Source organism: Streptomyces sp. NPDC031365 (assembly GCF_055569765.1).
The window spans coordinates 143,448-258,318 of the sequence record NZ_JBVIIM010000003.1 but is presented as its reverse complement, the minus strand read 5'-3'; the positions used below and the strand labels follow the sequence as shown (position 1 = coordinate 258,318).

Annotated in this window: 91 protein-coding genes and 8 pseudogenes (1 of these 99 running past the window's edge); 58 read left to right on the top strand and 41 right to left on the bottom strand. The window is 71.5% G+C overall.

The genetic code is table 11. The features are described 5' to 3' along the window. Positions 1-396 precede the first annotated feature (396 nt). Positions 397-921, bottom strand: a pseudogene (locus ACZ5C2_RS06470) (MBL fold metallo-hydrolase RNA specificity domain-containing protein); the annotation flags it as partial. Between the two features lie 454 nt (positions 922-1,375). Between ACZ5C2_RS06470 and ACZ5C2_RS06465 the strand changes: the two are divergent. Beyond that, entirely contained in the window at positions 1,376-1,579 is a 204-nt protein-coding gene (locus ACZ5C2_RS06465) for a cold-shock protein (RefSeq protein WP_014670069.1), read from the top strand. 585 nt (positions 1,580-2,164) lie between these two features. Here ACZ5C2_RS06465 and ACZ5C2_RS06460 read toward each other — a convergent pair. From ACZ5C2_RS06460 to ACZ5C2_RS06450, 3 genes are all read right to left on the bottom strand, one after another. Then, on the bottom strand, positions 2,165-2,431 hold the full coding sequence (locus ACZ5C2_RS06460; protein ID WP_354405553.1) for a hypothetical protein: 267 nt from the start codon (positions 2,429-2,431) through the stop codon (positions 2,165-2,167). A gap of 81 nt (positions 2,432-2,512) precedes the next feature. Continuing rightward, positions 2,513-2,746, bottom strand: a complete 234-nt coding sequence (locus tag ACZ5C2_RS06455; protein ID WP_390366484.1) for a bacteriocin immunity protein — start codon at positions 2,744-2,746, stop codon at positions 2,513-2,515. A 6-nt stretch (positions 2,747-2,752) separates the two neighbouring features. Further along, positions 2,753-4,030: an RHS repeat-associated core domain-containing protein gene (locus ACZ5C2_RS06450; protein WP_468787206.1), complete on the bottom strand. Its 1,278-nt coding sequence runs from the start codon at positions 4,028-4,030 to the stop codon at positions 2,753-2,755. A gap of 667 nt (positions 4,031-4,697) precedes the next feature. Here ACZ5C2_RS06450 and ACZ5C2_RS06445 point away from each other — a divergent pair. The 6 genes from ACZ5C2_RS06445 (at position 4,698) to ACZ5C2_RS06420 (ending at position 9,867) form a co-directional block, all read left to right on the top strand. After that, positions 4,698-5,567: an IS110 family transposase gene (locus ACZ5C2_RS06445; RefSeq protein WP_468787680.1), complete on the top strand. Its 870-nt coding sequence runs from the start codon at positions 4,698-4,700 to the stop codon at positions 5,565-5,567. 92 nt (positions 5,568-5,659) lie between these two features. Beyond that, positions 5,660-6,967, top strand: coding sequence for a bifunctional 3-oxoadipate enol-lactonase/4-carboxymuconolactone decarboxylase PcaDC (gene pcaDC, locus ACZ5C2_RS06440; protein WP_468787204.1), 1,308 nt, complete (start codon positions 5,660-5,662; stop codon positions 6,965-6,967). 46 nt (positions 6,968-7,013) lie between these two features. Beyond that, positions 7,014-7,649, top strand: coding sequence for an MBL fold metallo-hydrolase (locus ACZ5C2_RS06435; protein WP_468787202.1), 636 nt, complete (start codon positions 7,014-7,016; stop codon positions 7,647-7,649). A gap of 52 nt (positions 7,650-7,701) precedes the next feature. Further along, positions 7,702-8,481 carry an exodeoxyribonuclease III gene (locus tag ACZ5C2_RS06430; RefSeq protein WP_468787200.1) on the top strand — a complete coding sequence of 260 codons (780 nt, stop codon included), beginning with the start codon at positions 7,702-7,704 and terminating at the stop codon, positions 8,479-8,481. Between the two features lie 74 nt (positions 8,482-8,555). After that, entirely contained in the window at positions 8,556-8,963 is a 408-nt protein-coding gene (locus tag ACZ5C2_RS06425; RefSeq protein ID WP_468787198.1) for a DUF6278 family protein, read from the top strand. A 160-nt stretch (positions 8,964-9,123) separates the two neighbouring features. Next, entirely contained in the window at positions 9,124-9,867 is a 744-nt protein-coding gene (locus ACZ5C2_RS06420; RefSeq protein WP_468787196.1) for an amino acid ABC transporter ATP-binding protein, read from the top strand. A 273-nt stretch (positions 9,868-10,140) separates the two neighbouring features. Here the strand turns inward: ACZ5C2_RS06420 and ACZ5C2_RS06415 are convergent, their stop codons facing one another. After that, positions 10,141-10,899, bottom strand: coding sequence for a hypothetical protein (locus ACZ5C2_RS06415; protein ID WP_468787194.1), 759 nt, complete (start codon positions 10,897-10,899; stop codon positions 10,141-10,143). 153 nt (positions 10,900-11,052) lie between these two features. On the opposite strand from ACZ5C2_RS06415, the gene ggt reads away from it, so the two are divergent. Further along, on the top strand, positions 11,053-12,870 hold the full coding sequence (gene ggt / locus ACZ5C2_RS06410) for a gamma-glutamyltransferase (RefSeq protein WP_468787192.1): 1,818 nt from the start codon (positions 11,053-11,055) through the stop codon (positions 12,868-12,870). A 482-nt stretch (positions 12,871-13,352) separates the two neighbouring features. On the opposite strand, the gene ACZ5C2_RS06405 is transcribed toward ggt, so the two are convergent. Beyond that, entirely contained in the window at positions 13,353-15,881 is a 2,529-nt protein-coding gene (locus ACZ5C2_RS06405) for an ATP-dependent Clp protease ATP-binding subunit (RefSeq protein ID WP_468787678.1), read from the bottom strand. Positions 15,882-16,664: 783 nt separating this feature from the next. Beyond that, positions 16,665-17,441 carry a type I methionyl aminopeptidase gene (gene map, locus ACZ5C2_RS06400; RefSeq protein WP_468787191.1) on the bottom strand — a complete coding sequence of 259 codons (777 nt, stop codon included), beginning with the start codon at positions 17,439-17,441 and terminating at the stop codon, positions 16,665-16,667. 33 nt (positions 17,442-17,474) lie between these two features. On the opposite strand from map, the gene ACZ5C2_RS06395 reads away from it, so the two are divergent. The 9 genes from ACZ5C2_RS06395 to ACZ5C2_RS06355 all read left to right on the top strand — a co-directional run bounded on the left by ACZ5C2_RS06395 (position 17,475) and on the right by ACZ5C2_RS06355 (position 28,608). Continuing rightward, positions 17,475-17,738, top strand: coding sequence for a helix-turn-helix domain-containing protein (locus tag ACZ5C2_RS06395; RefSeq protein ID WP_468787189.1), 264 nt, complete (start codon positions 17,475-17,477; stop codon positions 17,736-17,738). A gap of 348 nt (positions 17,739-18,086) precedes the next feature. After that, entirely contained in the window at positions 18,087-19,613 is a 1,527-nt protein-coding gene (locus tag ACZ5C2_RS06390) for a hypothetical protein (protein ID WP_468787187.1), read from the top strand. A gap of 211 nt (positions 19,614-19,824) precedes the next feature. Further along, positions 19,825-20,667, top strand: a complete 843-nt coding sequence (locus ACZ5C2_RS06385) for a nitrilase-related carbon-nitrogen hydrolase (RefSeq protein ID WP_468787185.1) — start codon at positions 19,825-19,827, stop codon at positions 20,665-20,667. Further along, entirely contained in the window at positions 20,664-21,950 is a 1,287-nt protein-coding gene (locus ACZ5C2_RS06380; RefSeq protein ID WP_468787183.1) for an aspartate aminotransferase family protein, read from the top strand. The genes ACZ5C2_RS06385 and ACZ5C2_RS06380 overlap by 4 nt, the downstream gene beginning before the upstream one ends. Positions 21,951-21,980: 30 nt before the next feature. After that, positions 21,981-23,540, top strand: coding sequence for a PucR family transcriptional regulator (locus tag ACZ5C2_RS06375; RefSeq protein ID WP_468787181.1), 1,560 nt, complete (start codon positions 21,981-21,983; stop codon positions 23,538-23,540). A 156-nt stretch (positions 23,541-23,696) separates the two neighbouring features. Beyond that, on the top strand, positions 23,697-24,539 hold the full coding sequence (locus tag ACZ5C2_RS06370; protein ID WP_468787179.1) for a nitrilase-related carbon-nitrogen hydrolase: 843 nt from the start codon (positions 23,697-23,699) through the stop codon (positions 24,537-24,539). A 104-nt stretch (positions 24,540-24,643) separates the two neighbouring features. After that, positions 24,644-26,047 (top strand): dihydropyrimidinase, encoded by a 1,404-nt coding sequence (gene hydA, locus ACZ5C2_RS06365; RefSeq protein WP_468787177.1) that lies wholly within the window; start codon positions 24,644-24,646, stop codon positions 26,045-26,047. A gap of 11 nt (positions 26,048-26,058) precedes the next feature. Next, on the top strand, positions 26,059-27,060 hold the full coding sequence (locus tag ACZ5C2_RS06360) for a TIGR03842 family LLM class F420-dependent oxidoreductase (protein WP_468787175.1): 1,002 nt from the start codon (positions 26,059-26,061) through the stop codon (positions 27,058-27,060). Between the two features lie 27 nt (positions 27,061-27,087). Further along, entirely contained in the window at positions 27,088-28,608 is a 1,521-nt protein-coding gene (locus ACZ5C2_RS06355; protein ID WP_468787173.1) for an NCS1 family nucleobase:cation symporter-1, read from the top strand. Positions 28,609-28,619: 11 nt separating this feature from the next. Here the strand turns inward: ACZ5C2_RS06355 and ACZ5C2_RS06350 are convergent, their stop codons facing one another. The 4 genes from ACZ5C2_RS06350 to ACZ5C2_RS06335 form a co-directional block, all read right to left on the bottom strand. Beyond that, positions 28,620-29,519 (bottom strand): CAP domain-containing protein, encoded by a 900-nt coding sequence (locus tag ACZ5C2_RS06350; protein ID WP_468787171.1) that lies wholly within the window; start codon positions 29,517-29,519, stop codon positions 28,620-28,622. 359 nt (positions 29,520-29,878) lie between these two features. After that, the gene (locus ACZ5C2_RS06345; protein WP_468787169.1) at positions 29,879-30,544 is read right to left on the bottom strand and encodes a hypothetical protein; all 666 of its coding nucleotides are present in this window, start codon (positions 30,542-30,544) and stop codon (positions 29,879-29,881) included. Between the two features lie 180 nt (positions 30,545-30,724). Beyond that, complete coding sequence (locus ACZ5C2_RS06340; protein WP_468787167.1) at positions 30,725-31,789, bottom strand: lipoate--protein ligase family protein; 1,065 nt, start codon at positions 31,787-31,789, stop codon at positions 30,725-30,727. A 401-nt stretch (positions 31,790-32,190) separates the two neighbouring features. Then, positions 32,191-33,003, bottom strand: a complete 813-nt coding sequence (locus ACZ5C2_RS06335; protein WP_468787165.1) for a DeoR/GlpR family DNA-binding transcription regulator — start codon at positions 33,001-33,003, stop codon at positions 32,191-32,193. A 352-nt stretch (positions 33,004-33,355) separates the two neighbouring features. Here ACZ5C2_RS06335 and ACZ5C2_RS06330 point away from each other — a divergent pair, with 352 nt between their 5' ends. Genes ACZ5C2_RS06330 through ACZ5C2_RS06320 form a run of 3 tightly spaced genes read left to right on the top strand, consistent with a single transcriptional unit; the run spans position 33,356 to position 35,325 of the window. Continuing rightward, entirely contained in the window at positions 33,356-34,306 is a 951-nt protein-coding gene (locus tag ACZ5C2_RS06330; RefSeq protein WP_468787163.1) for an SIS domain-containing protein, read from the top strand. Then, positions 34,299-34,502, top strand: a complete 204-nt coding sequence (locus tag ACZ5C2_RS06325) for a hypothetical protein (RefSeq protein ID WP_468787161.1) — start codon at positions 34,299-34,301, stop codon at positions 34,500-34,502. The genes ACZ5C2_RS06330 and ACZ5C2_RS06325 overlap by 8 nt, the downstream gene beginning before the upstream one ends. Next, complete coding sequence (locus tag ACZ5C2_RS06320) at positions 34,483-35,325, top strand: class II fructose-bisphosphate aldolase (RefSeq protein ID WP_468787159.1); 843 nt, start codon at positions 34,483-34,485, stop codon at positions 35,323-35,325. Before ACZ5C2_RS06325 ends, ACZ5C2_RS06320 begins: the two co-directional genes overlap by 20 nt. A gap of 385 nt (positions 35,326-35,710) precedes the next feature. Here the strand turns inward: ACZ5C2_RS06320 and ACZ5C2_RS06315 are convergent, their stop codons facing one another. From ACZ5C2_RS06315 to ACZ5C2_RS06300, 4 genes are all read right to left on the bottom strand, one after another. Next, the gene (locus ACZ5C2_RS06315; protein WP_468787157.1) at positions 35,711-36,844 is read right to left on the bottom strand and encodes an ABC transporter ATP-binding protein; all 1,134 of its coding nucleotides are present in this window, start codon (positions 36,842-36,844) and stop codon (positions 35,711-35,713) included. Continuing rightward, positions 36,841-38,817: a dipeptide/oligopeptide/nickel ABC transporter permease/ATP-binding protein gene (locus ACZ5C2_RS06310; RefSeq protein ID WP_468787155.1), complete on the bottom strand. Its 1,977-nt coding sequence runs from the start codon at positions 38,815-38,817 to the stop codon at positions 36,841-36,843. The genes ACZ5C2_RS06315 and ACZ5C2_RS06310 overlap by 4 nt, the downstream gene beginning before the upstream one ends. Further along, complete coding sequence (locus ACZ5C2_RS06305) at positions 38,817-39,767, bottom strand: ABC transporter permease (protein ID WP_468787153.1); 951 nt, start codon at positions 39,765-39,767, stop codon at positions 38,817-38,819. The genes ACZ5C2_RS06310 and ACZ5C2_RS06305 overlap by 1 nt, the downstream gene beginning before the upstream one ends. 76 nt (positions 39,768-39,843) lie before the next feature. Beyond that, positions 39,844-41,397 carry an ABC transporter substrate-binding protein gene (locus ACZ5C2_RS06300; protein ID WP_468787676.1) on the bottom strand — a complete coding sequence of 518 codons (1,554 nt, stop codon included), beginning with the start codon at positions 41,395-41,397 and terminating at the stop codon, positions 39,844-39,846. A 224-nt stretch (positions 41,398-41,621) separates the two neighbouring features. Here ACZ5C2_RS06300 and ACZ5C2_RS06295 point away from each other — a divergent pair, with 224 nt between their 5' ends. The 10 genes from ACZ5C2_RS06295 (at position 41,622) to ACZ5C2_RS06250 (ending at position 52,865) form a co-directional block, all read left to right on the top strand. Further along, positions 41,622-42,374 (top strand): FadR/GntR family transcriptional regulator, encoded by a 753-nt coding sequence (locus tag ACZ5C2_RS06295; RefSeq protein ID WP_468787151.1) that lies wholly within the window; start codon positions 41,622-41,624, stop codon positions 42,372-42,374. 225 nt (positions 42,375-42,599) lie between these two features. After that, positions 42,600-43,622, top strand: coding sequence for an acetylxylan esterase (locus tag ACZ5C2_RS06290; protein ID WP_468787149.1), 1,023 nt, complete (start codon positions 42,600-42,602; stop codon positions 43,620-43,622). A 26-nt stretch (positions 43,623-43,648) separates the two neighbouring features. Further along, positions 43,649-45,133, top strand: coding sequence for an exo-alpha-sialidase (locus tag ACZ5C2_RS06285; RefSeq protein WP_468787147.1), 1,485 nt, complete (start codon positions 43,649-43,651; stop codon positions 45,131-45,133). A 71-nt stretch (positions 45,134-45,204) separates the two neighbouring features. Next, on the top strand, positions 45,205-46,164 hold the full coding sequence (locus ACZ5C2_RS06280; RefSeq protein WP_468787145.1) for a dihydrodipicolinate synthase family protein: 960 nt from the start codon (positions 45,205-45,207) through the stop codon (positions 46,162-46,164). Continuing rightward, positions 46,161-47,129, top strand: a complete 969-nt coding sequence (locus ACZ5C2_RS06275) for an ROK family protein (RefSeq protein ID WP_468787143.1) — start codon at positions 46,161-46,163, stop codon at positions 47,127-47,129. Before ACZ5C2_RS06280 ends, ACZ5C2_RS06275 begins: the two co-directional genes overlap by 4 nt. After that, the gene (locus ACZ5C2_RS06270) at positions 47,126-47,833 is read left to right on the top strand and encodes an N-acetylmannosamine-6-phosphate 2-epimerase (protein WP_468787141.1); all 708 of its coding nucleotides are present in this window, start codon (positions 47,126-47,128) and stop codon (positions 47,831-47,833) included. Before ACZ5C2_RS06275 ends, ACZ5C2_RS06270 begins: the two co-directional genes overlap by 4 nt. A gap of 242 nt (positions 47,834-48,075) precedes the next feature. Beyond that, complete coding sequence (locus tag ACZ5C2_RS06265) at positions 48,076-49,902, top strand: gamma-glutamyltransferase family protein (protein WP_468787139.1); 1,827 nt, start codon at positions 48,076-48,078, stop codon at positions 49,900-49,902. A gap of 100 nt (positions 49,903-50,002) precedes the next feature. Continuing rightward, positions 50,003-50,851 carry an inositol monophosphatase family protein gene (locus ACZ5C2_RS06260; protein ID WP_468787137.1) on the top strand — a complete coding sequence of 283 codons (849 nt, stop codon included), beginning with the start codon at positions 50,003-50,005 and terminating at the stop codon, positions 50,849-50,851. 98 nt (positions 50,852-50,949) lie between these two features. Next, positions 50,950-52,359, top strand: coding sequence for a phytoene desaturase family protein (locus ACZ5C2_RS06255; RefSeq protein WP_468787135.1), 1,410 nt, complete (start codon positions 50,950-50,952; stop codon positions 52,357-52,359). Next, entirely contained in the window at positions 52,356-52,865 is a 510-nt protein-coding gene (locus tag ACZ5C2_RS06250) for an O-acetyl-ADP-ribose deacetylase (protein ID WP_468787133.1), read from the top strand. The genes ACZ5C2_RS06255 and ACZ5C2_RS06250 overlap by 4 nt, the downstream gene beginning before the upstream one ends. 18 nt (positions 52,866-52,883) lie before the next feature. Here the strand turns inward: ACZ5C2_RS06250 and ACZ5C2_RS06245 are convergent, their stop codons facing one another. Both ACZ5C2_RS06245 and ACZ5C2_RS06240 read right to left on the bottom strand, forming a co-directional pair. Continuing rightward, entirely contained in the window at positions 52,884-53,954 is a 1,071-nt protein-coding gene (locus ACZ5C2_RS06245; RefSeq protein WP_468787131.1) for an SPFH domain-containing protein, read from the bottom strand. 4 nt (positions 53,955-53,958) lie between these two features. Beyond that, positions 53,959-54,390 (bottom strand): NfeD family protein, encoded by a 432-nt coding sequence (locus tag ACZ5C2_RS06240; protein ID WP_468787129.1) that lies wholly within the window; start codon positions 54,388-54,390, stop codon positions 53,959-53,961. A gap of 315 nt (positions 54,391-54,705) precedes the next feature. Here ACZ5C2_RS06240 and ACZ5C2_RS06235 point away from each other — a divergent pair, with 315 nt between their 5' ends. The 4 genes from ACZ5C2_RS06235 (at position 54,706) to ACZ5C2_RS06220 (ending at position 61,583) form a co-directional block, all read left to right on the top strand. Further along, entirely contained in the window at positions 54,706-58,620 is a 3,915-nt protein-coding gene (locus ACZ5C2_RS06235; protein ID WP_468787127.1) for a glycoside hydrolase family 2 TIM barrel-domain containing protein, read from the top strand. Between the two features lie 48 nt (positions 58,621-58,668). After that, positions 58,669-59,511 (top strand): DUF72 domain-containing protein, encoded by an 843-nt coding sequence (locus ACZ5C2_RS06230; RefSeq protein ID WP_468787125.1) that lies wholly within the window; start codon positions 58,669-58,671, stop codon positions 59,509-59,511. 92 nt (positions 59,512-59,603) lie between these two features. Beyond that, the gene (locus tag ACZ5C2_RS06225) at positions 59,604-61,079 is read left to right on the top strand and encodes an AlkA N-terminal domain-containing protein (protein WP_468787674.1); all 1,476 of its coding nucleotides are present in this window, start codon (positions 59,604-59,606) and stop codon (positions 61,077-61,079) included. Positions 61,080-61,100: 21 nt separating this feature from the next. Continuing rightward, positions 61,101-61,583: a methylated-DNA--[protein]-cysteine S-methyltransferase gene (locus tag ACZ5C2_RS06220; protein ID WP_468787123.1), complete on the top strand. Its 483-nt coding sequence runs from the start codon at positions 61,101-61,103 to the stop codon at positions 61,581-61,583. On the opposite strand, the gene ACZ5C2_RS06215 is transcribed toward ACZ5C2_RS06220, so the two are convergent. From ACZ5C2_RS06215 to ACZ5C2_RS06205, 3 genes are all read right to left on the bottom strand, one after another. Then, the gene (locus tag ACZ5C2_RS06215; protein WP_468787121.1) at positions 61,580-62,305 is read right to left on the bottom strand and encodes an SIR2 family NAD-dependent protein deacylase; all 726 of its coding nucleotides are present in this window, start codon (positions 62,303-62,305) and stop codon (positions 61,580-61,582) included. The two genes, ACZ5C2_RS06220 and ACZ5C2_RS06215, sit on opposite strands and share 4 nt — an antisense overlap. Before the next feature lie 64 nt (positions 62,306-62,369). Further along, complete coding sequence (locus tag ACZ5C2_RS06210; protein ID WP_468787119.1) at positions 62,370-62,873, bottom strand: NUDIX domain-containing protein; 504 nt, start codon at positions 62,871-62,873, stop codon at positions 62,370-62,372. Positions 62,874-63,112: 239 nt separating this feature from the next. Continuing rightward, positions 63,113-64,192, bottom strand: coding sequence for an ADP-ribosylglycohydrolase family protein (locus ACZ5C2_RS06205; RefSeq protein WP_468787117.1), 1,080 nt, complete (start codon positions 64,190-64,192; stop codon positions 63,113-63,115). Between the two features lie 129 nt (positions 64,193-64,321). Here ACZ5C2_RS06205 and ACZ5C2_RS06200 point away from each other — a divergent pair, with 129 nt between their 5' ends. Beyond that, positions 64,322-65,497, top strand: a complete 1,176-nt coding sequence (locus ACZ5C2_RS06200; RefSeq protein WP_468787115.1) for a glycerate kinase — start codon at positions 64,322-64,324, stop codon at positions 65,495-65,497. A gap of 264 nt (positions 65,498-65,761) precedes the next feature. On the opposite strand, the gene pssA is transcribed toward ACZ5C2_RS06200, so the two are convergent. The 9 genes from pssA to ACZ5C2_RS06155 form a co-directional block, all read right to left on the bottom strand. After that, positions 65,762-66,580 (bottom strand): CDP-diacylglycerol--serine O-phosphatidyltransferase, encoded by an 819-nt coding sequence (gene pssA / locus ACZ5C2_RS06195; RefSeq protein WP_468787672.1) that lies wholly within the window; start codon positions 66,578-66,580, stop codon positions 65,762-65,764. Positions 66,581-66,602: 22 nt separating this feature from the next. Further along, on the bottom strand, positions 66,603-67,259 hold the full coding sequence (locus ACZ5C2_RS06190) for a phosphatidylserine decarboxylase (RefSeq protein WP_468787113.1): 657 nt from the start codon (positions 67,257-67,259) through the stop codon (positions 66,603-66,605). 170 nt (positions 67,260-67,429) lie between these two features. Continuing rightward, positions 67,430-68,635, bottom strand: a complete 1,206-nt coding sequence (locus tag ACZ5C2_RS06185; protein WP_468787111.1) for an acyl-CoA dehydrogenase family protein — start codon at positions 68,633-68,635, stop codon at positions 67,430-67,432. 2 nt (positions 68,636-68,637) lie between these two features. Then, the gene (locus tag ACZ5C2_RS06180; RefSeq protein WP_468787109.1) at positions 68,638-69,150 is read right to left on the bottom strand and encodes a MaoC family dehydratase; all 513 of its coding nucleotides are present in this window, start codon (positions 69,148-69,150) and stop codon (positions 68,638-68,640) included. A gap of 5 nt (positions 69,151-69,155) precedes the next feature. Continuing rightward, positions 69,156-70,118 carry an HpcH/HpaI aldolase/citrate lyase family protein gene (locus ACZ5C2_RS06175; protein WP_468787107.1) on the bottom strand — a complete coding sequence of 321 codons (963 nt, stop codon included), beginning with the start codon at positions 70,116-70,118 and terminating at the stop codon, positions 69,156-69,158. Further along, the gene (locus tag ACZ5C2_RS06170) at positions 70,115-72,142 is read right to left on the bottom strand and encodes a protein meaA (protein ID WP_468787105.1); all 2,028 of its coding nucleotides are present in this window, start codon (positions 72,140-72,142) and stop codon (positions 70,115-70,117) included. The genes ACZ5C2_RS06175 and ACZ5C2_RS06170 overlap by 4 nt, the downstream gene beginning before the upstream one ends. 10 nt (positions 72,143-72,152) lie before the next feature. Beyond that, entirely contained in the window at positions 72,153-73,496 is a 1,344-nt protein-coding gene (ccrA, locus tag ACZ5C2_RS06165; RefSeq protein ID WP_468787103.1) for a crotonyl-CoA carboxylase/reductase, read from the bottom strand. 428 nt (positions 73,497-73,924) lie between these two features. After that, a complete protein-coding gene (locus tag ACZ5C2_RS06160; RefSeq protein ID WP_468787101.1) occupies positions 73,925-74,737 on the bottom strand; it encodes a TetR family transcriptional regulator in 813 nt (270 codons plus the stop codon). 163 nt (positions 74,738-74,900) lie between these two features. Further along, entirely contained in the window at positions 74,901-76,706 is a 1,806-nt protein-coding gene (locus tag ACZ5C2_RS06155) for a 3-hydroxyacyl-CoA dehydrogenase family protein (RefSeq protein WP_468787099.1), read from the bottom strand. A 354-nt stretch (positions 76,707-77,060) separates the two neighbouring features. On the opposite strand from ACZ5C2_RS06155, the gene ACZ5C2_RS06150 reads away from it, so the two are divergent. Further along, a complete protein-coding gene (locus ACZ5C2_RS06150; RefSeq protein ID WP_468787097.1) occupies positions 77,061-77,666 on the top strand; it encodes an adenylosuccinate lyase in 606 nt (201 codons plus the stop codon). Between the two features lie 164 nt (positions 77,667-77,830). On the opposite strand, the pseudogene ACZ5C2_RS06145 reads toward ACZ5C2_RS06150, so the two are convergent. From ACZ5C2_RS06145 to ACZ5C2_RS06135, 3 pseudogenes are all read right to left on the bottom strand, one after another. Beyond that, positions 77,831-78,250, bottom strand: a pseudogene (locus tag ACZ5C2_RS06145) (GNAT family N-acetyltransferase); the annotation flags it as partial. Positions 78,251-78,254: 4 nt separating this feature from the next. Next, a pseudogene (locus tag ACZ5C2_RS06140) lies at positions 78,255-78,962 on the bottom strand (alpha/beta fold hydrolase); the annotation flags it as partial. A gap of 38 nt (positions 78,963-79,000) precedes the next feature. After that, positions 79,001-79,663 (bottom strand): annotated as a pseudogene (locus ACZ5C2_RS06135) (radical SAM family protein); the annotation flags it as partial. A 41-nt stretch (positions 79,664-79,704) separates the two neighbouring features. On the opposite strand from ACZ5C2_RS06135, the gene ACZ5C2_RS06130 reads away from it, so the two are divergent. From ACZ5C2_RS06130 to ACZ5C2_RS06120, 3 genes and pseudogenes are all read left to right on the top strand, one after another. Next, positions 79,705-81,339, top strand: a complete 1,635-nt coding sequence (locus ACZ5C2_RS06130) for a recombinase family protein (RefSeq protein ID WP_468787095.1) — start codon at positions 79,705-79,707, stop codon at positions 81,337-81,339. 186 nt (positions 81,340-81,525) lie between these two features. Next, the gene (locus ACZ5C2_RS06125) at positions 81,526-81,750 is read left to right on the top strand and encodes a transposase (protein WP_468787093.1); all 225 of its coding nucleotides are present in this window, start codon (positions 81,526-81,528) and stop codon (positions 81,748-81,750) included. A gap of 245 nt (positions 81,751-81,995) precedes the next feature. After that, positions 81,996-82,636 (top strand): annotated as a pseudogene (locus ACZ5C2_RS06120) (IS3 family transposase); the annotation flags it as partial. 40 nt (positions 82,637-82,676) lie between these two features. Here the strand turns inward: ACZ5C2_RS06120 and ACZ5C2_RS06115 are convergent. Further along, positions 82,677-83,051, bottom strand: a pseudogene (locus tag ACZ5C2_RS06115) (radical SAM family protein); the annotation flags it as partial. Between the two features lie 160 nt (positions 83,052-83,211). On the opposite strand from ACZ5C2_RS06115, the gene ACZ5C2_RS06110 reads away from it, so the two are divergent. The 4 genes and pseudogenes from ACZ5C2_RS06110 (at position 83,212) to ACZ5C2_RS06095 (ending at position 89,705) form a co-directional block, all read left to right on the top strand. After that, on the top strand, positions 83,212-83,655 hold the full coding sequence (locus ACZ5C2_RS06110; protein WP_468787091.1) for an SRPBCC family protein: 444 nt from the start codon (positions 83,212-83,214) through the stop codon (positions 83,653-83,655). Between the two features lie 162 nt (positions 83,656-83,817). Further along, entirely contained in the window at positions 83,818-86,214 is a 2,397-nt protein-coding gene (locus tag ACZ5C2_RS06105; protein ID WP_468787089.1) for an MFS transporter, read from the top strand. A 144-nt stretch (positions 86,215-86,358) separates the two neighbouring features. Continuing rightward, a pseudogene (locus ACZ5C2_RS06100) lies at positions 86,359-88,829 on the top strand (SpoIIE family protein phosphatase). Positions 88,830-88,979: 150 nt separating this feature from the next. Beyond that, positions 88,980-89,705, top strand: coding sequence for a class I SAM-dependent methyltransferase (locus ACZ5C2_RS06095; RefSeq protein ID WP_468787087.1), 726 nt, complete (start codon positions 88,980-88,982; stop codon positions 89,703-89,705). A 416-nt stretch (positions 89,706-90,121) separates the two neighbouring features. On the opposite strand, the pseudogene ACZ5C2_RS06090 reads toward ACZ5C2_RS06095, so the two are convergent. The 4 genes and pseudogenes from ACZ5C2_RS06090 to ACZ5C2_RS06075 all read right to left on the bottom strand — a co-directional run. Continuing rightward, positions 90,122-90,328, bottom strand: a pseudogene (locus ACZ5C2_RS06090) (cryptochrome/photolyase family protein); the annotation flags it as partial. A gap of 13 nt (positions 90,329-90,341) precedes the next feature. Beyond that, on the bottom strand, positions 90,342-91,715 hold the full coding sequence (locus tag ACZ5C2_RS06085; protein ID WP_468787085.1) for a cryptochrome/photolyase family protein: 1,374 nt from the start codon (positions 91,713-91,715) through the stop codon (positions 90,342-90,344). Positions 91,716-91,757: 42 nt separating this feature from the next. Beyond that, positions 91,758-93,347 carry an SDR family oxidoreductase gene (locus ACZ5C2_RS06080; protein ID WP_468787083.1) on the bottom strand — a complete coding sequence of 530 codons (1,590 nt, stop codon included), beginning with the start codon at positions 93,345-93,347 and terminating at the stop codon, positions 91,758-91,760. A gap of 890 nt (positions 93,348-94,237) precedes the next feature. Further along, complete coding sequence (locus ACZ5C2_RS06075) at positions 94,238-95,119, bottom strand: SDR family oxidoreductase (RefSeq protein WP_468787081.1); 882 nt, start codon at positions 95,117-95,119, stop codon at positions 94,238-94,240. Between the two features lie 290 nt (positions 95,120-95,409). Between ACZ5C2_RS06075 and ACZ5C2_RS06070 the strand changes: the two genes are divergently transcribed. Continuing rightward, entirely contained in the window at positions 95,410-96,264 is an 855-nt protein-coding gene (locus ACZ5C2_RS06070) for a cytochrome P450 (protein WP_468787079.1), read from the top strand. 61 nt (positions 96,265-96,325) lie between these two features. Here the strand turns inward: ACZ5C2_RS06070 and ACZ5C2_RS06065 are convergent, their stop codons facing one another. After that, positions 96,326-97,597: an MFS transporter gene (locus ACZ5C2_RS06065; protein ID WP_468787077.1), complete on the bottom strand. Its 1,272-nt coding sequence runs from the start codon at positions 97,595-97,597 to the stop codon at positions 96,326-96,328. Next, positions 97,594-98,502: a rhodanese-like domain-containing protein gene (locus ACZ5C2_RS06060; protein WP_468787075.1), complete on the bottom strand. Its 909-nt coding sequence runs from the start codon at positions 98,500-98,502 to the stop codon at positions 97,594-97,596. The genes ACZ5C2_RS06065 and ACZ5C2_RS06060 overlap by 4 nt, the downstream gene beginning before the upstream one ends. Positions 98,503-98,587: 85 nt before the next feature. On the opposite strand from ACZ5C2_RS06060, the gene ACZ5C2_RS06055 reads away from it, so the two are divergent. The 11 genes from ACZ5C2_RS06055 (at position 98,588) to ACZ5C2_RS06005 (ending at position 110,566) form a co-directional block, all read left to right on the top strand. After that, entirely contained in the window at positions 98,588-99,265 is a 678-nt protein-coding gene (locus ACZ5C2_RS06055) for an ArsR/SmtB family transcription factor (protein ID WP_468787073.1), read from the top strand. Continuing rightward, on the top strand, positions 99,262-100,443 hold the full coding sequence (locus tag ACZ5C2_RS06050; RefSeq protein ID WP_468787071.1) for a cysteine desulfurase family protein: 1,182 nt from the start codon (positions 99,262-99,264) through the stop codon (positions 100,441-100,443). The genes ACZ5C2_RS06055 and ACZ5C2_RS06050 overlap by 4 nt, the downstream gene beginning before the upstream one ends. A gap of 50 nt (positions 100,444-100,493) precedes the next feature. Beyond that, positions 100,494-100,778: a hypothetical protein gene (locus ACZ5C2_RS06045; protein WP_468787069.1), complete on the top strand. Its 285-nt coding sequence runs from the start codon at positions 100,494-100,496 to the stop codon at positions 100,776-100,778. 36 nt (positions 100,779-100,814) lie between these two features. Continuing rightward, entirely contained in the window at positions 100,815-102,083 is a 1,269-nt protein-coding gene (locus ACZ5C2_RS06040; protein ID WP_468787067.1) for an MFS transporter, read from the top strand. Further along, the gene (locus tag ACZ5C2_RS06035) at positions 102,080-102,391 is read left to right on the top strand and encodes a sulfurtransferase TusA family protein (RefSeq protein ID WP_468787065.1); all 312 of its coding nucleotides are present in this window, start codon (positions 102,080-102,082) and stop codon (positions 102,389-102,391) included. Before ACZ5C2_RS06040 ends, ACZ5C2_RS06035 begins: the two co-directional genes overlap by 4 nt. A gap of 402 nt (positions 102,392-102,793) precedes the next feature. After that, positions 102,794-103,627 carry a M55 family metallopeptidase gene (locus ACZ5C2_RS06030; protein ID WP_468787063.1) on the top strand — a complete coding sequence of 278 codons (834 nt, stop codon included), beginning with the start codon at positions 102,794-102,796 and terminating at the stop codon, positions 103,625-103,627. Beyond that, positions 103,620-104,924: a M20/M25/M40 family metallo-hydrolase gene (locus ACZ5C2_RS06025; protein WP_468787061.1), complete on the top strand. Its 1,305-nt coding sequence runs from the start codon at positions 103,620-103,622 to the stop codon at positions 104,922-104,924. The genes ACZ5C2_RS06030 and ACZ5C2_RS06025 overlap by 8 nt, the downstream gene beginning before the upstream one ends. Before the next feature lie 16 nt (positions 104,925-104,940). Beyond that, positions 104,941-106,893 carry a prolyl oligopeptidase family serine peptidase gene (locus ACZ5C2_RS06020; protein ID WP_468787059.1) on the top strand — a complete coding sequence of 651 codons (1,953 nt, stop codon included), beginning with the start codon at positions 104,941-104,943 and terminating at the stop codon, positions 106,891-106,893. Then, positions 106,890-107,822: a S66 peptidase family protein gene (locus ACZ5C2_RS06015; RefSeq protein ID WP_468787057.1), complete on the top strand. Its 933-nt coding sequence runs from the start codon at positions 106,890-106,892 to the stop codon at positions 107,820-107,822. Before ACZ5C2_RS06020 ends, ACZ5C2_RS06015 begins: the two co-directional genes overlap by 4 nt. 72 nt (positions 107,823-107,894) lie before the next feature. Continuing rightward, the gene (locus ACZ5C2_RS06010) at positions 107,895-108,452 is read left to right on the top strand and encodes a GNAT family N-acetyltransferase (RefSeq protein ID WP_468787055.1); all 558 of its coding nucleotides are present in this window, start codon (positions 107,895-107,897) and stop codon (positions 108,450-108,452) included. A 155-nt stretch (positions 108,453-108,607) separates the two neighbouring features. Further along, positions 108,608-110,566 (top strand): DUF5107 domain-containing protein, encoded by a 1,959-nt coding sequence (locus ACZ5C2_RS06005; protein WP_468787053.1) that lies wholly within the window; start codon positions 108,608-108,610, stop codon positions 110,564-110,566. A gap of 9 nt (positions 110,567-110,575) precedes the next feature. On the opposite strand, the gene ACZ5C2_RS06000 is transcribed toward ACZ5C2_RS06005, so the two are convergent. After that, positions 110,576-110,923 carry a VOC family protein gene (locus ACZ5C2_RS06000; RefSeq protein WP_361034664.1) on the bottom strand — a complete coding sequence of 116 codons (348 nt, stop codon included), beginning with the start codon at positions 110,921-110,923 and terminating at the stop codon, positions 110,576-110,578. A 121-nt stretch (positions 110,924-111,044) separates the two neighbouring features. Between ACZ5C2_RS06000 and ACZ5C2_RS05995 the strand changes: the two genes are divergently transcribed. Further along, a complete protein-coding gene (locus ACZ5C2_RS05995; protein WP_468787051.1) occupies positions 111,045-111,485 on the top strand; it encodes a phage holin family protein in 441 nt (146 codons plus the stop codon). Positions 111,486-111,685: 200 nt separating this feature from the next. On the opposite strand, the gene ACZ5C2_RS05990 is transcribed toward ACZ5C2_RS05995, so the two are convergent. Then, positions 111,686-112,648 (bottom strand): LLM class F420-dependent oxidoreductase, encoded by a 963-nt coding sequence (locus ACZ5C2_RS05990; protein WP_468787049.1) that lies wholly within the window; start codon positions 112,646-112,648, stop codon positions 111,686-111,688. 142 nt (positions 112,649-112,790) lie between these two features. Between ACZ5C2_RS05990 and ACZ5C2_RS05985 the strand changes: the two genes are divergently transcribed. Together ACZ5C2_RS05985 and ACZ5C2_RS05980 are read left to right on the top strand one after the other, a co-directional pair. Next, positions 112,791-114,308 (top strand): NAD(P)/FAD-dependent oxidoreductase, encoded by a 1,518-nt coding sequence (locus ACZ5C2_RS05985; protein WP_468787047.1) that lies wholly within the window; start codon positions 112,791-112,793, stop codon positions 114,306-114,308. After that, a protein-coding gene (locus ACZ5C2_RS05980) for a transketolase (protein WP_468787045.1) crosses the window boundary here: on the top strand, positions 114,305-114,871 show its 5' end (the start). 1,281 nt of this gene lie beyond the right edge of the window; only the first 567 of its 1,848 coding nucleotides appear in the window; the start codon lies at positions 114,305-114,307; the stop codon falls past the right edge of the window. Before ACZ5C2_RS05985 ends, ACZ5C2_RS05980 begins: the two co-directional genes overlap by 4 nt.

Below are 114,871 nucleotides of genomic sequence, written 5' to 3'. Positions count from 1 at the left end.
TGTAGCAGGTCAGCGCCTTGCGGTCCGGTGGCGTCGGCGTAGTTGGTGACAAACGCGTGACAGCGCCGGTGATAGACCGAGGCCCCGCCGGGGAGCATCCTTGCCGGGCCTCTGCCCCGGAGCCATGAGACGAAGCCCCACTGGAGCGCTCCGGTGGGGCATCGCCGTGAAGCTGACTGTGCGTGCACGCGTGACGCGTGCGGCTCGTCATGCAGTTTGTCTTCCAGCGCTGTTCTTGGGGACGCTGAATATGCGATCGCAGCCATGACGTGCCGGTGCGCAGGGCACCCGCTTCTCCTGCATGGTGGCCGCCGGGCAGGAGCCGGGGGTGGCTGCTGACTCCCGTGCCCGACCTCGGTGCCGGCGGGGCCGGGGGCCGTGCTGCCGGGCTGTGGCTCAGGCGTCGATGATGAGGGGGATGATGAGGGGCTTGCGGCGGTGGGTGCGGAACGCCCAGTTCGCTACGGCGCGGGCGATGAGCTGTTCGAGTTGGCGCGCGTCCCCTACGCCCTTCTCGGCCGCGGTGGCCAGGGTCTTCTCGGTGACGGGGATGACCGGCTCGAAGGTGGTGTCGTCGTGGACGAATCCCCGGGCCAGGAAGTCGGGGGCCTCGGTGAGGGCGCCGGTGTCTGCGTCGACGATCGCCACCACCGTGACGACGCCTTCGGCGGCGAGGGTGAGGCGGTCCTTGAGGGACGCTTCGGTGGCGCCGCCTACCTCCATGCCGTCCACGTAGACGTTGCCGGCGGGGACCTTGCCGGTGATGGACGCGCGCCCGTCGACCAGGTCGACGACGACGCCGTCCTCGGCGATGACGACCCGGTCGGGGTCGACACCGGTACGGATGGCGAGGTCGGCGTTGGCGCGCAGGTGGCGCCATTCGCCATGCACGGGCATGACGTTGCGGGGTTTGACGATGTCGGGTGCCCTCGGCGCTCCCTTGAGGCGCGAAGGCGTCGACGTGGCCAAGCTTGCCGCCGCCTGGCAGCGCATGGCCCAGGCGACCTGATCCGCGTTCGTGTCGGGAGGGGCCGGTCACGCATGATCGGTGAGGCCCACCGGAAAACACTCGGCGGCGGGGAGGCCATGCCTCGCCGCCGCCTTGTGCAGAAGAAGGGCGCGAAACTGCTTGACCACCATCGGCCGAGCCTCACGGGCGATCCAGCCTTTCGTTCCGGGCCGGATGCTGGCGCGTTTTCGCTAGCGGCTTCCGTCATGCCGTTATAGCGTTGTGATCAGCAGTCGTGGTTCCGAAGTTCCGTTCGCCCGTGATCGCCATCACGGGCGTTCTTGCTGTTCAGCGCCTCTCCGGACCAGGGCGATCACCTCCCGGTCGCGCAGCGTGCGTGCCCGGTTTCCCTCAAAGGAGACAGTCATGGCCAAGGGCACAGTGAAGTGGTTCAACAGCGAGAAGGGCTTCGGCTTCATCGAGCAGGAGGGCGGCGGCCCCGACGTCTTCGCCCACTACTCCAACATTGCCAGCCAGGGCTACCGCGAGCTGCAGGAGGGCCAGAAGGTCGAGTTCGACGTCACGCAGGGCCAGAAGGGCCCGCAGGCTGAGAACATCCGCCCCGCCTGATCGCGCCCCGGTAAGGGGGCCCGGCATCCCGGCTTCGGGACGCCGGGCCCTTACCGTCGCACGACGGTTCATCTGATTACGGCACCGGTGGACCATCGAGCGCACGATGGCCTGGCTCGCCGGCTGCCGCCGACTCCACCGCCGCTGCGGGCGTAAGGGCCGAACACTTCCTCGCCTTCACGAGCATCGCGGCAAGACTCGACGCGAGATCATCCGATGCCTCAAGCGATACGCAGCCCGCGAGGTCTTCAACCTGGTCAGACCGATTTCCCGCGCCCCCGCGTTATAGGGGCGTCGGCGACACTGCCTGTCCCTCGAGGTTGCGTGAGTCGCGTGGACGTGACCGTCCCGGCGTTTTGGACCCGTCTCGCAACCGTCGCTGTGCCCAGCGGGCCGTACAGAGTCTGCCATCCGTCTCATCGGCACCAGGGCGCTTCCCGACCCGAAGAACGTCCCCGACCCGTGGTCGTGGTCGGCGCCTTGTGGAAAGGCGACGCTACCGGGCCGGTGGCATGTGCCGGATATCGCCGCATGCCACCGGCCTGTTTCCTCATCGGGTCACACCAAAGGGCGTGACGGGACAGGTCAGAAGAGGTCGAGCTGGGCGGACTCGGTCGCTCCCAGCATGCGGCACTCTCCTGTTTCCCCGGCGACGCTGACATAGCCCGTGCCGACAGCCATGTCCCGGAGGTCTCCGCTACGGAGGTAGGCGACCGATTGGCAGTCGAAGTAGAAGATGCTTCCCACCTGGGTGCGCTCTCCCTCGACAAGCGCGAAGGCCATGCCCTCGTGACTGACCTTCTCGTCCAGGAACTTCTCGGCCAGCCTCGTCGCCTCTTCCATGTCCAACATCAGTCTGTCCTCAGGAGGAGAAGTTTCGCCATGGTGAGAGGTTGGCGTACCCCGACTGGCCATCCAGGACACCACGTCTCCTTACAAAGCGAAAGGAGTGTAGGCCAAAGCAGTGTCCACGACCTCTTCTGCCGTCAGATCGACTGTAAAGCCTTCCGCATCGGGGTGGTAAATGAGATTGAGAACGCGAGGATGAGGTACGTTCGCTTCGAGAATCTCAACGAGCTTATCGTCTTCCTCCTCCGTCCCATTTGCGACCATGATTTTCCGAACGAGCTCGACGAGCTGATCGCGAGTAAGGTCACGCACGTCCACCACACCTCACTGGTGATAGTCGGGGTCCAACACCTCAGCATGATACCGAGGTGTCACAACTATCAAGTTATCCAGATCATAGACACCACCGCCATGTTGAATTGGTGTCACGTGGTGCAGGACGTACTTATTGTTTTTCCCTACGGCCTGCTGGTTCGTCACAAAAGGTGCTCTACCCGCAGCCATGCGTGTCCTGTTCGCTTTACTGAAACCTGCCGCCAGGCCTGGGTCATTGGCAACAGCTTTCCAGAAAGCTTCGCGAAAATCTCCGAATGTCTTGAAGGATTTCCCTTGCAGCTGTCGGCCGATCTGTCCTGGGATTTTCCCTGTACTCCCATGAGTCCCCTTGAGCCATCCGCCCGATATGTCGGACAGGCGCCCGCCACCTGTTGCAGCGCCTGGGGAGTTCCTTAGCTCTGTGGCCGTCCTGGTACCCGGTATGGCCAGGCGATTACCCAGTCCTTCGGCGCCCAGGACCGAGGTCTCTGGCTCGACCGCTTGTCGTCGCCAGCCGGTGAGGCCGCCGATGCCTACGAGGGCGATCTGCTGGGTCAGTTCTTCGGCGGTTTCGGCGTACAGGTCGGCGAGGGCGTCGCAGCCCTGCTGGCGGAGCATGTATTCGGCGCGGTAGAGGCGGTAGGCGGGGCGGACGGGGAGGTACTTGTCGACGAAGGCGCCGGCGCCACCGTTCTGGCCGGTGAATGCGTCGTATGCGTCCCCGAGGAACACGAAGGGGGACTTGAAGACGTCGACGAAGGCGTCACCGAAGATGCCCGCTGCTTCGCCGAGGCTGTCGACGCTGTCGTTGTTCGGATCGTCGGGGGTCAGGCCGCTGGGGTCGGTCAGGAGGGTGGGGACGTTGTCGGCGTAGGCGTAGGCGTAGGGGGAGATGTGCGGGATCGTCCGGGCGCGGGTGGCGGGGTCGGGTCGGGTGAAGCGGCCGGTGGTGGTGTTGTACTGGCGGGCGTGGAGGTCGAGGTTGCCGGTGGTGGTTTCGTAGCGGGCGCCGGTGTAGGAGGGAGTGCTTGCGGGGGCGCCGCCGGTGACGGTGCCCAGGACGCGGGTGCCGAACGGGTCGTAGGCCCAGCGCTGGTAGAGGGTGCCGGTGCTGTTGGTGACGTCGACCGGTGAGCCCTGGGTGTCGTGGTGGTAGTAGAAGAGCGCACCTGTGCCGGTCTTGACGGAGGTGGGCTGGCCGAGGGGGCGTAGCGGTAGGACTGCTTGATGGTCCAGGCGCTGTCGTATTCGGTGGCCAGGATCGGCAGCGGGGCGTTGGGGTCCCACTGGGTGCGGTGGGTGACCGCGCCGTCCTTGAGGGTGGCGACCTGGTTGCCGCTGGCGTCGTGGTCGTAGGTGTAGGCGGTGCCGCCGACGGTGGCGGCGGAGATCTGCCCTGCCAGGTCGTAGGTGTAGGTGTCGGCGCCCTTCTTGGTCTGGTTGCCTTCGGCGTCGTAGGCGGTGGTCGTGGTGCCGGTGGTGGTGGAGGTGAGCTGGTCGGCCGCGTCGTAGGCGTAGCTGGTGGAGGTGGTGCCGAGGGTGGAGGTCAGGCGGTTGCCGACCTTGTCCTAGGTGTAGGACGTGGCGCGGCTCGCGGCGCAGCCGGCGACCCAGGGCTGCGGGAAGCAGCCGGAGGTGAGACGGCCGGCGGGGTCGTAGGTGAGGTCGTAGCCGGTCGTGCCGACGTTGGCGCGGGTGAGGTCGACGTGGGTGGGCAGGCCCGCGGGGGAGAGGGTGTGCGCGGTCTTGGTGACCGTGGTGCCGGCCTTGGAGGAGGTGACGGCGGTGAGGCGGCCGGCCCGGTCGTAGGTGTGGTCTTCGGTCTCGGTGTTGGGCAGCGCGGACTTGGTGAGGTTGCCGGCCGGGTCCCAGGTGTAGGTGGTGGTCTTGCCGTCGGTCGGGAAGGTCCTGGGAACCGAAGTCCTTTCCCGCGACGGCGGCCGGTTACCGACAACTGCTTGTCTGGGCCCGCAAGCGGGGGACGGTGCGCCGGGCCGGCGTGGAGGGCACGGGCACCTTCGGCGCGGGCCTGTCCCGTTATCTGCTCGCTCAGCAGATTCAGGTGTTCGAAGTGAACCGGCCCGACCGCTCGGCCCGCCGGCTGCTCGGCAAGTCGGACCCGCTCGATGCCCAGGCCGCAGCGCGAGCCGTGCTCAGCGGTCGCGCCCGAGCCCGGGCGAAATCCGGCGACGGTCCGGTGCACAGCGCCCGGATCTACAAACTCGCCAAGGACTCCGCGGTCAAGGCCCGCACCCAGGCGATCAACCAGCTCAAGGCCGTCCTGGTCATCGCCGACCCCGCCCTGCGGGAACGCATGTCGAGCCTCGGCAACGCCGAGCTGTTCCGCACCTGTGCGCGCCTCGGCCCGCACGACGGTGGTGGGGGAGACGAGGACGCGGTGGCCCAAGCCACCCACATGACATTACGCATGCTCGCCGAACGCATCGAGCAGCTCACCGAGCAGATCGATGAGCTGAACCAACGACTGACCCGGCTCGTCGAACGCCACGCCCCACAGCTGCTCGTACCGGTGGGCATCGGTCCGGACAGCGCCGTCACGCTGCTGATCACCATGGGGGACAACCCTGAGCGGCTCAACACCGAGGCGTCCTTTGCTGCCCTTTGCGGAGTCAGCCCCATCGAGTACTCCTCCGGCCGGCGGAGCACGCGCCGGCTCAACCACGGCGGAGACCGGCAGGCCAACGCCGCCCTGCACCGCATCGTCTTCACCCGCCTGCGTCACGACCCACGCACCCAGGAGTACTACGAACGCCGCACCCAGGAGGGCAAGACCCGCCGTGAGATCATCCGATGCCTCAAGTGATACGCAGCCCGCGAGGTCTTCAACCTGGTCAGACCGGCTTCCCGCACCCCTGCGTTATAGGGGCGTCCGTGAAACGTGAGAGGGTCTGGGGCGTGAGCGAGACACCACCCAACACCCTGCAATACCGCTTTGACGGGCCAGAAGACGCTCCGGTCCTGATCCTGGGTCCCTCACTGGGTACCACATGGCACATGTGGGACCGTCAGGTGCCGGAGCTGACGAAGCAGTGGCGTGTGTTCCGGTTCGACATGCCGGGGCACGGAGGCGCCCCCGCCCATCCCGCGGGCTCGGTCGCCGATCTCACCGCGCGGCTGCTCATCACGCTCGAGAGCCTCGGCGTGCAGCGCTTCGGGTACGCGGGCTGCGCGCTCGGCGGAGCCATCGGCATCGAGCTCGCCCTGCGCCATCCCGAGCGGCTCGCGTCGCTCGCGGTGATCGCCGCCTCGCCCCGCTTCGGCACGGCGGACGAGTTCCGCCGGCGCGGGGTGATCGTGCGGACGAACGGACTCGACCCCATCGCCCGCTCCGCGCCCGAGCGCTGGTTCACCGGCGGTTTCGCCGCCGCCCAGCCCGCGATCACCGAGTGGGCCGTGCAGATGGTGCGCACCACGGACCCGGGGTGCTACATCGCCGCCTGTGAGGCGCTGGCGTCGTTCGACGTGCGCGCCGAACTCGGCAGTGTCGGCGTGCCGACCCTGGTGCTGGTCGGCTCCGAGGACCAGGTGACCGGCCCCGCGGAGGCCCGCACCCTGGTCGCCGGCGTCCCGGACGCCCGGCTCGCCGTCGTGCCCGGGGCCTCCCACCTGGTACCGGTGGAGCAGCCGGCCGCCGTCACCGATCTGCTGGTACGGCACTTCTCCACCGCCTGGCAGCCCGTCTTCGAATCCGCCACCGGACAGCACGCGCTGCCCACGGCGGTGGCGGCGGCCAGGCAGCCGGCCCTGGCCGCCGCCCCGGTGCAGCCCGTCCCCGTCGCCGAGATCGCCCCGGCCGCCGTCCCGCAGCAGGCACAGGTCAGGCCCGATGCGTACGACACCGGGATCAAGGTCCGCCGGGAGGTTCTGGGCGACGCGCACGTCGACCGGGTGCTGGCGGGGACGGACGACTTCTCCGGCGACTTCCAGGAACTCCTCACCCGCTACGCCTGGGGCGAGGTCTGGAACCGTCCAGGACTGGACCGGCGCACCCGCAGCTGTGTGGCCCTGACCGCCCTCGTCGCCGGCGGCCACATGGAGGAGCTGGCCGTGCACACCCGCGCCGCCCTGCGCAACGGGCTCACCCCGGCCGAGATCAAGGAGGTGCTCCTCCAGGCGGCCGTCTACTGCGGTGTCCCGGCGGCGAACAAGGCCTTCCGGGTGGCCCAGCAGGTCGTCCGCGAGGAGACCACGCCCCACGAGTGAGCCGGGGGCGCTCCGCGCGGCCGTACGCCCGGGGCAGGATGGATCCATGAAGCTCACGAAGAAGTCGCACTCATGCGTCCGCCTGGAGAAGGACGGCCGCGTCCTCGTCCTCGACCCCGGAGGGTTCAGCGAGGAGGACGCGGCTCTCGGCGCGGACGCCGTCCTGGTCACGCACGAGCACCCCGACCACTTCGACGAGGGCAGGCTGCGGAGCGCCCTGGAGGCGAATCCGGCCGCCGGTATCTGGACCCTGAGGTCGGTCGCGGAGCGGATCTCGGCGGCGTTCCCGGGCCGCGTGCACACCGTCGGTCACGGCGACACCTTCACGGCGGCCGGCTTCGACATCCAGGTCCACGGCGAACTGCACGCGGTGATCCACCCGGACATCCCGCGCGTCACCAACGTCGGCTACCTCGTCGACGGCGGGAAGCTCTTCCACCCCGGTGACGCGCTCACCGTCCCCGACCACCCCGTCGAGACGCTGATGCTGCCCGTCATGGCCCCGTGGAACAAGATCTCCGAGGTCATCGACTACGTCCGCGAGGTGCGGCCGCGGCGTGCGTACGACATCCACGACGCCCTGCTCACCGACCTCGCCCGACCGATCTACGACCGCCAGATCGGTGCCCTCGGCGGCACGGACCACCTGCGGCTCGCACCCGGCGGCGCGGCCGAGCTGTGAGCCGGCAGGCGGCGGGTGAGCGTTGTCGGACCCGCCGGGTAGGTTGTGGGACATGCGCATCGCGACCTGGAACGTGAATTCGATCACCGCCCGCCTGCCGCGGCTGCTGGCCTGGCTGGAGAGCAGCGGCACGGATGTGCTGTGCCTCCAGGAGGCCAAGGTCGCCGAGGACCAGTTCCCGGCGGAGCAGCTGCGCGAACTGGGTTACGAGTCGGCGGTGCACGCCACCGGTCGGTGGAACGGCGTGGCGGTGCTCTCGAAAGTCGGCCTGGAGGACGTCGTCAAGGGGCTGCCGGGCGACCCGGGCTACGACGGCTCCGTCGAGCCCCGCGCCATCTCCGCGACCTGCGGCCCGGTCCGCGTCTGGTCGGTGTACGTGCCGAACGGGCGCGAGGTGGACCACCCCCACTACGCGTACAAGCTCCAGTGGTTCGAGGCGCTGAAGGCCGCCGTGGCGGGGGACGCGGCGGGCGGCCGCCCGTTCGCGGTCATGGGTGACTACAACGTGGCGCCGACCGACGAGGACGTCTACGACCGGACCGCGTTCGAGGGCTCCACCCATGTCACCCCCGCCGAGCGCGCCGCTCTCGCCTCCCTGCGCGAGGCAGGCCTGTCGGACGTCGTGCCGCGCCCGCTCAAGTACGAGCACCCGTTCACGTACTGGGACTACCGCCAGCTCTGCTTCCCCAAGAACCGGGGGATGCGCATCGACCTGGTGTATGGCAACGAGCCGTTCGCGAAGGCGGTCACGGACTCCTACGTCGACCGCGAGGAGCGCAAGGGCAAGGGCGCCTCGGACCACGCACCGGTCGTGGTGGACCTGGACGTCTGACCGGGCGCCGTCGGCCGTCGTCCGGCCCCGCGCGCCTGTGGTGCGCCGGGCGGTACGAATGACAGGCTGGAGGTATGAACATCCCTTTCCTGGGCAACCGGCGCCGGAAGGGCGGTCCTCCTGATCCCGAGGGCATCGCCGAACTCCTGGCCGAGTGCGAACTGTTGCGCTCCCAGGCGTACCGGGCGGGGGTCCGACTGGACGACTCCCCGGCCTCGTTGGAGGCGCTGGACCAGCTGGTCCCGGGCTGGAGGGACGACGCGGAGGCCTCGGACTGGCTGGGTAACGACGCGGGACTGTACCTCGGTACGGTCATCGTGCGCACCGTGCCGGGAGCCGCGTGGGAGATCCGCTCCGACGGACAGCCGGTCGTACGTCTCGTCTCCGGCCGCGAGTTCGACGTCGTCGACTCGGGACACGCGTGGGCGGCCAGCGGAGTGCCCGAGCTGTCCCAGCTGTACGCGGAGGTCGCGGAGGCGTGAATCCCCGGCCGGCGGCTCCCGTCCTCTCCCGTCCCCGCCCGTCCTGCCGTCCGGCGTAAATACGGCTAATGGCCGGGAAGTGCGTGTCGCGCCCTCTGGGTGATCTTGCCTCGATACGTTGCGGCGACCACCACACGGCTGAGAACGAGTAGGGGTGGGTATGGCCGTCGATCCGCTGATCGAACTGCGAGACGTCAACAAGTACTTCGGGGACCTGCATGTGCTGCGGGACATCGACCTCACCGTGGCCAGGGGGGAGGTGGTGGTCGTCATCGGCCCTTCGGGCTCGGGGAAGTCGACCCTGTGCCGGGCCATCAACCGGCTGGAGACCATCCACTCCGGCACGATCGCGCTCGACGGCCGGCCGCTCCCGGACGAGGGCAAGGCGCTGGCGCGGCTGCGCGCCGATGTCGGCATGGTCTTCCAGTCGTTCAACCTCTTCGCCCACAAGACCGTGCTGCAGAATGTCTCGCTGGGCCAGGTCAAGGTCCGCGGACGCAAGAAGGACGAGGCCGACCGGCGCTCCCACGCACTGCTCGACCGCGTCGGCGTGGCCGACCAGGCGGACAAGTACCCGGCGCAGCTCTCGGGCGGCCAGCAGCAGCGCGTGGCGATCGCGCGGGCGCTGGCCATGGAACCCAAGGCGATGCTGTTCGACGAGCCGACCTCCGCGCTGGACCCGGAAATGATCAGCGAGGTCCTGGAGGCCATGCGCCAACTGGCCGAGGAGGGCATGACCATGATCGTGGTCACCCATGAGATGGGCTTCGCCCGCTCGGCCGCCAACCGTGTGGTCTTCATGGCCGACGGCCGGATCGTCGAGGACCGCGCGCCCGACGAGTTCTTCGGCGATCCGCGCACTGACCGGGCCAAGGACTTCCTCTCGAAGATCCTCAAGCACTGAGCGGGTGACGTCCGCGGACCCGTCCGTCCCGACCTCGACTACGATGTTCCCTCCATCCCGGTGGGGAAGGGGACTTCGCGGCAGGAGCGCGGACGCCGCCGCCGGGAGGGGCCCACCGCGGGACCCCGCCCGCGGGGGAGGCGGTCACATCGGCCAGTCCCGTCCGGTGGCAGCCGGAGATCACTGCTCGCACGGCGGACCGACACGTACCACGGGTCGTTCGCCGGCGAGGAGAAGGTCAGCTGCGCGCCGGACGGGGGGCGCCGGCCGGACTCACTCCGCCCGGTGCGCCTTGCGCGGTGCCGTGGGAGCGGACAGCGGTGTCTGCGCCGACTTGGTCACGTCCGCCACCACTTCGACCACATCCGGGCCATAGGCCTGGGAGTTGATCACCTTCAGCAGCAGCACGAAGGAGTTCGACCCGTGCTTGCGGGCCAGCCGCTCGTGATTGCGGGCGAGATAGCGGGTCGCGGCCTGGTTGGTGATCGCACGCTGGCCGCAGAACAGGAACACCGGCCGCGTCTCGTGCCGTTCACCGGCGGTCAGCCGGGCCAGCAGAACGTACTCGGTGATGCCCGGGTCCATGCGATAGCGCTCGGAGCCGATCTGGAAGGCGCCCCGGTCCGGTCCCGGCTCCGGATCGACATTGACCCGCACCCCCGGAAGCATGGCCGCCATGTGCGCCACCATCCGCCGGTTCGAACCCGGGCCGCCCACGCAGAACTCGGTCCGCTCGCCGAAGCCCTGGTGCGCCGCGTCCTGCGTCACCACCTGGACATGCGCCCCGCAGTCCTTGATCAGCGCGGAGAGTTCGAGCAACGCGAACACGTCGAAACGGTGCACCGCCGGTTCCGCGGTCGCCGAATCGCGGTTGACGACGAGCAGCGACTCGGAGTTCTCGGGCAGTCCGAAGAAGGCCTGCTTGCGCCGGAGCTTTCGCTTCCACAGATAGGTACGGGCGATCCAGCCCAGCGCGGCACTGATGCCCGCGGCCACCACACCCAGAATGATGTTGCGTACGTCGTCGGTCATGGGCGCGCATGCTAGCGGTCCGACGCAAACCCGTGTTCGACACCCGGGTGACGGACTTCTTCCCGGCGGCCGGCACGGCACACCCCACGACATCCCTGACGAGGGCATGGCGACGAACTAAGCTGCGCGCACGGCCCTTAACCGGAGGTGCGGATGCGTCGCTCTGTCGTACGGAAGCTCGGGGTCCTGGCGGTCGGTGCCGCCGTGGTGTCGGTAGGGGCGTTCGTGCCGCCCGCCGGGCACGACAGGCCCGACCGGCCTGCCCCGCACCCGCCCAAGGTCCCCGTGGCCGTCGGATACGGCGGTGCGGTCTCCAGCGTCGACGCCGACGCCTCCGCGGCCGGGATCGAGATCCTGCGCAAGGGCGGCAACGCCGTCGACGCGGCCGTCGCCACGGCTGCCGCGCTCGGCGTCACCGAGCCCTACTCGGCCGGTATCGGCGGAGGCGGCTACTTCGTCCACTACGACGCCCGGTCCCGCACCGTGCACACCCTGGACGGCCGCGAGACCGCCCCGCTCACCGCCGACCCGGGACTGTTCCTGGAGAACGGCGAGCCGGTCCCGTTCGCCGAAGCCGTCAGCAGCGGTCTCGGGGTCGGCACCCCCGGCACGCCCGCCACCTGGCAACGGGCGCTCGACAAGTGGGGCAAGCGCGGCCTGGGCACGGTCCTGAAGCCCGCCGAGCGCCTCGCCCGCGACGGCTTCACCGTCGACGACACCTTCCGCGCGCAGACCGCCGCCAACGAGACCCGCTTCCGCCACTTCCCCGACACCGCCGGACTGTTCCTCCCGGGCGGCGAACTCCCGGTTGTCGGCTCCGTCTTCAAGAACCCCGACCTGGCCCGCACCTACGCGGAGTTGCGGCGCGAGGGCGTCGACGCCCTGTACCGGGGCGCCATCGGCCGGGACATCGTGAACACGGTCAACAAGCCGCCCGTGGACCCGGGTTCCGGCTGGAACGCCCGCCCGGGCGACCTGTCCGCCCGTGACCTCGCCGCCTACCGCGCCACGTCACAGCCGCCCACGAAGACCTCCTACCGCGGCCTGGACGTCTACTCCATCGCCCCGTCCTCCTCCGGCGGCACGACCGTCGGCGAGGCCCTCAACATCCTTGAACGCACCGACCTGGCCAGGGCGAGCGACGTCCAGTACCTGCACCGCTTCATCGAGGCGAGCCGCATCGCCTTCGCCGACCGGGGGCGCTGGGTCGGCGATCCCGCCTTCGAGGACGTACCGACGAAGGAACTGCTCTCCCAGCGGTTCGCCGACTCGCGCGAGTGCCTCATCAGGGACGACGCCGTCCTCACCAGCCCCCTCGCCCCCGGCGACCCCCGCGACCCGAAGCCCTGCGGCACGGGCGGCGGAGCCGCCCCGACGACGTACGAGGGCGAGAACACCACACACCTCACGACCGCCGACCGGTGGGGAAACGTCGTCGCCTACACCCTCACCATCGAGCAGACCGGCGGCAGCGGCATCACCGTGCCCGGCCGCGGCTTCCTGCTCAACAACGAGCTGACGGACTTCTCCTTCGCCCCGGCCGATCCGGCCGTGCACGACCCGAACCTGCCGGGCCCCGGCAAGCGGCCCCGGTCGTCGATCTCGCCGACGATCGTGCTCGACCGGCAGGACCGGCCGGTGGTGGCGCTCGGCTCCCCCGGCGGCTCGACCATCATCACCACCGTGCTCGGGACCCTCACCGGCTTCCTCGACCGCGGACTGCCCCTGGCCGACGCGATCGCCGCGCCGCGCGCCAGCCAGCGCAACACGGCGCGGACCGACCTCGAGCCGGGGCTGTACGACAGTGAGGTGCGGCAGCGCCTGGAAGCCGTCGGGCACTCCTTCCGGGAGAACCCGGAGATCGGCGCGACCACGGCCATCCAGCGGCTGCCGGGCGGCAAGTGGCTCGCGGCGGCCGAGAAGGTCCGCAGGGGCGGCGGCTCGGCGATGGTGGTACATCCGGCGCGCTGAGCCTGCCCGGCGTCTCCCGGCTCTGCCGGGAGACGCCGGTCTCCCCGGCAATCGCTGGTGTCCCGGGAGGGCCGGTCTCCCCGGAAACGCCGGTCTTCCGGGGACCGCCGCTCTTCCGGGAACACCCGTTTCCCGCGCATCACCGGCCGGTACGTCGCTGAGCGGGGGCGGTCGCTCCTTGCGTGACCTCCCAGACGATTTCGGTGTCCAGGGTTGATGACGCGGTGATGCCGAACGTCGCGCGCCGTCGCCGCGTCACCGCGCTCCTCATACTCCGGCGGGTGAGCGGTCCGCGGCGTCCAGGCGCTCGCCCAGCGGGTGGCGGGAGCCCCCCACGAGCTCGCGTTCGCCCGCAGGGCCCCGCCCGCTCCACCTGGGGCCGGCCGGAGCCGTCGGTCTTCCCCGCGTCGGTCCGCCGGACAAACCCTGCCCGGCGCACCCAGCCGCGGGCGCCCGGCCGCGGGGTGCCCCGCGCGTCCGGCTCACAGCTCGGGTGCCGGTGTCTCCTGCGTACGGAACGTCAGGCGTTCGTCCTGCGCGTCGACCGTCACCCGGCCGCCCTCCTGGACGCGGCCGTCCAGGAGCAGCCGGGAGAGCTGGTTGTCGACCTCGCGCTGGATGGTGCGGCGCAGCGGCCGGGCACCGTACTCGGGCTGGTAGCCGCGCCGGGCCAGCCAGTCCACGGCCTCGTCGGTGAAGTCCACTGTGATGTCCTGGCTCTTGAGACCGCGCCGGGTGCCCTCCAGCAGCAGGTCGGTGATGCGCCGCAGTTCCTCGGCGGTCAGCTGGCGGAACACCACGACCTCGTCGATCCGGTTGAGGAACTCGGGCCGGAAGTGCTCCCGCAGCGGCCGCAGGATCTGCTCCCGCCGCGCCTCCTCGTCCGCGTCCGCGCCGCCGGACGCGAAACCCACGGCGGCGCCGCGCCGGGTGATCGCCTCGGAGCCGAGATTGCTGGTCATCACGATGACGGTGTTGGTGAAGTCCACCGTCCGGCCCTGCGAGTCGGTCAGCCGGCCGTCGTCCAGGACCTGGAGCAGGAGGTTGAAGACATCCGGGTGGGCCTTCTCGACCTCGTCCAGCAGCAGCAGCGAGTACGGGTGCCGGCGCACCACCTCGGTCAGCTGCCCGGCCTCCTCGTGCCCCACATAGCCGGGCGGGGCGCCCACCAGCCGGCTGACCGTGTGCCGCTCCTGGTACTCGCTCATGTCGAGGCGCACCATCCGGTCCTCGCTGCCGAACAGCGCCTCGGCCAGCGCCCGCGCGAGCTCCGTCTTGCCGACGCCCGTCGGCCCGAGGAACAGGAAGCTGCCGATCGGCCGGTCGGGACTGGCGAGCCCCGCGCGGGAGCGCAGCACCGCGTCCGAGACGACGCGCACCGCCTCCTCCTGGCCGACGACCCGCTGGTGCAGATGCTGCTCCAGGGCCAGCAGCCGGTCCCTTTCCTCCTCGGTGAGGCGGCTGACCGGGATGCCCGTCTGCCGGGCCACCACCTCGGCGATCGCCTCGGCGTCCACCCACAGACTCTGTCCCTCGTCGACCTCGTCCTCGCCGCCTGTCTCCGTGATCCGCTGCTTCAGCTCCACGATGCGGTCCCGCAGTTGCGTGGCCTGCTCGTACTGCTCGTCGGCGACCGCCTGGTCCTTGTCACAGGTGAGTTGCTCGATCTCGCGCTCCAGGGCCCGTACGTCCGTGCCCTTGGTCCGCGCCCGCAGCCGCACCCGGGCACCGGCCTGGTCGATGAGGTCGATGGCCTTGTCCGGCAGCCGGCGGTCGCTCAGATAGCGGTCGGACAGCTCCACGGCCGCCACCAGCGCCTCGTCGGTGTAGCGGACCTGGTGGTGGGCCTCGTACCGGTCCCGAAGGCCGCGCAGGATCTCGATCGCGTCGGCGGGGGTCGGCTCCGGCACCATGATCGGCTGGAACCGCCGGGCCAGCGCGGCGTCCTTCTCGATCCGGCGGTACTCCTCCAGCGTGGTCGCGCCGACGATGTGCAGCTCGCCGCGGGCGAGGGCCGGCTTGAGGATGTTGCCCGCGTCCATCGAGCCGCCCTCGCCACCGCCCCCGGCGCCCACAACGGTGTGCAGCTCGTCGATGAAGATGATCAGCTGCTCGGAGTGGGAGCGGATCTCCTCGACGATGGTGTTCATCCGCTCCTCGAAATCGCCCCGGTAACGGGTCCCGGCGACGACCCCCGTCAGGTCCAGGGCGACCACACGCCGTCCGAGGAGTACGTCGGGCACGTCCCCCTCAGTGATCCGCTGGGCCAGCCCTTCGACGACGGCGGTCTTGCCGACACCCGCGTCGCCGATCAGCACCGGGTTGTTCTTGCCACGCCGGGAGAGCACCTCGACGGTCTGCTCGATCTCCTGGTCCCGGCCGATCACCGGGTCGATACGGCCCTCGCGGGCCAGCGAGGTGAGGTCACGGCCGTACTTGTCCAGGGTCGGGGTGCCCGTGGCGGGGCGGGGGCGCTCGGCGCGCGACTGCTGGGCCTCCGGCGCCTCCGGCGGGCCGGAGGGGGCGAACCTCGCCGCGTTGAGGATGTGCCCGGCGGCCGAGTCGGGGTTGGCGGCGAGGGCGCTGAGCACATGCTCCGGGCCGATGTAGCCGGCGCCGCTCGCCCGGGCCATCTCGTGCGCGTCGAGGAGCGCCCGCTTGACGGCGGGGGTCAGGGACAGCGAGGTCGGCGGCGGGGCGTCGCCCGGGGCGTGCTGGACGGGGCCCGACCGGTCGTCGATCTGGGACGCCAGCGAGTCGGGGTCCGCCCCCGCCCGGCTGAGCAGGCTCCGGGTCGGCTCGGCGGAGAGGGCGGCGCGCAGGAGGTGCTGGGTGTCCAGGTCACGGCTGCCGTGCTCGGCGGCATACTGGGCGGCGCCGCGCACCAGCTCCCGGGCGGGCTGGCTGAGGAGCCTGCCGATGTCGATCTGGCGGGGGCGCTGTCCGCCGAAGAAGCGCGCGAGGAATTCTGCGAACGGGTCACCCTCCGGGCCGACGAAACCACTCGTCATCGTCATCCGTTCCTTCGCTGGGTCGACGTGCCGGGCCCGGGTGTCCCGGCCGGGGCTCGCTCATGCCCACGATGACACGATCCGTATGCGCGGGCATTTCAGAAGGGCGACGGCGTACGGCCCGGCGACCGGTGGCTCCCCGGCCGCGGCATCCGGCTCGCGGCCCGCTCCCGGCGGCGGGGTATGCGGCCGGCAGCTCCTGGTGCCGCCTCTGACGAACCGTACGGTCCCGGTCCCGGACGACGATCGGTCGGCGTGCCCCGGTGGGCGGACGGTGGGCGGCGTCCAGCAGGGCGCACGTGCGGGCCACGTCCTTCGGCACCGTGGTCGGCGCCGCCCGGTTGATCGCGTCCAGGTGCGAGGTGAGCTCGTCGAAACAGCAGCGAGGGACGGGCGAGCAGGGCGGGGCCGGAGCCATGCGTCGGCGTTCGCCGCCGGAAAGGGCGCTCCCGCGCCCGCCTGCCTGGGGCGGGTGGCCGGTGGGCGCGGGAGCGCGGTCATCGGGCCGGTGGGCGGGAGCGCGGCTCCGGACCATGTGCAGACGCCCGGGTATTCCCGTTCGCCGGCCGGTGCCGCCCGCTCGGCTCCGTGCGCGGGACGCGGGTGCGGATCAGCTGGGCGACTGCGTGGAGAAACGTTTCCACCTCGGCTTCGGAGCCGGATTGCCCAGCCTCCGCGCCGGTTCGGACGTGGGCGCGGAAGGGAGCCGCCGGGGCGCGTTCGCGGACCTCCACCGCGCAACACGGCCTCAACCTCGCACAGGTGGCGGGTGACGACCGGTCCTCACGCGGTACGACGAGCGGTCAGAACGCGTGGCCCGTTCTCGGTGACCGCCACCGTGTGTTCCACGTGCGCCGCTCGGGTGCCGTCGTTCGTACGGAGGGTCCAGCCGTCCGGGGCGGCGTGGTAGGCGTCCGTGCCGCCGGCGATCAGCATGGGCTCGATCGCGAGACACATGCCGTGCCGCAGGAGCATGCCCCTGCCCGGCCTGCCCTCGTTCGGTACCGGCGGGTCCTCGTGCATGCGGCGGCCGATGCCGTGGCCGCCGAAGTCCTCCATGATCCCGTACCCCGCGCCGCGGCACACCGTGCCGATCGCGTGTGCGATGTCGCCGATGCGGTTGCCGACGACGGCCGCCTCGGTGCCCGCGGTGAGCGCCCGCTCCGCCGTCTCGATCAGCCGGAGGTCGGCCGGGCGGGGGGTGCCCACGGTGAAACTGATCGCCGAGTCCCCGGCCCAGCCCCCCAGTTCGGCTCCGCAGTCGATGGAGACGAGGTCCCCGTCGCGCAGCCGGTACGCGTCCGGGATGCCGTGCACGATCGCGTCGTTGACGGAGGCGCAGATCACCGCGGGGAACGGGGTCGGCGCGAAGGAGGGCCGGTAGCCCAGGAAGGGTGAGGTCGCGCCCGCCGCGCGCAGCACGTCGTGCGCCACCTGGTCCAACTCCAGCAGGGAAACGCCCACGTCGGCGGCCTTCCGTACGGCCGTCAGCGCGTCGGCGACGACCTGGCCGGCCTCGTACATGGCATCGATCGATGTGTCGGTCTTGAGTTCCACCATGCCAATTACTATACCGGTATTAGAATGGTGTTCATGGTGCGCACCCCCTTGACCCCAGAAGAGCGCGAACGCGGCGAGCGCTTCGGCCGGCTGCTGCGCGAGGCGCGCGGCGACCGCAGCATGGCCGAGGTCGCGGCGAGCGCCGGCATCTCCGCGGAGACGCTCCGCAAGATCGAGACGGGCCGGGCGCCCACCCCCGCGTTCTTCACCGTGGCCGCCCTGGCGGGCGCACTCGGTCTGTCGATGGACGAACTGGCGGGGCGCTGCGCGCCGCCGAGCACGTCGATCGCCGCCTGAGGGGATCGACCTGCAGTCGTGCGGTCGTTCGGTCCTCGGCGCGCGGTCCTTGCGCGGTCCATCGGTCCAGGCGGCCCGGCACCCGGCTCCCGGGGCGGGCCGCGGGCATCCGGCGGGTCCCGTGCGGGCTCCTGGCCCCAGGCTGCCCCGGCCTCCGGACCCGGCGCGGGGTCTTTTGGTTCCGGCTGCCCCGCCTCCCGGCTCGCGCCGCCCGTTCCTCCGGTCCCCGGTCTCCGGGTGGCCCTCCGGCGCGGTCCGCATCCCGCCGGAAAACTCTCCGTAGCCCCGCTGTAACACGGCGGGTGTTACCTACGGATCCGAGCACTCCGGATCTGGTGGGAGTTGGGTATGGCGGCGGAGCAACTCCCGGCAGCGGTTCGGGAGTTCACGGACTACCTGCGAGACCTGCTGGCGCGCCTCGACCGGTACGGCGGCTGGTGCCTGGTGTTCTGGCAGCGGGACCCCGGCGGCATGCGGGCCTGTGTCGAAGGGCGTGAGCCACCGCCCTGGGACGTGATGGAGGCACTGCTCCACGACCTCGTCGCCGCGTGCGGGCCGGGAGCCGCCGAGGCCGAGACCCCGGTGGCCCGTTCCCTGCACACGGCCGCGCTGGCCGCGCACGACGCCCGACCCGGGGCCCGGGAGGGGCTCACCGGCCGGCTCGACGTCATGTTGCGTGAGCAGCGGTACGCGGCGGAGCGTCATGCGGAACTGGCCCGCAGGCTCGCCTCCGCCGTCAGCCACCAGGAGGTCCGCGTCCTCCGCGAGGATCTCGCCTGGGCGGAGGACGACCACCGGCGCGCCACGGCCCGCTGCGCGGAGATCACGGCCCGACTGGAATCCCTCGACCGACGTGCCGCCCGGGCGGGCCACCCGCCGCCACCGCACGGACGGTACGAGAAACGTCGGCCGGTCCCCGACCCCATCCGGACACCTCCTGGCGCACCGGGCCCGTCCGGCTCGACCCGGGAGCGCGTCGCACCGCAGTGGCACGATGCACCGGCTTCCGGAACGCGCCGGTCCCCCGGGACGGCGCCGGGCGCGGCCGACGGGCCCGCGCAGCCCGGCTCTGCGGAGTTGGCGTCCACCCGCGAACGCGCGCAGCCCGCCCCCGCGGAGCTCAGCCGCACCACAGGACCCGCGCAGCCCCCGCGCAAGCGGCGCCGGGGCGGGGCGCGGTTCGCCGGGGTGGGTGAGGGGGAGGGCTGGCCGGTCGCCGTACCGCCCTCCGTCGTGCCGGACCTTCCCGCGGCCGCTCCCGCCTCGCGCGGTGCGCGGTTCGCCGGGGTCGACGAGGCGCCGGGGGAGGCGGCGGAGTCCCGGAGTGACACGACCGTCGGCGCGGCCGACCGGCAGGAGGTCGGCCGCGCCGTGGCGACACTCGCGCGGCTGCGGGAAGAGGGCCGCAGCGGAGAGGCGCACGCGCTGCTGTCCGAGACCGCGTACTCACCCGCCGTACGGTTTCCGCTGCTGGCCGACGCGATGCGGCGGGCGGGGCTCGGCGCGGACTGGGCGACGCTGCTGTGGGAGGCGGCGGCCGCGCTGCCCGCCGACAGGCTCGTCGCCGCGGCCGGCGCGCTCACCACGGCGGGCCGCGTGGAGGACGGCGAGCAGATCCTCAGGCAGGGTGTCGTACGGCCGGCCGACGAGGTCGGATGGGCCGTACTCACCCTGGACAGGCAGGCGCGTCATCGCGAGGCGGGGGCGCTGCTCGACGCCTGCGTCCGGATGCGGACCCCGGAGGACGCGGCCCGCACGGCCGCCTCCGATCCGCGCAGGCTCGTCCCGCTGCTCCTCACGGCCGCCCGGGGAGTCTCCGACACCCGGTACCGGGATCTGCTGCACGCCCTGCGCGTCGCGGGACTGGCGGTCTGACCGGGAACCCGCGGGGCGGCGGACCCGGGCGACGCCTTCTCGCCCGGCGCGCCGCCCGCGGCCGACTCACCCACAGGGGTGTCAAACACGATCGACTCCGCGGCCTTGACGACGATGGTCTTGGCAAGGCCGTCCGAGGGGCTTACGTTCGTCCCTCTACGACCGTTTCTACGGGCGTAGAGGCGCTGACGCCGCGTCTAAGGAGCAGCTCATGGCCAACGTCGTACGTGCCGCTCTGGTCCAGGCGAACTGGACCGGAGACACCGAGTCCATGCTGGCGAAACACGAGGAGCACGCCCGCGAGGCGGCCCGGCGGGGCGCGAAGGTCATCGGATTCCAGGAAGTGTTCAACGCCCCCTACTTCTGCCAGGTCCAGGACCCCGGGCACTACCGCTGGGCCGAGCCCGTCCCCGACGGCCCGACCACCCGCCGGATGCGGGAGCTGGCCCGGGAGACCGGCATGGTGGTCGTCGTGCCGGTGTTCGAGGTCGAGCAGTCGGGTCACTACTACAACACCGCGGCCGTGATCGACGCCGACGGCACCGTCCTCGGCAAGTACCGCAAGCACCACATCCCCCAGGTCAAGGGCTTCTGGGAGAAGTTCTACTTCCGGCCCGGCAACCTGGGCTGGCCCGTCTTCGACACCGCCGTCGGCAAGGTCGGCGTCTACATCTGCTACGACCGGCACTTCCCGGAGGGTTGGCGTCAACTCGGACTCAACGGCGCCCAGTTGGTCTACAACCCGTCGGCCACGCACCGGGGCCTGTCGTCCCACCTGTGGCGGCTGGAGCAGCCGGCCGCGGCCGTCGCCAACGAGTACTTCGTCGCCGCGATCAACCGCGTGGGCGTGGAGGAGTACGGGGACAACGACTTCTACGGAACCTCGTACTTCGTCGACCCGCGCGGTCAGTTCGTCGGTGACGTCGCCAGCGACAGCAAGGAGGAACTCGTGATCCGCGACCTGGACTTCGACCTCATCGACGAGGTGCGGCAGCAGTGGGCCTTCTACCGCGACCGCCGCCCCGACGCCTACGAAGGGCTGGTGCGGCCGTGACCGACGGCCTGCTGGGCCGCCACCGCTCCGTGCTCCCCGACTGGCTCGCCCTCTACTACGGGGAGCCCATCGAGATCACCCATGGCGAGGGACGCCACGTCTGGGACTCCGAGGGCAACCGCTACCTCGACTTCTTCGGCGGCATCCTCACCACCATGACCGCCCACGCCCTGCCCGAGATCACCAAGGCGGTGAGCGAACAGGCCGGGCGGCTCGTCCACTCCTCCACCCTCTACCTCAACCGGCAGATGGTGGAACTCGCCGAGCGCATTGCCAAGTTGAGCGGTATCCCGGACGCCCGGGTGTTCTTCACCACCTCCGGCACCGAGGCCAACGACACCGCGCTGCTGCTCGCCACCACCTACCGGCGCAGCAACACGATCCTGGCGATGCGCAACAGCTACCACGGCCGCTCCTTCAGCTCGGTCGGCATCACCGGCAACCGCGGCTGGTCCCCGACCTCGCTGTCCCCGCTCCAGACGCTGTACGTGCACGGCGGCGTACGCACCCGAGGCCCGTTCGCCACGCTCGACGACTACGATTTCGTCGCGGCGTGTGTCGACGACCTCAAGGACATCCTCGGCCACACCCGCCCGCCCGCCGCACTGATCGCCGAACCGATCCAGGGCGTGGGTGGCTTCACCTCGCCGCCCGACGGACTGTACGCGGCCTTCCGCGAGGTACTGCACGAGCGGGGCATCCTGTGGATCGCCGATGAGGTGCAGACCGGCTGGGGCCGCACCGGCGAGCACTTCTGGGGCTGGCAGGCGCACAGCCGCAGCGGCCCGCCCGACATGCTGACCTTCGCCAAGGGCATCGGCAACGGCATGTCCATCGGCGGGGTCGTCGCCCGCTCCGAGATCATGAACTGCCTGGACGCCAACAGCATCTCCACGTTCGGCGGCACCCAGATCACCATGGCGGCGGGTTTGGCCAACCTCACCTACCTGCTGGAGCACGACCTGCAGGGCAACGCCCGCCGGGTCGGCGGCCTGCTCATCGAGCGACTGCGGGCCGCCGCCGCCCAGGTGCCCGCCGTACGGGAGGTGCGCGGACGCGGGCTGATGATCGGCATCGAGCTGACGAAACCCGGCACCGACGAGTCCGACCCCGAGGCGGCGTCCGCCGTCCTGGAAGCGGCCCGCGAGGGCGGCCTGCTCATCGGCAAGGGCGGCGGACACAACACCAGTGCCCTGCGCGTCGCCCCGCCGCTGTCCCTCAACGTCGCGGAGGCCGAGGAAGGCGCCGACATCCTCGAACAGGCGCTGCGGAGCATCCGGTAGGAGCGTTACACCGAGCAGAAGGACGCTGCCATGACCACTTGGGAGCCACTGGCACCGGCCCTCTCGGTCCGGCAGGTCCTCGCCCTGGAACGGGTGCTCGCCGGGGAGCCCGAGGTGGTGGCCGGCGCCGGCCGGCTGGACCGGCCGGTGCGCTGGGTGCATGTCGCGGAGGCGGCCGACGTCGGAGTGATGCTCAGCGGCGGCGAGATGGTGCTCACCACCGGAGTGCTGCTCGCCGGCGACGAGGACAAGCAGGCCGAGTACGTCCGCTCCCTGCACCGCGCCGAGGCGTCCGCCGTGGTCCTCGGACTCGGCCGTGCCTTCCCGGCCCCGCCGGAGGCCATGCGGCGGGTGGCGGAGCGGTGCGGACTTCCCCTGGTCGTCCTCCACCGCCCTTTCCCCTTCGCCCAGTTGACCGAGGAGGTGCAGTCCCGGCTGGTGCGGCGGAAGTTCGCCGCCGTCAGCCTCTCCGAGGCGGTACGCACCGAACTCACCGCGCTGATCACCGCCGGCGCCCCGCTGCAACGCCTGCTCGACGAGGTCGCCCGCCACAGCGGCTGCCCCGTCGTCGTCGCCAACCTCGCCCACCGTGTCCTCGGCACGGCGGGGGAGCGGCCGGCCGTGGACGACGTCCTGCGTGACTGGGAACGCGTCGCCCGGCAGGCCGGCGGCAGCGAGGGCGACGGCTGGATCCGTGCCGAACTCGGCGGCCGGGGCGAGCGGTGGGGCCGGATCGTGCTGTGCGGCTACCGGGGAGACACCGCCACCGGACGCCTGCTCGCCGACCGTGCCGCCGAGGCCCTCGTGCTGCACCGGATGCTCGGTGGCGAAGCGTGCTCCTGGGAGGAACAGTCCGCGCAGAGCCTGCTGACCGACCTGGTCAGCGGTGCCGTACCGGCCCGGCAACTGCTGTCCCGGGCGCGTGCGGCCGGGCTGCCGGTGAACCGGCGCACCTTCGTGCCGCTCGTCGTACGCGGCCGGGACCCGGCCCGGCTCGACCGCGTCCTGCGCCTGCTGGGGCTGCCCGGGATCGTCGCCGAACTGGCGGGCACCGCGACCGTCGTCCTGCTCAGCCTCGCCCGGGACCAGGACGCCGACGCCCTCACCGCCCACTTCGCCGTGCGGCTGCGCGCCGAGTCCGGGGCGGCGCCCCCCGTGGTGGCGGCGGCCGGCGCCCGTACCTCCTTCGACGACGTGCCCGCCGGTCTGCGCGAGGCCCGGCATGTGGCCGACGCCGTGGCGGACTCGGCCGCCGCGCTGGAGCTGCCGCCCGTGGTCCGGCTCCGCGACGTGCATCTGCGCGGGCTGGTCAGGCTGTTGCGGGACGACCCCCAGGTGCAGTCCTTCGCGGAACGGGAGCTGGACGGCCTGCTGCGCGACCCGGACGAGGACCTGCTGTCCGTGCTGCGCACCTATCTCGCCACCGGACGCAACAAGTCCCGCACCGCGCAGCTCCACCATGTGTCGCGGCCCGCCCTCTACCGCCGGCTGGAGGCGATACAGGTGCGCCTGGGCGTGGACCTCGACGATTTCGAGCAGGCCGCCTCGGTGCACATCGCGCTCCTCGCGCATGACGCGCAACAGCGCTGAAACAAGCGAACCACCTGCGACAACGGCGGTGATACATGGGCCCATCGACGCATGACACGGTGACACGCCGTACCCCCGCAGACGTGACACGGTGCAACTCAAAGCAGGCTCCGTCCCTCCCTAGGCTCGCCGCACACCGAGCGACCGGAGGTCCCGATGAGCCGAGTGATCCGCGCCGCCGTCTTCCAGACCGCCTGGACCGGCGACAAGGAGTCGATGATCCAGGTCCACGAGCAGGCCGCCCGCGACGCCGCCGCCCAGAACGCCCAAGTGCTCTGCTTCCAGGAGCTGTTCTACGGGCCGTACTTCTGCCAGGTCCAGGACCCGGCATTCTACGAGTACGCCGAACGCATTCCCGACGGCCCAGTGGTCCAGCGCTTCCAGGCACTCGCCCGGGAGCTGGGCATCGTCCTGGTCCTGCCGATGTACGAGGAGGAGCAGCCCGGGGTCCTCTACAACACGGCCGCCGTGATCGACGCCGACGGCTCCTACCTCGGCAAGTACCGCAAGACCCACATTCCTCAGGTAAAGGGATTCTGGGAGAAGTTCTACTTCCGTCCCGGCAACAGCGAATGGCCCGTCTTCGACACCGCCGCCGGCCGGATCGGCGTCTACATCTGCTACGACCGCCACTTCCCCGAGGGCTGGCGCGCGCTCGGACTCGCGGGCGCCGAAATCGTCTTCAACCCCTCGGCGACCTCACGCGGACTGTCCGGCTACCTCTGGCAGCTGGAACAGCCGGCGGCGGCCGTCGCCAACGAGTACTTCGTCGGCGCCATCAACCGGGTGGGCGTGGAGGAGTACGGGGACAACGACTTCTACGGCACCTCCTACTTCGTCGACCCCGAGGCCCAGTTCGTCGGCGAACCGGCGAGCGACAAGGAGACCGAACTCGTCGTCCGCGACCTGGACATGGCCAAGCTCCGCGAGGTCCGCGACCGCTGGCAGTTCTACCGGGACAGGGCGCCGGCAACCTACGGCCCCCTGACGACGCCCTGAGGCGCGGTCCACCCAGGGGCGGGGGGCCGCGTTCGACGTGCGGCTACCGCCGCGGGGCGCGACCAGCCACACACAGCCCGCACCCGACACCCGCGAGGAGCGACATGAGCACCCGCACAGCCATCCGCGGCGGACTCGTCATCACCGCCGCCGACGAGATCCACGCCGACGTCCTGATCGAGGACGGCCGCATCGCCGCCCTCGCCGCATCCGGCACCCCGGCCGCCGAGTCGCTCACCGCCGAGCGGACCATCGACGCCACCGGGAAGTACGTCATCCCGGGCGGTGTCGACGCCCACACCCACATGGAGCTGCCGTTCGGCGGCACCTTCGCCTCCGACACCTTCGAGACGGGCACCCGGGCAGCCGCCTGGGGCGGTACGACCACCGTCGTCGACTTCGCCGTACAGAGCGTCGGCCACTCCCTGCGCCACGGCCTGGACGCCTGGCACGCCAAGGCCGAGGGCAACTGCGCCATCGACTACGGCTTCCACATGATCGTCTCCGATGTGAACCAGGAGACGCTCAAGGAGATGGACCTGCTGGTCGAGGAGGGCGTGACCAGCTTCAAGCAGTTCATGGCCTACCCGGGGGTCTTCTACTCCGACGACGGTCAGATCCTGCGCGCCATGCAGCGCTCCGCCGAGAACGGCGGGCTGATCATGATGCACGCCGAGAACGGCATCGCCATCGACGTACTCGTCGAGCAGGCCCTGGCCCGCGGCGAGACCGACCCCCGCTTCCACGGGGAGGTCCGCAAGGCCCTCCTCGAGGCCGAGGCCACCCACCGCGCCATCCGGCTCGCCCAGGTCGCAGGGGCCCCGCTGTACGTCGTCCACGTCTCCGCCACCGAAGCCGTCGCGGAACTGGCCCGGGCCCGCGACGAGGGCTTGAACGTCTTCGGCGAGACCTGCCCGCAGTACCTGTTCCTGTCCACGGACAACCTCGCCGAGCCGGACTTCGAGGGCGCCAAGTACGTGTGCAGCACCCCGCTCAGGCCGAAGGAGCACCAGAGGGCACTCTGGCGGGGCCTGCGCACCAACGACCTCCAGGTGGTCTCCACCGACCACTGCCCCTTCTGCTTCACCGGCCAGAAGGAACTCGGCCGGGGCGACTTCTCCAAGATCCCCAATGGTCTCCCGGGCGTGGAGAACCGCATGGACCTGCTCCACCAGGCCGTCCTCGACGGGCACATCTCCCGCCGCCGCTGGATCGAGATCGCCTGCGCCACCCCGGCCCGGATGTTCGGCCTCTACCCGAAGAAGGGCACGATCGCGCCGGGCGCCGACGCCGACGTCGTGATCTACGACCCGGGAGCCGAGCAGGTCATCTCCGCCGACACCCACCACATGAACGTCGACTACTCGGCCTATGAGGGCAGGCGGGTCACCGGCCGCGTCGAGACCGTCCTCTCGCGCGGCACCCCCGTCATCACCGAACGCCAGTACACCGGGCACGCCGGGCACGGCGTCTACACCCCGCGTTCCACCTGTCAGTACCTCACCTAGGAGCCACGCGCATGGACTTCGGACTCGTACTGCAGACCGACCCGCCGGCCTCGCGGGTCGTCAGCCTGATGAAGCGCGCCGAGCGCAACGGCTTCACCCACGGCTGGACCTTCGACTCCGCCGTGCTGTGGCAGGAACCCTTCGTGATCTACAGCCAGATCCTGGCCGGCACCACGAAACTGAAGGTCGGTCCCATGGTCACCAACCCGGGCACCCGCACCTGGGAGGTCACCGCCTCCACCTTCGCCACGCTCAACGACATGTTCGGCAACCGCACCGTCTGCGGCATCGGACGCGGAGACTCCGCGATGCGCGTCGCGGGACGCAGACCCAACACCCTGGCCCGCCTCGGTGAGGCGGTCGACGTGATCCGCGACCTCGCCGAGGGACGCGAAACCGAGGTCGACGGGCAGCCACTGCGCATCCCGTGGGTGAACGACGGAAAGCTGCCCGTCTGGATGGCCGCGTACGGGCCGAAGGCGCTCGCCCTCACCGGACGGAAGGCCGACGGCTTCATCCTACAGCTCGCCGACCCGTATCTGACCGAGTGGATGGTGAAGGCCGTACGCGCCGCGGCCGCCGAGGCGGGGCGCGACCCCGCCTCCGTCACCATCTGCGTCGCCGCCCCCGCGTACGTCGGTGACGACCTGGCGCACGCCCGCGAGCAGTGCCGCTGGTTCGGCGGCATGGTGGGCAACCACGTCGCCGACCTGGTCTCCCGCTACGGCGAGCACTCCGACATGGTCCCGGAGGCGCTGACCGCGTACATCAAGGAGCGGCACGGCTACGACTACAGCCACCACGGACGGGCCGGCAACCCGTCCACGGACTTCGTGCCCGACGAGATCGTCGACCGGTTCTGCCTGCTCGGCCCGGCCGAGGCTCACATCGAGAAGCTGAAGGCGCTGCGCGAACTGGGCGTGGACCAGTTCGCCGTCTACGACATGCACGACGCGCAGGAGACGACGATCGACGCGTACGGCGCGGAGATCATCCCGGCACTCAACCGCTGACCGGTACCACCGCCGAAGGACACGCCCATGACAGCGACCGTCCCGCCCACGCCGTCCGACAGACCCATACCCGACCCGGCGGGACGCGTCGAGCTCCCGCCGGGCACCACCCTCACCGACAGCCGCTTCGTCAACGACGACCTGCTGCCGGTGCCGCTGGTCCGGCGCCGCTGGACGACGTACAACTTCACCGCCCTGTGGGTGGGGATGGCGCACAACATCCCGTCCTGGCTGCTCGCCTCCGGTCTGGTCGCGCTGGGCATGGACTGGAAGCAGGCCGTGTTCACCATCGCGCTGGCCAATGTGATCGTGCTCGCGCCGATGCTGCTCACCGGTCACGCCGGACCCAAGTACGGCATCCCGTTCCCGGTGCTGGCCCGTGCCTCGTTCGGGCTGCGCGGCGCCAACCTGCCGGCGATGATCCGGGCCGGGGTGGCGTGCGCCTGGTTCGGCATCCAGACCTGGATCGGCGGTCAGGGCATCTTCGTCCTGCTCGGCAAGATGTTCGGTGGCTGGGCGGAGGCCTCCGAGGTCGGCGGCCAGCCGTGGACGCTGTGGGTGTGCTTCGTCCTGTTCTGGGCCCTCGAACTGGCCATCATCTACCGGGGGATGGAGACACTGCGCCGGTTCGAGAACTGGGCCGCGCCGTTCGTCATCGTCGGCGCGCTGGTGCTGCTGGCCTGGATCGCGAACAAGGCCGGCGGCTTCGGGCCGCTGCTCGACCAGCCGTCGCGGCTCGGCTGGGGCGCGGACTTCTGGCCGGTGTTCTTCCCGTCCCTCATGGGCATGATCGCCTTCTGGTCGACCCTGAGCCTGAACATCCCCGACTTCACCCGCTTCGGCGCGGGCCAGCGCGCCCAGGTCTGGGGCCAGACCCTCGGACTGCCGACGACGATGACGCTGTTCGCGCTGCTGTCGGTGTTCGTCACCTCCGGGTCGCAGGCGGTGTACGGGGCCCCGGTGTGGGACCCCGTCGCGCTCGCCGCCGAGACCGACAACGTCTTCGGACTGCTCTTCGCCCTGGTGACGGTGCTCGTCGCCACCATTTCGGTGAACATCGCCGCCAACGTGGTCTCCCCGGCGTACGACCTGGCGAACCTGGCGCCGCGGCTCATCAACTTCCGTACCGGTGCGCTGATCACCGGTGTCGTCGGCGTGCTGATCATGCCGTGGAAGCTCACCGAGACACCCGAGCTGTACATCTTCACCTGGCTCGGCCTGGTCGGCGGGCTGCTGGGCACCGTCGCCGGGATTCTCATCGCCGACTACTGGATCGTCCGCCGCACCGCCCTGGACCTGCCCGACCTGTACACGCCCGGCGGACGCTACTGGTACACGTCCGGCTGGAACCTGCGGGCCGTCGCCGCCTTCCTGGCCGGCGGGGTGCTCGCCGTGGGTGGCTCCCACTCCGCCCCCGGCAAGGGGCCCTTCCCGGAGGACGGGCTGATCCCCTTCCTCAGGCCCCTCGCCGACTACGGCTGGGCGGTGGGTCTGGCGGCGTCGCTCGTGGTGTACGTCGGCCTGATGGCCGGGCGCCGGCGGGCGTGAGCGTACGGCGCCTACCGGGCCGTCCCGAAGTCCTGGGTCCAGTAGGCGCCGGGCTGCGCCAGCCCGACACCGATCTCCTTGAACGCGCAGTTGAGGATGTTCGCCTTGTGACCGGGGCTGGTCATCCAGCCGGCCATCACCTGCTCGGGGGTGGAGTAGCCGTAGGCGACGTTCTCGCCGTAGGTGCTCCAGCTGTAGCCGGCACGGGTGATGCGGTCACCGGGGGAGGAGCCGTCGGATCCGGTGTGCGACATGCTGCCGTTCGCCGCCATGTCCTCGCTGTGGTTCTGCGCCGCCTCGGTCAGGGTGGCGTTCACCGTGACCGAGGAGCAGCCGGCCTTGTCGCGCTCGGCATTGACGAGCTGCACGACCCGGGCGACGGCGCCGGACGCGGCGGGGCTCGAGGCGGTGGCGCTGGGCTTCGGGGCGGTGGCGCTGGGCTTCGGGGCGGCGGTGGTGGGCTTCGGGGCGGTGGCGCTGGGCTTCGGGGCGGTGGCGCTGGGCTTCGGGGCCGCCGTGGTGGGGTCAGGAGCGGCCGTGGTGGGCTTCGGAGCCGCGTCGGCGGGCGTGGCGGTGGACGCCTCGGGGACCGTCTGCTGAGGCTTGTGCCACGGCTTGGCACGGCTCGGCTCGGGTGTGCCGGGCTTCGAGGGACCCTGCGTGACGGCCGGGGTGTCCGACGGCACCGAGGACGGCTTGCCGTGCTGCTGGCTGCTCCACTGGCGGTACCAGTCGGGGCCGTCCCATCTGGCGTGGTCCGCGACCGGGGCGGCGCCGCCCCGGTTCTGCCGTTCCCCGCTGCCCGGCCAGTCGGTACAGGCCATGGCGACGGAGGGTATGCCTATGACGCCGATGGCGACTGCCGCGACGACCGTCCGGCGGTACTTCTGCTGATGGCGGTGCTTTCCCATGTGTGACCTCACCCCTGCTGTCCGGAGGCTGGTCATTCTTGGGACGGCCCCGCACCGGGCGCAAAGGGCCCTTCTACTACGGTGCTTCGTAGCTCCGTCCAGGTCTTGCGTGGGGCGGGGAGGGCATGCCGACCCCCTGGTGAACGGCTTCCCGAGAGGTCTGTCGCCCCGTCAGGAACCGGCGGACGGCGACGAGGCCGTGGCTTCCTGCCCACCGCCGGATCACCTTCCGCCAGGCCCGGTCCCACGTCCACGGCAAGCCGGACAAGTCCCCCATGTCGCCGGAGCGGCTCCTACTAAGCGGCACGCGCAGATCGGGAACCCGCTGTGACGGATGTCACGGAACCATCAATTCCGGATCACTTCCGCGCGTCTCCCAGGGCCGCCACCGCTTCCTTGGCGGCCCTGATCGCGCCCTTGTTGATCTCATCCGTGCTCGGCGCCTTCTTCGACTCGAAGTCGCTGCCGTTGTACGTCACGATCACCAGCGCGTTGGAGTCGCGCGCCAGGACGACACCTTCGCGCGTCTGCTGCTTGTCCTCGGTGGAGAGGTTCACGACGGAGTACGCCGCGTCCCCGAGCCCGGGGACCTCGCCCCCGCCGCTCCTCTCCTCCAGCCGCCCCTTGTACGACTGCTCCGCCGCCTCGTCCGACTCCAGCACCTCGTAGGACACGTCGAGCCACCGGTACTCGTAGCCCTTGAGCGCGTTCCAGGAACACGTGCGGCGCAGCTTCGTGTCCGTGGACGGTATCTCCTTGCCCGCCGTCTTGGCGCCCGGCACAAGGGACTTGACGCTCTTCCCGGCGATGCTGTCGCACGGCGCCGGTGCGGCGGTGTAGGTCTTCGCCACCTGGGTCTCGGAAGGGGCGGAGGCGGACTGGGTCTTCGTCTCCTCGGTCGGCTTGTGCTCGGCGGCCTGCGGCGCGGACAGCGGGCCGGAGGACAGCGCCCAACCCGCCGCGGCGAGAACGACCACCGGGGACAGGCGCGCGGTCAGGGCGATCGGCAGAGGAAAGGAACGCACGGCGCACTTCTCGTGGGGTTGGTGCGGAGGGGGCCCGCACTGCGGACGGGACGCCAGTGTCACACGCATTGTTGTGGCGCGGAAGGGTCAACTCGCTGCGTAGGCGCGTGGTGACGGGGGCGTACCGTCCGGGGCGGCCGGTTGCTTCGATTCCTCTGCGAAACGGGTGCTTTGCGGGTCTCAGGGCACGCGCGCGACCCACTCCGGGGAGGTGAACTTCGTCCGCGTCAGCTGCTGAGCGCGGGAGAGTTCCTCGTCCGTCACCTTGCCGGCGGCGAGCCCGTACCGGGCCCGGAAGGAGTCGATCATCCGCCCGATGACGGCCTCGCGCGGCAGACCGGTCTGCCGGCGCAGCGGATCCACCCGCTTCTTCGCGCTCCTGGTGCCCTTGTCGGACAGCTTCTCCCGTCCGATGCGCAGCACTTCGAGCATCTTGTCTGCGTCGATGTCGTACGCCATCGTCACGTGGTGCAGCACCGCGCCCGGACCGCCGTCCGGACCCACGATCCGCTTCTGCGCGGCACCGGCGATCTTGCCCTGGTCGGTGGCGATGTCGTTCAGCGGCTGGTACCAGGCGCGGACGCCCATCTCGCCGAGCGCGCCGAGCACCCAGTCGTCCAGATAGGCGTAGCTGTCCTGGAACGACAGCCCCTGCACCAGCGCCTCCGGCACCGACAGCGAGTAGGTGATCGTGTTGCCGGGCTCCACGAACATCGCGCCGCCGCCGGAGATCCGGCGCACGACCTCGATGCCGTGCCGCTCGGCGCCCTGGGCGTCGACCTCGTTGCGCAGGGACTGGAAACTGCCGATGATCACCGCCGGGGCGCCCCATTCCCACACCCGCAGCGTCGGCGGACGCCGGCCGGCGGCGACCTCGGCGGTCAGCACCTCGTCCAGGGCCATGTGCAGCGCGGGAGACTGGGGACCCTCGTGGATCAGCTGCCAGTCGTAGTCGGTCCAGTCGGTGGCGTGGGCCAGTGCGCGGCGTACCGCGACGCCGACGCCCTCGGAGGTGAGCCCGTACATCACGGTCCCCTCGGGGAGGGCCGCGTCGATCCGCGCGGCGAGGCCGGCGGCGTCGGTGTCGGCGGGGGCGCCGTCCAGGGCGCGGTTCACGGCGTCCAGCGCCTCGTCGGGTTCGAGGAAGAAATCGCCCGCCACGCGCGCGCGGCGCAGCACGCCGTCCTCCACAGCCACGTCCACGACGACCAGCTTGCCGCCGGGAACCTTGTACTCACCGTGCACGGATCCGCCTTTCCCCTCCTACTTCCGCACATGGCAACACCGGCGAGGGCGGGACTGTTCCCCCACCCTTTCCGGGCGTCAAGCCGTGCGTCCGCTCGACACCGCCGCGGGACGCCCTCTCGCCCACGCCTCACTCCGGGACACATCCAGGTACCCGAGAGGCGGAGCGGATCGACACTGCGCGGAGAAGCGGGGCATCGCCTACCGGCTCGTCGCCCACTCCTCCCGCTGGACGCGACGAAGCAGGTCCGGTTCGCGGTGCCGCCGTCCAACGGCAACGCCCGCATCGTCGACCTGGCCATCACCCCCTGAACACAGGCTCGTTGACCGCGTCTGCCGGCCGTCCGCCGCGAGGCGCGGCGGGCCGCCGGGACACGCCGTCCGTCCGTCCGCGTACCCGGTCAGACGGCGTGCACCTTGATCCCCGCCTCGGTGAGCCGGGCCGCCGTCTCGGACGGCAGCGCGGAGTCGGTCACCAGGACGTCGACGCGGTCCAGTCCACAGATCCGCGCGAAGGCACGCCGGCCCATCTTCGACGCGTCGGTGACCACGATCACGCGGCGTGCCCGCTCGGCGAACAGCCGGCTGATGGCGGCCTCGTCCTCCTGGTGGGTCATCAGCCCCAACTCGGGGTCGACGCCGTCGACTCCGAGGACGGCGACATCGAGAACCACCTCGTTCAGCACCCCCGCGGTGAGCGGCCCGACGAGTTCGTACGTCTGGGGGCGGGCCACCCCGCCGGTGACCACGATCTTCACCTGTGGGCGTACCGCCAGCTCACCCGCGATGTTGAGCGCGTTGGTGACGACCGTGAACAAGGGCGCCGATGCCTCGGGCGCCTCCCGCCGCCCCCGTCCGTCGCGGCTGCCGCCCGCCCGCAAGGCCAGTGCCCGTGCCACCTCGGTCGTCGTGGTGCCGCCGTTGAGGCCCACCACGTCGCCGTCGGCGATCATCTCGGCGACGGCCGTCGCGATGCGCTGCTTCTCGGAGGCGTGGCGGGAGGACTTGTAGCGCAGCGGCAGTTCGTAGGAGACGCCGTGCGCGATGGCTCCGCCACGGGTGCGGACCAGCATCTGTTGTCCGGCCAGCTCGTCGAGATCACGGCGAATGGTCGCGGGGGAGACCTCGAGGGCGGTGGCCGCGTCGTCGACGTCGATCCTGCCCTCGCCGGCCAGCAGCTCCAGCAGCTTGTTCCACCGATCGTGCTTGGACATGCGTCGGACTCCCTCGGGCCTCGGTACGGCGCTCCGGACACGGTACGGCGCTCCGGACACGGTGAGGGTCGCACCGGCCGCGGGCCGGAGAGCGCTCTCGTGCGTGCATCTGCTCGCAGCCTCGTCTCTTCATGCGGTGACGAGCAAGCCGCAGGCGCCTTGCCCCGCAACGTTCGGGTAACGAACCCCGGGCCTGCCGTTCGTTTCCGTCGAACACCTCGCGCCACGACGAATGCTCGTTAATGATTGAAGAGTACGAGCTCTGAGCAATTTACTGCATTCATCTCCTGTGTCTCCGACCACGGCCCGCCGCACCGCGTCCGCTCCACCCGTCCCGAAGGAGTGCGTCACCTTGTCCATCCCCCGTTCCTTTTGCACCTCGGCCGAGATCGCCTCCCAGCCCGCCGTGTGGCGCCGGGCCGCCGCGTCACTGCCGCGCCAGTTGGCGGCGCTGCCCCGACGAGGAGAGCGCGTCGCCGTCGTCGGCTGCGGTACCTCCTGGTTCATGGCGCAGTCCTACGCCGTACTGCGCGAGACCGGCGGTCACGGCGAGACCGATGCCTACGCCGCCTCCGAGTTCCCGCTCGGGCGGCGCTACGACCGGATCCTCGCCATCACCCGGTCCGGCACCACCACCGAGGTCCTCGGCCTGCTGCGCCGGGTGAAGGGCACCGTGGCCACCGGAGCCGTCACCGCCGACCCCGCGACCCCCGTGATGAAGGCGGCCGACGCCGTCGCCGTACTGGACTTCGCCGACGAGGAGTCGGTCGTCCAGACCCGGTTCGCCACGGCCAACCTCGCGCTGCTCCGCGCCCACCTGGAATCGGAGGACTCCCTGCCCGCCGGTGTGGGAACCCTGGACGCCGCGATCCATGACGCCGAACGGGCCGTCACCGAACCCCTCGACGCCGCCGTGACCGGAGCCGAACAGTTCACGTTCCTGGGCAGCGGCTGGACCTGCGGCCTGGCGCTGGAGGCCGCCCTGAAGATGCGGGAGGCGGCCGGTGCCTGGACCGAGGCGTACCCGGCGATGGAGTACCGGCACGGGCCCATCAGCATCACCGGCCCGGGCCGGGTCACCTGGGCGTTCGGCGGCCTCCCGGAAGGCATGGCCGACGATGTCGCCCGGGTCGGCGGCACCCTGGTCGCGGACTCGACCGCCACACCCGGGGGACTGGACCCGCTCGCCGACCTCGTCCGCGCCCAGCGCCTCGCCGTGGCCTGCGCCGAGGCCCGGGGGTACGACCCCGACCGGCCCCGCAACCTCACCCGGTCCGTGGTCCTCCAGGACGGCGATGCCTGACAGGCACGCCCCGGCCGCGGCCGTCGCCCAGCAACCGGTCGTGGTGGGCGGAGGTCTCTCCGGAGCCGGTGACCTGCTCCTCGCCCCCGCCCGAGACCTGCTGTCCGGACACCTGGCGTTCCGGCGCCGGCCCGGGCCGGTACTCATCCGCACCGTCGTAACCGTGGAGGACCTCCATGCCGCTCACCCCCACTGACGACATCGTCGGCCCCGCTTCCCGGGCCGGAGTGGGTGTCGGGGCGTTCAACGTGGTGCAGCTCGAGCACGCCGAAGCCATCGTCAGCGGGGCTGAGGCGGCAGGGCGACCCGTGATCCTGCAGATCAGCGAGAACACCGCCCGCTACCACGGCTCGCTCGCACCGATCGGGCTCGCCACCCTCGCCCTCGCGCGTGCGGCGCACACGCCCGTAGCCGTCCACCTGGACCACGCGCAGTCCACGGACCTCGTGCACGAGGCCGTGGAACTCGGCTTCACCTCCGTCATGTTCGACGCCTCCGGGCTTCCGTACGAGAAGAACCTGAAGGCCACCCGGGAGGTCACGGACCACTGCCATGCCCGGAACCTGTGGGTGGAGGCGGAACTCGGCGAGGTCGGGGGCAAGGACGGGGCGCACACCCCCGGGGTGCGCACCGATCCGGACGAGGCACGGGACTTCGTCGCCGCCACGGGGGTGGATGCCCTGGCAGTGGCGGTGGGCAGCTCCCACGCCATGACCACCCGGAACGCCGTCCTCGACTTCGCGCTCATCGCCGCGCTACGCGACACCGCGGGCGTCCCGCTCGTCCTGCACGGCTCGTCCGGGGTGGCCGACGCGGACCTCGCCAGGGCCGTCCGGGCGGGAATGACCAAGGTCAACGTCGCCACCCACCTGAACAAGGCCTTCACCCGGGCTGCCCGCGCCCACCTGGACGCACACCCGGAGACCATCGACCCGCGCAGGTACCTCGGCCCCGCCCGGGACGCCGTCGCGGACGGGGTGGCGCACTTGCTCAGGGTGCTGTCGGCCGGGAGCGGCTGAAACGGGCGGAGTCCACCCCGCCACCGCCCCCGGCCCACCGGCCCTGGTGGTCACCGACGCGAGGGCCGGTGACCACCGGGGCGGTTCCCGCGGCGACGGAGGCGGTCCGGGTCCCTCGCGCCGGCCCGGGACCAGGACGCCGTGCGCACCGGTGCCACGGCTCCGCTCGTCGGCGAGCCGTGGCCGGCCCCGCCCGCGCCCCCCGCGGTGTGGCAGCGGCGGTGGCCGGCCGGCTCCCCCGAGTGGCGGCGCGGGGTGGTCGTCATCGCGGGCCGGGGCCGTGGCGGCTTTCGGGCGCCTCCGAAGCGTCCGCGGCCCCGCCGGGGAACCGAGTGCGGTCGCGCACGGCAACCCGGCGCCGAGCGCCGCGAGCGAGGTTCGTGATTCAGACGGAGCCGGCGTGCCTCCCGGCCGCGTGCACCACGGCGGCTTCGCCTCCCGGCTGCGGGTGCACACAGTGCCAGCGGTGTCCGTCCGCCCCGTCGGAGGCGGCCGGGAACACGGTGGCGCACGCCTCGTCCGCCTTCCAGCACCGGGTGCGGAACGGGCAGCCGGAGGGCGGGTTGGTCGCCGAGGGTACCGGGCCGTGCAGCACGATCCGCTCGGGACGCTCCAGCAGGCTGGGCGTGGCCGACAGCAGCGCCTCGGTGTACGGGTGGCGGGAGTCGCCGGAGACCTGGGAGGCCCGGCCCTCCTCCACCACACGGCCGAGGTACAGCACCGCGATGCGGTCGGCCAGATAGCGCACGGTCTGCACGTCGTGGGAGATGAAGACCATGGCGAGACCGAGCCGGGAGCGCAGATCCACCAGCAGGTTGAGGATCTGGGCGCGTACCGACACGTCCAGGGCACTGGTCGGCTCGTCGGCGACGATCAGCTCCGGCTCCAGCGCCAGCGCGCGGGCGATGGCCACCCGCTGGCGCTGACCGCCGGACAGCTGGCCGGGCAGTGCCCCCAGGGTGTGCTCGGGCAGGCCGACCAGGTCCAGCAACTCCTCGACCCGCTGCTCGCGCTCCGCCCGGGTCCCGCGCGCGTGCACGTCCAGCGGGTCGCGCAGGATCCGGCGCACGGGCAGGCGTGGATTGAGGGCGGTGGAGGGGTCCTGGAAGATCACACCGACACTGGCCCCGAAGCGGGTACGGCGTTCCGCGGCCGGCATCTCCCAGAGGTTCTGCCCCTTGAAGTACACCCGGCCCTCGGTCGGGCGCTGGAGACCGGTGACCACGCGGGCCAGCGTGGACTTGCCGCAGCCCGACTCGCCGACGAGGCCGAGGATCTCACCGCGCCGTACCTCGAGGGAGGTGTCGGTCAGGGCGTGTACGGCGTCCCGGCGCAGGATGCCGCCGCTGCGTGCCCTGTGCCGGACATGGATGCCGTCCAGCCGGACGAGGGGACCCGTCGCGCCGTCCGGCGAGTCCGTCGGCGCGGTCTCCGGTGAGGCCGCCGTGGCGGCCGGCGGGGCCTGCGGGTCCACCGTGGTGTCCAGCGGTTCCATCGTGGTGTCCTTCGGGGCGGTCATCGGGCACCCTCCAGCGACTTGATCGACGAGCGTACGGGCGCCGGGTGGTGGCAGGCGAACAGGTGGTCCGGCGCACCGTCACGGTCGGCGGCGGGCGGCGGGGTGGTGGCGCACAGCTCCGTGGCGGCGGCGCAGCGGGAGGCGAACCGGCAGCCGGGGCCGAAGGCCTTCGGCGCGGGCACCACACCGCGGATCTGGTGCAGCCGCTCCGCGCCCGCCTCCAGCGACACGACGGAGCCGAGCAGCCCCCGGCTGTAGTGGTGCGCCGGGTCGGTCAGCAGGGAGCGCGTGTCGCCGGCCTCGGCGACCTGACCGGCGTACATCACCGCGACCCGGTGGGCGAGATCGCCGACCAGGGCCAGGTCGTGCGAGACGAGGACCATGGCGAAGCCGAACTCGTCGCGCAGCCTGATGAGCAGTTCGACGACCTGCGCCTGGACGGTCACGTCGAGCGCGGTCGTCGGCTCGTCGGCGATGAGCAGCCGCGGACTGCGGGAGAGCGCCATGGCGATGAGCACGCGCTGGCGCTGGCCGCCGGAGAGCTCGTGCGGGTAGCTGCGCAGGGTGCGCTCGGGGGACAGGCCGACCAGGTCCAGCAGTTCGGCGGGGGTGCGGGTGCCGCCGCGCGAGGTGAGCCGCCCCAGCTGGGTACCGATCAGCACCGACGGGTTCAGGGACGACATGGCGTCCTGGTAGACCATCGCGATCTCCGGGCCCATGAGCGCCCGGCGCTCCTTCGGCGACAGCTTCAGCAGATCGCGTCCCCGGTACAGGATCTCACCCTCGGCCTCGGCGTTGCGGGCCAGCAGGCCCATGATCGCGAGGCTGGTGATCGACTTGCCGCAGCCGGACTCGCCGACGAGCCCCAGGGTCTCGCCCTCACGAACGGTGAAGGAGATGCCGTCGACGACCTGGATGTCGCCGTAGCGGTCGGGGAAACGGATCGACAGATCGCGGACGACGAGCAGGTCGGGGGAGTCCTCGGCCAGCGGCGGGACCGTGGGCCCCATGGCCTCCAGGCGCGCGGTGAGACGGGCGAGCGAGGCGTCCACCTCGGCCTGGTCGACGGCGGGCGCGGCCTCGGCGGTGGCCTTCTCACCGGAGTCGTCGCCGTCGGCGCGGGCCTTGTCGGGGGAGGCGGCGGCGTCCGTCATGCCCTCGGACAGCACGTTCAGCGCGAGCACCGTGATGAGCAGGCACAGGCCGGGGAAGAGGGTCGCCCACCAGCCGCCCGAGAGCAGGATCTGCCGGCCGTAGGCCAGCACGCTGCCCCAGCTGGGGTCGGGGTCCTGCACGCCGGCGCCGATGAAGGACAGACTCGCCTCGAAGATGATCGAGTCGGCCACCATGACGGTCGCGAACACCAGGACCGGCGCGGCACAGTTGACGGCGACGTGCCGGGCCACGATGTAGTGGCGTCGGGCGCCGATCACCTGCTCGGCGGCGACGTAGTCCTCGCCGTACTGCTCCAGCACGTTGGCCCGTACGACGCGGGCGAGCGAGGGGGAGTAGACGAAGGCGATGGTGAAGATGATGACCGGGACGCTGGGTCCGAACACGGCGACGAGGACGGCGGCCAGGGCGATCGGCGGGAACGACATGATGACGTCGAGCGTGCGCATCACCGACTCGTCGGCGAGCTTGCGCGAGGTGGCCGCGAGGGCACCCAGGGACGAGCCGATGGCCAGCGCGAGCAGCGTCGCGCCGAGGCCGATGACGAGGGAGTAGCGCGCACCGTGCACGACCCGCGCGAACACGTCACGGCCCGCCCGGTCGGTGCCGAACCAGTGGTCGGCGCCCGGCGGCAGGGCGGGGGTGCCGGTGGTGAGCGGGTCCTGGGTGAGCAGCGGCGCGAAGACGGCGCCGAGCACGACGACGAGGAGGATCGCGAGGGCGATCCGGGAGGGCACGGGCAGGCGGCGCAGGCGGGTGCCGGGCTTGAGCCGCTCGGCGAGGGAGCGTGGGGCGAACATCACACCGTCCTGATGCGCGGGTTGACGAGCAGGTAGAGCAGGTCGACGACGACGTTGACGACGAGGAAGGCGATGGCGATGGTGAGCACGGTGCCCTGGACCAGCCCGACGTCGCCTCCGTTGACGCCTTCGAGGATCAGCTTGCCCATGCCGGGCAGGTCGAAGATCGCCTCGATGACGACGGCGCCGCTGAGCATGTAGCCCACCTTGACGCCGAGCACGGTCATCGGGGTGACCAGCGCGTTGCGCAGCACCGACCGGATGATCAGGAACGGCGGCAGGCCGCTGCCGCGGGCGGTGCGCACATAGTCGCGGTCCAGCTCGGAGACCATCGAGGTGCGGATCAGACGGGCCAGCGAGGAGGCGACCGGCAGGGCGAGGGCGACCGCGGGCAGGGTCATGCTCCGCAGCCAGCCGCCGAAGTCGTCGGCCGGGTTGACGTAGCCGCCCGTCGGAAGGACGGGCATGTTCAGTGCGAACTGCTGGATGAGCAGCACACCGAGCCAGAACGAGGGCAGGGCGATGCCGGCCATCGACAGCACCCGGAACACCTGGTCGGGCCAGCGGTCCCGGTACATGGCGCTGGTGACGCCGAGGACCAGGGCCAGCACAACGGCGAGGGCGAGGCCGAGCAGCGTCAGCTGCAGGGTGAGCGGGAACGCGGTGGTGATCCGGTCGGCGACGGGCTGGCTGGGCGGCACCGTGACACCGAGGTCTCCCTGTACCAGATCGGCCAGGAAGGCGAAGTAGCGCACCGGCAGCGGGTCGTTGAGACCGTGCGCCTCCGCGAACGCGGCACGTGCCTCGGGGCTCGCGCTGTCCCCCAGCGCGTTGTACGCGGGGTCGACCGGTGAGAACTGCAGCACCACGAAGACCAGCAGCGCGATGCCGAGCACCATCACCGGCATCATCGCGACGCGGCGCAGCGCGAGCCGGAGGAATGCAACCATCGTGAGGTTCCTAAGGGGTTGGGGCCGGGCCGCCGCCCAGGTGGTGCGGCGGCCCGGCGACCTGTGCGGGTGGGGCTCAGGCGCGGCCGACGTCGACGAAGGACAGGCCGGTCGTGGGCAGCGGCCGGAAGCCCGGCAGCGCTCCGTCCTTCCACGCGGTGGGCAGCTTGCGGTGCAGCACCGGGTACAGGGCCGCCTCCTCGGCCACCAGATCGGTGACCTGTGCCCACAGTTGCTTGCGCTTCTCCGCACCGGCCTCCGAAGCGGCCTTGTCCAGCAGCGACCTGACCTTCTTGTAGGCGGGCGAGCCGGCCCAGCCGTAGCGGTTCTCCGGCCAGAAGCCGTAGTAGAACCAGCGCAGCAGCAGGTCGGCGTCGTTGCCGAAGACCGACGGGTCGCCCGGCGCGGCCAGCGCCTCGAAGTCACCCTTGTCGATCTTGGCGTACTGGGCGGGGGACTGGGCGATGTCCAGCTTGGCGTCGATGCCGACCGCCGCCCAGCTCTCCTTGATCAGCGGTGCGATGTCCTTGACCCAGCCGGTGTCCGTGAGCAGCAGGGTGAAGGAGAGCTTGTCCAGCCCCGCTTCCTTGAGCAGCTTCCTGGCCTTGGCCGGGTCGTGGCCGTAGACGGTGGCGGCCTTGTGGTGGTCGGGGTGGGTGGCCGGCACGTATCCGCTGGCGGCCTCGGCGTTGCCCAGCAGGGCGGTGGAGATGATCTTTTCGGTGTCGAGCGCGTAGTGCAGCGCCTGGCGCACCCGCTTGTCCGTGAAGCGCTTGTCCTTGCAGTTGAACATCAGGAAGAGCAGCCCGAAGGACTGGACGGACTCCACCTTGTCCTTGCCCGTGAAGCCCTTGACGTCGATGTAGGGCACGTCCTCGATCGCCTGCACGCGGCCGGACTTGAGCGCGCTGACCCGGGCCGACGGGTCGGACATCAGATACCAGACCATCTTCTTGGCCTTGGCCGGGTGCGGCCCGTTGTACTTGTCGTACGCCGCCATGACGATCTTGTCCTCGCGGGTCGCCGACACGAAGCGGTACGGGCCCGAGCCGACCGGCTTGGCGTCGAAGGCCTTGGCGTCGGCGCCGGCGATCTTCTTCGGCACGATACGCACCACGGCGATGCGCGACGGGAAGAGTGCGAAGGGGTGCTTCAGCTTGAACTCGACCGTCGCCTCGTCGACCGCCTTCGCCTGATCGATGAAGGGCACGAACTGCGCCATCAGCGAGGCGTTCTTCGGGTCGAGGACCCGCTCGAAGCTGAACACCACGTCGTCCGCGGTGACCGCCGAGCCGTCGTGGAAGGTGGCACCCTTGCGGAGGGTGGCCCGGTAGGTGGTGGGGTTGATCTTCATCGGCATCTCGGTGGCCAGGGTCGGCCGGGCGACGAGTGTGGCCGGGTCGAGGTCCACCAGGCCCTCGAAGATGTGCATATTGGCGGCGAACGGCGTCGCGCCGGAGGTGATCATGGGGTCGAAGCCCGTGGAGAGCGGGTAGGAGAGCCCGGCTTCGATGGTGTCGGTCCTGCCGCCGGAACCAGCGGAGTCGTCACCGGTGCTGCCCGGGCCGCCGCAGGCGGACAGGCCCGCGGTGATCGCGGTCGCCACACCGATGGCGCTGGTGTATCTCATGAAGCTGCGGCGGTCGACGCCGGCTGCGCTGCGCGGGGACAAGGGAACCCTCCTGGCGGGGAGTCATGGGGAGTCATGGGGAGTCACGACGGGCGAGGATGCGGAATGGCCGATTCTGTACGACGGGTTGGCGCGAACGTACCCCGTCGACAATGCATCAGACGTCTGATGTCTGATGCTTGATAGCGTGGGAACGTAGTCGGGCAAGGGAGAGGGGTCAAGAGGTGGCGGTGGGACAAAGGGCGATTCGGGGTGGGGTACCGGAGCCCAAGACGGCACGACAACCGTTGCGACAGGAGGTCGTGGACGGCATCAAGTCGTACATTCTGCGCAATCAGCTGCGGCCCGGCGACCCGCTGCCGACCGAGCCCGCGCTGTGCGAGGCGCTCGGCGCCAGCCGCTCCAGCGTGCGGGAGGCGATCAGGATCCTCACCGCGCTCGACATCGTCGAGGTGCGGCACGGCCACGGCACCTATGTCGGCCGGCTGAGCCTCTCCGCCCTGGTGGAGAGCCTGGCCTTCCGCGGCCTGCTCAGTCCCGACGACGACTTCCAGGTGATGAGCGACCTCATCGAGGTGCGCGAGCTGTTCGAGCGGGGCATGGCCGAACGGCTCGTGGAGTCCCTCAGCGGCGACCAGATCGACCGGCTGGCGGTGCTCGTCGACGAGATGCGCAAGGCGGGCGCCGGGGAGGGTCACGGCTTCGTCGAGGCCGACCGCGCGTTCCACACACTGCTCGTCGCCCCTCTCGGCAACGATCTCATCGGACAGCTCTCCGCGGCGTTCTGGGACGTCTACGTCATCGTCGCGCCGCACCTCGACGTCTTCACGCACGAGCACGAAGCGGCCACCATCGCCAGTCACCAGCGCATCGTGGACGCCGTGCGGGACCGCGATCCCGCGGAGTTCGCGGAGGCTCTGACCGAGCACTACGCGCCCGTGCGGCAGCGGATCACGGAGGCCCGGGCCCGGCGCTGACCTGGTTCTTCCACGGTGGAGGCAGTCCCGGGCACGGGGCTGCCTCCACCGTGTCGTACGGGGTGTCCGGCCGCCGGCGGGTCGGCGGGTGGGGCGTGTGACGGCACTTGACGGTCGGCTTCGGGATCTCTAGGGTCCCAGGACAACAGACATCAGACGTCTACTCTCCAGCCTTATGTCATCGCGCTGCGCCGCGCGCACGCCTCACCCACCGGGGCCCTCTCCATGCCACTGACGGACCTCACCCTCGCCGAGTGCCTCGCCCGGCGGCCCGACCTCGACGAACCCGCCGACCTCGACGCGTTCTGGGACCGGACCCTGCGGACGGCCCGAGCGGCCGGCACCGCCCCCCGCTTCACGCCCGTGGACACCGGCCTGACCCAGGTCACGACCTATGACGTGGCCGTGCCCGGCTTCGCGGACGAGCCCGTCCGGGGCTGGCTGCACCTGCCCGCGGGGGCCGGTGGCCCGCTCGGCTGCGTCGTGGAGTTCCTCGGCTACGGACGCGGACGCGGCCTGCCGCACGAGCAGGTGCTCTGGGCGAACGCCGGCTACGCGCACTTCATCATGGACACCCGCGGCCAGGGCTGGTCCACCGCCGGGGGCGACACCCCCGACACGGTCTCCCTGAACGGCGACGTCCCCGGCTTCCTGACCCGGGGGGTGGACAGTCCGGACCGCCACTACTACCGGCGCGTGTACACCGACGCCGTGCGCTTCGTCGGGGCCGCCCGCGCCCATCCGGCGGTCGACCCGGACCGCGTCGTCGTGACCGGACACAGCCAGGGCGGCGGCATCTCGCTCGCGGTCGCCGGACTCGTACCGGGCCTGGCGGGTGTCATGCCCGACACCCCGTTCCTGTGCGACATCCGCCGCGGGGCACAGATCGCCGGCGTGCCCCCCTACACCGAGATCGCGGAGTACCTGAGCCTGTACCGCGACCGCGCCGAGACCGTCTTCACCACGCTGTCCTACGTCGACGCGGCCCTGCTGGCCGCCCGTGCCACGGCCCCGTCCCTGTTCTCCATCGCCATGATGGACGCCATCTGCCCGCCCTCCACCTGCTTCGCCGCCTACCACCGTTACGGCGGCGCCAAGGACCTGCGGGTCTACGAGTTCAACGGCCACGAGGGCGGCGGCGGCCACCACCGGCGTGAGCAACTCGCCTGGGTCCGGAAGCGGATCGCCTCGCCCCGACCCCTCGACGACCCCAGCCGCTCCACCCTGCACGATCACCGACTCGCCTGACCCCACACCCGAGAAGAGGCACGTTCATGCAGCGTAGAGTCACCCTGGCCGCCGCCACCGCGGTCGCCACCCTGGCCCTGCTGGCCGCCGGCACCCCCGCCGCGCACACGGCCGACCAGCAGGCCGCGTTCACGCCCGGCACGCTCACCTCGCAGAACATCGCCACTGGCGGCACCGGATCCCCGTACTACCGCATCCCCGCCTTGACCCGCACCACCAAGGGCACGCTGATCGCCGCGTACGATGCCCGTCCCACCCTCGGTGACCTGCCCGGCAACCTCGGCGTGGTCCTGCGCCGCAGCACCGACGGCGGCGTCACCTGGGGGGACCAGCAGGTGGTCCGCAAGGAGGCCGCACCCAAGGGCTTCGGAGACCCCAGCCTCCTCGTCGACCGGGAGACCGGCCGCGTATTCGTCTTCTACGCGGCCTCCATGAACCAGGGCTTCTTCGGCTCCGCCACCGGCAACGACGAGAGCGACCCGGATGTCCTGCAGGCCGACTACAGTTACTCCGACGACGACGGCCTGACCTGGAAGCACGAGCGGATCACCGCCGAGATCAAGAACCCGGCCTGGGCCGGCATGTTCGCGGCCTCCGGCGAGGGCATCCAGCTGCGGCACGGCGCCTACAAGGGCCGCCTGATCCAGCAGTACGCCATCCGCGACAACGGCGCCAACTACGCGGTCAGCGCCTACAGCGACGACCACGGTGCCACCTGGAGGATGGGTACCCCGGTCGGCCCCGGCGGTGACGAGAACAAGACCGTCGAACTGTCCGACGGCCGCGTCATGCTCAACAACCGCTCCGCGCCCTACCGCACGGTCGCCCACTCCACCGACGGCGGCGTCACCTACACGCCGTTCCAGCAGGACAAGGAGCTGCCCGACCCCGCCAACAACGGCTCCGTCATGCGCTTCGCACCGGACGTACCCGCCACGCACCCGCGGGCGAAGTGGCTGATGTTCAGCAACACGGCGACCACCAGCGGCCGCAGCAACCTCACCGTCCGGCTCTCCTGCGACAACGGACAGAACTGGCCGATCCGCAGGACCGCGGAGGCCGGCTCGGCCGCCTACTCCACGCTCACCCCGCTCGGCGACGGCACCATGGGCAACGACCGGGTGGGCATGCTGTGGGAGCGCGCCAACTACCAGCACATCACCTACTCCTCCTTCGACCTGCACTGGCTCGGCGGAGTCTGCGCGCCCGTCACCGTCACCCCGCCCGCCACCCTGTCCGCGGGGAAGACCACCACCGTCACCGTCCGCGTCGTCAGCCAGAACGACGTCACCCTCCCCGGCGGAACGGTCTCCCTTGCCCTGCCGGCCGGCTGGAGCGCCCCCGAGGTGGCCGTGCCCGCCCTCAACCCCGGCCAGGGCGCCAACATGAAGATCCCCGTCACCGTCCCCGCGAACACCACCGCGGGCAGCGTGCAGGCCACCGCGGAATATGAAGTCCGCGGCCGGCAACACTCCTACGGCGACACGACGTTCACCGTCACCGCGCCGTAGGCGGTCACGGGTCGCCCGGCGCCGGGCGGCCCGTCCTCCCGTACCACCATTCGCACAGCCCAGGAGACGCCATGTCCTCGTCCCAGCCCCTCCGCGGCGTCGTGCCGCCCGTCTGCACCCCCCTGGATGCGTCGGGCGAAGTCGACGCCGCCTCCCTCACCCGCCACGTGGAGCACCTCGTGCGCGGGGGAGTGCACGGGTTGTTCGCCCTGGGATCCAGCAGCGAGGTCGCCTTCCTCACCGACCGGCAGCGGGAGGTGGCGCTGCGCACCGTCGTGGAGGCTGTCGCGGGCCGCGTTCCCGTACTCGCCGGCGTCATCGACATGACCACGCCCCGCGTGCTCGTCCACGCGGAGTCCGCCCGCGAGGCCGGCGCCGACGCCCTCGTCGCGACCGCGCCCTTCTACGCCCGGACCCATCCCGTCGAGATCGCCCACCACTTCCGCACCCTCCGCTCCCGAGTCGACCTGCCCCTGTACGCCTACGACCTCCCGGTCTGCGTGCACAGCAAGCTCTCCGTCGCCCTGGTCCGCGAACTCGCCGAGGACGGTACGCTCGCCGGTCTCAAGGACAGCAGCGGCGACGAGGGCGGCCTGCGCCGGCTCATCGTCGAACTCGGCGGACGCCACGGTCGCGCCGACGGCCCCGCACCCGCCTTCAGCATCCTCACCGGCTCCGAACTCACCGTGGACGCCGCCCTGCTGGCGGGCGCCGACGGCGTCGTGCCCGGTCTGGGCAACGTGGACCCCGCCGCCTACGTGCGCCTCTACGACGCCGTGCGAAGGGGAGAGCACGACAGCGCCGTCAAGGAACAGGAGCGGCTCGTCGAACTGTTCGGCATGGTCGACGCCGGACCCGAGAGCGAGATGGGCCGCAACTCCTCCGCGATCGGCGCGTTCAAGCACGCGCTGCGCCTGCTCGGCGTGTTCGCCGAGGGCACCACCGCCGCTCCGCAGATCCAGCTGAGCGAGGCCTCGATCGCCCTCGTCGAGGAGCGGCTGCGCGGCGCCGGTCTGCTCCCGGTCCGATGACGGCACCGCACCCGGACGCCGACGCGCCGGTGATCGGCCTCGACCTGGGCGGTACGAAGATCGCCGCAGCCCTGGTCGCGCGCGACGGCACCGTCCTGGCCCGGCACTCCCTGCCGACACCGGCGACCAGGGGCGCCGAGGCGGTGCTCGACGCGCTCGCCGAGGCCGCCCGGACGGTGTGGAGACCGGACACCACGGCGATCGGCGTCGCCGCCGCCGGAGTCGTCGACCCGGAGACCGGGACCGTCACCAGCGCCACGGACACGATCCGCGGTTGGGCCGGCACCGCCCTGGGGGCCGGCCTCGCGGCCCGCACCGGGCTCCCGGTCGCCTGCGACAACGACGTACGCGCGGCGGCGGCGACGGAGCTGTCCGACCCACATGGGGGCCGGAATAGGCCGGGACCAACGATGATCTACGCCGCCGTCGGCACCGGCGTGGGTGGCGCCGTCGCCGTGGACGGGCGGATGCTGCACGGCGCGGCCGGGATCGCCGGACACCTCGGGCACATGCCGAGTCCCGAGGCCCACGGGCTGCCCTGCACCTGTGGCGCCACCGGGCATCTGGAGGCGATCGCGGCGGGCCCCGGCATCACCGCCCACTACACGCGGATGAGTGGGATCCCGGCCGACCGCCTGGAAAGGGTGGCCGCCCGCGCGCGGGCGGGCGAACCGCACGCCACCGCGGCCATCGTCCTCGGCGCGAAAGCCACCGGCCGCGCTCTGGGCGGCCTCGCCAACACCCTCGGAGCCGACCGTGTCGTCGTCGGCGGCGGCGTGCCCCGCATCGGCGCGCTGTACACGGACGCCCTGAACGCGGCGTTCGCCGCCGAACTCATGGCGCCCCTGAGGAGACTGCGTCCGGTACCGCCACGCGGCGGACCCGATGCCGCGGTCCTCGGCGCGGCCGCGCTGCCCCGCACCCTGACCCTGCACCACCCCCACCCGACCGGAGCCCCGCGATGACCCCGCCTCTCGCCGAAGCCCTGAAGGGCCGGCTGATCGTCTCCTGCCAGGCTCCGCCCGGCGACCCGATGCGGCACACCGACACCCTGGTCCGCATGACGCTCGCCGCCCAGGCCGGCGGTGCGGCGGCCGTCCGCGTCAACGACCCGGAGGTCGTCGCGGCCACCGTCGCGGCCGTCGCCCTGCCGGTCATCGGCCTGTGGAAGGACGGTGACAGCGGCGTCTTCATCACCCCGACCGTGCGTCACGCGCTTGCGCTCGTGGACGCCGGGGCCGCGGTGGTCGCCGCCGACGCCACCGCCCGCCCACGCCCCGACGGCAGCACCTTCGCGGAGCTCGTCGACGCCGTTCATGAGGCGGGCGCCCTGGTCATGGCCGACGTGTCGACCTTCGATGAGGGCCGTGAAGCCGCCGAGCTGGGCGCCGACTTCGTGGGGACGACGCTCTCCGGCTATGTGCCCGGCTCACCCGTGCAGAGTGCCCCGGACCTCGCCCTCGTCGCCGATCTCGCCGCCGCGATTCCGGTCCCGGTGATCGCAGAGGGCCGTATCGCGACCCCCGAGCAGGCCGCCCGGGCCCTCGACGCGGGCGCGCTGAGCGTCGTCGTGGGCACCGCCATCACGGCCCCGACCGCGCTGACCCGGGCGTTCGCCGCCCGCCTCGCCCCTGATCGGTCCCGCAGGCGGAACTTTGGGGGTGCATGACCGGCTTTCCCACGTGCCCCCTGCGGGAGAGCTCTGCGCCCGGGGAGTGCCTTCATCAACGCACGGGCCGAACTCGGTGCACCCGGCCGCCGCGTCTGAGACGCGGGGTGGTCGGTAGCCTGCCGGGGGAGCGGACGGTGGAGCGCTTCGGCGTGAACCCCCCGATGCCTTTCCGGACCGTTCCCGATCGCCGGCCGAACCGGTCCGCGTGCGAAACGACGAGGCACGAGGTGAGAGGCCCCATGTTCACGACCCGCCCCACCCTCCAGGGCACCTTCGGCATGGTGTCCTCCACCCACTGGCTGGCCTCGCAGTCCGCGATGGCCGTGCTGGAGGACGGCGGCAACGCCTATGACGCGGCCGTGGCCGGAGCGTTCGTCCTGCACGTCGTCGAGCCGCACCTCAACGGCCCGGCCGGCGAGGTGCCGATCCTGCTCGCGCCGGCCGGCGGTGAGGTACGGGTGCTGTGCGGGCAGGGCGTCGCCCCGGGCGGGGCGACCGTCGCCCACTACAAGGGGCTCGGCCTGGACCTCGTCCCCGGCACCGGGCCGCTCGCCGCGGCCGTGCCCGGCGCCTTCGACGCCTGGATGCTCCTGCTCCGGGACCACGGCACCAAGGCCCTCGCCGACGTCCTGAAGTACGCCATCGGGTACGCCGAGGACGGGCACCCGCCCGTGGAGCGCGTCGGCGAGACCGTGGAGGCCGTACGCGAGCTGTTCGAGACGGAGTGGACCTCCTCGGCCGAGGTGTACCTGTCCGGCGGCCGTGCCCCGCGCCCCGGCGGGCTGCTGCGCAATCCCGCCCTGGCCGCCACCTGGAAGCGGCTGCTCGCCGAGGTCGCCGGGGCCGGGGACCGGGAGGCGCAGATCGACGCCGCGCGGGAGGTGTGGCGCGGCGGATTCATAGCGGAGGCCCTGGTCCGGCAGGCCGGGCGTCCGACCCTGGACACCAGCGGCGAACGGCACAGCGGCACCCTGACCGCCGCCGACCTCGCCGGCTGGTCCGCCACCTACGAGACGCCGGTGACGTACGGCTTCGACGGCTGGACCGTGTGCAAGGCCGGCCCCTGGAGCCAGGGCCCGGTGCTGCTCCAGCAGCTCGCCCTGCTCCCGCCGGAACTGCCCCGCTACGGCTCCGCGGACTATCTGCACCTGCTGATCGAGGGCTGCAAGCTGGCCATGGCCGACCGGGAGGCCTGGTACGGGGACGCGGCCGAGGTGCCGCTCGACGACCTGCTGTCGGCCGAGTACAACGCCGAGCGGCGGACCAGGGTCGGCCCCCGCGCCTCGCACGACCTGCGGCCCGGCAGTCCGGGCGGGCGCACCCCCCGGCTGAGCGCCCACGCGCGCGTGGTGGCCACGGAGGATCCCGCCTTCAGCCCCATGGGGGCCGGCGAACCCACCGTCGCCAGGAGCCCCGCGTCCCCTGTGCCCGGCGAACCGGACGTCTCCGCCGACGGCGGCACCCGCGGCGACACCTGCCATCTGGACATCGTGGACCGCTGGGGCAACATGATCGCGGCCACTCCCAGCGGCGGCTGGCTCCAGTCGAACCCCGTCGTGCCCGAACTGGGCTTCCCGCTCGGCACCCGGCTGCAGATGACCTGGCTGGAGGAGGGCCTGCCGAACACCCTCACCCCGGGCCGCCGCCCCCGGACCACCCTCACACCGTCCCTCGCGCTGCGCGACGGCGTGCCGGTCATGGCGTTCGGCACGCCAGGCGGGGACCAGCAGGACCAGTGGCAGCTGCACTTCTTCCTCGCGGTCGCCCTGCGCGCCAAGGTGCGCGGCGGACTCGACCTCCAGGGCGCCATCGATGCCCCCAACTGGCACAACGACAGCTTCCCCGGCTCCTTCTACCCGCGCGGCATGCGCCCCGGCAGCGTCACCGTCGAATCCCGTACGGACCCGGCCGTGGTGAAGGCGCTGCGCCGCCGCGGCCACGAGGTGACGGTGGGCGACGCCTGGTCGGAGGGGCGGCTGTGCGCCGTCGCACGGGACCCGGCGACCGGAGTCCTCTCCGCGGCCGCGAATCCGCGCGGCCAGCAGGGCTACGCGGTGGGCCGCTGAACCCACGAGCCGACGGGCCGGCACCCCATTTTCATGCCGATTCCACCCGGGGTGCACCGGGAGGGACGGGAAAGTCGGTGGCGCGTGCTCTCATAGGGGCATGATCGAGAACCACAACGAAACCATCGACGAGTTTCTCACCCGGCACGCCTTCGACGTGGAGGAAGCCGTCCGCAAGGCCGCCGCGCAGGAGATCATGCCGCGCTGGCGCCGCCTCGCCGAGCACGAGGTGGACCGCAAGAGCGGCCCGCACGACCTGGTGACGGACGCCGACCGCAAGGCCGAGCTGTATCTCACCGAGGTACTCCCCGCCCTGCTGCCCGGCTCCGTCGTGGTGGGCGAGGAGGCGGTGCACGCCGACCCGAGGTCGTACGAGGCGATACAGGACGAGGCGCCGGTCTGGATCGTCGACCCGGTCGACGGGACCCGTCAGTTCGTGCGCGGCGACACCGGTTTCTGCACCCTGGTCGCCCTCGCCCGGCGTGGCGTCGTGTACGCCTCCTGGACCTACGCTCCCGTGCACGGCCAACTGGCCACGGCCGTCCGGGGACACGGCGCCCACCTCGACGGAGAGCGGCTGCACGCCGGCTCCCCGGGGCCCGGCCGCGATCTCCGTGTGGCCACCTCCCACCCGGACTTCACGACGGCCGAGCAGAAGCGGGCCCTGCTCGGCCTGCGGACGGACGGAGTGGCGCCGCGCCCCTGCGGCTCCGCCGGCCTGGAGTACCTGGCCGTGGCCAGCGGTGCGTCGGACGCCACGGCGTTCAACTGGGAGGCAGCCTGGGACCACGCGGCCGGACTGCTCCTGGTGGAGGAGGCCGGAGGCACCCACCTCACCCGCGCGGGCAAGCCCTTCGACATCCGGGGCGGCAACACCCTGCCCTTCACTGCCGCCCGGGACACGGCCACCGCGCACCGGGTGGTGGAACTGCTGTCGGACGCGGCCTGATCCGCCCCGGGCCAAAGGCCCGGAAGAACGCCGGCGCCCCGGCATATCCTGATCCTCCAGTGGCCGTCGGCTGACAAAGGAGTCCGAAGGTGCCGTCGATGCTCGATGCGGTCGTGGTGGGGGCGGGGCCGAACGGGCTGACCGCTGCCGTGGAGCTGGCCAGACGCGGCTTCTCGGTGGCCCTGTTCGAGGCGAAGGGCACCGTGGGCGGCGGCGCCCGCACCGAGGAGCTCACCCTCCCCGGCTTCCGTCACGACCCGTGCTCCGCCGCTCACCCGCTCGCCATCAACTCACCCGCCTTCCGCGCTCTCCCGCTGGAGCGCTACGGCCTGGAGTGGCTGCACGCGCCGCTTCCCATGGCCCACCCCTTCCCGGACGGCACGGCGGCCGTGCTGTCCCGGTCGGTCGGTGAGACGGCCGCCTCCTTCGGACCGCGCGACGCCGGTGCGTACCGCCGCCTCGTCGAACCCCTCCTGCCCCGATGGGACACCCTGGTCCGCGACTTCATGTCCCTGCCGCTGACCGCGCTGCCCCGTGACCCGGTCACCCTCGCCCGCTTCGGACTGGTCGGCCTGCCGCCGTCGACCTGGCTCACCCGCCGCTTCCACGACGAGCGGGCCCGCACCCTGTTCGCCGGCCTGGTCGCCCACGTCATGGCCCCTTTGGGCGGCTTCGCCACCGGCGCCGTCGGGCTGGTCTTCGCACTCGCCGCGCACGCCCGCGGCTGGCCCGTCGCCCGCGGCGGCTCCCAGGCCATCTCCGACGCCCTCGCCGCGTATCTGAAGGACCTCGGCGGCACCGTACACACCGACTACGAGGTCAAGCGCCTCGACGACCTGCCGCCCGCCCGGGCCTATGTCTTCGACACCTCGCCCACCGCACTGGCCCGTATCGCCGGCTTCGGCGACCACTACGCGAACTACCGCTACGGACCGGGCGTATTCAAGATCGACTACGCTCTGGACGGCCCCGTACCGTGGACCGCTCCCCAGGCGCGCACGGCCGGCACCGTGCAGATCGGCGCGGACAGCGGGGAGATCGCCGCCGCCCTGCGCGCCGTCTCCCGCGAGCGCAGGGCTCCCGACGCCCCCTTCCTCATCACCGTGCAGCCCGGCGTCGCCGACCCCACCCGCGCCCCGGCCGGCAAGCACGTCTTCTGGGCCTACGGCCACGTACCGAACGGCTGGACCGGCGACCTCACCGATGCCATGGAACGCCAACTGGAGCGGTACGCCCCCGGCTTCCGCGACCGTGTTCTGGCGCGCGCCACCGCGGGCCCGCCCGAACTCGCCGCCCGCAACGCCAACTACGTCGGCGGCGACATCGCCTCCGGTGCGGCCTCCGGACTCCAGCTGCTGCTGCGACCCAAGCTGTCCCTGTTCCCGTACACGACCCCGCACCCGGCCGTCTTCATCTGCTCGTCGGCCACTCCGCCCGGCCCCGGAGTGCACGGCATGTCGGGACACAACGCGGCCAAGGCCGTCTGGAGGAGGCTCCGCCGGACATGACCACCCTCACGCTCGTCCAGGGCGACATCACCCTGCAGAGCGCCGACGCGATCGTCAACGCCGCCAACTCGTCCCTGCTCGGCGGGGGCGGCGTCGACGGCGCCATCCACCGCCGGGGCGGCCCGGAGATCCTGGCCGAGTGCCGCGCTCTGCGCGCACACCGGTACGGAGGGGGCCTGCCCACCGGCCGGGCGGTCGCCACCACCGCCGGCCGCCTCGACGCCCGCTGGGTGATCCACACCGTCGGCCCGGTGTACCAGGGCGCCGGCAGCGATCCCGCGCCGCTCGCCTCCTGCTACCGCGAGTCCCTGCGCGTCGCCGACGAGCTCGGCGCCCGCACGGTCGCGTTCCCCGCCATCTCCACCGGCGTGTACCGCTGGCCGATGGACGACGCGGCCCGGATCGCCGTCGAGACCGTCCGGGCCACACCGACGGCGGTCGAGGACGTGGTCTTCGTCCTCTTCGACGACCGGGCCTACGAGGCGTTCGCCACGCGGGCCGGCTGACCTCCGGCCCGCACGTCCTCACGCACGGTCGTCTTCGCCGCCCTCGGCGAGCTGCTTGCGCCGGAGCTTCGCGGCAGTGCCGCTGCCGCTGTCGGCCTCGGCGGCGTCCGCGAGGGCCTGCGCCGCGGCCCGGGCCGCCTGTGCCGTGTCGTCGGCGGCCCGGGTGGTGCTGTCGTCGGCCGACGGCTTCTCACGGGTGGCCGGCGACTGGGGCAGCACCTCGGTGAAAGCCTTGGAGACGCCCTGGAGGGCTGAGGTGATCTCGCTGGGGATCACCCAGAAGTTGTTGCCCGAGCCCTGCGCGAGCTGGGGGAGCGCCTGGAGGTACTGGTAGGCGAGGAGCCCCGGGTCGGGGTCGTTGCGGTGCACGGCCTGGAACACCTCGTCGATGGCCCGGGACTGCCCCTCGGCCTCGAGGATCGCGGCGGTCCGGTTGCCCTCCGCGCGCAGGACGGCTGCCTGCTTGTCGCCTTCGGCGGTGAGGATCTGCGACTGGCGCTGCCCCTCGGCCCCCAGGATCGCGGCCCGCTTGTCCCGCTCGGCGCGCATCTGCTTCTGCATCGCCTCCTTGATGGACTGCGGGGGGTCGATGGCCTTGATCTCGACCCGGTTGACCCGGAGCCCCCACTTGCCGGTGGCCTCGTCCAGTACTCCGCGCAGCTGGCTGTTGATGGTGTCCCGTGAGGTGAGGGTCTTCTCCAGGTCCATGGACCCCACGACATTGCGCAGGGTGGTGACGGTGAGCTGCTCGACGGCCTGGAGGAAGCTGGCGATCTCGTAGAAGGCCGCCCGCGGGTCGGTGACCTGGAAGTACAGGACGGTGTCGATCTCGACGACGAGGTTGTCCTCGGTGATGACCGGCTGCGGTTTGAAGGAGACCACCTGTTCCCGCAGGTCGATCAGCGGGTGCACCCGGTCGATGTACGGGATGACGAGGCTGAGGCCGGGAGTGAGGGTGCGGTGGTAGCGGCCGAGCCGCTCCACGTTGCGCGCGCGTGCCTGGGGCACGATGCGGACCGCTCGCACGACGGTGAAGATCGCGAACAGCGCGATGATCAGGCCGGCGATGAGAGGGGCGGTGAGGTCCATGGCTTCAGTCCCTGGGGTAGACGAGCGCGGTGGCGCCGCTGATCTCTATGACGTCGACAGTTTTTCCCGTTCGGATGACCAGGGTTTCGTCATAGCTGCGCGCGGTCCACTCCTCGCCGTCGATACGGACCCTGCCGCCCGTCCCCGTCACCTCCGACAGGACGTAGGCCGGCTTGCCGATCAGGGCGTCCGTACCGAAACGCGTGGTCTGGGGCTGGACCATGTGGCGCAGCGCCAGGGGACGTACGAACAGCAGCGTGCCGGTGGCGACCAGGCCGTACACCAGGAGCTGGAGCCAGAGCGGCAGCCCGGCCGCGGCGACTCCCGCGGTGACCAGCGCGGCCGCACTCAGCATTCCCAGCGCGGCAGTGAGAGTGAAGATCTCCGCCACGGCCAGGACCGCCGCGATGATCAGCCAGATCAGCCATGGATCCATGACGCGCCTCTTCTCACCTGTGCGGGTCTCGAGGACTGGACCTTTGCCTCCACTTTACGCACGAGTACGCCGACTTCCGAAGACGCGTGCGCCAGGAAGCCGGCCCGGCCGGAAGAACCACCAGGACCGCACAAAGTCCGATGGGATCATTGCTTCGGTTGTGTGCGAGTCCTAGGGTGTGCCTGGCTCAGTAGTCGCTCCGTCACCACCCGTCGTGGTTCTTCCCCGGCGCAACGTCCCACGGCGGTGCGGCGAGGGGGATCCGACGTGCCTCAGTCCGTGCAGCGCCCTGTCGAACCGAGGAAGGCCACGGTCATGCCGCACCCCCATGTGTCCCCCGCCGACCGGCCCGTCCACCCCGACCGGCCGGTCGTCAGCCGCCGCCGTCTCCTGGAGTCCGGCGCCGCCGTCCTCGGCGCCCTCGCCCTGTCGGCCCCGCCCGGCACCGCACACGCGGGCGGACGGCGGGCGGCGGCCGACGCGTCCCCGGAGTGGAACGACTTCGGCGTCTTCACCGTCGGCACCCAGCCACCGCACACCACCCTGATGCCGTACGCGGACGTGCGGCAGGCCCTCGCCGCCGACCGCACCCGCTCGCCCTACCGGCAGAGCCTGGACGGTACCTGGAAGTTCGCCTACGCCGACCGCCCCGACGACCGGGACCCCGACTTCCACCGCACCGACACCGACGACAGCGACTGGGACACCATCCCGGTCCCGTCCGTGTGGCAACTGCACGGTCACGACTTCCCCATCTACCTGAACATCACCTACCCGTACTGGGGACCCAACGGCCGCGGCGAGGACCCGCGGCCGCCCGCCGCCCCGACCCGCTACCACCCGGTCGGCCAGTACCGGCGCACCTTCACCGTCCCGCGCGACTGGACGGGCCGCCGCACCTTCCTGCACTTCGAGGGCGTGAAGTCCGCGCACTACGTGTGGATCAACGGCGAACTCGTCGGCTACGACGAGGACTCCTGCACGCCCTCCGAGTACGACATCACCGACCACCTGAGGCCCGGCACCAATCAGATCGCCGTGGAGGTGTACCGCTACTCCGACGGCGACTGGCTGGAGGACCAGGACATGATCCGGCTGAGCGGCATCTTCCGCTCGGTCCACCTGTACTCCACCCCGGCCGTGCACCTGCGCGACTTCAAGCTGGACACCCCGCTGAACGACACGTACACGGCCGGCGAACTGGCGGTCACCGCGAGCGTGCGGGCGTACGGCGAGGGCGCGAGCGGCCGGTACACCGTCGAGACCCAGCTGTACGACGTGCGCGGCCACGCCGTCTGGTCCCGTCCGCTGGGACAGACCGCGGACCTCGACGCGGCCGGCGCCGGCGAGGACGTCACCGTACGGGCCGCCAAGGCCGTGCCGAGGCCCCTGCTGTGGTCGGCCGAGCAGCCGAACCTGTACACGGCCGTCCTCAGGCTCCGCGATCCGGGCGGCAAGGTGGTCGAGACCCTGTCCCACCGGGTCGGCTTCCGCGAGTTCACGATCAGGGACGGGCTGATGCGGATCAACGGCAGGCCCGTGTCCCTCCGCGGCACCAACCGCCACGAGACGCACCCGGCCCGCGGTACCGCGCTCACCCGCGAGGACATGGTCGAGGACATCACCATCATCAAACGGATGAACATCAACTCCGTCCGCACCTCGCACTACCCCGACAACCCGCTGTGGTACGAACTCGCCGACGAGTACGGCCTCTACCTCGTCGACGAGACCAACCTCGAGACCCACGGCATCCGGGACGAGTATCCCGGCGACCATCCCGAGTGGACGGCGGCCTGCGTCGCCCGTGCCCGGAACATGGTCCACCGCGACAAGAACCACCCCTCGGTGGTCATCTGGTCGCTCGGCAACGAGGCAGGCGGCGGCAGCACCTTCACCGCCATGCACGACTGGATCCGCTCCTACGACGCCACCCGCGTCATCCAGTACGAGGGCGACGACCGTCCCGGCATCAGCGACATCCGCTCCAGGATGTACGAGAGCCCTTCGCGCATCGAGGAGCGCGCCCGGGACACCGCCGACACCCGGCCGTACGTCATGATCGAGTACTCCCACGCGATGGGGAACTCGAACGGCAACTTCAGGAAGTACTGGGACATCGTCCGCCGCCATGACGTGCTCCAGGGCGGCTGGATCTGGGACTTCGTCGACCAGTCCCTCTACACACCCGTTCCCGCCCGCACCCTGCTCACCGAGTCGGGTCCGGCCGGCCTGCGCGGCGAGATCCTCGCCACCCGGGGCCGTCTCGACCGCGACACGGGCCTGTCCGGCATCACGGTCTTCGAACGCGACGACAGCCTCGACCTCACCGGATCCCTGACCCTGGAGGCATGGATCACCCCGGACGTGCTGGGCTACCACCAGCCCGTCATCGCCAAGGGCGACACCCAGTACGCGCTGAAACAGACCGACCGCAGGCTGGAGTTCTTCATTCACTCCGCAGGCCAGTGGACCGCCGTCAACTGGACGCTGCCGGACGACTGGACCGGCCGCGAACACCACATCGCGGGCGTCTTCGACGCCGACGCGGGCACTCTGACCCTGTACGCCGACGGTACGGTCAGGGCCACCCGTACCACCGACCGGCGCCCCAGCAGCAGTACGGCGCCCCTCGCGCTCGCCTCCGACGCCGACAACCAGACCCGGGAGTTCAGCGGCACCATCCGCCGCGCCCGCGTCTACGCCCGCGCCCTCACCGCCGCCGAACTGGCCGCCGACGGCCGCGGTCCCGGCGACGACGGCGTGCGGTTCTGGTTCGACGCCGCCACCGTCGAGGCCGAGAAGAAGCGGCCCGACGCCCGGACGTTCCTGGCCTACGGCGGCGACTGGGGCGACAACCCCAACGACGGTGCCTTCGTCGCGGACGGCATCGTCACCGCCGACCGCGGGCACACCGGCAAGGCGGCCGAAATCAAACGCGTCTACCAGGCGATCAACGTGGCCCCCACCTCCGGTGGCGGACCCGGTGCCGTCACCCTCACCAACGAGTACCTGTTCACCAACGTCCGTGACTTCGACGGCCGTTGGGAACTGGTCGCGGACGGCCACGTCGTACGGCGCGGGGGACTGACCCGGGACCAGCTGGACGTGCCGCCGCAGTCCGCCAAGGACATCAGCCTCCCCGTACGCCTGCCGGGGGACCCGGACCCGGGCACGGAGTACTTCCTCCGGCTCTCCTTCACGACCAAGGAGTCCACGACGTGGGCGAAGGCCAGCTTCGAGGTGGCCCGGCAGCAGCTTACGCTCGATGCCGGCGGCCCCGCCGTGACGCCCGTACCCCTGGGGAGCGTCCCGGTCCTGCGCCACGAGGACCGGGAGAGCGGCATCAGGATCACCGGAAGGGGCTTCTCGGTCACCGTCGACAGGAGCAGTGGCACCATCACCTCCTACGAGGCGAAGGGCACCCGCCTGATCACCTCCGGACCGGTACCCAACTTCTGGCGGGCCCCCACCGACAACGACCACGGCAACGGCCAGCACATCCGCAACCAGACCTGGCGCGACGCCGGTGCCCGGCGGAAGGTCACGGACGTCACCGTGCGGGCGCTCGGCGAGCGGGCCGTCGAGATCGCGGTCCGCGGCACGCTGCCCACCACTGCGGAGTCCACGTACACCACCACGTACACGGTGTTCGGCAACGGTGAGATCAAGGTCGACAACACCCTGCACCCCGGCGCCGCCGGACTGCCGTACATCCCCGAGGTCGGCACGCTGCTGTTCCTGCCGCGCCGTCTGGACCGCCTGCACTACTACGGCCGCGGCCCGGAGGAGAACCACTGGGACCGCAACACCGGCACCGACGTGGGCCGTTACACCTCGACCGTGGCCGACCAGTGGACCCCGTACATCCGCCCCCAGGAGAACGGCAACAAGACCGACGTCCGCTGGGCAGCCCTGACCGACGGGAGCGGGCGCGGCCTCCTGGTGTCGGGCGAACCCCTCCTGGAGATCAACGCCTCGCACTTCACCCCGGAGGACCTGTCGGCCGGTGTCCGCCACGACTACCAGCTGACCCCGCGGGACACCGTCGTACTGCGGGTCAACCACCGGCAGATGGGCGTAGGGGGCGACAACAGCTGGGGCGCCCACACCCACGACGAGTTCAAGCTCTTCGCCGACCGCGACTACGCCTACACCTACCGGCTGCGCCCGCTGACCGACGTGAAGGAGGCGACGGCGGCCTCGCGCCGGCCCACGGCGACCGAGTAGAGGGCCGTGGGGGCCACACTCGTGGGAGCCCGGGGTAACCGGGTCCCCATGAGTGACATTCTGGTCGGGGCCTGTTCATGGACGGACCGTCAACTCGTGGCGAGCGGCTGGTACCCGCGCGGCCGGCGGGACGCCGAGGGGCGGCTGCGGCACTACGCCTCCACGCTGCCCGTCGTCGAAGTGGACTCCGGTTACTACGCGTTGCCCCGTCGCCGCAACAGCGAGCTGTGGGTGGAGCGCACTCCGGACGGATTCCGTTTCGACGTCAAGGCGTTCTCGCTGCTGACCGGTCACCCCACACGTCCGGAGGCACTGCCCGCCGACCTGCGGACCCGGACCGCGGACGGCGCGCTGCTGGACGAGGTGTGGAGGCGGTTCGCGGACGCGGTCGAGCCGCTGAGGGAGGCCGGGCGGCTGGGCACCGTGCTGTTCCAGTTCCCGCCCTGGTTTGCACCCGGCGCCGCTGCCGAGCGGACCCTCGAGGAGTGCGCGGAGCGCACGGCCGGCCGGCCGCTCGCCGTCGAGTTCCGGCATCGGGCCTGGTGGCAGGCGGACCGGGCCGACGACACCCGCGCGCTGCTGTCCGCACTGGGTGCCACAGCCGTCGGTGTGGACATGGCACAGGGACTCACCGGCTCCCTGCCGCCCGTCGTGCCCGTCAGCCGGCCCGCCCTCGCCGTCGTACGGTTCCACGGCCGCAGCAGGGCCTGGGGAAGGGGCAGCAAGGAGGACCGCTTCCGCCACGACTACGACGTCACCGAACTCGCCGCCTGGGTGCCCCGCCTGCGGCGGGTGGCTGAGCGGACCGACGCACTGCACGTGCTGTTCAACAACTGCTGCGCGGATGCCGCCGTACGCGCGGCCGAGACCATGCGGGGGCTGCTGGCGTGAACCGGGCAGCCCCAGGGCACATGACGTCGATGTCGGATTCTCGCCAGACCCGGCGGCCACCCGTCCCCGATCCTTGAGACATGCTGAAGGGGATGCACACCGACACCGAGCGCTGCCTGCGCGCCGTGCGGTCGAAGGACGCCCGGTTCGACGGCTGGTTCTTCACCGCCGTCCTGACCACCGGGATCTACTGCCGGCCCAGCTGCCCCGTGGTCCCGCCCAAGCCCGGGAACATGGTCTTCCACCCGAGCGCGGCGGCCTGCCAGCAGGCCGGATTCCGGGCCTGCAAACGCTGCCGGCCCGACACCAGCCCCGGCTCCCCCGAGTGGAACCACCGGGCCGACCTCGTGGCCCGCGCCATGCGGCTGATCGCCGACGGCGTCGTGGACCGCGAGGGCGTGACCGGCCTCGCCGCCCGGCTCGGCTACAGCACCCGGCAGGTCGAACGCCAACTGATCGCCGAGCTGGGCGCGGGCCCCCTCGCGCTCGCCCGCGCCCAGCGCGCCCAGACCGCCCGGCTGCTCATCGAGACGACGGCCCTGCCGATGGCGCAGATCGCCTTCGCCGCCGGATTCGCCTCCGTCCGCGCCTTCAACGACACCGTGCGCGAGGTCTTCGCCCTCCCCCCGAGCGACCTGCGCACCCGGGCGGCGCCGCGGGACACCTCGCGCGGCACCACTCCCGGTGTGCTGTCCCTCCGGCTGCCGTTCCGCGCCCCGCTCAACCCCGACAACCTCTTCGGCCACCTCGCCGCGACCGCCGTACCCGGCGTGGAGGAGTGGCGGGACGGGTCCTACCGGCGCACGCTGCGGCTGCCGTACGCGCACGGCATCGTGTCCCTCAGCCCGCGCCCCGACCACATCGCCTGCCGCCTCACCCTCGGCGACAACCGCGACCTCACCGTCGCCATCAGCCGCTGCCGCCGCCTGCTCGACCTGGACGCCGATCCGGTCGCCGTCGACGACCAGCTGCGCACGGACCCGGTGCTCGCGCCCCTGGTCGCCAAGGCACCCGGCCGCCGCGTGCCCCGCACGGTCGACGAGGCGGAATTCGCCGTCCGGGCCGTTCTCGGCCAGCAGGTCTCCACGGCCGCCGCTCGCACCCACGCGGCCCGCCTGGTCACCGCGCACGGCACACAGGTCGACGACCCCGAGGGCGGCCTCACCCACCTCTTCCCGCATCCCGGGGCACTGGCCGCACTCGACCCCGAGACCCTCGCCATGCCCCGCAGCCGCCGCACCACCTTCACCACTCTGGTCCGTCAACTGGCTGAGGGGGAACTTCGCTTGGGGGTGGAGAGCGACTGGCCCGAGGCCCGCGCGCGGCTTCTCGCCCTCCCGGGTTTCGGCCCCTGGACGGCGGACGTCATCGCCATGCGCGCCCTGGGCGACCCCGACGCCTTCCTCCCCACCGACCTCGGCATCCGCCGCGCCGCCCGGGAGCTGGGCCTGCCGTCCACCCCGGCCGCCCTCACGGCCCGCGCGGCGGCCTGGCGGCCCTGGCGGGCGTACGCGGTGCAGTACCTGTGGGCGACGGACAGCCACCCGATCAACTTCCTCCCCGTCTGAGAAACCAGGGACGCAGAACCGATGAAGCAGCACACCGTGATCGACAGCCCTTACGGCCCGCTGACGCTCGTCGCCGACGACGGCGTCCTGTGCGGCCTCTACATGACCGACCAGCGCCACCGTCCGCCGGAGGGGTCCTTCGGCGCCCCCGACGACACGCCCTTCGCCGAGGCGGAGGAGCAGCTCGCGGCGTACTTCACCGGCGAGTTGAAGGAATTCGCCCTGGAACTGCGCCTGAACGGCACCCCGTTCCAGCGGCGGGTCTGGGAGCAGCTGGCCCGCATCCCCTACGGCGAGACCCGTACCTACGGCCAACTCGCCGACGCCCTCGGCAGTCCCAAGGCCTCCCGTGCCGTCGGTCTGGCCAACGGTCGCAACCCGATCGGCATCATCGTCCCCTGCCACCGCGTCATCGGCGCGAGCGGCGGCCTCACCGGATACGGTGGCGGCCTGGAGCGGAAGCAGCGCCTGCTGGACTTCGAACGCGGAGCCGCCCTGTTCTAGGCGGCGATCCGGTGCAGCAGCCCGGGCAGCGAGGTGCCGATCGGCTCGCGGATCACCTCGTCGGCGAGGCTGTCGTACGGGGTGGGCTCCGCGTTGACGACGATCAGGCGGGCGCCGTGGCCGGCGGCCACCTCCGCGAGGCCGGCGGCGGGGTGGACCTGGAGACTGGTGCCCACGGCGATGAAGACGGTGCACGCCTTGCTGATCGCCGCCGCCTCGCCGAGCACCACGGGATCGAGGTGCTCGCCGAACATCACCGTCGCCGGCTTGAGGATGCCGCCGCACTCCGGACACGGCGGGTCGTCCTCACCGGCCTCGACCCGGGCGAGCGCGTCCTCCATCGCACCGCGCGCGTGGCACTTGGTGCACCGCACGCTTCGTACCGTGCCGTGCAGTTCGAGCACTTTTCGGTCCGGCATTCCGGCGAGCTGGTGCAGCCCGTCCACGTTCTGCGTGATCACCCGCACCGGCACCCCGGACCGCTCCAGCCCGGTCACGGCACGGTGCGCGGCGTTGGGCTCGACGGCGAGCGCGAAGTTCTCGCGCCGCATCTGCCACGACCGGCGGCGGATCTCCGGGTCGCCCATGTAGTACTCGTACGTCACGAGCTTCTCGGCCTCGGGATCGCGGCGCCACAGTCCGTTCGGCCCGCGGTAGTCGGGGATGCCGGAGTCCGTGCTGATACCGGCGCCGGTGAGGAGGGCGACGAGGGGCTTGCTCATGGGGCGAGGGTAGGTCGCGGTGCGGCCGCGCGGCGAGCGCATTACGGCCGGTGCGGACTCGGTGTCAGTGCACCCGGTGCCCGTCCTCCAGCTCCGCCGTGCCCGAGCCCTCCGCGAGGACGTCCAGCGCGGCCAGCACACGGCGCCCCAGGGAGCCGCGGAGGTATGCGGTCACTTCGACGCGCGGGACGAGCCGCCAGGACAGCAGCTCCGACTCCTGCAGCCGGATCGCCCCGAGCTCGTCCTCACCGAGCACGCCACCGTCGTACAGATACGCCACCAGCGGCGGCCGGTCCGGGCCCTTGACCCAGTCCACCGCGAGCAGCCGTCCCAACCGCCGGTCGAGACCGATCTCCTCGGCCGTCTCCCGCCGCGCCCCCTCGCGCGGGCTCTCCCCCTCGTCCGACTCGACCGTCCCGCCGGGCAGTGCCCAGCCCTCCCGGTAGTTCGGCTCGACGAGCAGTACCCGCCCGTCCTCGTCCCGGAAGAGAGCGGCTGCGCCGACGAGAACACGGGGGAGGGAGGCGATGTAGGCGGTGTAGTCCCGGACGGGCTGAGTGGTGGTCATGCCCGGAAGGGTAACCGTGGCGCAGGGCACCACCGCGGGGACGGAGCCGGTTCCGCGGGGCGCACGGCAGCACGCGCCGGTCCCGTGATCGACACCGAAGGCGCGTGCGCCGGGGCACATCAATGCGCTGGCGAACTTCCGCGGAGCCGGCCGAAGCAGCGAAGCCGGTCCGGCCTCTGTCCACCGCCTCCGCGCCGGTACTCGCGCGGGCGACGACGTTCCCGGCGATGACGGCGGCGCTAGTCAACTTGCGCCAGTCGCAGCGTCCGCTCCGCCAGTTCGCTGATCCGCACCCCGTCGAAGCCGAAGACGGCGCTGCGCACCGTGTCCTTAAGAGGGTCCTTCCACTGGGGAGGGACGGCCGGGGCGCCGCACAGCACGCCGGCCACCGAGCCCGCCGTCGCCCCGTTGGAGTCGGTGTCCAGGCCGCCGCGCACCGTCAGCGCGATGGTGCGGGTGAAGTCGCCGTCACCGTACAGCAGGCCCGCGGTGAGCACGGCCGCGTTCGGAACCGTATGGATCCAGCCGAGGCCCGCCGTCTCCTCCTCGAGTGTCGTGAGCGTGTCCTCCCAGGCCAGCCCGGCCTCGTGCAGGGAGGCCACCCGGCGCACGGTACGGGCGAGGCGGCTGTTCACCGGGATCACCGTCAGCGCCTCGTCCACCGCGTGCCGCACGGTGGGTGCCGTGAACGCCGCCGAGATCAGCGCCGCCGCCCACATCGCGCCGTACACCCCGTTTCCCGTGTGGGACAGCACCGCGTCCCTGCGGGCCAGCGAGGCGGCGCGGCGCGGGGCGCCCGGCGAGGTCCAGCCGTGGATGTCGGCGCGGATCAGGGCGCCGATCCACTCCTGGTACGGGTTGTCGTACGTGGCGGTGAGCGGCGGTTTGAGGCCGTTCGCGAGGTTTCTGTACGCCGCCCGCTCCGCCGTGAAGGTCTGGAGGTACGGCAGCCGCAGCAGCCACAGGTCGCCCACCTGCTCGGTGCTGAACGCGAAGCCGTGGGTCTCCAGCAGGTCCAGGCCGAGGATCGCGTAGTCGATGTCGTCGTCGCGGCAGCTGCCGTGGACGCGGCCGCGCACGCAGTACCCCCACTCCGGACGCAGGTCCAGGCTCTCGCGCTCGGTCGGTGGCTCGGGGAGGTAGTCGGTGAGGGGGAGGGCGTTTGTCCGCCGCAGGTAGCTGTCGATGCGTGCCCGTGTCCACACCTCGCCGTGCTCGACCGGTTTGCCGAGCATGTTCCCCGCGATCCGGCCGAGCCAGCCTCCGAGGATGCGGTCGGCGAGTCCTGACTCCGTGTCCACAGCGGTCGTCGCGGTCATGGGAACGGTCTACCCGATTCCGGGGCCGTTCCACGGGCTGGGCGGGGCATGGCGGCGGTGGTGTGCGCCGGTTAGTGTCACAGCGGCGCGACTGGCCTTGACACGTGTGGGGCCCGGAGATCAAGGGGAATGCAAGTGGCGGACGCTGCAGGTAGCGGCACTCGTACGACGCGGTCGGCCCAGCGGGTGCTGGTCGCCGCGGACAAGTTCAAGGGGTCGCTCACGGCCGTCCAGGTCGCCGAGCGGGTGACGGCCGGGCTGCGCCGGGTCGTCCCGGACCTGCTGGTCGAGACGCTGCCGGTGGCCGACGGCGGCGACGGCACGGTGGCCGCGGCGGTGGCGGCCGGGTTCGAAAGGCGGGAGGTACGGGTCACCGGTCCCCTCGGGGAGGCGGTGAGTGCGGCGTACGCGCTGCGCGGTGACACCGCCGTCGTGGAGATGGCCGAGGCCAGCGGGTTGCAGCGGCTGCCGGAGGGGGTTTTCGCACCGCTCACGGCGTCGACGTACGGCTCCGGGGAGCTGTTGCGGGCCGCGCTGGACGCGGGGGCGCGCACGATCGTGTTCGGGGTCGGCGGCAGCGCCACCACCGACGGTGGTGCGGGCATGCTGTCCGCCCTGGGCGCCCGCCTCCTGACGGCCGGCGGTGAGCCCGTGGCACCCGGCGGCGCAGGGCTCGCCGAGCTGGCCTCGGCCGACCTGTCCGGACTCGACCCTCGCCTCGCCTCGGCCGGGATCGTGCTCGCCAGCGACGTCGACAACCCGCTGACCGGGCCGAAGGGGGCGCCGGCGGTCTACGGCCCGCAGAAGGGTGCCTCGCCGGACGACGTGGAGACGCTGGACGCGGCGCTCCAGCACTTCGCGAAGGTGCTGGAGGGGGCGGCCGGGCCGAAGGCCGCGGAGTACGCCGTTTCCCCGGGAGCCGGTGCGGCGGGCGGTGTCGGATACGGGGCGTTGCTGCTGGGCGCCGGGTTCCGTCCCGGTATCGAGGTCATGCTGGACGTGCTCGGCTTCGCGACGGCGCTGGAGCGGGCCGATCTGGTGATCACCGGTGAGGGGTCACTGGACGAGCAGACCCTGCACGGGAAGGCGCCGGCGGGGGTCGCTGCCGCGGCGCGGGCGGCGGACAAGGAGGTCGTGGCGGTGTGCGGGCGGCTGGCGCTGCCGCCCGAGGTGCTGGGGCGGGCGGGCATCCGGTGGGCGTACGCCCTGACGGACCTCGAGCCGGATGTCGCCAAGTGCATCGCCGAGGCGGGGCCGATCCTGGAGCGTACGGCGGAGCGGATCGCGCGGGACTTTCTGAGCTGAGCTCTTCTCGCCCGGCCGCCTCTTCCCGTCCCGTCCCCGGGGGCTGCGCACCCGGCCCCCTTCGGCCCGGGACGGGCCTCGTCCTCGGACGCCGGACTGCTGGGTGGCCCCACGGTGCGCTTTCAGCCGGCCGAGTCGGGTGGTGGATGGGCATGGGGCCGGGGATCAGGGGGTGGAGCCCCCAGCAAGGCCCGACACCACGCCGGGTGCAAAGAGACGGGCCCCGGACCCAACCGGATCCGAGGCCCGAACACAGCGGCAGCGTTACGGCAACTGCGCCGCCCGCGCCTCACGGCGATTGTCGCGGAAGTTGTTCACCCGGCGAGCCGTGGCGAACAGCGGAATCACCGCGCCCATCACCAGTTGCAGCGCACAGCCCGTCTGAAGGAGCAGCTGACCGCTCGGCGCGTCGAACGCCCATGCCGCCAGAAGGCCCATCGACAGCACGATCCACGCCAGCATCGCCACCGCGAGCCGACCCCGCGGCTTGGGGTACTCCACCCGGCTCACCATCAGCCACGCCGTACCGATGATCGCCAGCAGCGTCGCCACGAACGGCAGCTCCAGCAGCACGATCGACACGACCGTCAGCGCACCGAACGGTGACGGCATGCCCTGGAAAGTGCCGTCCTTCACCGTGACACAGGAGAACCTCGCCAGTCTCAGCACCACCGCCAGCAGCACGACGATCGCTCCGACCGCGGCCACTCTCTGGTGCGCGTCGTCCGCGACCATGCCGTAGACCAGGACGAAGTACGCCGGCGCCAGACCGAAGCTGATCAGGTCCGAGAGGTTGTCCAGCTCGGCGCCCATCGGCGAGGAGCGCAGCTTGCGCGCCACCAGGCCGTCGAAGAGGTCGAAGACCGCCGCGCACAGCATCAGGATGACGGCGGTGGCCGCGCTGTGGCGGGCCATGCCGGTCTCCTGACTCCCCTGGAGGTGCGGGATCAGAATGCCGGTGGTGGTGAAGTACACCGCCATGAAGCCACAGGTGGCGTTGCCGAGGGTGAGGGTGTCCGCTATCGACAGGCGGAGTGAGAGGGGCATCTCCTCGTCGTCGTCCGCCTCGTCGGCCTCCGGCACCCAGCCGGTCTGCGTCTCCGGATCAACCATGGTCAATGCGAGTCACCCCAGCCACGGTCTTCTGACCCACTTCGACGGCCACCTCCACGCCCTCGGGCAGGTAGATGTCGACACGCGAGCCGAAGCGGATCAGACCGATGCGCTCGCCCTGCTCGACCTTGGTGCCCTGAGGCACGTAGGGCATGATGCGGCGGGCCACCGCGCCGGCGATCTGGATCATCTCGATGTCACCGAGCTCGGTGTCGAAGTGCCACACCACACGCTCGTTGTTCTCGCTCTCCTTGTTGAAGGCGGGAACGAAGCCACCGGGGATGTGCTCGACCGACGTCACCGTGCCGGCCAGCGGGGCGCGGTTCACGTGGACGTTGAGCGGGCTCATGAAGATCGCGACGCGGGTACGTCCGTCCTTCCACGGCATGATGCTCTGCACCACACCGTCGGCGGGCGAGATGACCCTGCCCTGGGCGATCTCGCGCTCGGGGTCGCGGAAGAACCACAGCATTCCCGCCGCCAGGGCGGTGGCGGGGACGGCGACGGCCTTGGCGGCACCCGAGCGGCGGGAGCGGAGCAGGCTGACGGCTGCGGTGGCGACGGTCGGCAGAAGCCACGGCGAGGCTCCGCGCGCGAGGCGTACGCCGACGAGGCTGTCGCGAGGTGCAGAGGTTTGGCTGTGGGGCATGGATGACCTTCGTAGCGGATGATGCCGCGCAACTGCGGGGGACGGCGGCTTTCCGGCGATCGTAGCGGCTCCGGGCGACAACTGGGTAAGCCAGGCAGCCAAGTCGACGGCTGAAGAGTGCATACGGGGTGTGATCCTCTTCTCCAAGAAAACACCCCGTACCCGGACATCTAGCCCTGGAATCGATACTCTTCGAGCAGTCGACGTCCGATGATCATTTTCTGGATCTCGGCGGTGCCTTCACCGATCAGCAGCATCGGGGCCTCACGGTAGAGGCGCTCGATCTCGTACTCCTTGGAGAAGCCGTAGCCGCCGTGGATCCGGAAGGCGTCCTCCACGACCTCCTTGCAGTACTCGGAGGCGAGGTACTTCGCCATCCCTGCTTCAAGGTCGTTTCGTTCTCCGGAGTCCTTTTTGCGCGCTGCGTTCACCATCATCGCATGCGCGGCCTCCACCTTGGTAGCCATCTCGGCCAGCTTGAACTGGATGGCCTGGTGCTGGGCGATCGGCTTGCCGAAAGTGTGACGCTGCTGGGCGTACCGGACGCCGAGCTCGAAGGCACGCTGAGCGACACCGCAGCCGCGGGCCGCCACGTTGACGCGGCCGACCTCGACACCGTCCATCATGTGGTAAAAACCTCGGCCGGTGACCCCGCCGAGCACCCGATCGGCCGGAACGCGCAGGCCGTCCATGATGAGCTCGGTGGTGTCGACGCCCTTGTAGCCCATCTTGTCGATCTTGCCGGGGATGGTCAGGCCGGGGCGGACCTCGCCGAAGCCCGGCTCCTTCTCCACCAGGAAGGTCGTCATCGACTTGTGCGGCGCCGTGCCCTCGGGGTGACCCTCGTCACTCCGCACCAGAACGGCCACCAGGGACGACGTCCCGCCGTTCGTCAGCCACATCTTCTGGCCGTTCAGGACGTACTCCTCGCCGTCCTTCACCGCCTTCGACGTGATGGCCGACACATCGGAGCCGAGGCCCGGTTCCGACATCGAGAAGGCGCCGCGGATGTCGCCGGCCGCCATGCGCGGCAGGAAGTGGTCCTTCTGCTCCCGCGTGCCGTGCTGCTTGAGCATGTACGCCACGATGAAGTGGGTGTTGATGATGCCGGAGACCGACATCCAGCCGCGGGCGATCTCCTCGACGCACAGGGCGTAGGTGAGGAGCGACTCGCCCAGACCCCCGTACTCCTCGGGGATCATCAGACCGAACAGGCCGAGCTCCTTCAGGCCGTCGACAATTCTCTGCGGGTACTCGTCGCGGTGCTCCAGCTCGGTCGCGACCGGGATGATCTCCTTGTCCACGAAGTCGCGGACGGTGGAGAGGATCTCCTGCTGGACATCGGTCAGACCGGCGGTCTGGGCGAGACGGCTCATCTCTACTTCTCCTGCTCCTTGAGCTCCGGGCGGCCCGGCTGCTCGCCGCCGCGCTCCTTGATGTACGTCTCGGTGGGCACCATCACCTTGCGGCGGAACACGCAGACCAGCGTGCCGTCCTGCTTGTAACCCTTGGTCTCGACGTACACGATCCCGCGGTCGTTCTTCGACTTGGACGGCCACTTGTCGAGCACGGTCGTCTGACCGTAGACCGTGTCGCCGTGGAAGGTCGGCGCCACGTGCCTGAGCGACTCGATCTCCAGGTTGGCGATCGCCTTCCCGGAGATGTCGGGCACCGACATGCCGAGCAGCAGGGAGTAGATGTAGTTCCCGACCACCACGTTCTTGCCGAAGTCCGTCGTCTTCTCGGCGTAGTTGGTGTCCATGTGGAGCGGGTGGTGGTTCATGGTGAGGAGACAGAACAGGTGGTCGTCGTACTCGGTGACCGTCTTGCCCGGCCAGTGCTTGTACGTCGCCCCGACCTCGAACTCCTCGTAGGTACGTCCGAACTGCATGGCGCTCAGCCCTCCGGGATCTCGAACTTCGACGTGCGCCGCATGCCGGCGGCGCGCCCCTTGCCGGAGATGACCAGGGCCATCTTGCGGCTGGCCTCGTCGATCATCTCGTCGCCGAGCATCGCGGAGCCCTTCTTGCCGCCGGCCTCGGACGTGCAGTACTCGTACGCGTCCAGGATCAGCTCGGCGTGGTCGTAGTCCTCCTGCGACGGAGAGAAGATCTCGTTGGACGCCTCGACCTGGCCGGGGTGCAGCACCCACTTGCCGTCGAAGCCGAGCGCCGCGGCGCGCCGGGCCACCTCGCGGTAGCCGTCCACGTTGCGGATCTGCAGGTAGGGGCCGTCGATCGCCTGGAGGTTGTTGGCGCGGGCGGCCATCAGGATCTTCATCAGGATGTAGTGGTAGGCGTCCGCCGGGTAGCCGGGCGGCTGCTCGCCCACGACCAGCGACTTCATGTTGATGGACGCCATGAAGTCGGCGGGGCCGAAGATGATGGTCTCGACGCGCGGGGAGGCCTGGGCGATCTCGTTGACGTTGTTCAGGCCCTGCGCGTTCTCGATCTGCGCCTCGATGCCGATCTTGCCGACCTCGAAGCCCATCGTCTTCTCGATCTGGGTCAGCAGGAGGTCGAGCGCGACGATCTGCTGGGCGTCCTGGACCTTCGGCAGCATGATGCAGTCGAGGTTCGGGCCGGCGCCCTCGACGACCGTCACCACATCGCGGTACGTCCACTCGGTGGTCCAGTCGTTGACGCGCACGACGCGGGTCTTGCCGGTCCAGTCGCCCTCGTTCAGGAACTTCACGATGGTGTGCCGCGCCTCGGGCTTGGCGAGCGGCGCGCACGCGTCCTCCAGGTCGAGGAAGACCTGGTCCGCCGGGAGGCCCTGGGCCTTCTCCAGGAAGCGCGGGTTCGAGCCCGGTACCGCCAGGCAGGAGCGCCGGGGGCGAAGGCGGTTCACGGTCGTCATGCGGGGACCTCCAGGGGGTCGAGCTTGTTCGCTGTGCGGATCTCGTCGACGATGCGGCCGATGATCCCGGTGATGTCGAAGTCCTTCGGCGTGAAGACCGCGGCGACTCCGGCGGCCCGCAGCTGTTCGGCATCACCGCTGGGGATGATGCCACCGGCGATCACCGGTATATCTGTGGCACCGGCCACACGGAGCCGTTCGAGCACGTCCGGCACCAGCTGCGCGTGCGAGCCGGAGAGGATGGACAGGCCCACCGCGTGCACGTCCTCCGCGACGGCGGCGTCCACGATCTGCTCCGGGGTGAGCCGGATGCCCTGGTAGACCACCTCGAACCCGGCGTCGCGGGCCCGCACGGCGATCTGCTCGGCGCCGTTGGAGTGGCCGTCCAGGCCCGGCTTGCCGACCAGGAAGCGCAGCTTGCCCACACCGAGGTCCTCGGCCGTCAGTTCCACCTTGCGGCGGACCGCCGACAGGGCCGAGCCGGCCTCGGCGGTGACCGCCACCGGGGCGGAGGAGACTCCGGTCGGCGCCCGGAACTCGCCGAACACCTCGCGCAGCGCCCCGGCCCACTCGCCGGTCGTGACACCGGCGCGCGCGCACTCCAGGGTGGCTTCCATGAGGTTGGCGGTGCCCTTCGCGGCCTCCTTCAGCTTCTCCAGCGCCTTGCAGGGGCGGGGGTGGTTGAAGGGCGGCTGGTAGCGCGTGTCGCGCCAGTTCTGCAGCGAGGCGACGACCCGGGCCTCCACCGCGGGGTCGACCGTCTGGATCGCGGTGTCCAGGTCGGCGGTCAGCGGGTTCGGCTCGGTGCCCTCGAAGGCGTTCACACCGATGATCTTCTCGTCACCGGACTCGATCCGGGCCCGGCGCGCGGCGTGCGAGGAGACCAGCTGGGACTTGAGGTAGCCGGACTCGACGGCGGCCATCGCGCCGCCCATCTCCTCGATCCGCTCCATCTCCGCGAACGAGTCCGCGACCAGCTGCTCCACCTTCGCCTCGATCACCTTCGATCCCTCGAAGATGTCCTCGTACTCCAGCAGGTCGCTCTCGTAGGCGAGGACCTGCTGGATGCGCAGCGACCACTGCTGGTCCCACGGGCGGGGCAGGCCCAGGGCCTCGTTCCAGGCCGGCAGCTGGACGGCACGCGCGCGTGCGTCCTTGGAGAGGGTGACGGCCAGCATCTCCAGGACGATCCGCTGGACGTTGTTCTCCGGCTGGGCTTCGGTCAGACCGAGGGAGTTGACCTGGACGCCGTAGCGGAAGCGGCGGTGCTTGGGGTTCTCGATGCCGTACCGCTCGCGGGTGACCTGGTCCCAGATGCGGCCGAAGGCGCGCATCTTGCACATCTCCTCGACGAAGCGGACGCCCGCGTTGACGAAGAAGGAGATGCGGCCGACGACGTCGCCCATGCGTTCCTGCGGCACCTGGCCGCTGTCGCGCACGGCGTCGAGCACCGCGATGGCGGTGGACATCGCGTACGCGATCTCCTGCACCGGCGTGGCCCCGGCCTCCTGCAGGTGGTAACTGCAGATGTTGATCGGGTTCCACTTCGGGATGTGGGAGACCGTGTACGCGATCATGTCCGTCGTCAGGCGGAGCGACGGTCCCGGCGGGAACACATGGGTGCCCCGGGACAGGTACTCCTTGACGATGTCGTTCTGGGTCGTGCCCTGGAGCTCGGTGATGTCCGCGCCCTGCTCCTCGGCGACGACCTGGTAGAGCGCCAGCAGCCACATGGCGGTGGCGTTGATCGTCATCGAGGTGTTCATCTGCTCCAGGGGGATGTCCTGGAACAGCCGGCGCATGTCACCGAGGTGGGCCACCGGCACCCCGACCCGGCCGACCTCGCCGCGGGCGAGGATGTGGTCGGAGTCGTAACCGGTCTGGGTCGGCAGGTCGAAGGCGACCGACAGACCCGTCTGTCCCTTGGCGAGGTTGCGCCGGTACAGCTCGTTGGACGCCTCGGCCGTGGAGTGACCGGCGTACGTGCGCATGAGCCACGGACGGTCCTTCTGACGCTCTGTCATGTCCCGGCCCTCAGATGTTCCGGAAGCGGTTGATGGCGTCGATGTGCTTCGCGCGCTTCTCGTGGTCGCGCACGCCCAGGCCTTCCTCGGGCGCCATGCACAGCACGCCGACCTTGCCCTGGTGCCGGTTGCGGTGCACGTCGTGGGCGGCCTGGCCGGTGTCCTCCAGGGAGTACACCTTCGACAGCGTCGGGTGGATCTTGCCCTTCGCGACCAGCCGGTTGGCCTCCCAGGCCTCGCGGTAGTTGGCGAAGTGCGAGCCGATGATGCTCTTCAGCGACATCCACAGGTACCGGTTGTCGTACTCGTGGTTGTAGCCCGAGGTGGAGGCGCAGGTGACGATGGTGCCGCCCTTCCTCGTCACGTAGACGCTCGCGCCGAAGGTCTCCCGGCCCGGGTGCTCGAAGACGATGTCCACGTCCTCGCCGCCGGTGAGCTCACGGATGCGCTTGCCGAACCGCTTCCACTCGCGCGGGTCCTGGGTGTTCTCGTCCTTCCAGAACCTGTAGCCCTCGGCGTTGCGGTCGATGATCGCCTCGGCGCCCATCCGCCGGCAGATCTCCGCCTTCTGGTCGCTGGAGACGACGCAGATCGGGTTGGCGCCGCCGGCCAGCGCGAACTGGGTGGCGTAGCTGCCGAGTCCGCCGCTCGCGCCCCAGATGAGGACGTTGTCGCCCTGCTTCATGCCGGCCCCGTTGCGGGACACCAGCTGCCGGTACGCGGTGGAGTTGACCAGACCCGGGGCGGCGGCCTCCTCCCAGCTGAGGTGGTCCGGCTTGGGCATCAGCTGGTTGGACTTCACCAGCGCGACCTCCGCCAGACCGCCGAAGTTGGTCTCGAAGCCCCAGATGCGCTGCTCGGGGTCGAGCATCGTGTCGTTGTGGCCGTCGCTGGACTCCAGCTCCACGGACAGGCAGTGGGCGACGACCTCGTCACCGGGCCGCCAGGCGTTGACGCCGGGGCCGGTGCGCAGCACGACGCCGGCGAGGTCGGAGCCGATGATGTGGTACGGCAGGTCGTGCCGCTTGGTGAGCTCGCTGAGCTTGCCGTAGCGCTCCAGGAAGCCGAAGGTCGGCAGCGGCTCGAAGATCGAGGTCCACACCGAGTTGTAGTTGACCGAGGAGGCCATGACGGCCACCAGGGCCTCGCCCGGGCCGAGCTCGGGCAGCGGCACGTCGTCGAGGTGGATCGACTTGCGGGGGTCCTTGTCGCGGGTCTCGAGGCCCGCGAACATCTCCGTCTCGTCCTTGTGCACGGTGATCGCGCGGTACGACTCGGGAAGCGGCAGGGCGGCGAAGTCCTCCGACGTGGAGTCGGGCGACTGGATCGCGGCCAGGATGTCCTTGACGGTCACGGTGTTGCCTCCGGCGATGAGCACCCTGAGGGAGGGGCGCTGGGGGTTACGTCGGTGTGCTGCTGAGGGTTGAGGGGTTTGCCGTCGGTTCGGCGGTGGTGCTTCGGCAGCGCTTGGTGTGCGCGGGAGGGTGCCTGTGACGCAGGCGTCCGGACGTGCGGGCGGTGAGCCCGCCGGGACTCGCCCGGACTCCTTCAACGTATGGCACGCCGTGTCATCCGGCAAGGCACTGCGTGCCAGAACCTGGGCTCAGGTGAAATCTTTACCCATCAGATGAGCGATGATCGATCGAACGGCCTCGGAAACAGGTGCGAAAAGGTGCCCTGACATGGCAAAACGGCCACCCGGTGGGGTGGCCGTTGTCACAGCGGCGAGTGCCTGTTCCGTGTTCCTCGACCGCCTCTGTCAGCGCTGTGTGGAGGTCATGTTCAGCGTTCCTTGAGCGCCTGCTCGATGGTCCGCATCACCTCGTGCAGCGGGGCGTCCACGTGGGCGACCGTCACCAGGACCTCCCCGTGCGCCGACGCCGAGGCGGCCTGCGGCTTCGGCGGCGCGGTGCGCCGGCCCGCCATGATCCCGCTGCCGAAGGTCTTGCGGACGATCGCGAAGGCGTGGTCCAGCTGCGCCTCCACATCGCCCTGGCCGCCGGCCCGGAGCCAGCGCCGCAGCACATGGTTGTGCGCGGTGACCACCGCGGACGCGGCGACCTCCGCCAGCAGCGGGTCGTCATTGGCGTCGTCGTCGTGCGCGTGCTCGTCGAAGTGACCGAGCAGATATCGGGTGAAGAGCCGCTCATAGCGGGCCACCGACGCGATCTCGGCCTCGCGCAGGGTGGGCACCTCGCGCGTCAGCTTGTAACGGGCGACCGAGATCTCCGGCCGTGCCGCGTACATCTTCATGACCTCTTTGATCCCACGGCACACCGTGTCCAGCGGATGCTCGTGCGCGGGCGCCGCGTTGAGCACCGCCTCGGCGCGGACCAGGGTGTCGTCGTGGTCGGGGAAGATCGCCTCTTCCTTGGAGCGGAAGTGGCGGAAGAAGGTACGGCGGGCGACCCCGGCGGCGGCCGCGATCTCGTCGACGGTGGTGGCCTCGTACCCCTTCGTCGCGAACAGCTCCATCGCGGCGGCCGCCAGTTCCCGGCGCATTTTCAGCCGCTGGGCGGCGGCACGAGAGCCTGCGGCGCTCTCCGGCGACTCGGTCGTGGCGGGCGTACGTGCGGACTTGGCGGGCTGGGACATGCCCTGAACGTACTGCATGTGCGCAGCTCGATGCGCGTGAGAGGGGGCTCCCCCGCCCTCGGTGGGCGGGGGAGGGGCGCTGCGGTCGGGCGGCGCGAACCGGTCGGGGTCGAGCAGTCCGCCCCACTCCGCGCCGCCCTCGAACCGGTCGCCGGGGCGCGCCTCAGCGCTTGGCATATTCGCGGAAGCCACGGCCGGTCTTGCGGCCGAGGCAGCCCGCGGCCACCAGGTGCTCCAGCAGCGGAGCCGGGGCCAGCCCCGGGTCGCGGAACTCGCGGTGCAGCACCTTCTCGATGGCGAGCGAGACATCGAGCCCGACGACGTCCAGCAACTCGAAGGGCCCCATCGGGTAGCCGCCGCCCAGCTTCATCGCGGCGTCGATGTCGTCGAGGGAGGCGTAGTGCTCCTGCACCATCTTGATCGCGTTGTTGAGGTACGGGAACAGCAGCGCGTTCACGATGAAACCGGCCCGGTCACCGCAGTCCACGGCGTGCTTGCGGATCCTCCCGCAGACCTCGCGCACGGTGGCGTGGACGTCGTCGGCCGTCAGCACCGTACGCACCACCTCGACCAGCTTCATGGCCGGCGCGGGGTTGAAGAAGTGCATGCCGATCACGTCCTGCGGACGCGAGGTGGCACGGGCGCAGGCGACCACCGGGAGGGAGGAGGTGGTGGTGGCGAGCACCGCGCCCGGCTTGCACACCTTGTCCAGCGTCGCGAACAGCTGCCGCTTGACCTCCAGATCCTCGGCCACCGCCTCGACCGCGAGATCCACGTCGGCGAAGTCGTCGTAGGAGCCCGTCGGACGGACCCGCTTCAGCGTCTGGGCGGCCGCCTCGGCGGTCATCCGGCCCTTGTCGACCGAGCGCGCCAGGTTCTTCCCGATCCGGGCCCTGGCACTCTGTGCCTTCTCCTCGCTGCGGGCGGCCAGGACCACCTCGTAACCCGCCTTGGCGAACACCTCGGCGATACCGGAGGCCATGGTGCCCGAGCCCGCGACACCCACCGAACGCACCGTACGGCCGGCGGTCGTGGACCCGTCCCCGCGCGGGGTGAGGGTGTCGGCCACGACGGTCCCGCTGCCCGGCGCCTCGTAGGTGTAGAAGCCGCGCCCCGCCTTGCGGCCGGTCAGACCCGCCTCGCTGAGCTGCTTGAGCACCGGGGCCGGGGCGTGCAGCCGGTCACGGGACTCGGCGTACATGGCCTCCAGGACCGTGCGCGCGGTGTCGATGCCGATCAGGTCGAGCAGCGCCAGCGGGCCCATCGGCAGGCCGCAGCCCAGCCGCATCGCGGCGTCGATGTCCTCACGTGAGGCGTAATGGGCCTCGTACATCGCGGCGGCCTGGTTGAGGTAGCCGAACAGCAGGCCGTCGGCGACGAATCCGGGCCGGTCGCCGACCGCCACGGGCTCCTTGCCCAGGTCCAGGGCGAGGTTGGTGACGGCGGTGACGGCCGTGGGGGCGGTGAGCACCGAGGAGACGATCTCGACCAGCTTCATCGCGGGGGCCGGGTTGAAGAAGTGCATGCCCAGCACCCGCTCGGGGCGGGCGGAGTCGGCGGCGAGCCGGGTGACGGACAGGGCGTTGGTGCCGGTCGCCAGGATGGTCTCCGGCCGCACGATCCCGTCCAGTTCACGGAAGATCTGGTGCTTGATCTCGTACGACTCCGGGGCCACCTCGATCACCAGGTCGGCGTCGGCAGCGGTCGTGAGCGCGGTCGAGGTGGTGACGCGGGCGAGGAGTTCCGCACGCTGCTGCCCGGTGAGCCGGCCGCGCTCCACGGCACGGGCGGTCGAGGCCTCCAGGGCGGTGACGCACTGCGCCGCCCGGGCCTCGCTGATGTCGATGCCGACGACGTCGCGGCCGGCCGCGGCCAGGACCTCGGCGATGCCGGTGCCCATCGTGCCGAGGCCGACCACGGCGACGGTCCGGAGCGGGGACAGGGGGGTGTCGGACTGGGGAGTGGCCATCGCGGGACTCCAGGAATGAGGGTGACGACGGGAGACACGCCCGGGTGCGCCGGAAGGCGCACCGGGTGCGTGCGGGATGCGGGTGTTGACCGGGCTGCGAGCGCACACGCCCGGTGCCGCCGGGAGAACGGCGGTGGATCCGACCGGCCCTGTCCCGGGGCCGAGCCGTACTGCGGTACACGAGGTACCGAACCGACTGCGACTCACGACGGCCGCGTCACCAGACCGCCGCGAGGAGGGTAGCGAGTGGGTAACCCGCTCGTCTGAGCTTAACTCCCGGGTAACGAGCGCGCCAGTCCCCGACTTTGTGATGTACGTCCCGATCCCTCCGGCCGACCCCTAATCTCTGGGGGCATGGACGAAGAGCTGCGATCGCTCACGGAGCGCTTACGGACGGAGTCGGGCGGATCGGCGGCGTACGGCCGTCTCCTGGCCACGGACGACCCCGACACCCTGGCCGACGTCCTCACCGCCCCCGGACAGCCGCTGTGGGCACGGGAACTGGCCGCCTTCCGGCTGGGACTGGCGGGCGACCGAAGGGCGTTCGAGGCACTCGTCCTCCTCCTCAACCACCGTGACCCGCCGCGCTGCGCCTCCGCCGCCCACGCCCTCGCACGCCTCGGCGACCCACGCACCGCCCGCGCCGCCGCCGCCCTCGCCACCAACGAACTCCGTGTCGCCTACGCCCTGCACCCGGTCCGCCTGCTGGCCGACCTGCGCGCCCCCGAGGCCGTACCGGCCCTGATCACCACCCTGCGACGCCGGCTGCGCCCCCATGACCCGTACCGCCGGGTCGCACTCGCCTGCGTCGAAGGGCTGGGCGAACTCGGCGACCCACGCGCCGAACCCGTACTCAACGAGGCCCTCGCCCACCCGGCGCTGGCCGAGGCGGCGGTGCACGCCCTGGCCCGGATCCCCCGGCAGGGGGGTGCTCGGGGGCGGATCCCCGGACAGCGCTGACCGTGCCGCCTGCTCCCACGCGTACCGCGCTTCCCGGCACCGGACCAGAGCCGTCTCGGCGGGGCGGCCCGTCACCGTTGGCGTCGGACCGGGCTTGGACGAAGTGCTCGCCCGCCCCGGAAACGCCCGCCCGCGGGTCCCCAACGGGAGAGGTGCCTCCGCCGTCAGCCGGCGAGCTCCTTCACGTACCGCACCTCCGGCACCGCCACCCCCTCCACCTCGAAGGGTTCCTCCGCGCCGTCCGCCCCGAACCCCGCCCGCTCGTAGAAACGGCGGGCGGGGGTGTTGTCCTCGAGGACCCACAGGTACATGCGCTCGCGGCCGGCGGAGGCGCAGCGCCGGCTCGCCTCGGTGAGCAGGGTCCGTCCCACGCCCTGGCCGATGCGCTCGGGACGCAGGTACAGGGCGTACAGCTCGGCGTCCCCGGTACGCACGTCGCCGTCCCGGTACGGACCGAAGGCGGCCCATCCCGCGAGTCCGCCGCCCTCGGTCTCGGCGACCAGGTCGACCACGCTGCCATCGCCCTCCAGCAGACGCGCTCGATGCCGCTCGGCGTCCGCCGCGACGTCGAGCCCGTCGAGATACGACGTCCCGGTCGTTCACGTACGACGCGAACGCCTCCGCGAGATGGGGCCAGTAACCGTTGTAGTAGCCGCCCGGGATGTAGGTGTCCTCCAGTTCGGCGGCGCCCACCTTGCCGCCGGCCGGGTCCTTCTTCAGCTCCGTGCGCATCGCGTACCACTTGGCCTCGATCTTCTCCGCGTCGGTGCCGAGACGGTACGTCGTGTCGTACGTGGCCACCCAGTCCATGAAGGCCCGGTGGTGGTCGTCGAAGGCGTGGTTCTGGTTCAGATTGGCGTCGTACCAGACCTCGGTGGGGTCGACCACCGAGTCCAGGACCAGCCGCCGTACCCGCTCCGGGAACTGCTTGGCGTGGACGGCACCCAGGTAGGTGCCGTAGGAGTAACCGAAGTAGTTGATGCTCTTCGCGCCGAGGGCCTGCCGGATCACGTCCATGTCGCGCACCGCCGCGCCCGTGTGGATGTGCGGCAGCAGATCGCCGTACTTCCTGCCGCAGGCCTCGGCGAAGGCCTTCGCGCGCTCGAGGCCCGCCTGCTCCACCTCGGGTGACGTGGGCACCGAGTCGGGGCGCACCGGGCCGAAGTGGTCCGGCACGCAGGTCAGCGCGGGCTCGCTCGCGCCGACCCCGCGCGGGTCGAAGCCGATGACGTCGTACTGGGCGGCCACCTTCTTCGGCAGCGACGACGCCACGAACCCGGCCAGCGTCAGTCCGTTGTTGACCCGATTGGGCCGCCGGATGCCCTCGGATGCGCTCAGAGGAGCGTCAGCTGGGCCGGCTCGGTCGTCGGGGGCTCTGCGGGCCCTGCCGGCTCTGCGGGCTCTATGGGCCGGACCCGTCGTGGCATGCCCGCGCTGGCGGGACCGATGCCGTGCTCCTGGGCCAGCTCGTGCACCTGACGGGTGATCCGGCGCTGGTACCACTTCGGCGCGTAGGCCCCTTCCGCGTACAGCCGCTCGTAGCGGGCGACCAGGTGCGGATGGTGTCGCGCCAGCCAGGACATGAACCACTCGCGGGCACCGGGCCGCAGATGCAGCACCAGGGGGGTGACGGAGGTGGCGCCCGCGGCCGCGACGGCCCGCACGGTCGCCCGCAGCTGGTCCGGGCGGTCGCTCAGGAACGGGATCACCGGTGCCATCAGGACCCCGCTGCCGATGCCCTGTTCGGCAAGCGCCCGGACCACGTCCAGCCGCCGCTCCGGAGCCGGTGTGCCCGGTTCCACCGTGCGCCACAGGGTCTCGTCGGTGAAGCCCACCGAGACGGAGACGCCGACATCGGTCACCTCGGCGGCCTGCCGCAGCAGCGGGAGGTCCCGCAGGATCAGTGTGCCCTTGGTGAGGATCGAGAACGGGTTCGCGTGGTTGCGCAGGGCGGCGAGGATGCCCGGCATCAGCCGGTAGCGGCCCTCAGCCAGTTGGACACTGGCAGTCCCTGCCTCTGACGTGCGAATCTTGGCCTATGAGCACCCCAACCGAAGACACCAGCACCCTGATTGACCTGGTGTGTCGCAAGAGCCAAGCCGTGAAGTCGAAGACCGGGCGTCGGGAAATCTCTGTCAGCGCGCAGGAAGCACGGGGGAGACGCACAGCGGCTGAACTAGGTCTCACTGTGCGGCACGTCTGGCGGGAAGTCGGCAGTGCTAGCCGGTTCCGCCGAAGTAAGAAGGTGGCCCAGCAAGACCTAGCGTTGCAGGCGCTTGAGAAAGGCGAGATTGGCGCGCTCTGGGTATTTCGCCTTGACCGGTGGACCCGGCGCGGGGCAGGAGCAATCCTCAGCATTGTTGAGCCGCGGGACGGGCAGCCCCGGCGTTTGCTGGTGGACAACGGTGACCCGGAAACCCCTGGAATCGGGCTGGATTCCGCTAACCCGCGCGACCGTTCGGAACTGATTCGGCGTGCCGAGGATGCCCGCGAAGAGACGGAAATCCTGAGTGAACGCGTGCGGAACACGAAGACGTTCCAGCGTGACAACGGAGAATGGCTTAACGGCGTGGCCCCTTACGGCCTCAGAATCGTTATGGTCACGGCTGAGGACGAAGACGGGGAACAGATCGAAGAGCGCAAGTTGGAGCGTGACCGCGAAACGTCTGCCGGAATCCCCGGTGAACCTGAGGTGACAAGGCTCGATATTGCTCGGTGGGTCATCTATGAGGCTCCGGTTGCTGGCCACGCCAAACGGCAGATCTCTCGCATGCTCAACGATCGTGGCGTTCCGTCACCAACCGGCAATACGTGGGCCTTTAGTACAGTCGCTAACATGATTGATAACCCTGCCTATGCAGGCTGGCAAGTGACCGGGCGCGAAGACGGAAAGTCCAAGCGGATGCTGTACCGAAATTCCGCCGGTGAGCGAGTCAGCGTCATGGTGGGACCGCCGGTGTTGTCCGAAGTCGAGTGCAACGCAGCGCAGGCAGCATCCAGGGGAATCGGTCCTGCCGCTGATAAGGAATCATGGCGAGCGCGTCACGTTCTCACTGATCTCCTTGAATGCGCCGGGTGCGGGTCTTCGGTGACGTGGCGCGGAAAAGGCTATTGCTGTTGGCGTCCGGGTGCTGGGGGAGTGTGTCCGGCCCCGGCGTACGTGGCGCAGAAAAGCGCTGAAGAGTACGCCTACATGCGCTGGTCTTCTCGACTTGCAGCGACTGAGCCTCATGACCGCTTGCTGGCAATCGTGGCGGAGCGCTGGCAAGCCCGACAGGACCCCCAGGCGTCAGAGGACGAAGCAGTCGCGCGCACGGCCCTGGCAGACGCGGAAGCAGCCCTCAGCCACCTGTGGAAAGACCGGCGTACCGGACTCTATGACGGCCCCTCAGAGCGCTTCTTTGCCTCGGCGTTAGCTGAAGCCAATGAAGCAGTCCTAGACGCACAGAAGGCTGTGGAGGCAACGCGCGGGCAGGAAGGCGTTGATATTTCGTTCCTTCTCGACACGTCGTATCAACGCGAAGCCTGGGACGACGCAGACGACGCGCTTAAGCGAGACCTGTTGCGGCTTGCCATTCGGCGTATCCGGGTCAAGAAGGCGGACTATCGGGGGCAAGCATTCGACGGAGACGCGCGCATGGAAATCATCTGGCATGACGACGAAGGCGTTTAGGGAAGCGAAAAGTCCGCGTAGAGAAGCCCCAGATTCGGTCTCAGAAAAGAGAATGGCACCGGTCCGGCAGGACTTTGGCGAGTGACAGCCGGACCGGTGTCCCCAAGGGGAAGGCGCCATCATTACACGCGAGGAATACGCGGCACAGTGCGCCGCCGAAGAGGCAGCGCTCAACATTGAGTTGGAGTGGAAGCGCATAGCCTGGACCCTGGAAGCCCTGTATGGCGCTGTGAGGGCCGGGGATGGCAGATCCACCCGATCACGCTGTCGAAGTGGCTGCGCCGCGCCGAGACCGAGGAGGGCGCCGGGCCCGCACCGGTGTCGGGTGAGTCGGCCGAGCTGCGCGAGGCCCGCAAGCGCATCCGGCTCCTAGGGCAGGAGAACGAGGTGCTGCGCAGGGCGGGAAAATGATGTACCCGCTCGTCCGCGAGCTGGCCGCCGCCGATGCCCCTCACCGGGTGCCGGTGGCGGTGACGTGCCGGGCGCTCGATCTGGTCCGCCAGCCCCACTACCGGTGGCTGGCCTCACCGGTCACCGATTCCGAGCTCGCCGAGGCATGTCGGGCCAACGCCCTGTTCGACGCGCACCGCGACGACCCGGAGTTCGGCCACCGCTTCCTCCTCGACGAGGCCCGCGCGGCCGGTGAGCCGATGGCCGAGCGGACCGCCTGGAAGATCTGCCGCGACAACCGGTGGTGGAGCGCGTTCGGCAAGCGCAGAAGCCGCGGGAAGACTGTCAAGGCCGGCCCTGCGGTCCACGACGACCGAGTAAGGCGCGTGTTCACCGCCGACGGGCCGAACCGGCTGTGGCTGACGGACATCACCGAACACGCCACCGGCGAGGGCAAGCTGTACCTGTGCGCGGTCAAGGACGTTTACTCGGGCCGCATCGTGAGCTACTCCATCGACGCCCGGATGAAGTCCAGCCTCGCCGTGAGAGCCCTGGAATCCGCCGTCGCCCGTCGCGGCCAGGTCGCAGGATGCATCGTGCATTCCGACCGCGGGTCGCAGGGTGGATTCAACTGGTCGTCGCAGTTCTCGCACGTCACAGCATGATCGGATCGATGGGGAGAGGCGGTGCCGCCGGCGACAACGCGGCCATGGAGAGCTTCTTCGCGCTGCTGCAGAAGAACGTCCTCGACCGCCGTACCTGGGCCACCCGCCAGGAACTGCGGATCGCGATCGTCACCTGGATCGAGCGCACCTACCACCGACGCCGGCGACAGAGACGCCTGGCCCGATTGACCCCCGTCGAGTACGAGACCATCATGACCCCAGCCGCAGCCCTGGCTGCATAAACCCCACTGTCACCCGATCATGCAGCAGTCCCGGTCGGTGCCCCATCGCTATGTGCTCGCCCTGCCAGCCGCGGGAGGACAGCCGACGGCGCAGCAGCTCGGGCGCGTTCATCTTGACCACGATCTGGCTGTCGAAGCCGAGGCCCGTGTCTAGGTCGAGGTAGCCGTGGGTCTTCCTCGCGAAGCAGTACACACACGCGTGCGTGCAGCCCCGGTAGGGGTTCACCGTCCACTCGAACGGCATGCGGGAGGCTCCCGGCACCCGGTTGACGATCGAGCGGGCCCGGATCTCGTGGAAGGTGACGCCACGGAACTCCGGCGTGTCGAAGGTGCGGGTGATCACCGCTTCCGCGCCGAACAGCGCGGCGTCGGCCCGGCTGTGTTCGGAGTCCGGAGTGAGGTTCTCCCAGCGCATGACGCCTCCTATGGCTGTGCTGTGCCACAGAATAGAACAAGTGTTCCCTTGATCGTGCGAGCGACATGTTCGATCAGATCCGGAACCCCGATTTGGGTCGCCGGGCGCGGGGGTGGTTGGCTTGCTCCGACCCCGGTACCCCATGCCCTGGAGGAAAGCGATGGCGCAGGTCGAGGCCACTACGGAGCGGATCGTCGCGGCGGACGCGGAGACGGTGTTCGATGCCCTCGCCGACTACAGCGGCACCCGCGCGAAGCTGCTGCCCGAGCAGTACAGCGAGTACGAGGTCCGTGAGGGCGGTGACGGCGAGGGCACCCTCGTGCACTGGAAGCTCCAGGCCACCAGCAAGCGTGTGCGCGACTGCCTCCTGGAGGTCACCGAGCCCACCGACGGCGAACTCGTCGAGAAGGACCGCAACTCCTCCATGGTCACCACCTGGCGGGTCACCCCGGCCGGTGACGGGCGGTCCCGGGTCGTCGTGACCACCGTCTGGAACGGTGCCGGCGGCATCGGCGGCTTCTTCGAGAGGACGTTCGCCCCCAAGGGTCTCGCCCGGATCTACGACGCCCTGCTGGCCAGGCTGGCCGGCGAGGTCGAGAAGTAGCCGCTGCTCGCCCTCAAGGCCCGAGAGTCGGCGGGGAGTTGGAACCTCACCGGTTCGAGTGATCTGCCGATGTACCGGCTCTGTCCCGTAACTCGTCGTGCTTGCTCGTAGTTGTCGCTTTTACGCGGGAATCGTCCGGCGGTGCGACGAGGGGAGCGGCACGTGGGCGGGATCACTCCGACGCGGGAGGAGCCGGTCACGGTACCGCCGGCCGGGGGCCCACCGCCCCCGGCGCCGGTCGTCGAGCCGGGTCTGAGCCCGCGCAGGGTCCGGCTGGTCTTCGTCGCGCTGCTGACGGCGTTGATGCTCGCCGCCCTGGAGCAGATGATCGTCGCCACCGCGCTCCCGAAGATCGTCGGCGAGCTGCACGGCCTGGACAGCATGTCCTGGGCGATCACCGCCTATCTCCTCACCGCTACCATCGGGCTGCCGGTCTACGGCAAGCTCGGTGACCTGCGCGGCCGCAAGGGCGTCTTCCAGTTCGCGATCCTCGTCTTCGTCGTCGGCTCCGCGCTGGCCGGCCGGGCGACGACCATGGACCAGCTGATCGCCTGCCGCGCGGTGCAGGGCGTCGGTGCGGGCGGGCTGATGATCGGCGTCCAGGCGATCATGGCGGACATCGTGCCCGCGCGGCAGCGCGGCCGCTTCATGGGGCTGATCGGCGCCGCCTTCGGCCTCGCCTCCGTCGCCGGACCGCTGCTCGGCGGCTACTTCACCGATCAGCTCTCGTGGCGCTGGTGCTTCTACATCAACGTGCCCTTCGGCCTCGTCACCATGGTCGTCGTCGCACTGGCGCTCAAGCTCCCCAAACCCGCCGCCCGGGGCCGCTTCGACGTCCTCGGCACCCTGCTGCTGGCTGCCGTCTCCACCTGCCTGGTGCTGCTGACCACCTGGGGTGGCACCGAGTACGCCTGGGACTCCCGCACCGTGCTCGGTCTCGGTGCGGGCGCCGCCGCGGCCATCGTGCTCTTCCTCGTCGTCGAGCGCTTTGCCGCCGAACCCCTCATCCCGCTCAGGCTGTTCCGGGACTCCGTCTTCAACGTCACCGGCCTGGTGGGCCTGGTGACCGGCGTCGCCCTCTTCGGCGCCACCAGCTATCTGCCGACGTACCTGCAGATGGTCGACGGGGTTTCCGCCACCGAGTCCGGGTTGCTGATGACGCCCATGATGGGCGGCATCGTCGGTGCCTCGGTCGTCTCGGGCCGGCTCATCAGCCGTACCGGCCGCTACCGTTGGCACCCCGTGGTCGGCGCCGCCCTGTCCGTGGTCGGCATGTGGCTGCTCTCCCGTCTGGAGACCGGCACGCCCCGGCTGCACTACAGCGTCTGGATGGCCGTCCTCGGCGCCGGTATCGGCATGGTGATGCCGGTGCTGATCCTCGCCGTGCAGAACTCCGTACGCCCCGCCGACCTCGGCACCGCCACCAGCGCCAACAACTACTTCCGGCAGATCGGCGGCAGCGTCGGCGCCGCCGTCTTCGGCACGCTCTTCGCCGGCCGGCTCACCGACGCGCTCGCCGGGCGCCTCCCCGCGGACGCGGACACGCCGGACGCCGGGTCCCTCACCCCCGAGGTGGTGCACGCGCTGCCGCCCGGGCTGCGCGACGCCTACGTGGAGGCCTACGCCGACGTCATGCCGCGCATCTTCCTCCACTTGGTGCCGGTGCTCGTCCTCGGCCTGCTCATCGCCTTCTTCCTCAAGGAGAAACCACTGGTGTCCCACCACACGTCCACCGCCGACCCGGCTCAGGAAGCACCTCGGTCCGACGCGCGTGTGCCGCACGCCCGCGCACCGCACACCGGCGGCGTCCCGGTCTGCGGGACCGTGCAGCATCCCGACGGCACCGTCGTACCGCGCGCGGCACTCACCCTCATCGACATCTCCGGTCAGCAGACCGGACGCGGCGCCAGCGGTGGGGACGGGCGGTACGCACTGGCCACGCCCGGCCCGGGGTCGTACGTCCTGATCGCCGCCGCCGCCGGCCACCAGCCGCAGGCGGTCTCCGTGACCGTCGGTGAGCGGCCCGTCGAACTCGACGTCGTCCTGGGCGGCGCGGGCCGGCTGGCCGGCAGTGTCGTCACCGCAGACGGCACACCCGTGCGGGACGCCGCTGTCACCCTCACCAACGTCCACGGGGAGGTCGTCGCCGGCACTCGCAGCGGCCGTGAGGGCGGCTATGTGATCAATGAGCTGGTGGCCGGCGAGTACACCCTCGCGGCCAGTGCCCCCGCCTTCCGCCCGGCCGCCCTCCCCGTCACCGTGCAGGCGGCCCGCGAGACCCGCCAGGACATCGAGCTGGCCGGTGGTGCCGTGCTGCGCGGCACGGTGCGGGCCGGCGGCGGACGGCCCGTCGAGGAGGCCCGCGTGACGCTCCTGGACGCGGCGGGCAACGTCGTCGACACCCTCACCACCGGACCCGACGGCACCTTCCGGTTCGTCGACCTGGCCTCCGGCGAGTACACCGTCATCGCCGCCGGTTACCCGCCGGTCGCGACCGTGCTCCAGGTGGCCGGAGGAGGCCGTACGGAACGCGACCTCCAGCTGGGTCACGAGGACTGAAACGGTCCTCCACACGGGGAAACGCGCGCCGGTGCGAGCACCGGCGGGCAATTCCCGTATTGCCGCACATCGCCACCGACCGTGGTCGTACGGTGGTCGCGGCGGTACAGATCTTGCGCAGCCGGGGGAGAGAGGGCCTGGGCCATGGACCGTGGCACCGAGCGGAACGCACCTCCCGATCGCCGCACCGGGGACGGCACGATGGCCGAACACGGCGCTGCCGGCCGGATCCCGCTGGCCGTGGCCGTCGTCGACCGCGACGGACTCGTCTCGCACTGGAGCACGGGCGCGCGACGCCTGTTCTCCCTCCCCAAGGAGGACGCGCTCGGCCGCCAGGCCGTCGACCTGCTGCCGGTGACCGGAGCCCTGCCCGAGGACGAGGAGGACACCCCGTACGGGGCGTACGCGCCGTACGACGGACTGGGCCCCGGCCTGGGCGCCTCCCTCGGCGGGGGTCTGGCCTACCCGGCTGCGGGCCGGGCCCGTCTGGCCGCGTCCGGGACCGGCCGTGTCGACGTGCTGTGGTGGGCGTATCCGCTCGTGGGGCCGGGGCGGGAGCGGCTGCTGGTGCTGGCCGCCGGCGCGGAAGGGCTGAGCTCGGACGAGGCCGGGGAGTGTGAACGCGTCGCGCCCGGCTTCGCCCTGCACACCGACTTCCCCGGCTCCGAGGACCTCGCCCGCAAGCTCCCCGACATCCTTCCCAGCATGAGCGTCGGCGAGAGCGCCCGCATCGTCGCCCAGGTCCTGGAACTGGGCTACCCCGTCCTGGAGTTCAGCCAGAACGACCGGGTCCCGGTCACCCCCGACTGGGGTGTGCCCGGCGTGTGGAACGCAGGGAGCGCCGTGAACGGGCGGCCCGCGCGCCGGCGGCCGGCGAACCGGTGCCCGACGAGCTGCGGGACGAGAGCGAGGACCTCGAGTACGCCGCCGTCCGGGAACGCCTGGAGTTCCTCAACGAGGTGAGCTCCAGGATCGGTACCTCCCTCGATCTCTCCCGCACCATCGTCGAGGTCAGCAAGGCCGTCGTGCCCCGTTTCACCGATGTCGTCGGCACCTACCTGCGCGAACAGGTCGTGGCCGGCGAGGGGTTCGACGAGGGCGTGCCGGACACCACCACCCTGTGGCACCGGGTCGCGCTGGAGCACACCGACGAACCCGGCCGCTGGGACGACGTCGTGCCCGTCGGTGAGGCCATGCCCTTTCCGGCGCACACCCCGTTCTTCCAGTGCATGACTACCGGAGAGCCCGTTCTCGTGCCGCACATCAGCGAGGAGACGGGCCATGCCATCGCCTCGCAGTTCGACAAGCGGGACATCCGGCCGCTGATCACCGGCCGTTCCATGCTGGTCGTCCCGCTGTAGGCGCGTCAGGTCGTCCTCGGCTTCATGATCCTGCTGCGCCATCCGGAACGGCAGCTGTTCAACGACATGGACCGGGTCACCGGTGCCGAACTCGCCGCCCGCGCGGGCCTGGTGCTCGACAACGCGCGCATGTACACCCACCAGGAGAACGTCGCCGAGACGCTCCAGGACAGCATGCTGCCGCGCATCCCGCCACGCATGGCGGGCTGTGACATCGCCACCCGCTATCTGCCGGGCACTCTCCTCGGCCGGATCGGCGGCGACTGGTTCGACTCGGTGAAACTGCCTGGCGCCCGTACCGCGTTCGTCGTCGGGGACGTCATGGGACACGGACTGAACTCGGCCGCGATGATGGGGCAGCTGCGCACCGCCGTCCAGACCATGGCCGCGCTGGAACTGCCTCCCGCACAACTCCTGCGCCACCTCGACGACCTGGCCCAGCGGCTCGGCGACCCCTACCTCGCGACCTGTCTCTACGCCGTCTACGACCCCATCGTGAGTGAACTGCACCTCGCCAACGCCGGCCACATCCCGCCCGTGCTGGTCCGTGCCGCGGACGGGCGCAGTGAACTGCTCGACCTGCCCACGGGCGCGCCCATCGGTGTCGGCGGAGTGCCCTTCGAGGCGGTACGCGTGCGCGTTTCGCCCGGCGACCGGCTGGTGATGTGCACCGACGGACTGGTGGAGGTGCGCGGCGAGGACATCGGTGTCGGGCTCGCCACGCTGTGCGAGTCCGCCGCCCACCCGGCCGCGTCCATGGACGATGCCTGCGACACCATCATCCGGGCTCTCGCGGCGACCTTCTCGGAAGCGGGACGCGGTGGCCGCAAGGACGACGTGGCGCTGCTGATGGCCCGCCTGGGCGGCATCGAACCCGACGACGTCGCCGAGTGGCGGCTGCCCCCCGAGCCGTCCGAGGCGGGACGGGCCCGCGCGGTGGTCCGCGAGCGGCTGCACGACTGGGGGCTGCCGAAACTTGTCGAGAGCGCCGAGCTGCTGGTCAGCGAGCTGGTCACCAACGCCGTACGGCACTCCCACGCGCGCCCCGTCGCTCTGCGGCTGGTGCGCGGCGACACGCTGCTGTGCGAGGTGGAGGACGACGACCACGAGTTGCCGACGCTGCTCGACGCACGCCCCACCGACGAGGCCGGGCGCGGACTGCGTGTCGTCAGTACCCTCGCCCGCGCGTGGGGGACGAGCCGGACGACGGCCGGCAAGAGCGTGTGGTTCGAACTGACACTGCCGCGCCGCTGAGCGCCGACGCCGGTGGTGCGACCGCGCGTACCGCGGCGAACGAACCGTGAAGAAGTGCGCCCGCGCGCTTGTCCGCGCGCCCGGGGCGCGGTACACCGTACTGGCCCGCCACACGGGGCGGGTCGGTATCGCATCCTGGGGGGGCTGGGCATGAGCGTGACGAGTCGGTACCGGGAAGCCTGGGAGGGCTTCTGGCGGGAGGCACCTGACGAGCAGGGGGCCGTGTTCTGGGACGCGGAGCCCGCGCTGACGGTGGCCCGCCACCTTGCCCTGTTCGAACCCCATCTGCCCGATCCGGCACTGCCGTTGGTGGACCTCGGTTGCGGCAACGGCACACAGACCCGTTTTCTCGCCGACCGCTTCCCCCGTGTCCTCGGCGCCGACCTCTCCGCCGCCGCCCTGGACCACGCCCGCGCCGCCGACCCGGCGGGACAGGCGACGTACCGTCAGCTGGACGCCGTGGAGAAGGCTGAGACACAGGCCCTGCACGCCGAACTCGGCGACGCCAACGTGTACATGCGCGGCGTGCTGCACCAGTGCGAGGCCGACAACCGGCAGGCGCTGGTCGACGGCATCGCCACGATGGTCGGCGAGCGCGGCCGCGCCTACCTCGTCGAGCCGTCCGAGGCCGCCGGAGCGGTGCTGCGGAGCTTCGCGACCGGCCCCGGCGGCCCGCCGCCCAAACTCGCGCCGGTCCTCCGGCACGGCATAACCCCCGGCGAGGTCGCCGACGCGGCGGTGCCCGAGTTCCTGACCGCGGCCGGGCTGACCGTTCTGGCGAGCGGCACCCTGCCGCTGACCACCACCGAGTACGCCCCCGACGGCATCCGTATCGAACTGCCGTCCACCTGGTACGTGACGGGGAGCGCCGCGTAGGAAGCCGTCGCCGGCCCGGGCGGGCGGTCACCCGTCCCGTGCCGGGCGCCGGTCCGAGCGGGCCCGATGCCACCACCACACGACGGTGAGGCCGGCGAAGAGGCCGAGCGCGGGACCGGCACTGGCTCTTCGGCACCGGATGTCCGGGAAGCGGCCGGCGCGCGGGGAGGCACACGACGGGCGGTGTGCCTCCGGCGTGGAACCGCGGCCGCGGGAGCGGCCGGTGTGCCCGCCCCGGTCGGTTCCCGCGTGATGCGCTGCCACACCCGCGGCGGTGGGGCGGTCGGCATGTCCGCCTCCTCGACTCCACGGGCGGCGCTGACGATACGGGTGATCAGCTTCAGTTCGTCCCAGCAGCTCCGGCACCCGGCGATGTGCCGCAGGGCACCGGCGTCGTGGGGGGAGACGCCGTTTCCGGCCCGCACGTAGGTCATCCGGTCGCCCAGTGCGGCCGCCCGATGGCGCATGGCGGAGAGCACCAGGTGGGCCTTGGCCCGGTGGAAGCGCCGGTGGAGGAAGACCGAACGGGCCTCGATCATGAGCAGCGGCGTGTCGCGGCCCGGCCCGCCCTCGCCGGGGGTCAGGAAGTGGGGACCGAGCTGATACCCGAAGAGCCAGTGCACGGCGCGTGCCCTCTCAGTCGCGGCCGCGGGCGTGCTGGAAGCGTGCCAGCCCCTCGGACAGGTCGATCACCGGTGCGGGGTAGCCGAGGCGGGCGCGCCGGTCTTCCGGCAGCCGCCACGGCTCGTGCACGAAACGGTCCTCCACGTCGCGCAGTTCGGGCACCCAGCGGCGTACGTAGGTCCCCCGCGGGTCGAAGCGCCGTCCCTGGACGACCGGGTTGAGGACGCGGTGCGGGCGGGTGTCCGTGCCGGTGCCGGCGGCCCACTGCCAGTTGAGCTGGTTGTTGACGATGTCGCCGTCGACCAGGAGCGCGAGGAAGTGCCGGGCGCCGATCCGCCAGTCCACGTAGAGCGTCTTGGTCAGGAAGCTCGCCGCCAGCAGACGCGCCCGGTTGTGCATCCAGCCCTCGTGGCGCAGCTGGCGCATCGCCGCGTCGACGACCGGATAGCCGGTATGCCCCTCCCGCCAGGCCGCGATGTCCTCGGCGGCCTCCTCCTCGGTCCGCCACCGGTCGTGCCGGGTGCGGTAGTCCCGTGCGGACGCTTCGGGGCGCGCCGCCAGCACCTGGTGGTGGAAGTCCCGCCAGCACAGCTGCCGCACGAACGCCTCGGCGCCCGGACCGCCCTGCGCGCGTGCCCGCTGCACGAGTTCCGACGCGGACAGCGCACCGAAGTGCAGGAACGGCGACAGCCGTGACGTCGCGTCGCCGGCCAGGTCGTCGTGCCGGGCCTCGTACGCGGGCATCCCCGACCGTGCCCACCGGGCGAACCGCTCCCGGCCCGCCTTCTCACCTCCCGCGGGCAGGCCCGGTGAGAGAAGGGAGGGCGCCGGGCGGGACGGGAGCGGCTCACCGCGCACCCCGTCCGGCACGGGCACGGTGCGCGGCGCCGGGCGCACCTCCCGCAGCCGCTCGGCCGACCAGCGGCGGAAGTAGGGCGTGAACACCGCGTAGTGGTCGGCGCCGGACGGTGTCACCCGTCCGGGTGCGACGGCGGTGATCACGGTGTCGTGCACATGGAGGGCCACGCCGTCGGCGTCGAGGCCCTCCCGCAGCCGTTCCTCCCTCCGGTGGCCGTAGGCGGTCGCCGCGGCGGCCATGTGGACCTCCGTGGCGCCGGACTCGGCCGCGACCGCGCGGACCTCCCGCGTGACCGGACCGTCGCGCACGACCAGCCGGCCGCCGCGGCGGCGCAGCGAGGCGTCCAGATCCGCCAGGCAGTCGGCGAGGAAGGCGACCCGGTTGGGGGCGTCGAAGCCCGCCGCGTGCACGGCGGGGTCGCGGACGAACAGCGGCACCACCTCGTCGGCGGCCGCGAGCGCGGCGCGCAGCGGCGGATGGTCGTGCAGGCGCAGATCCGAGGTGAACAGGACGACCGCGCGGGTCATGTCGTCGCTCCTGGTGGGGTGAGGCGGTGCGGCGCCGGCCGGTCAGGGACGGGACCGGTGCGCGGTCCGGGCGGGCCGGGTACGGTCCGGGCGTGCCGCTCGTCCGGGCGTGCCCGCGTCCCTGGCGGCGGCCCGCGCGATGTTGCGGGCCATTCCGCCGAAGACGACGGCGTGGAACGGCGAGACGCTCCACCAGTAGGCGTGGCCCAGGAGCCCGCGCGGATGGAACAGGGCGCGCTGGCGGTAACGGGTCCGGCCGGCGGGGTCCGTCTCGGCGTACATCTCCAGCCAGGCGAGTCCGGGCAGCCGCATCTCGGCGCGCAGCCGCAGCAGGTGACCCGGCTCGATCTCCTCGACGCGCCAGAAGTCCAGGGAGTCACCGGCCCGCAGACGGGCCGCGTCACGCCGGCCACGGCGCAGGCCGACCCCGCCGACGAAGCGGTCCAGCCACCCGCGGACCGCCCAGGCGAGCGGGAAGGAGTACCAGCCGTTGTCACCGCCGATGCCTTCGATGACCTTCCAGAGCGACGCGGGGGAGGCGTCGACCGGCAGGGACCGTTCGTCCCGGTAGAGGCTGCCGCCGGCCCAGTCGGGGTCGGTGGGCAGCGGGTCGCTGGGCGCCCCGGGCACGGACGCGGACGACCAGCGGGTGTCCACCTGGGCGTGCCGGACCATGCGCAGCGCCAGGGCAAGCGCCTCGTCGAAGGGCAGCGGACAGCCCGGGGGGTCGGGCACGTGGCGGGAGATGTCGTGCTCCCGGCAGACGACCTCGTGGCGCAGCGACTCGGTCAGCGGACGGGCGATGGAGGCGGGCACCGGGGTGACCAGGCCCACCCAGTGGCTCGAGAGCCGCGGGGTGAGGACCGGCACCCGGACGATGAGCCGTCGCCGCAGCCCGGCGACCTCGGCGTAACGGCGCATCATCTCCTCGTAGGTGAGGACGTCCGGTCCGCCGATGTCGAAGGCCCGGTCGACGTCGGGCGGCATGGTGGCCGAGCCGACGAGGTAGCGCAGCACGTCGCGGACCGCGATCGGCTGGGTCCGTGTCTGCACCCAGCTGGGGGTCACCATCACGGGCAGGCGCTCGGTGAGGTAGCGCAGCATCTCGAACGACGCGGATCCCGAGCCGATGACGACCGCCGCCCGCAGCACCGTGGCGGGCACCGGGGAGTCGAGGAGGATCCGTCCCACCTCCGCCCTGGAGCGCAGGTGCGGGGAAAGGGAGTGCTCGGGCACCCCCTTCGGGGTGAGCCCGCCCAGGTAGACGATCCGCCGTACGCCGGCGGCGTGTGCCTGCTCGGCGAAGTTCCGGGCGGCGCGACGGTCGGTCTCCTCGAAACCGGAGCCGGTGGTGAGGGCGTGCACCAGGTAGTAGGCGACGTCCACTCCGCGCATGGCCTCCGCGAGGGAGTCGGCGTCCGTGACGTCACCGCGGACGGTCTCGACGTCCGGGGCCCAGGGGTGGTCGCGGAGCTTGCCGGGGGAGCGGGCCAGGCAGCGGACCCGGTGCCCGGCCCGCAGCAGTTCCGGCACCAGACGTCCGCCGACGTACCCGGACGCCCCGGTGACCAGGCAGTGCAGCCGCTCGCCGCTTCTCTGTCCGTCCTCGACCGCCACGACTGTTCCTCTCATCCGTCCGTCGCGACGTCCGTGTCCGTCGCGACTTCCTCCTGCGTCCGATCATGAGCGCAGCAGCGCGACCGTGCCCGTCGTGCCGACGCGGCCGGCCACCATGACGAGGGAGCGGAAGCCGCCCGGTTCCGCCGCCCCCTCCAGCCGGGCGCCCGTGGGCCGGTACCGGCGCCCGCAGGTCGATGCCGGGTCCGGCCACGGCGCCCGCAGTCCTCACGCAGTTCAGCAGGGCCGCCTGCCGCCCGCCCCCCGGGAGCGCCGGGGCGGGCAGTCGGGACGGGCACCCCGGCAGCGGAAGGGGGTGTGCCGGGTCCCGCGGAACGACCACCAAACGCCCCTGCGGCGCCCGTGTCACGAGGACGTCGTGTTCCGGGGCGGCACCGACCGCCGCCGCGGCGGGGTGCAGCAGGGCGGGCGGGGGCGTCGGGTGCTCGCCGGCCGGGGCGGACTGCGCCGCACGGGCGAACCGCATCGTGCACGAGCCGAAGGGAGCACCGGCGTGCCGGCACTCGGCCGTGACGCGGCAGGCGACGAGCGCACCGCCCTCCCGCCGTACGAGCTCGCTCACGCCGAGCCCGGACGGCCACCTCGGTCGCGCCGGCACGACGAGCAGCGACGCCGTGGTCTCCGGTCCGATCGTGTGCCACAGCGGCGTGTCGCCGTACTCGGTCTCCGTGGCACCCGGCACGTGGTCGCGGTCGCTCCGCGACCACGTGCCGGCCGCGGAAGCCGTATCGGTCGCCATAGCGTGCATGTGCCTCTCCTGCCGAAGGCGTCGGGTGGTTCGACCGCCCCGCACAGCCACTTCACCGGCCACCGGCCACCGGCCCGCTGGACGCACCCCTCACGAACACGCTCACCACAGGCGGGCGGACGGGGCCCTAACCCCGTCAGGACCGGGAGGTGTCCCGGTCGGCCCGGCCGCCGGCGCCCAGGAGCCCTGTGGCCTCGAACGGCTCGGCGGCGGCCAGCCGCGGCAGCTCGCGTCGCGACAACAGCGTCACCACCGGGGGCAGGGCGGCGCGCACGAGCTGGGCCGACCGCAGCCAGCCGGGCACGTAGACCGACGGACGGCGCCGCTCGATCGCGGCGACCAGACGGCCCGCGACGTACTCGACGGGGTACACCTTGCGCGCCGGCGGCGGCATGTGGCCGCGCAGCTCACGGAGCACCGCGAACTCGTCCGCGTCACGGACCATGTCGGTGTCGGTCCAGTTGATGTAGGCGATGCCCACACCCACGCGCCGGGGGGCCATCTCGGCCCGCAGCGCGTGGGCGAACGACTCGACCCCCGCCTTGGACGCGCAGTACGCGCTCATCATGGGCGCCGTACCGATGGAGGCGAGCGACGCGACCTGGAGGAAGTAGCCGGACGTGTCCAGCAGGTCCCCGATGAACGTACGGGCCGTGGCGGCACTGCCGATCAGGTTGACCTCGACCACCCGGCGCCACACGGCGGGATCGGACTCGGCGAACGGTCCGCCCTCGGCGACACCCGCGTTGGCGACGACGACGGAGGGAGGACCGAGCCGTGCGCGGATGTCCGCGCCGGCCCGGGCCAGGCCCCGGTCGTCCGTGACATCGACCTCCCAGCAGCCGCAGGCGCCCGGAAGGGTGTCCTGGACCCGCTTCAGCGTCCGCTCCTCCCGCCCGAGCAGTGCCACCCTCGCCCCGCGGGCGGACAGCTCCCGCGCCAGCGCCGCTCCCAGGCCGCGCGCCGCTCCGGTGACGACGGCGGTCCTTCCGTGCAGCGGGCTCCCGGTGACCGGCATACGGCGGCTCCTGTTCCGTGGCGGCTTCGTCCTGCTCACCGTAGGCACGGGCGGCGCCATCGGCATGCCGGCGGCGCACCGCCCGCGAACTGCTCCGGTACGGAACACATGCCCGGGGGAACGATCCCGGTCCGCATCCGATTCGTTCCCGGTCCCACCCAGACCCGGACAACGCCGCGCGCTCGGGTGAGTCGGCTCTGTTCGGAGGCCCGCTGGGCAACTACGACACCGAGAAGGCCGACCACGCCCGGATACGGTCACTGCTTCAGCCGCACTTCACGCCGGGCCGCATGCAAGCATTTCGCGGGCGGGTGGAAACGCTGACCGGGCAACTCCTTGATGATCTGGCGGAACAGGGGCCGCCGGCCGATCTCAACGCTGCGCTCGCCCTCCCGTTGCCGATCCTGGTGATCTGCGAGCTGCTGGGCGTGCCGTACGAAGAGCGCACCCAGTTCCGCGCATGGACGCAGGCGGCCGCTGACGTACTGGACAGGGCACGCTCGGAGCAGGGGCTGGGCGACCTCTTCACCTACGGGCAGGAGCTGGTGGGCCGCAAGCGCCGCCGGCCTGGCGAGGATGTGATCTCTCGGCTGTGTGCGACCGACGGAGTCGGCGACGACGAGATCGCCATGCTGTCGATGGCTCTGCTGTTCGCCGGCCACGAGACCACCGTCGTGCAGATCGGCCTGGGTGCGCTGCTCCTGCTGACCAATCCGGGCCAGTGGCAACTGCTGCTGGATGACCCCGGCCTGATCCCCGGGGCGGTCGAGGAAACCATGCGCGCACCGGGCAAGGGCGGCGGAGGCATCCCTCGCTACGCGCACACCGATATCGAGATCGGCGGCGTCATCGTCCGGGCCGGGGACCTGGTCATGCTGGACAACGGCGCCGCCAACCACGACGGCGCCGTCTTTACCGACCCCGAGCGTTTCGACGTCACGCGGCGGGACACCTCTCACCTCACGTTCGGGCACGGCCTGCGCTACTGCATCGGCGCTCCCCTGGCCCGCATGGAACTGCAGGTCGCCTTCGGCCAACTCATCCCGCATTTCCCCAAGATGCAGCTTGCCGTGCCGGTCGAGGAACTGCGCGTGCGCGGTGACGTACTGACGGGCGGACTCGTCCAGCTTCCAGTCAGTTGGTAACGCCCTGCCGGCTTGGTAGGGCCTGCTGGGCTGATGCTCGGGGGCAGGTCCAGCGGGCCGGTCACCGGGCGGGGTGTTCCTTGATCCAGCGGGCGGCGAGCAGGCCGGAGGCGGCAGTGAGGGCGGCGGCTGCGATGACGGTGGCGTTCAGGCCGAGCCAGTCGGCGAGGATGCCGGCGACGAGGGCGCCGGCGGCGTAGCCGATGTCGCGCCAGAACCGGTAGGTGCCGAGTGCGTTGGCGCGCCAGGCGGGGTGGGCGTGGTCGGAGATGGAGGCGATGAGGGCCGGGTAGACCATGGCGGTGCCCAGGCCGAGGAAGACCGCGGAGAGGATGCCCGCGAGCAGTGGGCGCTCCAGCAGGGCGAGGGCGAGGACGAAGCCGACGGACTGGACGAGCATGCCGTAGACGATGAGGGGTTTGCGGCCGATGCGGTCGGCGAGGTGCCCTGTGGAGATCTGCCCCAGTCCCCACAGGATCGGGTAGAGGCCCTTGATCAGGCCGACGGCGGCAAGTCCCAGGCCGTGGTCGGTGAAGAGCAGGGGGAAGACGCCCCAGGTGAGGCCGTCGTTGAGGTTGTTGATCAGTCCGGCCTGGCTGGCGCCGCGCAGGGAGCGGTTGTGCCAGGAGGTGCGGGTGAAGGTGGCTTTGAGGCCGGTGTTCTCGCCGGTGGGCAGCGGCTTGGTGTGGTGGGCGAGTTCAAGGGCGACGTGGGCGGCGGTGTCGCGGACGACCAGGGCCAGGGCGAGGCCCGCGACGACGAAGACGACGCCGATGAGTTCGGGGACAGGGCGCAGGCCGTAGCTGGTGGCGAGGTAGCCAGTGAGCAGGGCGGTGACGCCGACCGCGGTGTAGCCGGCGGCCTCATTCAGGCCGGTGGCCAGGCCTCGTCGGGAGGGGCCGACGAGGTCGATCTTCATATTGACGGTCATCGACCAGGTCAGGCCCTGGTTGAGGCCGAGCAGGACGTTGGCGGCGACGATCCAGCCCCACGAGGGGGCCCAGGCGAGGGCGAAGGGGACGGGGATGCCGAGGATCCAGCCGGCCACCAGGAGCTGTTTGCGGCGGAAGCGGGCGGTGAGCGCCCCGGCGGCGAGGTTGGTGAACGCCTTGGTGAGGCCGAAGGCGATGATGAAGGAGAAGATCGCCAGGTCGCTGGTCAGGCCGAAGGTCTCGGAGCCGATGAGCGGGACGGTGGTGCGCTCGAGGCCGACCAGGCCGCCGACGCAGATGTTGACGATGACCAGCAGGGTGAACTGCAGCCGGTTCTCCCGCAGCCCCAACTGGACCGACCGGCCGGACGTGTCGGTCGTGGTGGGTGGCGTGACATTCACGAGCGCGTGTCCTCCGGGTCCGTGGTGAGCTGCTGGCCGTGGGCGGCGGCGTACTGGTTCGGTCCGCCGTCCAGGACCGTGAGGTCGGTGCGTCCGGCGCGCTCCAGGAGGCTGGCGGCGGTCATGGCCCGCTCGCCGTGCCCGCAGTGGACGACAGCACCCACCGGCGCGTCGACGGCTCGGGTGGTGAGCTCGCCGAGTTCGATGTGCACGGCGCCGGGAATGCACCCCGCGGTGTGCTCGGCCCGCTGCCGGATGTCGAGCACTGGCCCTGCGCCCGCTCGGTCGGCGGTCATGTAGGCGGTGGTGGTCCGGGCCGTCGGCGGCCCAGGCGTCCATGCCGCCCGCGAGGCGCCCGTTGAGGGCCACACCGCGGTCTCGTCCGGCAGCTCGGTCAGCCGCTTCAACGACCGGTACTGGGCGCGGGTGAGTTCCTCGGTGCGCTCCGGGCCGAGGAGGTCGGTGCGGGCGGCGGAGTTCACGATCAGCGACCCGCCGGTGAACACCCCCAGCTCCCGGTTGCCGTCCAGCAGCAGGAAGGACAGATGCTCGTCGGTGTGCCCGGGGGTGGCCAGGGCGCGCAGGGTCAGTCCGCCGAGGTCAACCTCGTCGCCGTCGGCCAGGCGCTGGTGGTCGAAGGCGCGCCGTCCGGCGGCGGAGGCCAGGATCGTGGCGCCGGTGTCGTGGCCGAGCTGGACGGCGCCGGAGAGGAAGTCGGCGTGCAGATGCGTGTCCGCGGCGAACGCGATGCGCAGCCTGCGCCGCTCGGCCGCTGCCCGCAGAGCCCGCAGGTCACGGCTGGCGTCCATGGCAAGGGCACGCCCGTCGCCGAGGTCGAGCAGATAGGCGCTGTTGCCCAGCCCTTCGTCGACCAGCGGTATGAGGTGATCGTCTGCGAAGCCCACGGCGTCCTCCAAGATCTCAGGACGGGGTGTGTGGTCACACCCTCCAAACTCAATTACAATAATCCATAGATTTATGGAGGATGCCATGTCGGAGGACACGAAGAGCACGACGAAGGCCCGGCTGTACGACGCGTTCGCGGCCAGCGGCAAGGCGCTGGCCAGCGGAAAGCGCCTGGAGCTGCTGGATCTGCTGGCCCAGGGCGAGCGCACCGTCGACGCGCTGGCGAAGGCAGCCGGGCTGAACCTGACCACCGCGTCCGCGCATCTGCAGACCCTCAAGCAGGCCGGGTTCGTCACCACCCGCCGCGAGGGCGTGCGCATCCACTACCGGCTCGCCGGTGACGACGTCGCCCAGCTGTTCGCCCTGCTGCGCAAGGTCGCCGACCGCCACCAGGCCGCCGTGCCCGCTGCACGCAACGCCTACCTCGGCGAGGACACCGCCACCGAGGTCAGCCGTGAGGAGCTGTGGGTCCGCATCGCCGCCGGGGACGTCATCGTGCTCGATGTACGGCCGGTGGAGGAGTACCAGGCCGGACACATTCCCGGCGCCCTCTCCATCCCGGTCGACGAGCTGGCCGACCGGATCAACGAGCTGCCCGAGGACCTGGAGATCGTCGTCTACTGCCGCGGCGAGTACTGCGTCCTGGCCTACGACGCGGTACGGCTGCTGACCGACCGAGGCCGCCGCGCGATCCGCCTCAACGACGGCATGCTCGAGTGGCGCCTGTCGGAGCTGCCCGTCGACGCAGCGGACCTGATGTGACCGCCTCGGGCGGCGATCTCCCGCCGCACCCGGGACTGGTTGACGGGCCGGTCTACTTGGACTACAACGCCACCACCCCGGTCGACCCGCGCGTCGCCGCAGCGATGTGGCCGCACCTGACGGACTTCTTCGGTAACCCCTCAAGCGGTCACCCTTACGCCGACACCCCGCGCCGGGCGCTCGCCCATGCCCGCGCCCAAGTCGCCGCGCTGATCGACGCCGGGCCTGGGGAGATCGTCTTCACCGGCTCCGGATCCGAAGCCGACCTGCTCGCCCTGCGCGGCACAGTCCTGGCCTCCGATCGCCCGCACCCGCACGTGATCACGCAGGCCACCGAGCACCCCGCCGTCCTGGAGACGTGCCGGGCCCTTGAGCAGCTGCACGGTGCCCGAGTGACCGTGCTGCCGGTCGACGGCGACGGGCTCCTCTCCCCGGCGGCGCTGGCCGACGCGTTCACCGAGGACACGGTGCTGGCGTCGGTGATGGCGGCGAACAACGAGACCGGCGCGCTGCAGCCGATCGCGGAACTCGCCGCGCTCGCCCACGAGCACGGGGCGCTGTTCCACTGCGACGCAGCCCAGGCCGTCAGCAAGATCCCCCTCAATGTCGGTGAGCTGGGCGTGGACCTGCTGACGATCGTGGGACACAAGATGTACGCGCCCAAGGGCGCCGCCGCCCTCTTCGTACGCGACGGCGTGACGTTGGAGCCGGTCGTCTACGGCGGCGGGCAAGAGCGCGGACTGCGCGCCGGGACGGAGAACGTCGCCCTGGCCGTCGCGCTCGGCACCGCCGCACAACTCGCCGGCGACGAACTGGCCTCCGGCGCCCCGGCCCGCATCGCGGCCCTGCGCGACGACCTCCACCAGCAACTGGCGGCCGCCCTGCCCGGCCGCCTGCACCTCAACGGGCCGGAGAAGAACCGCCTGCCGAACACCCTGAACGTCAGCGTCGACCGTGTCCTCGGGCACGAACTCCTCGGCGCCGTCGGCGAGATTGCGGCCTCGACCGGATCGGCCTGTCACAGCGGCACCCACACTCCCTCCCCGGTGCTCACCGCCATGGGCCTTGATGCGGCCCGCGCGCTCGGCGCGCTGCGGCTGTCCCTGGGCCGCTGGAGCACCGCCGAGGACATCGAGACGGCGGCAGCAGTCCTCATCCGGGCGGCTGCCGCGCAGTGACCGGGCCCACTGGCCCGGAGCCAGAGGAAGCGACGAGCAGCGGGAGAGGCATGACCGGGACCAGCGCGCACGGACTGTCCACCCGCAGTGTCCACGCCGGCGAACGCCGCGACGCCGAGGGCGCCGTCCACACCCCGTTCTACAACCACTCCACCTTTGCGTTCGAAACCACCGCCGATCTCCTCGACGTCGCCCAAGGCCGCAAGACCGGAAACCTCTACACCCGGACCGTCGGCATGAAGACCCTGTCCAACTACGCCAATCACCTCACCCACACACCCGTCGACCCGGCGTGGCACGACCAGCAGTGGACGCCGCCAGCCACCACCCCCTGACGCCTCCGCTGCCGACCGCCCCACGCAGGAAGAGACATGAACAGCACCACACCCACCAGCGCGACGGCTTCCATACCCGACGCCGCCCAGGCGCAGCGCCGTATTCTGCGGGTCCTGGTCGCTTCGCAGGTCCTGAGCGGTGCCGGTCTCGCCGCCGGTGTCACCGTCGGCGCCCTCCTCGCGCAGGACATGCTCGGCACCACCAGCCTGGCCGGACTGCCCAGCGCACTGTTCACCGCCGGTTCCGCCCTCGCCGCTATCACCGTCGGCCGCATCTCGCAGGCCAGAGGTCGCCGCCCCGGCCTCGCCACCGGCTACCTCACCGGCGCGATCGGCTCCGCCGGCGTCATCACCGCCGCCGTCCTGGGCAACCCCGTCCTGCTGTTCATCGCCCTGTTCGTCTACGGCGCCGGCACCGCCACCAACCTCCAGGCCCGCTACGCCGGAGCCGACGTCGCCCCACCCGGCCACCGCGCCCGCGCCGTCTCCACCGTCCTGGTCGCCACCACCCTCGGCGGCGTCGCCGGACCCAACCTCGCCGCCCCCGCAGGCACCCTCGCCGAACACCTCGGCATCCCCCACCTCGCCGGACTCTTCGTCATCTCCGGCGCCGCCTACGCCCTGGCCGCACTCGTCCTCACCATCTGGCTGCGCCCCGACCCGCTGCTGCTGGCCCGTGACCTCGCCCAGGCCAAGGAAGCCGACGCCGCGACCAACCCGGCCGCCGACAGCGGTGACGCCGACACCAGCAAGGGCCGCACAGGTGTCGTCCTCGGCGCGCTGGTCATGATCCTCACCCAGCTGGTCATGGTCGCGATCATGACGATGACACCCGTCCACATGCGCGACCACGGCCACTCCACCGCCGCCTCCGGCCTCGTCATCGGCATCCACATCGGCGCCATGTACCTGCCCTCCCCCCTCACCGGCTGGCTAGTCGACCGCTACGGCCACACGAAGATCGCCGCGACCTCCGGCCTCACCCTCCTGGCCGCCGGTATCCTCGCCGCCGCAGCGCCCGGCGACTCCGTCGCCCTCCTCGCCCTCGCCCTCGCGCTGCTGGGACTGGGCTGGAACTTCGGCCTCGTCTCCGGCACCGCGATCATCACCGAAACCGTCCCCCTCGCCACCCGCGCCAAGACCCAGGGCCTGGTCGACGTCTCCATCGCCATCGCCGGCGCCACCGGCGGCATCACCTCCGGCATCATGGTCGCCGCCACCAGCTACCCCGCCCTCGCCCTCGCCGGCGGCGCCCTGTCCCTCGCTCTCCTGCCCGCCGTCGCCGCCACCGCCTATCGCCGATGAGCACCATGAACCCCGACAACCCCGCGCCGGGCATCACCGTCGACGGCACCGGCCTGCTGTGCGTCACCCTCCTGCTGAGGCTGCGCAAGGAGATCAACGGCGCGGAGCCGGGCACCGTCGTCCACGTCATTGCCACCGACCCGGCCGCGCCGCTCGACCTGCCCGCCTGGTGCCACATGACCGGACACCACTACCTCGGCCTTGTACGGGACACTGCGGACGCGTCGGTGTACGCCCTGCGGATCACCGCCGATGCCTGCGTTACCCGGGCGGCTGCCCCCTGGCATGTGGACGACCCCCAAGGCTGAACGCACAGCTCACCTCGGACCGCCGCATGATCTCGCCGGCGTACTGCTGCTCAAGGAACGCGAAGTACGTGTCGATCTTGTTGATCTTCCCGCGCGGCGTCGACGGCGCCCGCTTGCCCGCCCCGGCGAAGTAGCGATCCACCTCACGCGGGGTGAGCTGGCACGGCACGGTGCCGTAGTACTCGCAGACCTCCACCGGGCAATCCCTGCTGGCGCCGTCGCCACGCCGGGCGGACGGCCGGTGAGCCGGAGGCCCTCGCGCCGCCCGACGGGGAGCCGCACGCTCTCCCCGGGGAGAGGGGCGGGGCTCCCGTGAGGGACGCGGCGCGCTCCGGTGAGCACGGGCCCTCCTCCCACCCCTCGTGTGCCGGGCCCTCCGGCCGACGCGTAACGTGAGACACCATGAAGATCCTCATCAGCGCCGACATGGAGGGCGCCACCGGTGTCACCTGGCCGGCCGACGTGCTGCCGGGGACTCCCCAGTGGGAGCGGTGCCGGTCCCTGTTCACCTCGGACGTCAACGCCGCCGTGCAGGGCTTCTTCGACGGCGGCGCCGACGAGGTGCTGATCAACGAGGCCCACTGGACCATGCGCAATCTGCTGCTGGAGCAGCTCGACGAGCGGGCCCAGATGCTCACCGGCCGGCACAAGTCCCTGTCCATGGTCGAGGGTGTGCAGCACGGCGACGTCGACGGCATCGCGTTCGTCGGCTACCACGTCGGCGCCGGCATGGAGGGCGTCCTGGCGCACACCTTCCTCGCCAACTCCATCACCGGGGTGTGGGTCAACGACGTGAGGGCGAGCGAGGGACTGCTCAACGCGCATGTGGTCGCCGAGTACGGAGTGCCGGTGGTCCTGGTCACCGGTGACGACGTGGCCTGCGAGGACGCGCTCGGTTACGCGCCCGAGGCGCTCAAGGTCGCCGTCAAGGACCATGTGTCCCGGTACGCGGCGGTGTGCCGCACACCGGCCCGGACGGCCGCCGACATCCGCGCGGCGGCCAAGGACGCGGCCGCGCTGGCGGTGCGCCGGGAGCCGGTCGACGGCGGGCCCTTCACCGTCGCGGTGGAGTTCGACGCGGAGCATCTGGCGATGGCCGCCACCGTCGTGCCGGGCGTGACCCGGACCGGCGAGCGGAAGATCGCGTACACCAGCGGGACCATGTACGACGGAATCCGCACCTTCAAGGCGGTCACCACGATCGCCTCGGCCGCGGTGGAGGAGCAGTATGGCTGACGAGCGGGCGATGGACGAGGTCGTGACCTTCACGTCCGACCTGATCAGGATCGACACGACCAACAGGGGCGGAGGCGACTGCCAGGAGCGGCCCGCCGCCGAGTACGCCGCCGCCCGGCTCGCCGAGGCCGGCCTGGAGCCCGTCCTGCTCGAGCGCACCCCCGGACGGACCAACGTCGTCGCGCGCCTGGAAGGCACCGACCCGTCGGCCGACGCGCTGCTCGTGCACGGGCACCTGGACGTCGTACCGGCCGAAGCGGCCGACTGGAGCGTGCACCCGTTCTCCGGGGAGGTCCGCGACGGAGTCGTCTGGGGACGCGGCGCCGTCGACATGAAGAACATGGACGCGATGATTCTCGCCGTGGTGCGGGCCTGGGCGCGCGAGGGTGTGCGGCCGCGCCGCGACATCGTCGTCGCGTTCACCGCCGACGAGGAGGCCAGTGCCGCGGACGGCTCCGGGTTCCTCGCCGACCGGCACGCCCACCTCTTCGAGGGCTGTACCGAGGGCGTCAGCGAGTCGGGCGCGTTCACCTTCCACGACGGCGACGGCCGGCAGCTCTACCCGATCGCGGCCGGCGAGCGCGGCACCGCCTGGCTGAAGCTCACTGCGCGCGGCCGTGCCGGGCACGGCTCCAAGGTCAACCGGGAGAACGCGGTGACCCGCCTCGCCGCCGCCATCACCCGCATCGGCGAGCACCAGTGGCCGCTGCGGCTCACCCCCACCGTACGGGCCGCGCTCACCGAACTCGCCGCGGTGTACGGCATCGAGACCGACCTGTCCGACGTGGACGCGCTGCTGGACAAGCTCGGTACGGCGGGCAAGCTCGTCGAGGCAACCGTCCGCAACAGCGCCAACCCGACCATGCTGGATGCCGGGTACAAGGTGAACGTGATCCCCGGTGAGGCCGTGGCGCACGTCGACGGCCGGTATCTGTCGGGCGCCGAGGACGAGTTCCGCGCGACCATGGACCGGCTCACCGGACCGGACGTCGACTGGGATTTCGAGCACCACGAGGTGGCCCTCCAGGCGCCGGTGGACTCGCCGACGTATCTCCGGATGCGCGCCGCGGTCGAGGAGTTCGCGCCCGAGGGACACGTCGTGCCGTACTGCATGTCCGGCGGCACGGACGCCAAGCAGTTCTCCCGGCTCGGCATCACCGGCTACGGATTCGCGCCGCTGAAGCTGCCGGAGGGCTTCGACTACCAGGCCCTCTTCCACGGAGTCGACGAGCGCGTCCCGGTCGAGGCGCTCCACTTCGGCGTCCGTGTCCTCGACCGGTTCCTGCGGACGGCCTGAACGAGTGGAGGAGACAGTGCGGCCCCTGGCGTACGGCGAGTGGCCCTCGCCCATCGACGCGGCCACGGCCGCGGCACACGACGGCAGCCCCGAATTCGCGGGCTTCGTCGGCGACGAGGTGTGGTGGACCGAACCCCGGCCCACCGAGGCAGGCCGGCGCACCCTGGTGCGGCGGCACGCCGACGGCACGGAGGAGTCCGTGCTGCCCACGCCGTGGAACGTGCGCACCCGGGTCATCGAGTACGGCGGCCTCCCCTGGGCCGGTACGCCGGGTGACGGCGGCCCGGTCGTGGTGTTCGTGAACTTCGCCGACCAGCGCCTCTACCGGTACGAACCGGGCGGCGAGCCGCGTCCGCTCACCCCCGTGTCGCCGGTCGGGCAGGGCCTGCGCTGGGCCGAGCCGGTGCTGCTGCCGGAGCGCGACGAGGTGTGGTGCGTCCTGGAGGAGTTCACCGGTGACGGGCCCAGCGACGTACGCCGCGTGCTGGCCGCCGTACCGCTGGACGGCTCCGCCGCCGACGACCGGGACGCCGTGCGCGAACTGAGCGACGGACGGCACCGGTTCGTCACCGGACCGCGTCTCTCGCCCGACGGGCGGCGCGCCGCCTGGATCGGCTGGGACCATCCGCGCATGCCGTGGGACGGTACCGAGCTGCTGGTCGCCGACGTCTCCCCGGACGGCACCCTGAGCGACCCCCGCACCGTGGCCGGCGGACCGGAGGAGTCCGTCCCCCAGGCCGGCTGGACCCACGACGGCCGGCTGCTGTACACGAGCGACCGCACCGGCTGGTGGAACCTCTACCGGGACGGTCAGCCGCTCTGTCCGCGGGAGGAGGAGTTCGGCGGGCCGCTGTGGAAGCTCGGACACCGCTGGTTCGCCCCGCTGGACAGCGGACTGATCGCGGTCGTGCACGGCCGGGGCGCCCCCGCGCTCGGCGTACTCGACCCGGAGACCGGGGAGGTCGTCGACGCGGCCGGTCCCTGGACCGAGTTCGCGCCCTCCGTGGCCGCCCACGGGGAGCGGGTCGTCGCCATCGGGGCCGGTCCGCGCAGCGGCCACGAAGTGGTCGAGTTGGACACCCGGACGGGCCGGGCCCGCGTGATCGGCGCCGCGCACCGGGACGCCGTGGACCCCGCGTACTACCCCGAGCCGCAGGTCCGCACGTTCACCGGGCCGGACGGCCGCGAGATCCACGCCCAGGTCTACCCGCCGCACCACCCCGGGTGCACCGGCCGGGCGGACGAGCTCCCGCCGTACGTGATCTGGGCGCACGGCGGCCCCACCAGCCGGGTGCCGCTCGTGCTCGACCTGGAGGTCGCCTACTTCACCTCGCGCGGCATCGGTGTCGCCGAGGTCAACTACGGCGGCTCCACCGGATACGGGCGCGAGTACCGGGGCCGGCTGCGCGGACAGTGGGGCGTGGTCGACGTGGAGGACTGCGCCGCCGTCGCGCTGGCCCTCGCCGACGAGGGCACGGCGGACCGCGGCCGGCTCGCCGTCCGCGGCGGCAGCGCCGGGGGCTGGACCACCGCCGCCTCGCTCACCACGACCGACGTCTACGCCTGCGGCACCATCATCTATCCGGTGCTCGACCTCGCCGGCTGGGGCACGGGGGAGACCCATGACTTCGAGTCCCAGTACCTGGAGGGCCTGATCGGGCCGCGCGCCGAGGTTCCCGAGCGGTACGCGGAGCGCTCGCCCGTCGAGCACGCCGACCGGCTCTCCGTGCCCTTCCTGATGCTCCAGGGGCTGGACGACGTGATCTGCCCGCCCGTGCAGTGCGAGCGGTTCCTGGCCCGGCTGGCCGGCCGGGGAGTGCCGCACGCGTATCTCACCTTCGAGGGCGAGGGGCACGGCTTCCGGCGGGCCGAGACGATGGTGCGCGCCCTGGAGGCCGAGATGTCCCTGTACGCCCAGGTGTTCGGGATGCGGCCACCGGGCGTTCCCACGCTGGAGCTGGGCGCGTGAGCCGGGTCGAACCGCTGTCGCGACCGTCCCGGCTCACCCCCGGCGCCCGGGTGGCCGTTGTCGCACCCAGCGGTCCGGTGCCCGAGGAGCGGCTTCAGGCAGGGCTCGACGTGCTGCGCGGCTGGGACCTCGACCCGGTGGTGGCCCCCCATGTCCTCGGCCGCCACAGTGAGTTCGGCTATCTCGCGGGCGCCGACGCCGACCGGGCCGCCGATCTGCAGTCCGCCTGGTGCGACCCGGCCGTCGACGCGGTGATCTGCGCCCGCGGCGGCTACGGCGTACAGCGCATGGTCGACGCACTCGACTGGGACGCCATGCGGGCGGCCGGACCGAAGGTGTTCGTCGGGTTCAGCGACATCACCACGCTGCACGAGGCGTTCGCGGTCCGGCTCGGACTCGTCACCCTGCACGGGCCGATGGCCGCGGGACTGGACTTCGTGAAGAACGCGCGGGCGCAGGACCATCTCAAGGCCACCCTCTTCGCCCCCGAGACGGTCCGCACCATCAGGTCCGACGGCACCGCGCTCGTCCCCGGGCGGGCGCGCGGCGTCACCCTCGGGGGCTGTCTCTCCCTGCTCGCAGCCGACCTCGGCACGCCGTACGCCCGGCCCTCGGCGCGCGGCGGGCTGCTGTGCCTGGAGGACGTGGGCGAGGAGACCTACCGGCTCGACCGCTGCCTCACCCAGCTGTTGCGGGCCGGCTGGCTGGACGGGGTGAACGGCCTGCTGCTCGGCTCCTGGGCGCAGTGCGAGCCGTACGACGCGGTGCGGGCGCTGCTCGCCGACCGGCTCGGTGGCCTCGGCGTGCCGGTGGCCGAGCAATTCGGGTTCGGCCACTGCGACGACGCGCTCACCGTTCCCTTCGGTGTCGCGGCGCAACTCGACGCGGACGCGGGCACGCTGACACTGGACGAACCGGCGCTGAGCTGAGCCACCGCCGGACCGCGGTGAGCGGGGACCGATGCCGCGCGCGGGTCCGGCGGGGCGTCGTAGGGTGGCAGGGTGCCGCACACCGCTTCCCGCTATCTCGCCGAGGGCGCCCGCGTGGGGCTGCGTCACTTCACCCACGCGGACGGCGCCGAGTTCACCGCCCGCGCCCGGGAGAGCAAGGACCTGCACCACCCCTGGCTGTTCCCGCCGGACAGCGCGGCGGCGTACGCCGCGTACGCGGGGCGACTCATCGAGGACCACACCAAGGCGGGGTTCCTGGTCTGCGAGAAGGAGGCGGACGGCGCCCTCGCCGGGTTCATCAACATCAACAACATCGTCGAGGGCGGCTTCCTGTGCGGCGCCCTGGGGTACGGCGCCTTCGCGCACGCGGCGGGGCGCGGGCTGATGCGCGAGGGTCTCGGCCTCGTGGTCCGGCACGCCTTCGGTCCGATGCGGCTGCACCGCCTGGAGATCAACGTGCAGCCCGGCAACGCCGCCTCCATCGCCCTGGCCCGCGCCTGCGGCTTCCGCCTGGAGGGTTTCTCCCCGAAGATGCTCTTCATCGACGGTGCCTGGCGCGACCACGAACGCTGGGCGATCACCAGCGAGATGACGGCGGGCGCCGGCTGACCGCCGCACCGCGTCGGCCTCACCGTCACCGTCCATGACGCCGATTGCGACCCATGACGCGACGGCCGGAGCGCCCCTCACCGCCACCGTGGTGTCCGGCCCGGCGCGAACCCGACCCGTAGCAACCCTGTTCAGACGGGCGTCCGGCGGCTTCCATGGAGATCGTGACGACGATCCGACGTGAGGTACTGACGCTGCCCGCCGCGCACCTGGGCCCCGACAACCCGCTGCCCGCACTGCGGCCCCTCGACGAGATGCACCGCATCGAGGACCGTGACAAGGAGGACCTGCCGCGCGACATGGCCCGGCAGATCGGCCTCGCGCCCCTGCACAGTCTGCTGCCCGTCCCCGTCCGCGACGGCTACGACCGCAGCCGCGAACCACACCCCGTCGACACTCTCGTGATCGAGAACGACCGGCTGCGCGCCACCGTGCTGCCCGCCCTCGGCGGCCGGATCGCCTCCCTCGTCCACAAACCCACCGGCCGCGAACTCCTCTACCGCAACCCGGTGTTCCAGCCCGCCAACTTTGCTCTCAACGGCGCCTGGTTCTCCGGCGGCATCGAATGGAACATCGGTGCCACCGGACACACCACCCTGTCCTGCTCACCGGTGCACGCCGCCCGCGTCCCCGCACCCGACGGCGGGGAGATGCTGCGCCTGTGGGAGTGGGAGCGGCTGCGCGACCTGCCCTTCCAGGTCGACCTGTGGCTTCCGGACGGATCCGACTTCCTGTACGTCGGCGTCCGGATCCGCAACCCGCACGAGAAGCCGGTACCGACCTACTGGTGGTCCAACATCGCCGTCCCCGAGGAATGCCGCGTCCTCGCCCCCGCCGAGGAGGCTTACCACTTCGGGTACGAGCAGCGGCTGCGCCGGGTCCCCGTCCCGGAGTACGACGGCGTCGACCGCAGCTACCCGCCCCACAGCACCTACGCCGCCGACTACTTCTACGAGGTTCCCGAGCGCCGCAGGCGCTGGATCGCCGCACTGGACGCCGACGGCCACGGCCTCGTGCAGACCTCGACCGACGCGCTGCGGGGCCGCAAGCTGTTCGTGTGGGGCAGGGGACCCGGCGGGCGGAGCTGGCAGCAGTGGCTCACCGAACCCGGCACCGGCGGCTACTGCGAGATCCAGGCCGGACTCGCCCGCACCCAGCTGGAACACGTCGCTCTGGAGGCGGAGAGCGAGGTGTCCTGGCTGGAGGCGTACGGACCGTTCGACGCGCAGCCGGACGGGGAATGGAGCGGGGTACTGGACGTGGCGGAGACCCGGCTCGAATCGGTCCTGCCGCGCGCCGAGGTCGACTCCGCGTACACGGCCTGGCAGCCCTACGCCGACACCGACCCCGGCGAGCGGCTCGCGACCGGTTCCGGCTGGGGCGCGCTGGAAGTGCTGCGCGCCGGGTGGAAGCTGCCCGGCACGCCCTTCGACGAGGCGACCCTGGACGAGGAACAGGCACCCTGGCTGCACCTGCTGCGCGCCGGCTCCCTCCCCGAACCGTCCGGCAGCCGCCCGCCCGGCGCGAGCCTGGTCGCCCGGCACTGGCGGGACATGCTGGAGACCGCACCCGCGACGCCGCTCACCGAGTACCACCTGGGCGTCGCCCAGTGGCACGCCGGCGACCGGGCTCAGGCGGTGCGCAGTTGGGAGCGGGGACTGCGGCACACGTCCTCGGCGTGGCCGGCGCTGCGCTGCCTCGCGGTCGCCGACCAGGAGGACCGCAACCACGAGCGCGCCGCCGACCGCTACGTGCAGGCCTTCGACGGCCTGTGCCGCGAAGCCGGTGACGAGGCGGGCGAGTGGACCGCCGTCGCCGCGGCGCTCGGCCGGGAAGCGGTCGAGGCGCTGCTCGCCGTGGGCCGTACGGCGGACGCGCGCTCCGTGTGGCGGCGGCTGGACCCCGGGACCCGGGCCCGCGGACGGTTCCGGCTGGCCGAGGCGGGGCTGCTCCTCGCCGAAGGGCGGCGCGAGGAGGCCCGCGCCGTGTTCGACGCGGGGTTCGAGGTCGCCGACCTGCGGGAGGGGGACGAGGCCATCGGACGGCTGTGGACCGCCCTCACCGCCGAACCCCTGCCGGAGCGCTACGACTTCAGTATGCGGCCCACACCCTGAGCGGACGGGTCAGGCGCGGCGGTCCGCGTACTCGTAGACCGCCCCGTCCGGGTGCCGTGCGATGAGGTTGCGGCCCACCGGCGTGGGAACCGGACCCGCGATGATGTCGGCCCCCATCTCTGCGAGCACCTGACGGGCCTCGTCGACGTCCTGCACCGCGATGGTCGCCGCGACCCTGCGCAGTACGTCCAGCTCCGCCGCGGGACCGCTCATCAGCAGGAAGCAGCCCACCGCGGCGACTTGGACCCCGGCCCGTTCGAACCGGAGGGCTCTGCCGCCCGCCAGCCGCTCGTAGAAGGGGATGGCGGTCTCGATGTCGTCGACGCAGACGCGCAGGGTGGCACCCAGAATCTCCATGACGACGAGCCTAGTTGGGGTGGCCGGGTCCATGGGGCCCGGCCCGGACGATCTCCACACCGGTCATCACGCCCCGCGGGGGCGGACGTTACGCGTCCCGGGCACCGGGTACCCGTACGTCATGCAGCGCTTGGAGCATCTGGAGCATCTGGACAAGCACCTGGTCGACGAACTGGCCCAGGTGGCCCGCGAGACCGTGCGCGACGAACTGCGCGAGCAGGCGCGGGGACAGCGACGCAAGGCCGCCCTGTACGCCGGGTCCGGCGCCGCCGCCCTCTACGCCGGCGCGGCCGTCGCGCTGGCCGTCGGGCTCGCCCTGGCCCTGGTCCTGCCGGGCTGGGCCGCCGCACTGGTCACGGCCGTGATCCTGGGCGCGCTGGCCTATGCCCTGCGCAGTGCGGCCCGGCCCACGGCCCCCTCCGGGCCGGTCCCCGGGGAGGCCACCGCGCCCGGAGGCGAGGGTGCCCCCGTCCCGCCGGTGCCGTCCGCCCCGCCCACCGCGGGCGTCGTACCGCCCCGGCCGGACGACTCCGGCCCCGACGCACGTCACCCCAGGGCGTGACCCCTGGAGGAAACCTGCGTGGTTCTCCTGACGTAGGACGGGCCGCGCCCCGCGCCCCGCGCCCCGCGCCCCGCGCCCCGCGCCCCGCGCCCCGCGTCAGACGCGGGGCACGGCCCGTTTCCGGGTCGTCCGACCAGACCGGTTACCGGACGGGCCCGCACCCCACTCAGCGCGGGCGCACCTGCCCCGCAACCTCCCGCTCAGCCGGCCTGCTGGAGCTGCGGCAGCACCTTGGTGCGGTAGAAGTCGAAGAAGCCGCGCAGGTCGGGGCCGATCTGGTTGACGTAGATCCGGTCGAAGCCCGCGTCGGCGAACTGCCGGAGCTCGGCGACATGCTCGTCCACGTCGTCGCCGCACACCCGGTTCTCGCGCACCATGTCCTCGGTGACCAGGGTCTGCGCCTGCTCGAAGTGTTTCGGTGAGGGCAGTACCTGGCCCAGCTCGCCGGGCAGCTGCTCGTTCGCCCAGAGCCGGTGCACGGTACGCACACACGCGTCGCGGTCCGTGCCGTAGCAGACCTTGGTGCCGCCGCTGACCGGCTTTCCGCCGCCCCCGCCCTTGCGGTACTGCTCCACCATCGACGTGTCCGGCATCATCGTGATGTAGCCGTCGCCGACCCGCGCCGCCAACTTGGTCGCCGCCGGCCCGAAGCCGGATATGTCGATGGGGACGGGCTCGTCCGGGACGGTGTACAGCCGGGCGTTCTCCACCGTGTAGTGCGTGCCGTGGTGGTTGACCTCCTCACCGCTGAACAGCCGGCGCATCACCTGGATCGACTCCTCCAGCATCTCCAGCCGTACGTGCGCGGGTGGCCAGGCGTCGCCGAGGATGTGCTCATTCAGCGCCTCGCCCGTGCCCACGCCCAGCCGGAACCGCCCCGGCGACATCACCGCGCTCGTGGCCGCCGCCTGTGCCACCACCGCCGGGTGCGTTCGTACGGTGGGGCAGGTCACCGCGGTCCCCACCGGCAGGGACACCGCCTCCGACAGCGCGCCGATCACCGACCACACGAAGGGGCTCTGCCCCTGTGCGTCGTTCCACGGATGGAAGTGGTCCGAGATCCACAGGGCCTGGAATCCGGCCTGCTCGGCCATCCGCGCCTGCTCGATCAGCTCTGCGGGGCCGTACTGCTCGCACGAGAGGAAATAGCCGTACTCGGGCATGGGGGGTGCCTCCGCGACATGGGGGTTCGGTTCCCGGGCCGGGTACCCGGGGGCCCGGGCGGAAACCGGCCGGACGTTTGGCGGCCCGGGCCAGGGGGACGCGGAAGTCTCCCGACGTCCGCGACAGCGCCGGAGGCGAACCGTGAGTCGACCCCGCACAGTGATCGTCGGTGCCGGCTTCGCCGGATACCGCACGGCCCAGACCCTGTCCCGGCTGGCCCGTGGCCGCGCCGAGATCGTTCTGCTCAACCCGACCGACTACTTCCTGTACCTTCCGCTGCTGCCCCAGGTCGCGGCCGGCATCCTGGAGCCGCGCCGGGTCACCGTCTCCCTCTCCGGCACGCTGCCGCACGTGAAGCTGGTGCTGGGGGAGTCCGACCGCATCGACCTCGACGCACGGCAGGTGCACTACACCGGGCCCGAGGGCGAGGGCGGCACCCTCTCCTACGACCGGCTGGTGCTCGCGGCCGGCAGTGTCAACAAGCTGTTGCCAATTCCCGGCGTCGCCGAGCACGCCCACGGCTTCCGCGGCCTGCCCGAGGCCCTGTACCTGCGCGATCACGTGACCCGTCAGGTGGAGCTCGCCGCATCCACCGACGACCCCAAGCGCTGTGCCTCCCGCTGCACGTTCGTCGTGGTGGGTGCCGGTTACACCGGCACGGAAGTCGCCGCGCACGGGCAGCTGTTCACCGACTCGCAGGTCAGCAGGCATCCCATGCGGACCGGGATGCGGCCGCGCTGGCTGCTGCTCGACATCGCCGACCGGGTCCTGCCCGAGCTGGACGAACGGCTTTCCCGTACGGCCGACAGCGTGCTGCGCGAACGGGGCGTGGACGTACGGATGGGTACGTCCGTGAAGGAGGCCACGCACGACGGAGTGCTGCTGACCGACGGGGAGTTCGTCGACACGCAGACGTTGGTGTGGTGCGTCGGCGTACGCCCCGACCCGCTCGCCGAGTCGCTCGGGCTGCCCATGGAGCGCGGCCGGCTGCTCGTCGACCCGCACCTGCAGGTGCCGGGCCGGCCGGAGGTGTTCGCCTGCGGTGACGCGGCGGCGGTGCCCGACCTGGAGAAGCCGGGGCAGTACACCCCGATGACCGCGCAGCACGCCTGGCGGCAGGGCAAGGTGTGCGGGCACAACATCGCCGCGTCGTTCGGTGACGGCGAACGGCGCGCGTACCGGCACAAGGACATGGGATTCGTGGTGGACCTGGGCGGCGTCAAGGCCGCCGCCAATCCACTCGGCGTGAACCTCTCCGGGGTGGCTGCGGGCGCGGTCACCCGCGGCTACCACCTCGCCGCGATGCCCGGCAACCGGGTGCGGGTGGCCGCCGACTGGATCCTCGACGCCGTACTGCCGCGCCAGGCAGTTCAGTTGGGTCTCGTACGGTCCTGGTCGGTGCCGCTGGACACCGCGTCCCCGGAGCTGGCACGGGTGCCGGGCAAGCCGGAACGGAGCCAGGAGCCGGAGCCGTCCCGTCCCGGCGGGGAGGCGGCGAAGAACCAGCCCGGCGGGGAGGCGGCGAAGAACCAGCCCGGCGGGGAGGCGGCGAAGAACCAGCCCGGCGTCACGCCGCCGCCCGATCAGCCGGCGCCCGGCCCGGACGTCGCACCCGGGCCCGTCAGGCGCACCGACCGATTTACCGAAGGAGACGCATGAACACCGGTGAACTCGTCGATCTCGGCCAGCAGTTGCGCGTGGACAGCATTCGCGCCGCAGCCGCCGCGGGCTCCGGGCACCCCACCTCGTCCATGTCCGCGGCGGACCTGATGGCCGTCCTGTTCGCCCGCCACTTCCGCTACGCATTCGACCGCCCCGACCACCCGGCCAACGACCGTTTCGTCCTGTCCAAGGGCCACGCCTCGCCCCTGATGTACGCCACGTACAAGGCGGCCGGCGCCATCGACGACGAGGAGCTGCTCACCTTCCGCGAGAGCGGCAGTCGCCTCGAGGGACACCCCACCCCCCGGCAACTTCCCTGGGTCGAGACGGCCACCGGCTCCCTCGGCCAGGGCCTTCCCGTCGGCGTCGGCATCGCGCTGGCCGGGAAACGGCTGGATCACACCGACTACCGCGTGTGGGTGCTGTGCGGGGACAGCGAGCTGGCCGAGGGCTCGGTGTGGGAGGCGGCCGAGCAGGCCGCGTACGAGCATCTGGACAACCTCACGGCGATCGTGGACGTCAACCGGCTCGGCCAGCGTGGCCCCACCCGGCACGGTCAC

Bases quoted from the DNA above. Each gene is read 5' to 3' on its own strand.
- ACZ5C2_RS06200 (WP_468787115.1), top strand. From the start codon at position 64,322: ATGCAAGTGGCGGACGCTGCAGGTAGCGGCACTCGTACGACGCGGTCG.
- ACZ5C2_RS06305 (WP_468787153.1), bottom strand. From the start codon at position 39,767: ATGGTTGCATTCCTCCGGCTCGCGCTGCGCCGCGTCGCGATGATGCCG.
- ACZ5C2_RS06220 (WP_468787123.1), top strand. From the start codon at position 61,101: ATGAAGCAGCACACCGTGATCGACAGCCCTTACGGCCCGCTGACGCTC.
- ACZ5C2_RS06360 (WP_468787175.1), top strand. From the start codon at position 26,059: ATGGACTTCGGACTCGTACTGCAGACCGACCCGCCGGCCTCGCGGGTC.
- ACZ5C2_RS06350 (WP_468787171.1), bottom strand. From the start codon at position 29,519: ATGGGAAAGCACCGCCATCAGCAGAAGTACCGCCGGACGGTCGTCGCG.
- map (WP_468787191.1), bottom strand. From the start codon at position 17,441: ATGGTGGAACTCAAGACCGACACATCGATCGATGCCATGTACGAGGCC.
- ACZ5C2_RS06390 (WP_468787187.1), top strand. From the start codon at position 18,087: ATGGCGGCGGAGCAACTCCCGGCAGCGGTTCGGGAGTTCACGGACTAC.
- ACZ5C2_RS06155 (WP_468787099.1), bottom strand. From the start codon at position 76,706: ATGGCCACTCCCCAGTCCGACACCCCCCTGTCCCCGCTCCGGACCGTC.
- ACZ5C2_RS06355 (WP_468787173.1), top strand. From the start codon at position 27,088: ATGACAGCGACCGTCCCGCCCACGCCGTCCGACAGACCCATACCCGAC.
- ACZ5C2_RS06160 (WP_468787101.1), bottom strand. From the start codon at position 74,737: ATGTCCCAGCCCGCCAAGTCCGCACGTACGCCCGCCACGACCGAGTCG.
- ACZ5C2_RS06375 (WP_468787181.1), top strand. From the start codon at position 21,981: ATGACCACTTGGGAGCCACTGGCACCGGCCCTCTCGGTCCGGCAGGTC.
- ACZ5C2_RS06315 (WP_468787157.1), bottom strand. From the start codon at position 36,844: ATGACCGCCCCGAAGGACACCACGATGGAACCGCTGGACACCACGGTG.
- ACZ5C2_RS06085 (WP_468787085.1), bottom strand. From the start codon at position 91,715: ATGACCCGCGCGGTCGTCCTGTTCACCTCGGATCTGCGCCTGCACGAC.
- ACZ5C2_RS06370 (WP_468787179.1), top strand. From the start codon at position 23,697: ATGAGCCGAGTGATCCGCGCCGCCGTCTTCCAGACCGCCTGGACCGGC.
- ACZ5C2_RS06430 (WP_468787200.1), top strand. From the start codon at position 7,702: ATGCGCATCGCGACCTGGAACGTGAATTCGATCACCGCCCGCCTGCCG.
- ACZ5C2_RS06040 (WP_468787067.1), top strand. From the start codon at position 100,815: ATGAACAGCACCACACCCACCAGCGCGACGGCTTCCATACCCGACGCC.
- ACZ5C2_RS06420 (WP_468787196.1), top strand. From the start codon at position 9,124: ATGGCCGTCGATCCGCTGATCGAACTGCGAGACGTCAACAAGTACTTC.
- ACZ5C2_RS06210 (WP_468787119.1), bottom strand. From the start codon at position 62,873: ATGACCACCACTCAGCCCGTCCGGGACTACACCGCCTACATCGCCTCC.
- ACZ5C2_RS06205 (WP_468787117.1), bottom strand. From the start codon at position 64,192: ATGACCGCGACGACCGCTGTGGACACGGAGTCAGGACTCGCCGACCGC.
- ACZ5C2_RS06000 (WP_361034664.1), bottom strand. From the start codon at position 110,923: ATGGAGATTCTGGGTGCCACCCTGCGCGTCTGCGTCGACGACATCGAG.
- ACZ5C2_RS06250 (WP_468787133.1), top strand. From the start codon at position 52,356: ATGACCACCCTCACGCTCGTCCAGGGCGACATCACCCTGCAGAGCGCC.
- ACZ5C2_RS06110 (WP_468787091.1), top strand. From the start codon at position 83,212: ATGGCGCAGGTCGAGGCCACTACGGAGCGGATCGTCGCGGCGGACGCG.
- ACZ5C2_RS06465 (WP_014670069.1), top strand. From the start codon at position 1,376: ATGGCCAAGGGCACAGTGAAGTGGTTCAACAGCGAGAAGGGCTTCGGC.
- ACZ5C2_RS06425 (WP_468787198.1), top strand. From the start codon at position 8,556: ATGAACATCCCTTTCCTGGGCAACCGGCGCCGGAAGGGCGGTCCTCCT.
- ACZ5C2_RS06415 (WP_468787194.1), bottom strand. From the start codon at position 10,899: ATGACCGACGACGTACGCAACATCATTCTGGGTGTGGTGGCCGCGGGC.
- ACZ5C2_RS06300 (WP_468787676.1), bottom strand. From the start codon at position 41,397: ATGAGATACACCAGCGCCATCGGTGTGGCGACCGCGATCACCGCGGGC.
- ACZ5C2_RS05990 (WP_468787049.1), bottom strand. From the start codon at position 112,648: ATGCCCGAGTACGGCTATTTCCTCTCGTGCGAGCAGTACGGCCCCGCA.
- ACZ5C2_RS06170 (WP_468787105.1), bottom strand. From the start codon at position 72,142: ATGACAGAGCGTCAGAAGGACCGTCCGTGGCTCATGCGCACGTACGCC.
- ACZ5C2_RS06190 (WP_468787113.1), bottom strand. From the start codon at position 67,259: ATGCCCCACAGCCAAACCTCTGCACCTCGCGACAGCCTCGTCGGCGTA.
- ACZ5C2_RS06435 (WP_468787202.1), top strand. From the start codon at position 7,014: ATGAAGCTCACGAAGAAGTCGCACTCATGCGTCCGCCTGGAGAAGGAC.
- ACZ5C2_RS06185 (WP_468787111.1), bottom strand. From the start codon at position 68,635: ATGAGCCGTCTCGCCCAGACCGCCGGTCTGACCGATGTCCAGCAGGAG.
- ACZ5C2_RS06290 (WP_468787149.1), top strand. From the start codon at position 42,600: ATGCCACTGACGGACCTCACCCTCGCCGAGTGCCTCGCCCGGCGGCCC.
- ACZ5C2_RS06385 (WP_468787185.1), top strand. From the start codon at position 19,825: ATGGCCAACGTCGTACGTGCCGCTCTGGTCCAGGCGAACTGGACCGGA.
- ACZ5C2_RS06215 (WP_468787121.1), bottom strand. From the start codon at position 62,305: ATGAGCAAGCCCCTCGTCGCCCTCCTCACCGGCGCCGGTATCAGCACG.
- ACZ5C2_RS06275 (WP_468787143.1), top strand. From the start codon at position 46,161: ATGACGGCACCGCACCCGGACGCCGACGCGCCGGTGATCGGCCTCGAC.
- ACZ5C2_RS06030 (WP_468787063.1), top strand. From the start codon at position 102,794: ATGAAGATCCTCATCAGCGCCGACATGGAGGGCGCCACCGGTGTCACC.
- ACZ5C2_RS06335 (WP_468787165.1), bottom strand. From the start codon at position 33,003: ATGTCCAAGCACGATCGGTGGAACAAGCTGCTGGAGCTGCTGGCCGGC.
- ACZ5C2_RS06245 (WP_468787131.1), bottom strand. From the start codon at position 53,954: ATGGACCTCACCGCCCCTCTCATCGCCGGCCTGATCATCGCGCTGTTC.
- hydA (WP_468787177.1), top strand. From the start codon at position 24,644: ATGAGCACCCGCACAGCCATCCGCGGCGGACTCGTCATCACCGCCGCC.
- ggt (WP_468787192.1), top strand. From the start codon at position 11,053: ATGCGTCGCTCTGTCGTACGGAAGCTCGGGGTCCTGGCGGTCGGTGCC.
- ACZ5C2_RS06285 (WP_468787147.1), top strand. From the start codon at position 43,649: ATGCAGCGTAGAGTCACCCTGGCCGCCGCCACCGCGGTCGCCACCCTG.
- ACZ5C2_RS06230 (WP_468787125.1), top strand. From the start codon at position 58,669: ATGAGTGACATTCTGGTCGGGGCCTGTTCATGGACGGACCGTCAACTC.
- ACZ5C2_RS05995 (WP_468787051.1), top strand. From the start codon at position 111,045: ATGCAGCGCTTGGAGCATCTGGAGCATCTGGACAAGCACCTGGTCGAC.
- ACZ5C2_RS06395 (WP_468787189.1), top strand. From the start codon at position 17,475: ATGGTGCGCACCCCCTTGACCCCAGAAGAGCGCGAACGCGGCGAGCGC.
- ACZ5C2_RS06045 (WP_468787069.1), top strand. From the start codon at position 100,494: ATGACCGGGACCAGCGCGCACGGACTGTCCACCCGCAGTGTCCACGCC.
- ACZ5C2_RS06320 (WP_468787159.1), top strand. From the start codon at position 34,483: ATGCCGCTCACCCCCACTGACGACATCGTCGGCCCCGCTTCCCGGGCC.
- ACZ5C2_RS06025 (WP_468787061.1), top strand. From the start codon at position 103,620: ATGGCTGACGAGCGGGCGATGGACGAGGTCGTGACCTTCACGTCCGAC.
- ACZ5C2_RS06075 (WP_468787081.1), bottom strand. From the start codon at position 95,119: ATGCCGGTCACCGGGAGCCCGCTGCACGGAAGGACCGCCGTCGTCACC.
- ACZ5C2_RS06130 (WP_468787095.1), top strand. From the start codon at position 79,705: ATGAGCACCCCAACCGAAGACACCAGCACCCTGATTGACCTGGTGTGT.
- ACZ5C2_RS06270 (WP_468787141.1), top strand. From the start codon at position 47,126: ATGACCCCGCCTCTCGCCGAAGCCCTGAAGGGCCGGCTGATCGTCTCC.
- ACZ5C2_RS06150 (WP_468787097.1), top strand. From the start codon at position 77,061: ATGGACGAAGAGCTGCGATCGCTCACGGAGCGCTTACGGACGGAGTCG.
- ACZ5C2_RS06175 (WP_468787107.1), bottom strand. From the start codon at position 70,118: ATGACGACCGTGAACCGCCTTCGCCCCCGGCGCTCCTGCCTGGCGGTA.
- ACZ5C2_RS06225 (WP_468787674.1), top strand. From the start codon at position 59,604: ATGCACACCGACACCGAGCGCTGCCTGCGCGCCGTGCGGTCGAAGGAC.
- ACZ5C2_RS06055 (WP_468787073.1), top strand. From the start codon at position 98,588: ATGTCGGAGGACACGAAGAGCACGACGAAGGCCCGGCTGTACGACGCG.
- ACZ5C2_RS06460 (WP_354405553.1), bottom strand. From the start codon at position 2,431: ATGTTGGACATGGAAGAGGCGACGAGGCTGGCCGAGAAGTTCCTGGAC.
- ACZ5C2_RS06180 (WP_468787109.1), bottom strand. From the start codon at position 69,150: ATGCAGTTCGGACGTACCTACGAGGAGTTCGAGGTCGGGGCGACGTAC.
- ACZ5C2_RS06080 (WP_468787083.1), bottom strand. From the start codon at position 93,347: ATGAGAGGAACAGTCGTGGCGGTCGAGGACGGACAGAGAAGCGGCGAG.
- ACZ5C2_RS06310 (WP_468787155.1), bottom strand. From the start codon at position 38,817: ATGTTCGCCCCACGCTCCCTCGCCGAGCGGCTCAAGCCCGGCACCCGC.
- ACZ5C2_RS06005 (WP_468787053.1), top strand. From the start codon at position 108,608: ATGGAGATCGTGACGACGATCCGACGTGAGGTACTGACGCTGCCCGCC.
- ACZ5C2_RS06260 (WP_468787137.1), top strand. From the start codon at position 50,003: ATGATCGAGAACCACAACGAAACCATCGACGAGTTTCTCACCCGGCAC.
- ACZ5C2_RS06255 (WP_468787135.1), top strand. From the start codon at position 50,950: ATGCTCGATGCGGTCGTGGTGGGGGCGGGGCCGAACGGGCTGACCGCT.
- ACZ5C2_RS06095 (WP_468787087.1), top strand. From the start codon at position 88,980: ATGAGCGTGACGAGTCGGTACCGGGAAGCCTGGGAGGGCTTCTGGCGG.
- ACZ5C2_RS06235 (WP_468787127.1), top strand. From the start codon at position 54,706: ATGCCGCACCCCCATGTGTCCCCCGCCGACCGGCCCGTCCACCCCGAC.
- ACZ5C2_RS06070 (WP_468787079.1), top strand. From the start codon at position 95,410: ATGCAAGCATTTCGCGGGCGGGTGGAAACGCTGACCGGGCAACTCCTT.
- ACZ5C2_RS06035 (WP_468787065.1), top strand. From the start codon at position 102,080: ATGAGCACCATGAACCCCGACAACCCCGCGCCGGGCATCACCGTCGAC.
- ACZ5C2_RS06240 (WP_468787129.1), bottom strand. From the start codon at position 54,390: ATGGATCCATGGCTGATCTGGCTGATCATCGCGGCGGTCCTGGCCGTG.
- ACZ5C2_RS06405 (WP_468787678.1), bottom strand. From the start codon at position 15,881: ATGACGAGTGGTTTCGTCGGCCCGGAGGGTGACCCGTTCGCAGAATTC.
- ACZ5C2_RS06325 (WP_468787161.1), top strand. From the start codon at position 34,299: ATGCCTGACAGGCACGCCCCGGCCGCGGCCGTCGCCCAGCAACCGGTC.
- ACZ5C2_RS06280 (WP_468787145.1), top strand. From the start codon at position 45,205: ATGTCCTCGTCCCAGCCCCTCCGCGGCGTCGTGCCGCCCGTCTGCACC.
- ACZ5C2_RS06265 (WP_468787139.1), top strand. From the start codon at position 48,076: ATGTTCACGACCCGCCCCACCCTCCAGGGCACCTTCGGCATGGTGTCC.